This is a genomic window from Olsenella profusa F0195, from assembly GCF_000468755.1.
Lineage (GTDB): Bacteria > Actinomycetota > Coriobacteriia > Coriobacteriales > Atopobiaceae > Olsenella_F > Olsenella_F profusa.
Genome location: NZ_AWEZ01000067.1, coordinates 1 through 111,595, shown reverse-complemented (window position 1 = coordinate 111,595; position 111,595 = coordinate 1). Strand labels below are relative to the sequence as shown.

The 111,595-nt window shown below is 65.0% G+C and carries 109 protein-coding genes and 5 tRNA genes; 97 read left to right on the top strand and 17 right to left on the bottom strand.

Annotated features, from left to right (window positions below):
* Window positions 1–427 precede the first annotated feature (427 nt).
* Window positions 428–1,471, bottom strand: coding sequence for an aldose epimerase family protein (locus tag HMPREF1316_RS11305; RefSeq protein WP_040652430.1), 1,044 nt, complete (start codon window positions 1,469–1,471; stop codon window positions 428–430).
* 489 nt (window positions 1,472–1,960) lie between these two features.
* Here HMPREF1316_RS11305 and HMPREF1316_RS11300 point away from each other — a divergent pair, with 489 nt between their 5' ends.
* Window positions 1,961–2,914 carry a DegV family protein gene (locus tag HMPREF1316_RS11300; protein ID WP_021727056.1) on the top strand — a complete coding sequence of 318 codons (954 nt, stop codon included), beginning with the start codon at window positions 1,961–1,963 and terminating at the stop codon, window positions 2,912–2,914.
* Window positions 2,915–3,129: 215 nt separating this feature from the next.
* Here the strand turns inward: HMPREF1316_RS11300 and HMPREF1316_RS11295 are convergent, their stop codons facing one another.
* The 3 genes from HMPREF1316_RS11295 to HMPREF1316_RS11285 are packed head-to-tail and all read right to left on the bottom strand — an operon-like array spanning window position 3,130 to window position 5,434.
* A complete protein-coding gene (locus HMPREF1316_RS11295; protein WP_021727121.1) occupies window positions 3,130–3,987 on the bottom strand; it encodes a MetQ/NlpA family ABC transporter substrate-binding protein in 858 nt (285 codons plus the stop codon).
* A gap of 33 nt (window positions 3,988–4,020) precedes the next feature.
* Window positions 4,021–4,695: a methionine ABC transporter permease gene (locus HMPREF1316_RS11290; RefSeq protein ID WP_021727075.1), complete on the bottom strand. Its 675-nt coding sequence runs from the start codon at window positions 4,693–4,695 to the stop codon at window positions 4,021–4,023.
* Entirely contained in the window at window positions 4,688–5,434 is a 747-nt protein-coding gene (locus HMPREF1316_RS11285; protein ID WP_021727103.1) for a methionine ABC transporter ATP-binding protein, read from the bottom strand. The genes HMPREF1316_RS11290 and HMPREF1316_RS11285 overlap by 8 nt, the downstream gene beginning before the upstream one ends.
* Window positions 5,435–5,681: 247 nt before the next feature.
* Between HMPREF1316_RS11285 and HMPREF1316_RS11280 the strand changes: the two genes are divergently transcribed.
* From HMPREF1316_RS11280 to HMPREF1316_RS11260, 5 genes are all read left to right on the top strand, one after another.
* Complete coding sequence (locus HMPREF1316_RS11280) at window positions 5,682–6,344, top strand: HAD family hydrolase (RefSeq protein ID WP_021727122.1); 663 nt, start codon at window positions 5,682–5,684, stop codon at window positions 6,342–6,344.
* 248 nt (window positions 6,345–6,592) lie between these two features.
* Window positions 6,593–7,837: an ammonium transporter gene (locus HMPREF1316_RS11275; protein ID WP_021727160.1), complete on the top strand. Its 1,245-nt coding sequence runs from the start codon at window positions 6,593–6,595 to the stop codon at window positions 7,835–7,837.
* Between the two features lie 11 nt (window positions 7,838–7,848).
* Window positions 7,849–8,220, top strand: coding sequence for a P-II family nitrogen regulator (locus HMPREF1316_RS11270; RefSeq protein ID WP_021727051.1), 372 nt, complete (start codon window positions 7,849–7,851; stop codon window positions 8,218–8,220).
* A 258-nt stretch (window positions 8,221–8,478) separates the two neighbouring features.
* Window positions 8,479–9,144, top strand: coding sequence for a class I SAM-dependent methyltransferase (locus HMPREF1316_RS11265; RefSeq protein WP_084620966.1), 666 nt, complete (start codon window positions 8,479–8,481; stop codon window positions 9,142–9,144).
* A 77-nt stretch (window positions 9,145–9,221) separates the two neighbouring features.
* Window positions 9,222–10,403: a glycerate kinase family protein gene (locus HMPREF1316_RS11260; protein ID WP_040652380.1), complete on the top strand. Its 1,182-nt coding sequence runs from the start codon at window positions 9,222–9,224 to the stop codon at window positions 10,401–10,403.
* Here the strand turns inward: HMPREF1316_RS11260 and HMPREF1316_RS11255 are convergent.
* Complete coding sequence (locus tag HMPREF1316_RS11255; RefSeq protein ID WP_021727100.1) at window positions 10,349–11,236, bottom strand: spermidine synthase; 888 nt, start codon at window positions 11,234–11,236, stop codon at window positions 10,349–10,351. The two genes, HMPREF1316_RS11260 and HMPREF1316_RS11255, sit on opposite strands and share 55 nt — an antisense overlap.
* Window positions 11,237–11,398: 162 nt before the next feature.
* On the opposite strand from HMPREF1316_RS11255, the gene tatA reads away from it, so the two are divergent.
* The 3 genes from tatA to lysS all read left to right on the top strand — a co-directional run bounded on the left by tatA (window position 11,399) and on the right by lysS (window position 14,603).
* Window positions 11,399–11,731: a twin-arginine translocase TatA/TatE family subunit gene (tatA, locus tag HMPREF1316_RS11250; RefSeq protein ID WP_021727144.1), complete on the top strand. Its 333-nt coding sequence runs from the start codon at window positions 11,399–11,401 to the stop codon at window positions 11,729–11,731.
* A gap of 58 nt (window positions 11,732–11,789) precedes the next feature.
* Window positions 11,790–12,263 carry a transcription elongation factor GreA gene (greA, locus tag HMPREF1316_RS11245; protein WP_021727084.1) on the top strand — a complete coding sequence of 158 codons (474 nt, stop codon included), beginning with the start codon at window positions 11,790–11,792 and terminating at the stop codon, window positions 12,261–12,263.
* A gap of 96 nt (window positions 12,264–12,359) precedes the next feature.
* Entirely contained in the window at window positions 12,360–14,603 is a 2,244-nt protein-coding gene (gene lysS, locus HMPREF1316_RS11240) for a lysine--tRNA ligase (protein ID WP_021727067.1), read from the top strand.
* Window positions 14,604–14,621: 18 nt separating this feature from the next.
* Here lysS and HMPREF1316_RS11235 read toward each other — a convergent pair whose 3' ends face one another.
* From HMPREF1316_RS11235 to HMPREF1316_RS11220, 4 genes are all read right to left on the bottom strand, one after another.
* Entirely contained in the window at window positions 14,622–15,521 is a 900-nt protein-coding gene (locus HMPREF1316_RS11235; protein WP_021727118.1) for a sensor histidine kinase, read from the bottom strand.
* 31 nt (window positions 15,522–15,552) lie between these two features.
* Window positions 15,553–16,476, bottom strand: coding sequence for an ABC transporter permease (locus HMPREF1316_RS11230; protein ID WP_021727079.1), 924 nt, complete (start codon window positions 16,474–16,476; stop codon window positions 15,553–15,555).
* On the bottom strand, window positions 16,469–17,389 hold the full coding sequence (locus HMPREF1316_RS11225; protein WP_021727104.1) for an ATP-binding cassette domain-containing protein: 921 nt from the start codon (window positions 17,387–17,389) through the stop codon (window positions 16,469–16,471). The genes HMPREF1316_RS11230 and HMPREF1316_RS11225 overlap by 8 nt, the downstream gene beginning before the upstream one ends.
* An 88-nt stretch (window positions 17,390–17,477) precedes the next feature.
* Window positions 17,478–18,206 carry a response regulator transcription factor gene (locus tag HMPREF1316_RS11220; protein WP_021727120.1) on the bottom strand — a complete coding sequence of 243 codons (729 nt, stop codon included), beginning with the start codon at window positions 18,204–18,206 and terminating at the stop codon, window positions 17,478–17,480.
* Between the two features lie 267 nt (window positions 18,207–18,473).
* Between HMPREF1316_RS11220 and HMPREF1316_RS11215 the strand changes: the two genes are divergently transcribed.
* Genes HMPREF1316_RS11215 through hydE form a run of 11 tightly spaced genes read left to right on the top strand, consistent with a single transcriptional unit; the run spans window position 18,474 to window position 31,897 of the window.
* The gene (locus tag HMPREF1316_RS11215; RefSeq protein ID WP_021727094.1) at window positions 18,474–19,235 is read left to right on the top strand and encodes a nucleotide-binding protein; all 762 of its coding nucleotides are present in this window, start codon (window positions 18,474–18,476) and stop codon (window positions 19,233–19,235) included.
* A complete protein-coding gene (locus tag HMPREF1316_RS14540; RefSeq protein ID WP_021727136.1) occupies window positions 19,232–21,700 on the top strand; it encodes an oxidoreductase, nitrogenase component 1 in 2,469 nt (822 codons plus the stop codon). The genes HMPREF1316_RS11215 and HMPREF1316_RS14540 overlap by 4 nt, the downstream gene beginning before the upstream one ends.
* A gap of 17 nt (window positions 21,701–21,717) precedes the next feature.
* Window positions 21,718–24,264 (top strand): carbamoyltransferase HypF, encoded by a 2,547-nt coding sequence (hypF, locus tag HMPREF1316_RS11205; RefSeq protein ID WP_084620965.1) that lies wholly within the window; start codon window positions 21,718–21,720, stop codon window positions 24,262–24,264.
* Window positions 24,255–24,467, top strand: a complete 213-nt coding sequence (locus HMPREF1316_RS11200) for a HypC/HybG/HupF family hydrogenase formation chaperone (RefSeq protein WP_021727111.1) — start codon at window positions 24,255–24,257, stop codon at window positions 24,465–24,467. The genes hypF and HMPREF1316_RS11200 overlap by 10 nt, the downstream gene beginning before the upstream one ends.
* Window positions 24,467–25,606 carry a hydrogenase formation protein HypD gene (gene hypD, locus HMPREF1316_RS11195; protein ID WP_084620964.1) on the top strand — a complete coding sequence of 380 codons (1,140 nt, stop codon included), beginning with the start codon at window positions 24,467–24,469 and terminating at the stop codon, window positions 25,604–25,606. The genes HMPREF1316_RS11200 and hypD overlap by 1 nt, the downstream gene beginning before the upstream one ends.
* The gene (hypE, locus tag HMPREF1316_RS11190; RefSeq protein WP_021727126.1) at window positions 25,603–26,607 is read left to right on the top strand and encodes a hydrogenase expression/formation protein HypE; all 1,005 of its coding nucleotides are present in this window, start codon (window positions 25,603–25,605) and stop codon (window positions 26,605–26,607) included. The genes hypD and hypE overlap by 4 nt, the downstream gene beginning before the upstream one ends.
* Before the next feature lie 15 nt (window positions 26,608–26,622).
* Window positions 26,623–26,748 (top strand): hypothetical protein, encoded by a 126-nt coding sequence (locus tag HMPREF1316_RS14925; RefSeq protein WP_021727127.1) that lies wholly within the window; start codon window positions 26,623–26,625, stop codon window positions 26,746–26,748.
* The gene (locus HMPREF1316_RS11185; protein WP_021727142.1) at window positions 26,742–28,142 is read left to right on the top strand and encodes a hypothetical protein; all 1,401 of its coding nucleotides are present in this window, start codon (window positions 26,742–26,744) and stop codon (window positions 28,140–28,142) included. Before HMPREF1316_RS14925 ends, HMPREF1316_RS11185 begins: the two co-directional genes overlap by 7 nt.
* Window positions 28,139–29,398, top strand: a complete 1,260-nt coding sequence (locus HMPREF1316_RS11180) for a nitrogenase component 1 (protein WP_021727087.1) — start codon at window positions 28,139–28,141, stop codon at window positions 29,396–29,398. The genes HMPREF1316_RS11185 and HMPREF1316_RS11180 overlap by 4 nt, the downstream gene beginning before the upstream one ends.
* A complete protein-coding gene (gene hydF / locus HMPREF1316_RS11175) occupies window positions 29,370–30,707 on the top strand; it encodes a [FeFe] hydrogenase H-cluster maturation GTPase HydF (RefSeq protein WP_021727161.1) in 1,338 nt (445 codons plus the stop codon). The genes HMPREF1316_RS11180 and hydF overlap by 29 nt, the downstream gene beginning before the upstream one ends.
* Window positions 30,704–31,897 carry a [FeFe] hydrogenase H-cluster radical SAM maturase HydE gene (gene hydE / locus HMPREF1316_RS11170; RefSeq protein WP_021727063.1) on the top strand — a complete coding sequence of 398 codons (1,194 nt, stop codon included), beginning with the start codon at window positions 30,704–30,706 and terminating at the stop codon, window positions 31,895–31,897. Before hydF ends, hydE begins: the two co-directional genes overlap by 4 nt.
* Window positions 31,898–31,905: 8 nt before the next feature.
* On the opposite strand, the gene HMPREF1316_RS11165 is transcribed toward hydE, so the two are convergent.
* The gene (locus tag HMPREF1316_RS11165) at window positions 31,906–32,166 is read right to left on the bottom strand and encodes a TM1266 family iron-only hydrogenase system putative regulator (RefSeq protein WP_021727062.1); all 261 of its coding nucleotides are present in this window, start codon (window positions 32,164–32,166) and stop codon (window positions 31,906–31,908) included.
* Window positions 32,167–32,521: 355 nt separating this feature from the next.
* On the opposite strand from HMPREF1316_RS11165, the gene HMPREF1316_RS11160 reads away from it, so the two are divergent.
* From HMPREF1316_RS11160 to HMPREF1316_RS11130, 7 genes are all read left to right on the top strand, one after another.
* A complete protein-coding gene (locus HMPREF1316_RS11160) occupies window positions 32,522–35,161 on the top strand; it encodes an ATP-dependent Clp protease ATP-binding subunit (protein WP_021727123.1) in 2,640 nt (879 codons plus the stop codon).
* Window positions 35,162–35,311: 150 nt separating this feature from the next.
* Complete coding sequence (gene disA, locus HMPREF1316_RS11155) at window positions 35,312–36,382, top strand: DNA integrity scanning diadenylate cyclase DisA (protein ID WP_021727106.1); 1,071 nt, start codon at window positions 35,312–35,314, stop codon at window positions 36,380–36,382.
* On the top strand, window positions 36,379–37,185 hold the full coding sequence (gene ispD, locus HMPREF1316_RS11150) for a 2-C-methyl-D-erythritol 4-phosphate cytidylyltransferase (protein ID WP_021727102.1): 807 nt from the start codon (window positions 36,379–36,381) through the stop codon (window positions 37,183–37,185). Before disA ends, ispD begins: the two co-directional genes overlap by 4 nt.
* Complete coding sequence (gene ispF / locus HMPREF1316_RS11145; RefSeq protein WP_021727073.1) at window positions 37,185–37,673, top strand: 2-C-methyl-D-erythritol 2,4-cyclodiphosphate synthase; 489 nt, start codon at window positions 37,185–37,187, stop codon at window positions 37,671–37,673. The genes ispD and ispF overlap by 1 nt, the downstream gene beginning before the upstream one ends.
* A 417-nt stretch (window positions 37,674–38,090) precedes the next feature.
* Complete coding sequence (locus HMPREF1316_RS11140; protein ID WP_021727138.1) at window positions 38,091–39,359, top strand: glycosyltransferase; 1,269 nt, start codon at window positions 38,091–38,093, stop codon at window positions 39,357–39,359.
* Window positions 39,360–39,369: 10 nt separating this feature from the next.
* Window positions 39,370–40,572, top strand: a complete 1,203-nt coding sequence (locus HMPREF1316_RS11135; protein ID WP_021727140.1) for a radical SAM protein — start codon at window positions 39,370–39,372, stop codon at window positions 40,570–40,572.
* Window positions 40,569–41,792, top strand: a complete 1,224-nt coding sequence (locus HMPREF1316_RS11130; RefSeq protein WP_021727145.1) for a glycosyltransferase family 4 protein — start codon at window positions 40,569–40,571, stop codon at window positions 41,790–41,792. Before HMPREF1316_RS11135 ends, HMPREF1316_RS11130 begins: the two co-directional genes overlap by 4 nt.
* Before the next feature lie 18 nt (window positions 41,793–41,810).
* On the opposite strand, the gene HMPREF1316_RS11125 is transcribed toward HMPREF1316_RS11130, so the two are convergent.
* Entirely contained in the window at window positions 41,811–42,836 is a 1,026-nt protein-coding gene (locus HMPREF1316_RS11125) for a glycosyltransferase (RefSeq protein WP_021727147.1), read from the bottom strand.
* Window positions 42,837–42,934: 98 nt separating this feature from the next.
* Window positions 42,935–43,483, bottom strand: a complete 549-nt coding sequence (locus HMPREF1316_RS11120) for an LbetaH domain-containing protein (RefSeq protein WP_021727088.1) — start codon at window positions 43,481–43,483, stop codon at window positions 42,935–42,937.
* A gap of 503 nt (window positions 43,484–43,986) precedes the next feature.
* Here HMPREF1316_RS11120 and HMPREF1316_RS11115 point away from each other — a divergent pair.
* The 49 genes from HMPREF1316_RS11115 (at window position 43,987) to rplX (ending at window position 91,967) form a co-directional block, all read left to right on the top strand.
* Window positions 43,987–45,297: a chain length determinant protein gene (locus HMPREF1316_RS11115; RefSeq protein ID WP_021727055.1), complete on the top strand. Its 1,311-nt coding sequence runs from the start codon at window positions 43,987–43,989 to the stop codon at window positions 45,295–45,297.
* An 84-nt stretch (window positions 45,298–45,381) separates the two neighbouring features.
* Window positions 45,382–46,686 (top strand): hypothetical protein, encoded by a 1,305-nt coding sequence (locus HMPREF1316_RS11110; RefSeq protein WP_021727157.1) that lies wholly within the window; start codon window positions 45,382–45,384, stop codon window positions 46,684–46,686.
* A 55-nt stretch (window positions 46,687–46,741) separates the two neighbouring features.
* A complete protein-coding gene (gene cysS / locus HMPREF1316_RS11105; RefSeq protein WP_021727066.1) occupies window positions 46,742–48,229 on the top strand; it encodes a cysteine--tRNA ligase in 1,488 nt (495 codons plus the stop codon).
* Between the two features lie 112 nt (window positions 48,230–48,341).
* Window positions 48,342–49,112, top strand: a complete 771-nt coding sequence (gene rlmB, locus HMPREF1316_RS11100) for a 23S rRNA (guanosine(2251)-2'-O)-methyltransferase RlmB (protein WP_021727109.1) — start codon at window positions 48,342–48,344, stop codon at window positions 49,110–49,112.
* Window positions 49,105–49,641, top strand: coding sequence for an NYN domain-containing protein (locus HMPREF1316_RS11095; protein WP_040652374.1), 537 nt, complete (start codon window positions 49,105–49,107; stop codon window positions 49,639–49,641). The genes rlmB and HMPREF1316_RS11095 overlap by 8 nt, the downstream gene beginning before the upstream one ends.
* A gap of 522 nt (window positions 49,642–50,163) precedes the next feature.
* A tRNA-Thr gene (locus tag HMPREF1316_RS11090) sits at window positions 50,164–50,239 on the top strand.
* Window positions 50,240–50,360: 121 nt separating this feature from the next.
* Window positions 50,361–51,029: a sugar transferase gene (locus HMPREF1316_RS11085; RefSeq protein ID WP_021727128.1), complete on the top strand. Its 669-nt coding sequence runs from the start codon at window positions 50,361–50,363 to the stop codon at window positions 51,027–51,029.
* A gap of 21 nt (window positions 51,030–51,050) precedes the next feature.
* On the top strand, window positions 51,051–52,178 hold the full coding sequence (locus tag HMPREF1316_RS11080; protein ID WP_198009668.1) for a glycosyltransferase family 4 protein: 1,128 nt from the start codon (window positions 51,051–51,053) through the stop codon (window positions 52,176–52,178).
* Window positions 52,179–52,376: 198 nt separating this feature from the next.
* Window positions 52,377–53,423, top strand: coding sequence for a glycosyltransferase (locus HMPREF1316_RS13415; RefSeq protein ID WP_021727092.1), 1,047 nt, complete (start codon window positions 52,377–52,379; stop codon window positions 53,421–53,423).
* Between the two features lie 8 nt (window positions 53,424–53,431).
* Complete coding sequence (locus tag HMPREF1316_RS11070; RefSeq protein WP_232204524.1) at window positions 53,432–54,433, top strand: capsular polysaccharide synthesis protein; 1,002 nt, start codon at window positions 53,432–53,434, stop codon at window positions 54,431–54,433.
* On the top strand, window positions 54,430–55,140 hold the full coding sequence (locus tag HMPREF1316_RS11065; RefSeq protein WP_021727115.1) for a WbqC family protein: 711 nt from the start codon (window positions 54,430–54,432) through the stop codon (window positions 55,138–55,140). The genes HMPREF1316_RS11070 and HMPREF1316_RS11065 overlap by 4 nt, the downstream gene beginning before the upstream one ends.
* Window positions 55,137–55,922 (top strand): Wzz/FepE/Etk N-terminal domain-containing protein, encoded by a 786-nt coding sequence (locus tag HMPREF1316_RS11060; RefSeq protein ID WP_021727081.1) that lies wholly within the window; start codon window positions 55,137–55,139, stop codon window positions 55,920–55,922. Before HMPREF1316_RS11065 ends, HMPREF1316_RS11060 begins: the two co-directional genes overlap by 4 nt.
* Before the next feature lie 173 nt (window positions 55,923–56,095).
* Window positions 56,096–56,719, top strand: a complete 624-nt coding sequence (locus HMPREF1316_RS13410; RefSeq protein WP_198009667.1) for a VanZ family protein — start codon at window positions 56,096–56,098, stop codon at window positions 56,717–56,719.
* Window positions 56,712–58,178, top strand: a complete 1,467-nt coding sequence (locus HMPREF1316_RS11050; protein ID WP_021727114.1) for a flippase — start codon at window positions 56,712–56,714, stop codon at window positions 58,176–58,178. Before HMPREF1316_RS13410 ends, HMPREF1316_RS11050 begins: the two co-directional genes overlap by 8 nt.
* Before the next feature lie 69 nt (window positions 58,179–58,247).
* Complete coding sequence (locus HMPREF1316_RS13405; RefSeq protein ID WP_051333008.1) at window positions 58,248–59,264, top strand: glycosyltransferase family 2 protein; 1,017 nt, start codon at window positions 58,248–58,250, stop codon at window positions 59,262–59,264.
* A gap of 63 nt (window positions 59,265–59,327) precedes the next feature.
* The gene (locus HMPREF1316_RS11040) at window positions 59,328–60,458 is read left to right on the top strand and encodes a DegT/DnrJ/EryC1/StrS family aminotransferase (protein ID WP_021727047.1); all 1,131 of its coding nucleotides are present in this window, start codon (window positions 59,328–59,330) and stop codon (window positions 60,456–60,458) included.
* 202 nt (window positions 60,459–60,660) lie between these two features.
* The gene (locus HMPREF1316_RS11030) at window positions 60,661–62,043 is read left to right on the top strand and encodes an ATP-grasp domain-containing protein (RefSeq protein ID WP_021727082.1); all 1,383 of its coding nucleotides are present in this window, start codon (window positions 60,661–60,663) and stop codon (window positions 62,041–62,043) included.
* Between the two features lie 199 nt (window positions 62,044–62,242).
* Window positions 62,243–62,326: transfer RNA gene (locus tag HMPREF1316_RS11025), tRNA-Tyr, on the top strand.
* A gap of 1 nt (window position 62,327) precedes the next feature.
* A tRNA-Thr gene (locus HMPREF1316_RS11020) sits at window positions 62,328–62,403 on the top strand.
* 21 nt (window positions 62,404–62,424) lie between these two features.
* Window positions 62,425–62,501: transfer RNA gene (locus HMPREF1316_RS11015), tRNA-Met, on the top strand.
* Between the two features lie 82 nt (window positions 62,502–62,583).
* Window positions 62,584–63,789, top strand: coding sequence for an elongation factor Tu (gene tuf, locus HMPREF1316_RS11010; RefSeq protein WP_021727125.1), 1,206 nt, complete (start codon window positions 62,584–62,586; stop codon window positions 63,787–63,789).
* A 226-nt stretch (window positions 63,790–64,015) separates the two neighbouring features.
* Window positions 64,016–64,165, top strand: a complete 150-nt coding sequence (rpmG, locus tag HMPREF1316_RS11005) for a 50S ribosomal protein L33 (protein ID WP_021727064.1) — start codon at window positions 64,016–64,018, stop codon at window positions 64,163–64,165.
* Window positions 64,166–64,179: 14 nt separating this feature from the next.
* Window positions 64,180–64,255, top strand: a tRNA-Trp gene (locus HMPREF1316_RS11000).
* Window positions 64,256–64,327: 72 nt separating this feature from the next.
* A complete protein-coding gene (secE, locus tag HMPREF1316_RS10995) occupies window positions 64,328–64,705 on the top strand; it encodes a preprotein translocase subunit SecE (RefSeq protein ID WP_021727113.1) in 378 nt (125 codons plus the stop codon).
* Window positions 64,706–64,712: 7 nt separating this feature from the next.
* Window positions 64,713–65,258 carry a transcription termination/antitermination protein NusG gene (gene nusG / locus HMPREF1316_RS10990; protein WP_021727149.1) on the top strand — a complete coding sequence of 182 codons (546 nt, stop codon included), beginning with the start codon at window positions 64,713–64,715 and terminating at the stop codon, window positions 65,256–65,258.
* An 88-nt stretch (window positions 65,259–65,346) separates the two neighbouring features.
* On the top strand, window positions 65,347–65,775 hold the full coding sequence (rplK, locus tag HMPREF1316_RS10985; RefSeq protein WP_021727110.1) for a 50S ribosomal protein L11: 429 nt from the start codon (window positions 65,347–65,349) through the stop codon (window positions 65,773–65,775).
* Window positions 65,776–65,998: 223 nt separating this feature from the next.
* Window positions 65,999–66,703, top strand: a complete 705-nt coding sequence (gene rplA, locus HMPREF1316_RS10980) for a 50S ribosomal protein L1 (protein WP_021727101.1) — start codon at window positions 65,999–66,001, stop codon at window positions 66,701–66,703.
* Window positions 66,704–67,398: 695 nt separating this feature from the next.
* The gene (gene rplJ / locus HMPREF1316_RS10975; protein ID WP_021727077.1) at window positions 67,399–67,917 is read left to right on the top strand and encodes a 50S ribosomal protein L10; all 519 of its coding nucleotides are present in this window, start codon (window positions 67,399–67,401) and stop codon (window positions 67,915–67,917) included.
* A 72-nt stretch (window positions 67,918–67,989) separates the two neighbouring features.
* Entirely contained in the window at window positions 67,990–68,370 is a 381-nt protein-coding gene (rplL, locus tag HMPREF1316_RS10970) for a 50S ribosomal protein L7/L12 (protein WP_021727108.1), read from the top strand.
* A 404-nt stretch (window positions 68,371–68,774) separates the two neighbouring features.
* Window positions 68,775–72,269: a DNA-directed RNA polymerase subunit beta gene (gene rpoB, locus HMPREF1316_RS10965; RefSeq protein WP_021727061.1), complete on the top strand. Its 3,495-nt coding sequence runs from the start codon at window positions 68,775–68,777 to the stop codon at window positions 72,267–72,269.
* A 5-nt stretch (window positions 72,270–72,274) separates the two neighbouring features.
* Window positions 72,275–76,717 carry a DNA-directed RNA polymerase subunit beta' gene (locus HMPREF1316_RS10960; protein ID WP_021727057.1) on the top strand — a complete coding sequence of 1,481 codons (4,443 nt, stop codon included), beginning with the start codon at window positions 72,275–72,277 and terminating at the stop codon, window positions 76,715–76,717.
* A 762-nt stretch (window positions 76,718–77,479) separates the two neighbouring features.
* Window positions 77,480–80,011, top strand: coding sequence for a VWA domain-containing protein (locus tag HMPREF1316_RS10955; protein ID WP_040652368.1), 2,532 nt, complete (start codon window positions 77,480–77,482; stop codon window positions 80,009–80,011).
* On the top strand, window positions 80,011–80,580 hold the full coding sequence (gene lepB, locus HMPREF1316_RS10950; protein WP_021727098.1) for a signal peptidase I: 570 nt from the start codon (window positions 80,011–80,013) through the stop codon (window positions 80,578–80,580). The genes HMPREF1316_RS10955 and lepB overlap by 1 nt, the downstream gene beginning before the upstream one ends.
* A 61-nt stretch (window positions 80,581–80,641) precedes the next feature.
* The gene (locus tag HMPREF1316_RS10945) at window positions 80,642–81,814 is read left to right on the top strand and encodes a DUF7601 domain-containing protein (protein WP_021727091.1); all 1,173 of its coding nucleotides are present in this window, start codon (window positions 80,642–80,644) and stop codon (window positions 81,812–81,814) included.
* On the top strand, window positions 81,815–82,741 hold the full coding sequence (srtB, locus tag HMPREF1316_RS10940) for a class B sortase (protein ID WP_021727164.1): 927 nt from the start codon (window positions 81,815–81,817) through the stop codon (window positions 82,739–82,741). It abuts the gene before it with no gap.
* Window positions 82,742–82,747: 6 nt separating this feature from the next.
* Window positions 82,748–83,494, top strand: coding sequence for a Spy0128 family protein (locus HMPREF1316_RS10935; protein WP_021727163.1), 747 nt, complete (start codon window positions 82,748–82,750; stop codon window positions 83,492–83,494).
* A gap of 488 nt (window positions 83,495–83,982) precedes the next feature.
* Entirely contained in the window at window positions 83,983–85,710 is a 1,728-nt protein-coding gene (locus HMPREF1316_RS10930) for an Ig-like domain-containing protein (RefSeq protein WP_021727159.1), read from the top strand.
* Between the two features lie 601 nt (window positions 85,711–86,311).
* Window positions 86,312–86,932 carry a 50S ribosomal protein L3 gene (rplC, locus tag HMPREF1316_RS10925; RefSeq protein WP_021727130.1) on the top strand — a complete coding sequence of 207 codons (621 nt, stop codon included), beginning with the start codon at window positions 86,312–86,314 and terminating at the stop codon, window positions 86,930–86,932.
* Window positions 86,933–86,974: 42 nt separating this feature from the next.
* A complete protein-coding gene (rplD, locus tag HMPREF1316_RS10920) occupies window positions 86,975–87,601 on the top strand; it encodes a 50S ribosomal protein L4 (protein ID WP_021727071.1) in 627 nt (208 codons plus the stop codon).
* Complete coding sequence (rplW, locus tag HMPREF1316_RS10915) at window positions 87,602–87,904, top strand: 50S ribosomal protein L23 (protein WP_021727054.1); 303 nt, start codon at window positions 87,602–87,604, stop codon at window positions 87,902–87,904.
* A gap of 135 nt (window positions 87,905–88,039) precedes the next feature.
* Entirely contained in the window at window positions 88,040–88,876 is an 837-nt protein-coding gene (gene rplB, locus HMPREF1316_RS10910; protein WP_021727124.1) for a 50S ribosomal protein L2, read from the top strand.
* Window positions 88,877–88,902: 26 nt separating this feature from the next.
* Window positions 88,903–89,163 (top strand): 30S ribosomal protein S19, encoded by a 261-nt coding sequence (rpsS, locus tag HMPREF1316_RS10905; RefSeq protein WP_021727052.1) that lies wholly within the window; start codon window positions 88,903–88,905, stop codon window positions 89,161–89,163.
* 13 nt (window positions 89,164–89,176) lie between these two features.
* Complete coding sequence (rplV, locus tag HMPREF1316_RS10900) at window positions 89,177–89,539, top strand: 50S ribosomal protein L22 (RefSeq protein WP_021727050.1); 363 nt, start codon at window positions 89,177–89,179, stop codon at window positions 89,537–89,539.
* Window positions 89,540–89,546: 7 nt separating this feature from the next.
* Window positions 89,547–90,260, top strand: a complete 714-nt coding sequence (gene rpsC, locus HMPREF1316_RS10895; RefSeq protein WP_021727105.1) for a 30S ribosomal protein S3 — start codon at window positions 89,547–89,549, stop codon at window positions 90,258–90,260.
* Window positions 90,260–90,688 carry a 50S ribosomal protein L16 gene (gene rplP / locus HMPREF1316_RS10890; RefSeq protein ID WP_021727150.1) on the top strand — a complete coding sequence of 143 codons (429 nt, stop codon included), beginning with the start codon at window positions 90,260–90,262 and terminating at the stop codon, window positions 90,686–90,688. The genes rpsC and rplP overlap by 1 nt, the downstream gene beginning before the upstream one ends.
* On the top strand, window positions 90,689–90,904 hold the full coding sequence (gene rpmC, locus HMPREF1316_RS10885; RefSeq protein WP_021727132.1) for a 50S ribosomal protein L29: 216 nt from the start codon (window positions 90,689–90,691) through the stop codon (window positions 90,902–90,904).
* Between the two features lie 15 nt (window positions 90,905–90,919).
* Window positions 90,920–91,186 carry a 30S ribosomal protein S17 gene (rpsQ, locus tag HMPREF1316_RS10880; protein WP_021727119.1) on the top strand — a complete coding sequence of 89 codons (267 nt, stop codon included), beginning with the start codon at window positions 90,920–90,922 and terminating at the stop codon, window positions 91,184–91,186.
* 81 nt (window positions 91,187–91,267) lie between these two features.
* On the top strand, window positions 91,268–91,636 hold the full coding sequence (rplN, locus tag HMPREF1316_RS10875; RefSeq protein ID WP_021727158.1) for a 50S ribosomal protein L14: 369 nt from the start codon (window positions 91,268–91,270) through the stop codon (window positions 91,634–91,636).
* A gap of 13 nt (window positions 91,637–91,649) precedes the next feature.
* On the top strand, window positions 91,650–91,967 hold the full coding sequence (gene rplX, locus HMPREF1316_RS10870) for a 50S ribosomal protein L24 (RefSeq protein WP_021727076.1): 318 nt from the start codon (window positions 91,650–91,652) through the stop codon (window positions 91,965–91,967).
* Between the two features lie 283 nt (window positions 91,968–92,250).
* On the opposite strand, the gene HMPREF1316_RS10865 is transcribed toward rplX, so the two are convergent.
* A complete protein-coding gene (locus tag HMPREF1316_RS10865; RefSeq protein ID WP_156901064.1) occupies window positions 92,251–93,069 on the bottom strand; it encodes a hypothetical protein in 819 nt (272 codons plus the stop codon).
* Window positions 93,070–94,125: 1,056 nt separating this feature from the next.
* Between HMPREF1316_RS10865 and rplE the strand changes: the two genes are divergently transcribed.
* The 21 genes from rplE to HMPREF1316_RS10755 all read left to right on the top strand — a co-directional run bounded on the left by rplE (window position 94,126) and on the right by HMPREF1316_RS10755 (window position 107,100).
* The gene (gene rplE, locus HMPREF1316_RS10855; protein WP_021727139.1) at window positions 94,126–94,686 is read left to right on the top strand and encodes a 50S ribosomal protein L5; all 561 of its coding nucleotides are present in this window, start codon (window positions 94,126–94,128) and stop codon (window positions 94,684–94,686) included.
* Between the two features lie 53 nt (window positions 94,687–94,739).
* Window positions 94,740–94,925: a type Z 30S ribosomal protein S14 gene (locus HMPREF1316_RS10850; protein ID WP_021727074.1), complete on the top strand. Its 186-nt coding sequence runs from the start codon at window positions 94,740–94,742 to the stop codon at window positions 94,923–94,925.
* 87 nt (window positions 94,926–95,012) lie between these two features.
* Window positions 95,013–95,411 carry a 30S ribosomal protein S8 gene (rpsH, locus tag HMPREF1316_RS10845; RefSeq protein WP_021727072.1) on the top strand — a complete coding sequence of 133 codons (399 nt, stop codon included), beginning with the start codon at window positions 95,013–95,015 and terminating at the stop codon, window positions 95,409–95,411.
* A gap of 27 nt (window positions 95,412–95,438) precedes the next feature.
* Window positions 95,439–95,975, top strand: a complete 537-nt coding sequence (rplF, locus tag HMPREF1316_RS10840) for a 50S ribosomal protein L6 (protein ID WP_021727090.1) — start codon at window positions 95,439–95,441, stop codon at window positions 95,973–95,975.
* Between the two features lie 63 nt (window positions 95,976–96,038).
* Window positions 96,039–96,407, top strand: a complete 369-nt coding sequence (gene rplR, locus HMPREF1316_RS10835) for a 50S ribosomal protein L18 (RefSeq protein WP_021727053.1) — start codon at window positions 96,039–96,041, stop codon at window positions 96,405–96,407.
* A 10-nt stretch (window positions 96,408–96,417) separates the two neighbouring features.
* Window positions 96,418–96,939 carry a 30S ribosomal protein S5 gene (rpsE, locus tag HMPREF1316_RS10830; protein WP_021727153.1) on the top strand — a complete coding sequence of 174 codons (522 nt, stop codon included), beginning with the start codon at window positions 96,418–96,420 and terminating at the stop codon, window positions 96,937–96,939.
* A gap of 3 nt (window positions 96,940–96,942) precedes the next feature.
* Window positions 96,943–97,134 carry a 50S ribosomal protein L30 gene (gene rpmD, locus HMPREF1316_RS10825; RefSeq protein ID WP_021727131.1) on the top strand — a complete coding sequence of 64 codons (192 nt, stop codon included), beginning with the start codon at window positions 96,943–96,945 and terminating at the stop codon, window positions 97,132–97,134.
* Between the two features lie 11 nt (window positions 97,135–97,145).
* Window positions 97,146–97,595 carry a 50S ribosomal protein L15 gene (rplO, locus tag HMPREF1316_RS10820; RefSeq protein ID WP_021727162.1) on the top strand — a complete coding sequence of 150 codons (450 nt, stop codon included), beginning with the start codon at window positions 97,146–97,148 and terminating at the stop codon, window positions 97,593–97,595.
* A complete protein-coding gene (gene secY / locus HMPREF1316_RS10815; protein ID WP_021727146.1) occupies window positions 97,589–98,872 on the top strand; it encodes a preprotein translocase subunit SecY in 1,284 nt (427 codons plus the stop codon). The genes rplO and secY overlap by 7 nt, the downstream gene beginning before the upstream one ends.
* A 494-nt stretch (window positions 98,873–99,366) precedes the next feature.
* Window positions 99,367–99,993, top strand: coding sequence for an adenylate kinase (locus HMPREF1316_RS10810; RefSeq protein WP_021727129.1), 627 nt, complete (start codon window positions 99,367–99,369; stop codon window positions 99,991–99,993).
* Complete coding sequence (gene map, locus HMPREF1316_RS10805) at window positions 99,990–100,877, top strand: type I methionyl aminopeptidase (protein ID WP_021727117.1); 888 nt, start codon at window positions 99,990–99,992, stop codon at window positions 100,875–100,877. Before HMPREF1316_RS10810 ends, map begins: the two co-directional genes overlap by 4 nt.
* Window positions 100,878–100,992: 115 nt before the next feature.
* A complete protein-coding gene (infA, locus tag HMPREF1316_RS10800) occupies window positions 100,993–101,211 on the top strand; it encodes a translation initiation factor IF-1 (protein ID WP_040652360.1) in 219 nt (72 codons plus the stop codon).
* A gap of 116 nt (window positions 101,212–101,327) precedes the next feature.
* On the top strand, window positions 101,328–101,441 hold the full coding sequence (rpmJ, locus tag HMPREF1316_RS10795) for a 50S ribosomal protein L36 (RefSeq protein ID WP_013252436.1): 114 nt from the start codon (window positions 101,328–101,330) through the stop codon (window positions 101,439–101,441).
* Between the two features lie 15 nt (window positions 101,442–101,456).
* Window positions 101,457–101,828: a 30S ribosomal protein S13 gene (gene rpsM, locus HMPREF1316_RS10790; RefSeq protein ID WP_021727133.1), complete on the top strand. Its 372-nt coding sequence runs from the start codon at window positions 101,457–101,459 to the stop codon at window positions 101,826–101,828.
* Window positions 101,829–101,838: 10 nt separating this feature from the next.
* Entirely contained in the window at window positions 101,839–102,237 is a 399-nt protein-coding gene (gene rpsK, locus HMPREF1316_RS10785; protein WP_021727048.1) for a 30S ribosomal protein S11, read from the top strand.
* A gap of 18 nt (window positions 102,238–102,255) precedes the next feature.
* On the top strand, window positions 102,256–102,849 hold the full coding sequence (gene rpsD, locus HMPREF1316_RS10780) for a 30S ribosomal protein S4 (RefSeq protein ID WP_021727049.1): 594 nt from the start codon (window positions 102,256–102,258) through the stop codon (window positions 102,847–102,849).
* A gap of 22 nt (window positions 102,850–102,871) precedes the next feature.
* Window positions 102,872–103,813 carry a DNA-directed RNA polymerase subunit alpha gene (locus HMPREF1316_RS10775; protein ID WP_021727058.1) on the top strand — a complete coding sequence of 314 codons (942 nt, stop codon included), beginning with the start codon at window positions 102,872–102,874 and terminating at the stop codon, window positions 103,811–103,813.
* A gap of 36 nt (window positions 103,814–103,849) precedes the next feature.
* Window positions 103,850–104,311, top strand: coding sequence for a 50S ribosomal protein L17 (gene rplQ / locus HMPREF1316_RS10770; RefSeq protein WP_021727078.1), 462 nt, complete (start codon window positions 103,850–103,852; stop codon window positions 104,309–104,311).
* A 93-nt stretch (window positions 104,312–104,404) separates the two neighbouring features.
* Window positions 104,405–105,022, top strand: a complete 618-nt coding sequence (locus HMPREF1316_RS10765; RefSeq protein ID WP_021727069.1) for a GNAT family N-acetyltransferase — start codon at window positions 104,405–104,407, stop codon at window positions 105,020–105,022.
* Window positions 105,022–105,849, top strand: coding sequence for a tRNA pseudouridine(38-40) synthase TruA (gene truA, locus HMPREF1316_RS10760; protein WP_021727068.1), 828 nt, complete (start codon window positions 105,022–105,024; stop codon window positions 105,847–105,849). Before HMPREF1316_RS10765 ends, truA begins: the two co-directional genes overlap by 1 nt.
* 180 nt (window positions 105,850–106,029) lie before the next feature.
* Window positions 106,030–107,100 carry a glycosyltransferase family 2 protein gene (locus HMPREF1316_RS10755; protein ID WP_021727080.1) on the top strand — a complete coding sequence of 357 codons (1,071 nt, stop codon included), beginning with the start codon at window positions 106,030–106,032 and terminating at the stop codon, window positions 107,098–107,100.
* A gap of 62 nt (window positions 107,101–107,162) precedes the next feature.
* On the opposite strand, the gene pyrE is transcribed toward HMPREF1316_RS10755, so the two are convergent.
* The 4 genes from pyrE to pth all read right to left on the bottom strand — a co-directional run bounded on the left by pyrE (window position 107,163) and on the right by pth (window position 111,099).
* The gene (gene pyrE / locus HMPREF1316_RS10750) at window positions 107,163–107,846 is read right to left on the bottom strand and encodes an orotate phosphoribosyltransferase (RefSeq protein WP_021727089.1); all 684 of its coding nucleotides are present in this window, start codon (window positions 107,844–107,846) and stop codon (window positions 107,163–107,165) included.
* Between the two features lie 276 nt (window positions 107,847–108,122).
* Complete coding sequence (gltA, locus tag HMPREF1316_RS10745; protein ID WP_040652391.1) at window positions 108,123–109,532, bottom strand: NADPH-dependent glutamate synthase; 1,410 nt, start codon at window positions 109,530–109,532, stop codon at window positions 108,123–108,125.
* Window positions 109,520–110,362: a sulfide/dihydroorotate dehydrogenase-like FAD/NAD-binding protein gene (locus HMPREF1316_RS10740; RefSeq protein ID WP_021727156.1), complete on the bottom strand. Its 843-nt coding sequence runs from the start codon at window positions 110,360–110,362 to the stop codon at window positions 109,520–109,522. The genes gltA and HMPREF1316_RS10740 overlap by 13 nt, the downstream gene beginning before the upstream one ends.
* Window positions 110,363–110,505: 143 nt before the next feature.
* Window positions 110,506–111,099: an aminoacyl-tRNA hydrolase gene (gene pth, locus HMPREF1316_RS10735; RefSeq protein WP_021727134.1), complete on the bottom strand. Its 594-nt coding sequence runs from the start codon at window positions 111,097–111,099 to the stop codon at window positions 110,506–110,508.
* Between the last annotated feature and the right edge of the window lie 496 nt (window positions 111,100–111,595).

Here is a 111,595-nt window from a genome sequence, read left to right as displayed (position 1 = left end):
TCGCCTCATCAAAGGATGACGTTGGGGAGGCGATGACAGGCAAATGACGTGGGCTTGTAGGAGGGGCGAGAGGCGGAGGATGCCGCTGCTCGCGCCTATCGTTCGCGTTGTATAGAGATAGAGGAGCGCGAAGACGCACTGCGTATCCAGGAATGTCGCTTTGGGGAGGCGGTGGATGAGCTCCTGTACCGCCTGGGCCAGGGTGGGCAGCTCGTGGATGAGGTGCGTGAGGCTATGCCTTGCATGGTTCGTCAGGCTGCCTATGTCTTGGACGAGTTGAATGCCGCACAGCATGAGGCAGCACTGCGTTGCGACGAACGGCGCGATGAACTAGTACATGAGCGGAGGGCCCTCGAGCGCCAGCACGACCATGCGCGGGAGGCGTACCACCGCTCCCTGGAAACGCCCGGATATCGTTGGTGAGGGGCTACCGACCGGGCGCATCGAAGGCGAACGTCACGCGCCTGAGGAAGGGGTGGCCCGGTGCATAGATGGGCTGGGGGAAGGCGGCGTGGTGGATGGCGTCGGGGTAGAACTGCGCCTCGAGGGCGATGCCTGCCCCGTTGCCGTAGTGCGCGCCGGCCTTGCCGCGCGCGTCGAGGCCGCCCGCCGTGTACACTTGTAGGCCGGGCGCGTCGCAGGAGAGCGTCATGCGGACGCCCGTCTCGTTGCCCACCAGCGTGGCGGCACGCTCTACGCATTCCGCGTTGCTGAGCACGAAGTTGGTGTCCAGCCCCTGGGGCAGCCTCTGGAGGATGTCCCCCAGCGCATGGCCGCTCCTGAAGTCGTAGGGCGTGCCCGCCACGGGCGCGACCTCCCCCGTGGGGATGAGGGCGGCGTCCACGGGCGTGTAGGCCGCGCTCTCCAGCTGGAGGGTGTGGGCCATGGCGGTACCGGAGGCGTGGCCGTTGAGGTTCCAGTAGGCGTGGCTCGTGCTGTTGATGATGGTGGCCTCCGTGGCGCTGGCCTCGATGGTGAGCTCAAGGCGCTGGTCGTCGTGGAGCGTGTAGGTTGCGCGGACGTCCGCCGCGCCGGGGAAGCCCTGGTCGCCCGCCCGGCTCACGAGCTCGAGCGTCACGCTCGCGCCATCCGGCGTGTCGTGGGGGACCTCCCCCACCTGCCAGAGGCGCTCGTGCCAGGGGTGCGGTCCCGAGTGCAGGTTGTTGGGGCCATCGTTTGCGGCAAGGCGATGGGTGGTCCCCCCAAGCTCGAAGCGTGCCCCCGCGATGCGGTTGGCGTTGCGGCCCAGGATGGCCCCGATGCAGGCGCCGTTGTGCAGGTAGCCCGGCGCACCGTCGTAGCCCAGGGCCACGTCCACGAAGTTGCCCCTGCCATCGGGAACGACGACCGATTGGATGGCCGCGCCGACCTCGCAGATGCTCACGCTCATGCCTGAGGCGATGGAAAGCATATGCAGGCACACGGCCCTTCCGCTTTCTGTGGCACCGAACGGTCTGGTAAGGACAGCCATGACCTCTCCCATCGCACGAACCCTCTGCTGGCAGTATGCACCTCTGACATGTGCCGATGGGTCCGGACCTCCCAGCTTTCGGTGAGGCGCCCGTAGAGGTGGGTGAGAGCCCCCTCCTGTGCTAGGGTCGCTCTCGCACGAGCGGGAAGGTGGCCAGAGGGGCGAGGGCGTCAGTGGTCAGCGAGACGACGAGCAAGCCGGGGGTTCCCCGCGTCTTTACGGCCGCCTGGGGTGTGCTTGCGCTCAACGTGGCGCACTGCCTGCTCTGGGGGAGTGCCTTTCCCTGCGTCAAGCTACCGGCTGCCCTCCGTCGACGTGGCGGAGGCGGCGCGCGCGTCGACGAGGCACCGCCCATCCTTCGGGAGCCGGCTGGGGAACGTGGTGTGCCCGTACACCCCTATACGAAACGTGGCTCGGGTGTCGTGACATCGCGGGTGCACGGCCGCTCCTCCCGTACAATGGGAGGTACAGCCTGAAAGGAGCAGACCCATGCAGACACCCCAGTTTCACCTCATGACCGACTCACCCTGCGACTTCAGCCAACAGATGGTGGACGATGCCGACCTGGGCATGCTGCACTTCACGTATGCCGCCCGCGAGGGAGCTGCGGACGAGGGGATGAGCGGCGTGGATGACCTCTTCGTCTCGCGCACCCCCCACGAGTTCTACGAGGCCATCCGACATGGCGCATCGCTCATGACGTCGCAACCCTCGCAACTTGAGTTCGAGAGCGCGTTTCGGGAGTGCGCCAAGCTGGACATGCCCACCGTGTACCTCACGCTCTCCAGTGGGATATCCGGGTGCTATGAGGGTGCCTGCACGGCGCTCGCCCGCGTGAGGGAGGAGCTGGGCAGGCCCGACCTTCCCATCCATATCGTCGACACCAAGATCGGCTCGACGTCCCAGTACCTGCTGGTGGTAGAGGCCCTGCGCCAGCGCGACAAGGGGCTGACGGCCGAGGAGATGGTGGCCTGGGCCAAGGAGGCGCGCTACTTCGTGCAGACCATCTTCATGGTGGATGACCTCGATGCGCTGCACCGTGGCGGGCGTGTCCCCAAGAGCGTGGCCGTGGTGGGCGGTGCGCTCGACGTCAAACCGTTGCTCACGTTCGACCTGGATGGTGCCCTCAGCGTGATCGGCATTGCACGTGGACGCAAGAAGGGCCTCAAGAAGATGGCCTCGTTCTATGAGAAGAACCACAACACCGATCTGTTCTCGTCGGTGGTCGCCATCGGCAATGCGGACTGCCCCAAGGATGCCGAGCGTATGGCCGACATCATCCACAGGTCGGATGACACGGCCATCACCATGATCTCGACTATTGGGCCCACCATCGGCTGCCATGTGGGGGCAGGCATGGTGTCCTGCTGCTTCTGGGGCGAGGACCGACGAACCGGCGCATCCGTCTCGGACCAGATCGCCCAGAGCGTCCGCCACCACTAGCAGCGCGCCCGTCCCGCTCGAGTGCTCCGTTCGAGTCGTATGCAATTTCGCGGCGCCTCCATGTGAGTCGTATGCAAATTATCAGGCCCCCCAGCAGAAGTTGAGAAGGCATTAACTCATCTACCTGCGTAGGAAGAACAAGCGAGTCGCTCGCATGTGCGAACGACTCGCAAGGGGAAGCGGCAGGATTGCGAACGACTCGCCCATCGGATCTGTTAGTCGGCGGGGAGGACGTCCTTGCCATAGGTGTCGGAGAGGTACTGCCTGAAGTCGTCGGACCTCAGCACGTCCACGAGGGCCTTCACGCGCTCGTCGTTCTGGTTGGCGGGTGTCGTCACGATGTAGTTGGCGTACTGCTGCACGGCCACGCCCTCCGCGGACTCCACGGCGAGGGCGTCGGCCACGTGCATGCCCGCCTCGATGGCATAGTTGCCGTTGATGACGGCAAAGTCAACATCCTGCAGCTGGCGTGGGACGGCGGCCGCCTCCACCTCCACGAGCTTGATGCCGTGGGGGTTCCCGGCGATGTCGTTGGCCGTGGCCTCGTAGCTGTCGGGGTCGCTCAGCGTGATGATGCCCTCTTGCTGGAGCAGCAGCAGTGCGCGACCCTCGTTGGTGGCATCGTTGGGAACGGCGATCTGGGCACCGTCGGCGATGGCGGTAAGGTCCCTGGCCGTGCCGGCATAGATGCCGAACGGTTCGTAGTGGATGGCGGCGACGCCCACGAGGTCGGTGCCGTTCTCGGCATTGTAGTTGTTGAGATAGTTGATGTGCTGGAAATAGTTGGCGTCCACCTCGCCGGAGCTGGTCACCTGGTTGGGGATGATGTAGTCGGTGTACTCCTTGACCGTGAGGTCGATGCCCTGATCCTTCAGCTTGGGGGCCGCGAAGCCGTTGAGGATCTCGGCGTGCGGCGTGGGCGACGCGGCAACGGTGAGGGTCTTGGTGTCGCCGGAGGACGAGGGACTGGTGCCGCCAGAGCTGCCGCAGCCCGTGAGCACGCTGCCAAAGAGCAGGGCCCCCGCGCTGCCGGCGACGGTGGTGACGAAGTCTCTCCTGGTGATCTGGGACATGGTCGGTTCCTTTCCTTCTCTTCGGGTGGCTTGTCAGCGATGGTCGATTCGCTTGGCGATGAGGTTGCAGGTGCTCTGGATGAGCTGCACGAGCACGATGAGGAGCACGATGGTGACGACCATCATCTGGTCCTGGTAGCGGTAGTAGCCATAGCGGATGGCGATGTCGCCCAGGCCGCCGGCACCCACGGCCCCGGCGATGGCGGTGTAGCCCAGCACCGAGATGAGCGTGACGGCCACGCCACGCACGATGGAGGGCATGGCCTCGGGCAGCAGCGCCGAGAGCACGATGCGCGGCAGCGATGCCCCACAGGCCGCGGCAGCCTCGATGGAGTCGTGTGGGACCTCGGCCAGGGACTGCTCCACCATGCGCGCCACGAACGGGGCAGAGGAGAGCACGAGGGGGAAGATGACGCCCCGCACGCCCACGGTGGTGCCGGCAATCGCCTTGGTCACTGGGATGACGGAGACGATGAGGATGATGAACGGGATGGAGCGTGCCATGTTGACGACCCACCCCAGCACGGCGTTGAGCATGCGTCGGGGGCGCAGGCCACCGGGCGCCGTCACGTAGAGGACGACGCCGAGCGCAAGGCCGATCACGTACGCGAGCGCCGTGGAGAGGAGGAGCATGGCGAGCGTGTCGAGCGTGCCCTGCCCCAGGAGCGTCCCGTACTGCGACAGGAACGAAGCGGTCGTGTCAGTCATCCCAGCTCACCCTCCCGAGCAGTGCCTTTGCCGTCTCACTCTGCGGATGGGCGAACACCTCGTCCACCGTGCCCTGCTCCTCGAGGCGCCCGTGGGAGAGCACGGCCACGTGCCTGCACGCCTGGCGCACCACGTCCATGGAGTGCGTGATGATCACGATGGTGACGCCGGTCTCGGCATTGATCCTCGTGAGCAGTGAGAGCACCGACGCCGTGCTCGCGGGGTCGAGCGCGCTCGTGGCCTCGTCGCAGAGGATGTACTCGGGCTCGCAGGCGAGTGCGCGGGCGATGGCCACGCGCTGCTGCTGGCCACCGGAGAGCTGGGCGGGATAGGAGCCGGCCTTGTCTGCCAGCCCCACCTCGTCGAGCAGCGCTCGCGCACGCTCGCGGTTCTCCTTGGTCACATGGCCCGTACTCGCCCTGAAGGGAAAGCACACGTTCTCCAGGGCCGTCTTCTGTGCGAGCAGGCCAAAGCCCTGGAAGATCATGGCGACGCGTCGACGATAGCTGCGCAGCGCCGCCCCCGAGAGGTTCGTGACGTCCGTGCCGTCCACGATGACGCTGCCACTGGTGGGCCGCTCGAGCAGGTTGATGCAGCGCACGAGCGTGGACTTGCCGGCTCCGCTGATGCCGATGATGCCAAAGACGTCGCCATCGGGTATGTCGAGGGAGACATCGCCCAGGGCGTGTTCGTCCGTACCCCCCTCATAGATTTTGATGATATGCCGTAACGATATCAAGGAGTGCTCCTGACTGTTGTGCGATGTGCGTCATGTGGAAGTGCAGAGTATAGCAGTGCCAGCATGATGTCCGTAGTCCCTGTAGCGTATGGGCGAGGCAGCGGTGGCGTCAAGTCCAGCGCCCCTAGGGAAATCAGCTATCTGGCTATGGGATAGATCGATAGCCGACCGTGCCCCGACGGCCTTCCACGGATGTGGTGCGCCACCGGATAGAATGAGGGTACGCCGTAGGACGGAGGGGTGGATCATGCCGCAGGCGGCACTCTTTGACATGGACGGCCTTATGCTGGACACGGAGCCCTTGTGGACATGCAGCTGGGAGCCTGCCCTTTGTGCCCTTGGCAGGGCCAACATGCCCCCAGGGCTGCCCGATGAGATGCGTGGTGCTGGCCCTGCCGCCCGCCAGGAGGTGCTCGACCGTCACTTTGGCGCGAGGACGATTGACCAGGCCGCGCTCTGGGAGCGCGTCTGCGCCCACATGCTCGAGGTGTGCAGGGACGGCGCCCCCAAGAAGGCGGGCCTCATCGAGCTCCTTGACCATCTGCGCGAGCGGGGCGTGCCTCGCGCCGTCGCCTCGTCGAGCGCGAGGCCCATGATCGAGCGGCAGCTTGCCGCGGCTGGCATGGATGCCTGTTTTGACGTGGTGCTCTCGGGCGAGGAGGTCGTGCGCGGCAAGCCTGCGCCCGACGTGTTCCTCGAGGCGGCCCGTAGGTTGGGTGTGGCTCCCGCTTCGTCCCTCGTGCTTGAGGACAGCAAGAACGGCGTGCTCGCAGGGGCTGCCGGTGGCTTTGTGACCGTGCTCGTGCCCGACCTGGTCGCCCCTGACGACGAGATGCTCTCGGCCGCCTCCTTCGTGTGTCGCGACCTCCTCGAGGTGCGCAGGCTGCTGACGTCGGGGATCATTCGCTAGGCCTGTGCGCCAGCGGTCGAAACGACCGCGTTACGCTCTCGTAGCGTTCCCAATACCACCCGGAAGCCCTTGGGTAACGCCTGTGCCACGTTGGCGCAACCGAACGGTCACTCCCAGGCAATGCCCGCGTCCCATGCTGATACTCGTCCATTGACGGCTGGCATGGCCTCCGCGTGGCAACGAGCATCGACGCTCTCTGGCGCAACCCGCATGTCACGTGAGGGCATGCCCAGGCGAAAGGAGCGATCATGGTTGCAAGCGACACGGGATTCGTGCTGGTCTGTGCAGCGCTCGTGCTCCTCATGACCCCAGGGCTCGCCCTCTTCTACGGTGGCCTCGGTCGACGCAAGAACGTATCGAACAATATCATGGCCTCGTTCTGCATCATCGGTGTGGAGGTGGTGATGTGGGCGTTGTTTGGCTTCTCGCTTGCCTTTGGGGCAGACCATAGCGGCGTCATCGGAGGCCTTGACTTTCTGGGCCTCTCGGGGGTGGGGGTGGACGCCTCGAGCTACGCGCCGACGATTCCCTTCTTGGCGTACGCCCTCTTCCAGATGATGTTCGCCATCATCACGCCCGCCCTCATCACGGGCGCCATTGCGGGGCGCATGCGGCTCAAGGCGCTGCTCGCCTTCATCGTCCTGTGGACCATCGTGGTCTACTACCCCATAGCCCACATGGTGTGGGGCGCCGGTGGCATCCTTGCCGCGCTGGGCTCGATCGACTTTGCCGGTGGCAACGTGGTGCACATCAGTTCGGGCGTGAGCGCCCTCGTCCTCTGCGTCATCTTGGGCAGGCGCCAGGGGTACGAGCAGGTCAACTACCGCGTGCATAATATCCCACTCGTTGCCGTCGGTGCGGCGCTCCTGCTCTTTGGCTGGTTTGGCTTCAATGCGGGCAGCGCGCTCTCCGCGAGCGGCCTGGCGGTGCATGCCTTTGCGACCATGGCCATCAGCGCGGCGTCCGCAGAGCTCACCTGGATGCTCATGGATGTGGCAACGGACGGCAGGCCCACGCTCGTGGGTGCCTGCACGGGCCTCGTGATCGGTCTGGTGGCCATCACGCCGGGGTGCGGCTTCGTTCCGGTGTGGGCGGCGTTTCTCATCGGTGGCCTAGCGAGCCCCATCTGCTACCTTGCCGTCTCGGCCATCAAGCCCACGCTTGGCTATGATGATGCTCTCGACGCCTTTGGGTGCCATGGCGTCGGTGGTATGTGGGGTGGCATCGCCACCGGCCTCTTCGCCAGCCGGGACGTCAATCCTGCGCTGCATGTTGATGGCTCGGTCTTTGGTGACGCGCACCTGCTTGGCGCACAGCTCGTGGCCATGCTGGTCACCATCGCCCTTGCCATCATGGGCACGCTCGTCTGCGTTGGACTCACGAGGCTCGTCTGCGGTGGCTTGCGCGTGAGCGCCCGCGAGGAGCGCGTTGGCCTGGACCTTTCGCAGCAGGGAGAGCGTGCGTATCCTTCCTTCAACGGGCTTGACGACTAGGGGTGATCTTGATGGTCAAGGTAGAGGCGATCGTTCGCGAGGAATGCCTGGAAGATGCCAAGGATGCCCTCATGGGAATCGGGGTGCGTGGCCTCACGGTGAGCCAGGTGATGGGCTGTGGCACCCAGATGGGCTACAAGCGCAGGGTGCGTGGCACGAGCGTGAGCATGAACATGCTGCCCAAGGTCAAGCTCGAGATCGTGGTGAGCGACGAGGAGTGGGCAGACAGGGCCGTCCGGGCCATTTGCGAGGCGGCGCGTACCGGAGAGGTCGGCGATGGCAAGATCTTCGCCTATCGAGTGGATCGTGCCGTGCGCATCCGTACGGGCGAGGAGGGCATTGCTGCCATCCAGCCTGGTCCGGCCGTGGAGGAGCGCGACTAGCCGTCCTGCCCCCCTCTCCGTCCTTGCTCCCGTCCCTTCCTTGTCCCTCGGCTGTGCTAGGTTTTTTCCAGCTGTGCTGGGTTTCTTCCTGGCTGTGCTGAGTTTTCTCGCCCAAAATGTCTCCCGTGATGACTAGAGTCAGCACAGGAGACAAAAACGGCCGAAAAACCTAGCACAGCCGGAAGGAAACCCAGCACAACCAGGGGAGAAGCGGAGAAAACCCAGCATAAACGAGATGCGCGAGACGCGAGGTGAGGCATGTGCGGCACACTGCCAGAGGGGTTGAAGCTTGTGGAGCGGCCGGAGGGGCTGACGCTGTCGGGCAAAGCCATGGAGCTGCGGGCGGACTTCTCGCGGATGCTCCCACGCCTGCAGCCCCACCGGCTCTCGCGCGAGCTGTTGGTGCGTGCCGCCCGCGTGCGCGGGGGCGCAGCCACACCGCGCGCCGTGGATGCCACCGCTGGGTTGGGGGAGGACGCGCTGCTCCTTGCCGCCGCGGGCTTTGAGGTCACGCTCTTCGAGCACGATGCCGTGATCGCCGCGCTGCTGGCGGACGGGCTCGCCCGCGCCCGGAGACGGCCGGGGCTTGCCGAGGTGGTGGGGCGCATGCGGTTGGTCGTTGGCGACGGCGCCCGCGGCCTGCGCGAGATGGCCGCTGGGCCGTCGCTCGACGTGGTCTTTTTCGACCCCATGTTCCCTGCCCGCCGCAAGGATGCCTCAACCAGGAAGAAGCTGCAGATGCTCCGGCTGCTGGAGCGCCCTGCCGTGGACGAGGGAGCGTTGCTCGACGCCGCGCTTGCCGCCCACCCACGCAAGGTGGTCGTCAAGCGACCGCTCAAGGGCCCTCCGCTTGCGGGAAGGACGCCGAGCCACTCGCTCTCGGGCAAGGTCGTGCGCTACGACTGCATCGTGCTGCCCCGCTAGGCGCAGCGCCGTGGCCGGTCCTGCCCGTGCGACCGTCCTATCATGGGAGGGAAGCAGCCGCGTGAAAGGGAAGCGCCATGGATGACCTGTCCCCGCAGTTCCACTTTGTCCTTGCCTCCGACTCCCTCAAGGGGACGCTGTCCTCCGCTGAGGCGGAAGGACTCCTCGAGGCGGCGGCGCATGCCCACTTCCCCAACGCCACGTGCGCGTGCGTGCCCATGGCCGATGGCGGCGAGGGGACGGTGGACGCCGTCGTGGCGGCCATGGGCGGCGAGATGCGCTCGGTGCGCGTGCATGACCCTCTGGGGCGTCCCGTGGAGGCGCGCTACGGCCTTCTGGGATCCGGTCGTGCCATCATCGAGATGGCCGCGGCATCGGGCCTGACGCTGCTTGGCCCGGACGAGCGCAATCCCCTGCGCGCGTCGACCTACGGGACGGGCGAGCTCATCTCGGACGCCCTGATGCAGGGATGCACGGACGTCTCCCTTGCGGTGGGCGGCTCGGCCACCAACGACGGCGGCATGGGCTGCATGCGCGCGCTGGGCGCACGCTTTTTGGACGAGCACGGCAGCGAGCTCATGGGCAGCGGCGCCGACCTTGCCCATGTGCGGGCCATCGATGTCGGCCTGTTGCGCCGCTACGTCGCGGGCGCCCACTTCACCGTGATGTGCGATGTCGATAACCCCCTGGTAGGCGAGCTTGGTGCCACACGCGTCTTCGCCCCGCAGAAGGGGGCGACGCCGCAGCAGGTCGAGGAGCTCGAACGGGGGATGGCGCGCTATGCCGAGGTGCTCCGCTCCACGTTCCGCATGGGCGTGGATGCCGGTGCCCCGGGGTCCGGGGCCGCCGGCGGCCTGGGTCTCGCCTGTATGACGTTTCTGGGCGCCCGCGCACAGGGCGGCATAGACCGCGTGCTCGATCTGGTGGCGTTTGGTCGCCGCCTGCGGGGGGCAAGCCTCTGCATAACGGGCGAGGGCAGGCTGGATGCGCAGACGAGCCATGGCAAGGTGGTCTCGGGCGTGGCTGCGGCGTGCCAGCGCCGAGGGGTCCCCTGCGTGGCGCTCGTGGGCGTGGCCGAGCCGAACGTGTCGATTGCGGGGGTCTCGGCGGTGATTGCCGTCACGGAGGCGCCGGAGCTGCTTGATGCGGCCAGCATGCAGGCGCGCCTCGCCCATGCGCGCAGGCTCTACGCCCATCGTGCCAATCAGCTGTTTGCCGCGCTGAGCCTGGGGAGGTCGCTCGAGGCGCGCAGCCGGTAGCGGTGGGATATGGGCAGCTCCAGATCGGTTGCCACCAGGGCGTTGACGCCGGGGCGCCGCGGCCCCTCGGGCTTCTCGGGAAGGAGGTAGACGTGCGAGAAGGCCCGCGCGTAGGCGTCCACCGTCTCGCGAAGCGCCCGCGCCTTCCCGCCCTCGAGTGCACCCATCACGTTTGCCAGGTAGATGCCCTGGTCTGAGAGGTGGTCGCGCACGACGCGCGCGCCCTGTGCCCCGGTGAGCGCCCCCAGCGGCCGCTTGGCCCCGAACGCGTCGTTCACGATGAGGTCCCAGCGGCTCGCGCCGCGGCGCAGCACCTCCCAGCCGTCGTCGCAGATGACGCGTAGGCGCCCGTCGCGCTCGGCATGCGTGCGCGCCTCCAGCTCGTCGAGATAGAAGTACTGGCGTGCCAGCCTGATGACCCTGGGATCTATCTCCACGACATCGACGGTGGCCTGGGGCTGGTGTGCCACGAGCCACGTGGGAAACGAGAACCCGCCGCCGCCCAGCACGAGCGCGTCCGCCGGGTAGCAGGCGCCCAGCGTCTCCCGTGCGATGGCGATGACCTTGGCAAAGTACTGGTGGTAGAGGCACACGAGGTCGAAGTGGCGGCCCTCCTGGGTGTAGCAGATGCTCTGGTAGGTGCCGTTCACGTTGAGCATGCGCAGCTCGTCGCCGTCGGCATCCTCGCCGTCAAAGACGAGCGCCAGGCCAAACCTGCTGCGCCGCAGCTTGACCCCGCGCCTGTGGAGGATGAGCGCGCCGGCGAGGTAGGCGGCCGCGTCAAGGGCCATCAGGATGCAGATGACGATGATGATGCGCGAAGTCTGGGCCATGCGTTCCTCGTGTGGGGCCGTTGGGTGTGGCACCCATTGTCTAGATACTGTCGAAATTCCTATTATAGATTGTGGGGGCTAACGGCCCTCGGCTATACTGGCTGCTGCGAAACTGCACAAACGGGTGGGGTATGCCCCACATGCCATGCATGGAGGATGTCAATGATTCTGGGAATGGGGCCCGCCGAGCTCATCATCATCGTGGTCATAATCTTGATCATCTTTGGTCCCAAGAACCTGCCCAAGCTGGGCAAGTCGCTGGGTAAGACCGTCAAGAACATCCGCGAGGGCATGGACGGCGTGAACGAGGGCGGCGAGCCCACGTCCAAGGACGTGACGGACACCGTCGAGGAGGAGGCGGCCACCGAGACGGATGCCACCCCCACTGAGGCCCCCGCGGATGCGGTCGTCTTCTGCGCCAAGTGCGGTGCCAAGAACGCAGCCGACGCCGAGTTCTGCAGCAAGTGCGGCGCCCGGCTCGCCCACGAGAGCTAGAGGCCAGCGCCTCCGCGCGCACGGTTCGTAGGTAACGTCACCATAGAGAAAGCACAGCATGGATACACAGGAAGTCACGCTTACCCCGGAAGACCGCAAGCAGCTCGAGGACGAGCTCGCCCTGCTTGAGGGCGACAAGCGCAGCGAGATCATTGCCCAGCTCCAGGAGGCACGTGGCTTCGGCGACCTCTCCGAGAACGCGGAGTACGATGCGGCCAAGGAGGCCCAGTCCCAGAACGAGGCCCGCATCAACGAGATTCGTCACCTTCTCGCCACGGCAAAGGTGGTCGAGAACCGTCGTGGTGCCAAGTCCATTGCCATCGGCTCCACCGTGGAGCTCGTGGACGAGAAGGGCACAGCGCAGACCTATACGCTGGCGGGCACCACCCACACCGACTCGCTGCAGAACAAGATCTCCAACGAGTCGCCCCTTGGCGCAGCGCTCATCGGTCATGTGGCAGGCGATACGGTCTCCTTCGAGACCCCCTCGGGCAAGACCCGCAGCCTTACCGTCAAGAGGATCAACCGCTAGGTTCGCTGCCCGATCGCAGGATCGTACGTATGCGCCCCGTGTCCTCGTGGATGTGGGGCGCTCTTTTGCCGGGAGATCCGGCTGGAGGAGAGTCCAATGACCCAGAGCAAGATCGTAGGTGCCCCCGAGGTGAACATCAACGACGAGCGCGCCGTACGCCGTGCCAAGCGTCAGGCGCTCATCGACGCGGGCGTGAATCCCTACCCCATCAGGAGCACGGTCACCGCTCATGCCACCGAGCTCGAGGAGCGGTATGCCGGACTCGAGGATGGGGTGAGCACTGAGGACTCCTACAGCGTGGCCGGCCGGGTGAGGGCCCTGCGCAAGCAGGGCAAGGTGACCTTCGTCGTGCTGGAGGACGTCTCGGGGCAGATCCAGCTCTTCTGTCGCGTGAATGACCTGCCACAGGCGGATTGGGAGCTCCTGTCCCAGGTGGACCTGGGCGATATCATCGAAGCGACGGGCACCATCCTGCGCACCAGGCGTGGCCAGCTGTCCGTCTCGCCGGGGCGGGTGCGCCTGCTCTCAAAGAGCGTGCGGCCCCTGCCCGAGAAGTTCCATGGCCTGGCCGACCGCGAGCTGCGCTACCGGCAGCGCTACATCGACCTCATCATGAACCCCGAGGTGCGGGACACCTTCCGCAGGCGCAGCCAGATCGTCTCGACCATCCGTCGCCACATGGAGGCTGACGGCTACATGGAGGTCGAGACCCCCATGATGCATGCCATCCTGGGCGGCGCCAACGCCAAGCCCTTCGTGACGCACTTCAATGCGCTCGACCGTGACTTCTACCTGCGCATCGCCACCGAGCTACCGCTCAAGCGCCTCATCGTGGGCGGCATGGAGCGCGTGTTCGAGATCGGCCGCCAGTTTCGCAACGAGGGCATGGACCTCATGCACAACCCCGAGTTCACGAGCATGGAGGCCTACTGCGCCTACTCCGACCTCGAGGGCATGAAGAAGCTCAGCGAGGGGCTGTTCAAGGCCATCGCGCGCGAGGTCTGCGGGTGCGCGGAGGATCACGAGGTCATCGAGTACCAGGGCCAGCGGGTGGACATGAGCGGCACCTGGGCGTCGCGCTCGCTCTCGGAGGTCGCCTCTGCGGCCGTGGACGAGCGCGTGGACATGGACACGCCCGTCGAACACCTGCGCGAGCTCTGCGCGGCGCACGACATCGAGTGGCAGGAGGGTTGGGGCGCCGGCAAGCTCCTCTTCGAGCTCTATGACGGGCTGGGGGAGCCCACGCTCGTGAACCCCACCTTTGTGTGCGACTACCCCGAGGAGGTGAGCCCGCTTGCCAAGCGCAAGGAGGAGGACCCACGCCTCACCGACCGCTTCGAACTCGTGATCTGCGGCCATGAGTACGCGAACGCCTTCTCCGAGCTGAACGACCCCGTCGACCAGGCCGCACGCTTTGCCGCGCAGGTTGCCGCCAAGGGCCTGGGCGACGACGAGGCCATGGGCTACGACTACGACTACGTGCGGGCGCTGGAGTACGGCATGCCTCCCGTCGGCGGCATCGGCTATGGCATCGATCGCATGGTCATGCTCTTCTGCGACCAGCCCTCCATCCGCGACGTCCTGCTCTTCCCGCAGATGAAGCCCGAGGCCGTCACCAGGGCCGACATCGAGGCGCAGGTGGGGGGCGCCTTGGGTGCCGGCTTTGCCAGCGTGGACGAACTGGCGGCCAGCTGCGCCACGGGGGCCTCCGCGGACGCTGCGGCGCCCGCGACCACCAGGCTCGAGAGCGGCCTCACGCGTGACGCGGCACTCGAGCTGCTCGAGCGGTACAACGGGGACGAGTTCCACATCCAGCACGGGCTCACGCTCGAGGGCCTCATGCGCCACTACGCCGAGCAGTATGACCCCCAGAACGTGGAGTTCTGGAGCCAGGTGGGCCTGCTCCACGACCTCGACTGGGAGCGGTGGCCAGACGGGGCGCAGCACACCGTGAAAGCGGCCGAGCTGCTCGAGGAGGCTGGTGCCAGCCCCGCGCTGGCCCATGCCATCCAGACGCACAACTCTGACAACAACCCCGACCTGCCTGCGCCCGAGGCCAAGATGGAGAGGGTCCTCTTTGCCGTGGACGAGCTCTCGGGCCTCATCCAGGCGGCGGCGCGCATGAGGCCGTCTGGCTCCGTGCGTGACATGCCGCTCAGGTCGCTCAAAAAGAAGTTCAAGGACAGGCGCTTTGCCGCAGGGTGCGACCGCGACGTCATCCGCCGTGGCGCCGAGCTCAACGACCTGGACCTCAACGACCTGCTTGAGAGCGTGCTCGAGGCCATGAAGGCCATCGCACCCGTGGGCGACTACAACGCGAGGGAGGACGTGGCAGAGTAGGGGGACGGCGGGGCGACCCTAGGCCGTCGTGAGGCGCACCCGTATGGCGAGTGCCTTCCTGCCGTCCGCTGCGTCATCGAGGTGCGCATCGATCTTGCCGCCCATGGCCTGGACGAGTGCCGCGGCAATCGAGAGGCCGAGTCCCGACCCCCTGCCACCCCGTGCGCCATCAGCGCGATAGAAGCGTCCGAAGAGCCTGGCGGGATCGATGTCTGCGTCATCGGGGATGGGGTTCGAGAAGGTGATGGTCGGTCCGTCCTGCGTGATGGTGGGGGCACCACTTCCGTGTCGCAGCGCGTTGGCCGTCAGGTTGTCAAAGACGCGCCTCAGCGAGGTGGCATCCGCGAGCACGCGCGTGACGCCCGCGCCATCCTCCTCGAGCAGCACGATCGGCTCCCAGCCGCGCCGTTCGAACTCGGGGTAATGCGCCATGAGCACCTCGGCCGCCATCGGGGCCAACCCGATGGGTTCCAGCTCCAGCCTTAGGTCGGGGTCGCTCGCCTTGGTGTACGAGAACAGCTGGTCGAGCAGGGCGCGCGTGCCATCGATGCTCCTCATGGCCGCATCGACGTCACGTCCCCGTGACACCTCGTTCGCCTCGTCGCCCGCAAGCTGCAGGTATCCCTTTGCGCCGGCAAGCGGCGTGCGAATGTCATGAGAGAGGCTGGCCAGGTCACGTCTGAAGGCATGCTCGCGCCGCTGCGCCTCGACGCGCTCATGCTGCAGGACGTCGAGCTTGTCGTTCATGTCCTCGGCGAGCCGTCGTGCCGTAGGGCTGGGGCCGTGCACCGTCAGCCGGTTGTTGCTCCGTTCGTCGCGCGAACGCAGGAGTCGGGCCATGTGGCCCAACTCCCGCTCGTATGCCAGGGCGGCGAGCGTCGCCCCCAGCGCGACGCCTATGACGACTGCAAGGATCACGATCCCCCTATCCCTGCCGGGACCATCACGGCTAGTGTATGTCGCGATGGGGCACCACGAGAAGCGTCACTGCCAGCAGCATCGCGATGCCTACCGCGACCGTCACGCTCACGTGGGCCAATGGAGCGAGCGTGACGCCCTCGAGGGAGCTCTGGAACAGCCGGGTGACACCGCCCGAGCCGAGCAGCATGGCGGACTGGTGCGGAAGCCACTGTACGATGGCATCGAAGGCCTCCGAGCGAAGCAGGCCACCCAGGGTGGAGACCAGGCTGCTGGCAATGCCGCCCGCCACAACGCAGGCAGTGATGACCCCTGCGAGCCTTGACTGGAAGAACCAGGTCGCCACGCAGCAGAGCAGCACGTAGAGGAACGTCAGCAGCCAGGAGAGGACGATCCAGGCCATGAGCCTGCCCGGATCCTCGGCCTGGAACCCAAAGCCCGCTAGACGCATGGATGCCCAGAAGAGCGCCAGGAAGAGGAGCGTCCATACGAGCGTGAGCACCAGCATCGTCATCACCTTGCCGACATAGTAGCGCCGACGGCTTATGCCGGCGGGCAGGAGCCCCCGTATGAATCCCGTCGAGAAGTCCTCCGAAACGAAGACCGAGAGGAAGAGCGAGAGGACAAGCAATACGCTGAAGGGGTTTGCGATGGCCGACAGTTCCAACGACTGACCGGGTCCGCCATCTGCCTCCATGAACGTGGTGGCAAACGCGGATTGGGCTTCCTGACTCGCCGCCTCGGCGCTCTCGCCCTCACCATTCTGGCTCGCGCTGATCTTGATGCCCGTGTCTGTGTCGGTCGTGCCTGCGGTGTCGGTGCCGTGTCCCGCGGCGTTACCAACCAGATAGAGCACGCTTGCGGCAATGATGGCAACGAGGGCCACGTAGGTTACGAGCATCCAGCACCACATCCGGCGACCCCGACGCACGTCCGATGCGATGAGGCTAAACATGAGTCTCTCCCTTCTCCATGAGCTCGACGAAGTAGTCCTCTATGTCGCGGCTGTGCATGCCTATCTCAAGGGGGATGAGACCGTTGGCGTGCAGGATGCGCGCCACCTCCTCGGTGGTAGGCAGCCCACCGGATGACGTGGCCGTGAGCGAGATCGCATCGGTGCCCCCAAGCGAGAGGTGCACGTTGGGGAGCTCCCGTTCGAGTACGGCCACGGTCCTCGGGGGGTTGGTCGTGCGGAGGTGAATGGAATCTCCGCAGGCTGCGCGCATCTCCGCATCGGTGAACTCGCTCACGATGCGGCCCCGGCTGATGACGCCGAAGCGGTCGACAACGCGATTGAGCTGGTCGATGACGTGCGAGCTGATGACGATCGTCATGCTGTGGTTGGCCGCGAGCCCTCGCAGCATCTCGCGCGTCGAGCGTGCCGCCTCGGGGTCGAGGCCATTGAGGGGCTCATCGAGAAGCAGGAGGTCGGGCGCGCCGATGAGGGCCAGGGCGATGCCGAGTCGCTGCTTCATGCCCAGCGAGAACCCCTTCACGTGTCGCTTGGCCACCTCGGTAAGCCCCACGAGGGCGAGCAGGCCCTGGCACTGCGCCTTGGCGCGCACGATGCCGAGTGCCGTGGCCTTCGTCATGAGGTTGTCCAGGGCCGAGAGGCCACCGATGATCCCCGGCATCTCGATGAGCGTGCCGATGGGTATGTCGGGCGTCCGGCGCCTGCCAAAGAGCAGCACCTCTCCCGACGTGGGCGTCACGAGTCCCGATGCCAGCTTCATGGTCGTCGACTTGCCGGAGCCGTTCTTGCCCACAAAGCCGTAGATGCTGCCTCGCGGTACGTGCATGTCGAGCGCATCCACGGCCCTCGTGGAGCCATACAGCTTGGTGAGCGCGCGCGTCTCGAGTGCGTCCATGCCTTCCTCCCCTGTCGTCGTGTCCAGCCTACGCCGCCTACGATATGCCCCAAGGCTTGGCAAACCACAAAGCAGGTCTAAGGAAAGCCTAAAGAGTGGGTGCGTCGAGCTTGAAGCCGATGCCCCATACGGTCTTGATGTAGCCGTCGGTCCCGGTGGGACGCAGCTTCTTGCGGAGGTTGGAGACGTGCACCGTCACCGCGTTGTCGTCGGGGGCGAAGTCCTCGTGCCACACGCGCTCGAAGATCTCGCGCTTGGAGTAGGCGCGTCGCGGATGGCGTGCGAGCAGCTCGCAGATGCCGAACTCGGTCCTGGTGAGCTCGATGTGCTGGTCTGCCGCCGTCAGCACGCGCGAGGCGACGTCAAGCGCCCATGCGCCAACGCGGAGGACATCGCCGTCGCCCTCCTGAGGCCGGCCCCCCGCGGATCCCTGCCTCCGGCTGCGTCTGAGCAGCGCCCGCACCCTCAGCTCGAGCTCCTCGAGGTCGAAGGGCTTCACCAGGTAGTCATCGGCGCCCAGGCGCAGGAGCCCCACGCGGTCCTCCACGGTCGCGCGTGCGGAGACCACGATGACGGGAATGTCGGGGATGTGCTCGCGCGCGTTGGCGATGACCTGCTCGCCCGTCATGCCGGGCAGCATGAGGTCACAGATGAGGAGGTCGAACGCGCTGCGGTCGAGGTCCATGACGGCCTCGGTACCCGAGAACGCCTGCATGCAGGAGAGGCCATGGTTGTCCAGGTAGCGGGTCATGATGGTGCTGATGTCGGCATCGTCCTCTGCGATGAGGATGAGGGGCGTGTCAGCTTGTGGGGGCATGTGGCACCTTTCCGGCGCGGTTCCGTGGGTCGTTGCGCTCTGTCCATCGTAGCCTGAACGACACAGCGCTGCAGGCGTCCGCGTCCCGCAGGGCATTGGTGCCGTTGGCGGGAGCCCGCCTTGAGTCAGCCACATTGGCGGCGCATAATGATGGGCATTCGAGACGAGACCTGAGTGGAAGGGCACCGGATGGGGATCTGGTGGCTGACCGGAGGGGACGGCTATGGAAGAGAGGCTGCGTCCATCGCGCCTGGCGCGTGACGGGTCATGCTAAAGGTCGCCATCTACGGCAAGGGCGGCATCGGCAAGTCCACGATAACGAGCAACCTGGCGGCCGCGCTTTCGACCCTGGGCAGGCGTGTCGTGCAGATCGGCTGCGACCCCAAGGCCGACTCCACCATCAACCTCCTGGGCGGCCAACCCCTGCGCCCGGTGATGGACCATCTGCGCGACGAGGACGAGGAGCCCACGTCCATCGAGGACGTCTCGAGCCGGGGCTTTGGGGACGTCCTCTGCATCGAGACGGGTGGCCCCACGCCGGGGCTGGGGTGTGCCGGCCGTGGCATCATCGCCACGTTCAACCTGCTCGAGGAGCTGCGCCTCCTTGAGACCTGTGAGCCTGACGTCGTACTCTACGACGTGCTGGGCGACGTGGTGTGCGGCGGCTTTGCCGCGCCCATCCGCGAGGGCTATGCCGAGAAGGTCCTCATCGTCACCAGTGGCGAGAGGATGGCGCTGTACGCGGCGGGCAACATCAACGCGGCCGTGCGCAACTTCGAGGACCGCGGCTATGCGCGGGTGGCGGGCCTCATCCTCAACCGCCGCAACGTGCCGGACGAGTACGGGAAGGTCAAGGCCTTCGCGGATGCCCATGGCCTGGCGATCGTGGGCGACATCCCACGATCGGACGACATCAACCGCTGTGAGGACGAGGGCAGGACGGTCATCGAAGGCAACCCCGCGCTGCCCATCTCCCGCACCTTCCTCGACCTTGCCCAACGCCTCCTCGCAGGGGAGGGCACGCCATGAGCGTCACCCCCGTCTCCTACACCGTCTCCGAGCTCTGGGCGCGCGGGCGCGACGACATCCCCGACGACTTCGTCTCCGGCAGGCACCTCATCTACAGCTCGCCGGCCGCCCTGGCCTTCAACTCTCCGGGGGCGGAGGGCTTTGGCGTCAAGCGCGCGGGCCTCGCCATTCCCGGCTCGGTCATGCTCGTCGTGTCGCCGGGGTGCTGCGGCCGCAACACCAGTTCCGTCTCCGAGCTACCGGGCTATGAGAACCGCTTCTTCTATCTCGAGATGAGTGAGACCGACCTCATCACGTCCCGTCACCTCAGGCGCATCCCCCAGGCGGTACGGGCGCTGTGCGAGAGCCTGCCCACGGTGCCCTCGGTCGTGATGGTCTGCGTCACCTGCGTGGACGCCCTGCTCGGCACCGACATGGAGCGCGTGTGCCATGCGGCGCAGGACGAGGCGGGCGTTCCCGTGCGTCCCTGCTATATGTACGCCCTCACGCGCGAGGGCACAAGGCCGCCCATGGTCAGCGTGCGCCAGTCGCTCTACTCCCTGCTGGAGCCCGCCGAGAGGGACGCGCGCGCCTGCAACCTGCTGGGACACTTCGCGCCCATCGAGGAGGGGTCCGACCTCAAGGCGCTGCTCGCCCAGGCTGGCCTGCGCCACGTGCGCGAGGTCTCGACGGCAGCGGACTTCGCCGGCTTCCAGGGCATGGCCGAGGCCAACTTCAACCTCGTGCTCGATCCAGAGGCCGCCCCTGCCGCGCAGGACCTCGAGCGCCGCCTGGGGATCCCCTGGATCGAGCTCACACGCCTCTACGAGGAGGATCGCATCCATGCCCAGTACGACGCGCTGGCCACGGCGCTGGGCGTGAGCTTTGACCAGGGGCCTTGGCAGGCGCGGGCGCGCGGTGCCCTGCGCTCCTTCCGCGAGCGTCATCCGCGCGAGGTCTTCGCGGTGGGCGAGGGCTCCAACGCCAACCCGTTCGAGCTGGCGCTGGCCCTGGTGCGCCAGGGCTGCTCCGTGCGCGAGGTCTTTGGCACCGTCACGCCAGGGCAGTACGTCTACCTGCGCCATCTTGCGGACCTCTCGCCCCAGACGCGCGTGTACTCCAACCTCGAGCCCACGATGATCGGCTATGACCCTGCAGGCACCGGCGTCACGCTCACCATCGGCCGCGATGCTGGCTACTACCACCCCGCCTGCCCAAACCTCGCATGGGACGGCGACGAGCAGCCTTTTGGCTACACGGCGGTGAGCGGCCTCTTTGGCGCGCTGGATCACCTGCTCTCCCATGGGGACGAGGGCCGTGGCGTGCATGGGGCCATCTCGCTTGCCGGGGAGCGGCGCGGACGGGCCGCCTGTCGTCGCGTTCCCGCCCCCGATGCCGCCCCTGCGCTGCGGCCCCTCGACGCGCGGCACTGCGTGCGCGGCCTGCGCCGGATGCTCACCCCCTTCGCACCGGACCAGTCTGGGGCGGCCTCCGTGCTCTATGGCATGGGCGGCATCACGGTGGTGGTGGATGCGGGCGGCTGTGTGGGCAACATCTGCGGCTTTGACGAGCCGCGTTGGTTTGCCCAGAGGGACGCCATCTTCAGCGCGGGCCTGCGGGACATGGATGCCATCCTTGGTCGCGATGACCTGTTGGTGCAGAAGCTCGAGCTGGCGCACCGGCAGCTGGGTGGCCGCTTCGTTGCGCTCGTGGGCACGCCGGTACCGGCGGTGATAGGCACGGACCTCACCGCGCTCTGTCACCTGGCCGAACGGCGCTGCGGCCTTCCGACCATCGCCCTCAAGACCAATGGCATGGACCTCTATGACCGAGGTGCAGAGGCTGCCTACCTGGTGCTCCTCACCAGGTTTGTCGAAGGAGCCCCCGAGCGACCCGTGACGGAGGAGGGTCGCATCGGCGTCTGGGGCGCCACGCCGCTCGACGTCTCTGATCCCGATGGCGCCGCGGCCCTCGAGCGGCGGCTGCGTCTTGATGGCTGGCGGCGCGTCACCGTCTTTGGCATGGGCGCCACCCTCGACGAGCTGCGCACGGCCGGTGCGGCCGAGCGCAACATCGTCGTGTCACCCGCGGGGCTCAAGGCGGCCCAATGGCTCCAGCGCCGCTTCGGCACGCCCTATGATGTCGACTATCCGCTGGCGGATGCCCTCATCCCCCGCATCGCGTGGGCGGGCCATCGCGTGCTGGTGGTCCACCAGCAGGTGGCGGCCCATGCCATCCGAACGCGGCTGCTCGCTCGCGGCGCCTCGGACGTCATCGTGGCGAGCTTCTTCATGCAGCCGGATGAGGCCCGCCGCGATGGCGACCTGCATCTGCGCGAGGAGGGTGACGTCGCGGCGGCGGTCCGTGCGGCCCGCCCCACCGCCATCCTCGCCGACGTCACGCTGCGCAAGCTGGTGGGCGACTTCGCGGGTGACTTCTTTGACGAGACGCACTATGCGCTCTCGGGGCATCTCGTGCGGACGTAGAGGACGACATGGCTGCGATGACGACACATGCCGCGACGCCCCATGAGACGGGCACCTCAGCGCACGAGGCGCTCGTGACGCGCCTCGTGCGCTGCTTCGGCATCGTGCAGGGCGTGGGGTTTCGTCCCACGGTCGCACGGCACGCGGTCGGGGCGGGGGTGTGTGGCACGGTCTGCAACAAGGGCCCCTACGTCGAGATCATCGCGCAGGGCAGCCCCGAGCGGGTCGCGCGCTTCACGGACCTCGTCCGGCGCCATCCACCTCGGCGGGCCGATGTCATCAAGGTTGACGAGTGGGACGTCCCTGCCGGTACGGCCCGACGCTACGACACCTTCTCGATCGTCGGGAGCGAGCGGGCGCGCGGCGCCATCTTCGTCTCGCCCGACATCGCCATCTGCGACGACTGTGCGCGCGAGCTCTTTGACCCCACCAACCGCCGCTACCTGCATCCCTTCATCAACTGCACGTGCTGTGGGCCGCGTCTCACGATTCTGGACGCGCTGCCCTATGATCGTGAGCGGACGAGCATGGCGGCGTTCCCTCTGTGCCCCGACTGCGCGCGCGAGTACCTGGACCCCTCGTCGCGTCGCTACGACGCGCAGCCGGTCTGCTGCAACGACTGTGGTCCCGAGGAGTACCTGCTGGGGCGCGACGAGCGCGGGCACGCGGCCATCAGCGCGGCGCGGCGCGCGCTCGCCGCCGGCGGCATCGTGGCCGTCAAGGGCGTCGGGGGCTTCCACCTGTGCTGTGACGCCACCAATGAGAGGGCTGTGAGCCTGCTGCGCCGGCGCAAGCGCCGTCCGCGGAAGCCCCTTGCTGTCATGATGGGCAGCGAGGGGGTCGTCCACCGCGAATGCACTCTCTCGGCGGCGCAGGAGGAGGTGCTGCGCGGCCACCAGCGGCCCATCGTCCTGCTGCGACGTCGGGCGGGCGGGCTGCTCGCGCCGAGCGTCGCCCCGGGCAACCCCAGCGTGGGCGTCATGCTGCCCTATGCGCCGATACAGCTCCTGCTCTTTCGCTACGATGACGACGTCCAGGTGCCCGACTGCCTGGTCATGACCAGCGGTAACGTCTCGGGGGCACCCATCTGCCGGGACGAGGGGGATGCGCGGGACGAGCTCGCGGGCCTTGCCGACCTCATCCTGTCGCACGACCGCCCGATCCGCACGCGTGCGGACGACTCGGTCATGGACCTCTTCGAGGGCGAGCCCTACATGATCCGTCGCTCGCGCGGCTATGCGCCGCTGCCCGTGGTGCTCTCGCAGCGCCTCGCGCGGGGTGTGGAGGACGTTTGCGTGCTGGCCGTGGGAGGCGAGCTCAAGAACACCTTCTGCATCGGCAGGGGAGACCTCTTCTACCCCTCCGCCCATGTGGGTGACCTGAGCGACCTGCGCACCGTGCGGGCGCTCGAGGAGTCCGTGCGCCGCATGGAGACGCTCCTGGAGGCACATCCCCAGGCCATCGCCTGTGACCTGCATCCCAGCTACAACGCCACGGCGATCGCCGAACGTCTCGCCGCCGCCGCGGGCGTCCCCGTGGTGCGCGTGCAGCATCACTTCGCGCACATCGCCTCCTGCCTGGCCGAGAACGACTGGACGGGCCCCGCAGTGGGCGTCGCGTTCGATGGCACGGGCCTGGGCACCGACGGCACCATCTGGGGCGGCGAGATCATGCTCGCCGACTACCATGGCTTTGAGCGCAGGGCGAGCATCCGTCCCTTCGTGCAGGTGGGTGGCGACCGCTCCCCGCTGGAGGGATGGCGCGTGGCCGTCTCGATGCTGCAGGGGCTCACGCACGACGTGGGGCGCACGCTCGAGTTCGCGGCACGCCTCGGCCTGTGTGACGAGAGGAGCGCCCGCGCACAGGTCATGATGGTCGAGCGGCGCATCAATGCCGTCACGTCCACGAGCGCGGGGCGGCTCTTCGATGCCGCCAGCGCCATCCTGGGCATCCGTCGCTCCTCCACCTACGAGGGCGAGGCGTCCTGCATGCTTGAGTACGCGGCACGCCGGTGGGCGGAGGGCCGGGGCGCGACCTTCCTGGCGGCAGGGGAGGCTGCGGGGGACGGGGTCCCGCTGCCGCTGCCCGACGTCCCCGGCCTTGCGGAGACCGGTCTGGTCGAGGCCATGCCACCACACGCGGGAGCGGCCCCCTCCCTCGTGCTCGGGACCGAGGGGCTCGTGCGGTGGCTTGTCGGGGGACGCCTTGCCGGGAGGCCCGTGGAGGGCCTTGCCTACGGCTTCCATGCCGCGCTCGCGCACATGGTGGCCACCGCCTGCCGGGCGATCGCACGGGAGGCGGGCGTCACCGCAGTGGCGCTGACGGGCGGCTGCTACCAGAACCGTCTCCTGCTGGGCCTCACGAAGCGCGCACTCATGGGGGCGGGCCTCTCCGTGCTCACGCACGGCCTCATTCCGCCCAATGACGGAGGCCTCGCCCTGGGCCAGGCGGTCGTTGCCGCCCAGGCCGTGGCGGACGGTGACGTGGACGGCGTCGCCCTGACGGGCATCGACCCCGGGGGCGCAGCGCCCCCGAGCAGGAAGGGAGAGACGACATGTGCGTAGGGGTAGCCGCGCGGGTGATCGCGGTGAGCGACGAGGGGGCGGCGCTCGTGGAGGCCACGGGGGCGCGGCGCGAGGTCTCGGCCCAGCTGCTGGACGATCTCGAGCCGGGTGAGTACGTGATGGTGCATGCGGGCGCCGCGATCGCCCGCATCTCGGATGATGACGCGTCCGAGGCGGACGGCCTCGTCGAGGAGTACCTGTGATGGGCGGACATGCCACGGCATGCGGCGCGCGCCGGTCGGCGCGCGAGGCGCTCGAGGGCTACGATGGGCCCCACGTACGCATCATGGAGGTCTGCGGCACCCACACGCACGAGCTGTTCCGCCAGGGCATCCGCCACATCCTGCCACCGCAGGTCGAGCTCGTCAGTGGGCCGGGCTGTCCGGTCTGCGTGACGCCGGTCGGCTTTGTCGACGAGGCCCTCATGCTTGCGCTCGACCGCGGCTGTACCATCTGTACCTTCGGCGACCTGGTGCGCGTGCCGGGGACCGAGCTGTCCCTGGCGGGGGCGCGTGCGCAGGGCGCCACGGTGCGGGTGGTCTACTCGCCCCAGGACGCCGAGGCCTATGCGGCCGCCCATCCGGACGAGCAGGTCGTGTTCCTCTCGGTGGGCTTCGAGACCACTGCGCCATCGAGCTGCCTTGCGGTGCGCGCGGCGACGGACGACGGGCTCACCAACTTCTCGCTGCTCACGGCCAACAGGACCATGCCCGGGGCCTACGAGGCCATGAGGGGCTCGACCGACCTGTTCCTCTATCCCGGTCACGTGCATGCCATCACGGGCACCAAGGTCTGCGAGGACCTCGTGGCGGAGGGCGTGAGCGGCGTGCTCGCCGGCTTCACGGCCACGGAGCTCGTGACGGCCCTGGCGGTGGGCGTGACCAAGTTCGCCCAGGGCGCGCCCTTCTTCGTCAACTGCTACCCCCGCGTCGTGCGGCCCGAGGGGGCCCCGGCGGCACGGCGCCTCGTGGCGCGCATGATGGAGCCGTGCGACGCCACGTGGCGCGGCATCGGCACGATCGCGGGCTCGGGCCTGCGCCTGCGCGAGCCCTATGCGGGCTATGACGCACGCGCGAGGTACGACCTGCCCCGCATCGATGGTCGGGAGAACCCCGCCTGTCGTTGCGGCGCGGTGCTGCAGGGCGCATGCACGCCACGAGCATGCCCGGCCTTCGGCACGGCCTGCACGCCCGAACATCCCGTGGGCGCCTGCATGGTCTCGAGCGAGGGCGCCTGCTCGGCCTTCTACCTGTACGGGGCCGACCTTGACGTGGGCCTGGCACCCGCGGCTTCAAGACGGCCCGTGACCTTAGGGCCAACAGAGGGGGGACGTCACTCGTGAACGACATCGTGACCTTGGCGCAGGGCGCCGGTGGCAGGCAGACCTCCGAGCTCATCGATGGCATCTTCAGGCGGCACCTGGCCAACCCGGACCTTACGGAGGATGACGCGGCGGTGCTTGCGGTGCCGGCGGGTCGCCTGGCCCTGTCGACGGACGGCTTCATCGTCTCCCCGGCGTTCTTCCCGGGTGGCGACGTGGGGGAGCTCAGCGTGTGCGGCACGGCCAACGACGTGGCGTGCATGGGCGCCAAGCCCCTGTACCTCACCTGCGCCTTCCAGATCGAGGAGGGCTTCCCCATGGCCGACCTCGAGCGCATCGTGGCCTCCATGGGGAGGGTGGCCCGCGAGGCGGGCGTCGCCGTGGTGGCGGGGGACACCAAGGTCGCCGGCAAGGGCCAGGTGGACGGCGTGTTCATCACCACGACGGGCGTGGGCCTCGTGCGCGCGGGAGCGCGTCCCTCAGGCTCCCATGCCGAGCCAGGCGATGCCGTGGTCGTGACGGGCGACGTGGGCCGTCATGGCTGTGCGATCCTGTTGGCCCGCGACACGTACGGGATCGAGGCGGATGTCACGAGCGACTGCGCGCCGCTTGCGGCCGCGGTGGAGGCCGCGCTCGACGCCGTGCCCGACATCCACACGATCCGCGATGCCACCCGCGGCGGCGTGGGCACGGTGCTCTACGAGATCGCCCACCAGAGCAGGGTGGGCGTGCGCCTGGACGATGCGGCGGTTCCCGTCGCCCCCGGGGTGGCGGGCGTCTGCGGCATGCTGGGACTCGATCCGCTCTATCTGGCCTGTGAGGGTCGGCTCGTGATGATCTGCCCCGCCGCCAAGGCCGAGCGCCTGGTTCGGGCCCTCCGGGGGTGCCCGCACGCGGAGGGTGCGACCATCATCGGCCACATCACCAACGAGCTTCCCGGTCGCGTGGTCATGGACACCGAGCTTGGCACCCAGACCATCCTGCCCGAGCCGGGCAACGAGCTTCTGCCGCGCATCTGCTAGGCGAGGGGGGTCGACATGGTACGGCTGGGATTCTTTGGCAGAGGCGACGTCGTCCACCGCAGGCTTGCCGCCGAGAGTGGCATGGACGTCGCCGATGGCATGTGCACCGGTGCGGCGGGGGAGGCGGTGCGCCCATGCTGACGCGCGTCATGCCCCAGGGGGACGAGGGGGCCGCGCAGGTGGCCCGTGCTGATGGGTACGCGGCCTTCGTGCGCGCGGCGGATGCGGCGTACCCGCGCCCCATTCCCAACGTCCTGGAGTTCAACGCGCCCGTGCACGAGAACTGGAACATCGTGCACACGGGCATGCTCGTGCCCGAGTGCCATCAGATATACGTCTGCGCCGACAACTGCCTGCGCGGGGTCGTGCTCACGGCCGCGGAGATGGGGATGTCTGACCGCTTCTCTGGCGTCGTCCTGGAGGAGAGGGACCTCTTGTGCGACAACCTGGAGTCCGTGACCATCGAGGGTGTCTCGGACGTCATCAGGCGTCTGCCCTACCGCCCGCGCGCGGTCATGATCTTCCTGGTGTGCCTGCACCACTCCATGGGCTGCGACGTCCGTTACGTGTACCGCGAGCTGGAGAGACGCTTCCCCGACATCTTCTTCATGCGCTGCTGGATGGATCCGATCATGCAGAAGACGGGCATCACGCCCGAGCAGAAGGAGCGCAAGGCCATGCTTGACGCGCTCCAGGAGCTTCCCATGGACAAGCGGCTCCTTGGCATCGTCTCGGACGACCTGCGCCTTCCGGATGACTCGGACATCGTGCGCCTGGTCCGGCGGGCCGGGTGGCGCGTGCTCCAGCTCCACGATGTTGGCAGCTTCGACGAGTACCTGTCGCTGGGTGCAAGTGCGCTCTTGCTCACACGCTCGTTCTTTGGGGCATGGGGGCTCGAGAAGACGGCCGATCGCTTGGGAAGGCGGTGGCTCTATCTTCCGCCCGCGCTTCTCTATGACAGCATCGACGAGGGGCTTGTCATCCTGGCGGACGCGCTTGGCTGCCCGGCACCCGGCACGGCGGACCTGCGCACCTCCTGCGACGTGGCCCTGGGCGCGCTCGCGGAGGAGCTCTCGGGGACGCCGGTCGCCATAGACTATGTTGCCATCAACCGTCCCTTGGAACTCGCCCGCCTCCTGCTCGGTCGTGGCATAAACGTGCGCCGCGTGTACGTTGATGCCGTGAGCGGGGAGGAGCGTGACACCCTGGAATGGCTGCGGGCGTGCGCCCCGGACCTCGAGCTGTGGAGCACCATCCACCCCACCCTGCGCCAGGAGTCGCGCGATGGCGGTGACAGCTGGCTGGCCGTTGGACCCAAGGCGGCGTGGTTCTGTGGGACCACGCACTTCGTGAACGTCATAGAGACGGATGGCATGTGGGGCTACTCGGCCATCCTCGGTCTCGTGCGCCTTATGCGCGAGGCATGGGCGGAGCGGAAGGACACGAGGGGGCTCGTCCCGCGCAAGGGACTTGGCATGCCCTGCTGCTGCCAGGTGCCAAGCGTGTCTCGTGCGGCGGGAGGTGCGTGCGCATGAGGCAGGCGTACCAGGCACTTCCCGTATACACCGGTGACATTTCGGGCGTGTGCTCGGCCCTCTTCGAGCTGGGCGGCATGGTCGTGATTCACGACCCCTCGGGCTGCAACTCAACCTACAACACGCATGACGAGATTCGCTGGTACGACCAGGACAGTCTCATCTTCATCAGCGGCCTCACCGAGTGCGACGCGGCCCTGGGAAACGACGAGAGGCTGGTTCGCGATGTGGTGGAGGCCGCGGATCAGACTCACCCGCGCTTCATCGTGCTGGTGAGTTCCCCCATACCCTTCCAGATCGGGACGGACCTCGCTGCCGTCGCACGCCTCGTCGAGGCCAGAAGCGGCGTTCCCACCCGTTGCGTGCCAACCAACGGTATGCACGACTACGTGCGCGGAGCCGGGCTTGCCCTCCAGCTTGTCGCGGGGCAGGTGATGGCGCCCCTCGGTGCCGATGCCGATGTCCGTCCCAGCGTGAACGTGCTGGGCATGACGCCGCTCGACTTTGCCGCCGAGGGAACGAGGGAGTCGCTGGTGGGTTGGCTCGAGGGGGCCGGCTTTCGGCTGCAGTCGTGCTGGGCCATGGGAGACACGCTTGACACCATCCTGGCGGCGGCACGTGCGGACGCGAACCTCGTGGTCTCCGCAACCGGCATGCGTGCCGCTCGTGTGCTCGAGAGGCGCCTTGGCATTCCCTACGTGGTGGGCTTTCCCGTGGGGACCTTTGCCGGCCGCCTTGAGCGCGCACTTCGCGACGCGCTGCGGGATGGGAGAAGCAGGCTCGCCTACCAGGACGTGCGGCGCGCAACCGTCGGGGAGCGCAGGGTGGAGGATTGCGTCCCCCTCATCGGCGAGCCGGTGTCCATGGGATCCATCGCCGCGGGCCTCGAGCTCGTGCGGGTTCCCACGCGCCTGGTCACCCCGCTCGAGGACACGCATGACCTCCTGGAGCCAAGTCTGTGGGACGTCTGTGCCCCTGGAGAGGAGCGCCTGCGGCAGGCCCTGGCGCAGGCGACGCTGATGGTGGGGGACCCGTTCCTCTCGGCGGTGTGCCCCCAAGGCGCCAGGTTCTGCGACCTTCCGCACCTCGCGCTCTCGGGTCGGCAGTGGTTGCACGAGATTCCGGACGTCGCAAGGCTCGACCCGTTGGAGCTGCTGGGAGGATCGCGTCTGGTAGGAAGTGCGACGCTTGTCGATCTCGAGATGGCTTCGAGGAGGGGGAGATCTCATGGGCATGAGCGACACGCCCTCGGCTGAGCGGGTGCACATCGGGTTCTTCGGCCGCAGGAACGCAGGCAAGTCCTGCGTCGTCAATGCCATCACGGGACAGGGCCTCTCGGTCGTGTCGGACACGCTGGGCACCACGACCGACCCGGTGCGCAAGTCCATGGAGCTCCTGCCGCTGGGTCCCGTCGTGGTCATCGACACGCCCGGCTTCGACGACGTGGGGACGCTCGGACAGAGGCGGGTGCACGCAACGCGTCGTGTGCTCGACCAGACCGACCTCGCCGTGCTCGTGGTGGATGCCACGCAGGGCCTTGGCGCATGCGACGAGCAGCTCATCGGTCTCTTCCGCTCGCACGACGTGCCCTATGTCGTGGCCTACAACAAGCGTGACCTGCTCGGTGCCCTCCCCGAGGCGGGAGCGCACGACGTGTACGTGAGCGGCCTCACGGGGGAGGGCATCGGCGCCCTCAAGGAGCGCATCGCCGCCATCGGGACGGCGGGCCACGACGTGCTGCCGATGCTTCTCGACCTCGTCGGCCCGGATGATCTCGTGGTGCTGGTCGTTCCCATCGACAAGGCGGCCCCCAGGGGCCGGCTCATCCTTCCCGAGCAGATGGCGGTGCGCGACGTGCTGGACGCCGGTGCCGAGTGCCTCGTGGTGCAGGAGGTGCGCCTGGGCAGGACGCTCGAGCGGATGGCCCCACGCAAGCCCACGCTCGTCGTCACGGACAGCCAGGTCTTTGGTTCCGTCTCGCGCGTCGTGCCCCAGGACGTGCGGCTGACGTCGTTCTCCATACTCATGGCCCGTCACAAGGGCCTGCTGGCCGGTGCGGTGGAGGGTGTGCGTGCGCTCGACGGCCTGGCGGATGGCGATCGCGTGCTCGTCTCGGAGGGGTGCACGCACCACAGGCAGTGCGACGACATCGGCACGGTCAAGCTCCCGCACTGGCTGGCCGAGCACACGGGATGCGACCTTGCGCTCGAGACCACGTCGGGGAGGGGCTTTCCCGATGACGTGACGCCCTATCGGCTGGTCATCCACTGCGGGGGCTGCATGCTCAACGCCCGCGAGATGGCGCATCGCGCGACCCAATGCGCCGGGCAGGGCGTTCCCATGACCAACTACGGCATCGCCATCGCCCACATGAAGGGCATCCTGCGACGCAGCCTGAGCCTCTTTCCCGACTTGGTCGCGACCCTGGACGCAGAGCCGCGCGACCACGACCGCGGCGTCTCCGATGACTTCGGCGACGGCCGTGCTCCAGCCAACGTGACCGCGCTCGTGACGGGTGCCGCGGCACGAGAGGTGTCGGCTCAGGGGGATGCGAGCGTCCGATGACGGGGAACGAGCGTCGCATACACGAGCTGCGCGAGACGCGCACGCTGGCGGCGGCCGAGCTGGCGGCGCTTCTTGCGACCATCACGCCGGCAGAGGAGCGGCAGCTCTATGCCGCCGCGCGCGCGGTGCGCGAGGAGCACTATGGCAAGGAGGTGTACCTGCGCGGCCTCATCGAGTTCACGAGCCACTGCAGGAACGACTGCCTCTACTGCGGGCTGCGCCGCAGCAATGCCCATGCAGAGCGCTACCGCCTTACCGAGGAACAGATCCTGGCATGCTGCGACGAGGGACACCGCCTGGGCTTTCGGACGTTCGTGCTGCAGGGTGGCGAGGATCCCGCCTACGCCGACGACACCCTGTGCGACCTGATCTCCAGGATGCGCGCCGCCCATCCCGACTGTGCGGTCACGCTCTCGATAGGCGAGAGACCGCGCGCGAGCTACGAGCGCTACTTCGCGGCGGGAGCCGAACGCTATCTGCTCCGCCAGGAGACGTCCAACCCCTGGCACTACGGCAAGCTCCATCCCGTGGAGCTCTCCCTGGCCAATCGCAAGCGCTGCCTGTATGACCTCAAGGACATCGGCTATCAGGTGGGCTGCGGCATCATGGTCGGCTCGCCCTATCAGACCTGGGGTCATGTCGTCGAGGACCTGCTCTGGATGCAGGAGTTCCGGGCGGACATGGTGGGTATCGGCCCCTTCATCCCGCATAGGGACACGCCCTTTGGGAACCACGCCGCTGGACCGATCGAGGACACGCTGCACCTGTTGGGCGTCATCCGCCTGATGCTGCCCGAGGTGCTGCTGCCTGCGACGACGGCACTGGGCACCATCGACCCCCTGGGTCGCGAGCGGGGGCTGCTCGCCGGGGCCAACGTGGTGATGCCCAACCTCTCACCGCGGGACGTGCGCAGCAAGTACCTGCTGTACGACGGGAAGATCTGTACGGGTGACGAGGCGGCCGAGTGTCGCCGCTGCATGGAGCGGCGCGTCGCGCGCGTGGGCTACCGTGTGGTGGAGAAGCGGGGCGACCATCCCTCGTGGCGCGATGCCGCCACCGAGCGCGACCTCGTGCGCCGCCTCGATGGCGGCGATGGTGGCCCGGGGGACGGCCAGGCGCGGTGCAGGGGGTGCGCAACGGCACCGGATGCGCTCGGGCAGCACGTTGAGGAGCTGCTGCGCACGACCTGACCGATGGCCTACTCCGCATCGAAGAACAGGTTGGAGAAGGCGGTCCTGCAGCTGACGCCGTCAAGCGCGCCGATGCGACCCGTGAGTGCGGAGGTCCTGTCCTGCGGGGCATCGACGGCGATGCTGATGACGCTGATGTCGCGCCTGTGGTAGGGGATGCCCATGCGACCGATGATGATGTCGGCAAACTCGTGGAGCAGCTCGTTGAGCGCCTCCACGGAAGCGGGATCCTCGACGATGATGCCAATGACGGCGACGCGTGACTGCATGGACACTCCCCCTGACCCGCGATGAGCCGGTGTTGCGTATGACTGCAGTATACGATGCGGGGAGCAGGTGGTCATCGGGTGGGGTCGCTGAGGGCCTGATTTTCAGACGTCTACCCAAGAGATCGCCCCAAATGTGCGTTCCTGTCGTCTCGCACGGCGTTTGACCCGTTGGGCCTTTTCGGAATGCGTTGAAACGTACACTTTGGGGCGGCACCCCGAGCAGCGGACCCATGAATGGTGCGCGCATCCCCCATGCTCCGTGGTTTTGTGCCGTACGAAGAGGGGTATAACGACCACCGATACATAGCGGTTGGCGTTTGCCCGACCTACGACCCAAAAAGGGGGCGCACACCACATGTTCGAGAAGTTCACAGACAAGGCGCGCAAGGTCATGAGCCTCGCGCAGGACGAGGCGCGCAGTCTCGGCAAGATGTACGTGGGCACGGAGCACCTGCTCCTCGCCCTCATCAAGGAGGGGGAGGGCATCGCCGCGCAGGCGCTCAGCAGCCTGGACGTCACCTACACGGAGACCCTCGCCACCGTCAGGGAGATCAGCTCCGAGGACAACCAGCCCGTTCCCGGGGGGCACATCCCCTTCACGCCGCGCGCCAAGCGCGTGCTGGAGGATGCCTATCGCGAGACCATGACGCGCAACCAGACCTACATAGCCACGGAGCACCTGCTTTTGGGCATCATCTCCGAGTCTGATGATCGCGCCATGACGGCGCTCTCGCGCATGGGCGTCTCGGCGGACGCCGTGCGCAACGCCGTCAACGAGCTCATCGACAAGAACGCCGACAAGCCCAAGGAAAGCCACCAGCAGCCTACCGGCGTGGGCTTTGGCCAGCAGTTCTTTAGCGGCATGGGCCAGGGGCCGCAGGGACAGCAGTCGGATGACTCCTCCACGCTCGAGCAGTATGGCCGTAACCTCACGCAGCTGGCGTCTGACGGCAAGCTCGACCCTGTCATCGGGCGCGACCGCGAGGTGGAGCGCGTCATGCAGGTGCTGGCGCGCCGCCAGAAGAACAACCCGCTCATCCTGGGTGACCCCGGCGTGGGCAAGACGGCCATCGTCGAGGGGCTCGCCCAGCTCATTGCCACGGGCAACGTTCCCGACATCCTGCGCGGGCGCCAGATCTGGACGCTCGACCTGGCGAGCCTCGTGGCGGGTGCCAAGTACCGCGGCGAGTTCGAGGAGCGCCTCAAGAAGGTCATCGCGGAGGTCATGGACAATAAGTCCATCATCCTCTTCATCGACGAGATCCACACCATCATCGGCGCGGGCTCCGCGGAGGGTTCCGTGGACGCGGCGTCCATCCTCAAGCCGCCCCTGTCGCGCGGCGAGATCCAGGTGATCGGCGCCACGACGGCGGAGGAGTATCGCAAGCACATCGAAAAGGACTCCGCCCTCGAGCGCCGCTTCCAGCCCGTCTTCGTGGGCGAGCCCTCGCCCGAGGACACGTTGGAGATCCTGCACGGCCTGCAGGGTGCCTATGAGAGGCACCACCATGTCAAGTATACCGAGGATGCCCTCGCGGCGGCCGTCACGCTGTCCAATCGCTACGTGCAGGATCGCTTCCTGCCCGACAAGGCCATTGATACCCTCGACGAGGCCGGCGCCCGCACCCGTGTGCACAAGATGACCCTGCCGCCCGAGCTGGCCCAGGTGGACGAGCAGCTCGCCCACATCAAGGAAGAGAAGGCCAAGGCCGCCCAGGCCCAGGAGTTCGAGGAGGCGGCTCGCCTGCGCGATCGCGAGAAGGAGCTCGCTGCCCAGCGCGACGAGCTCGAGACCGCGTGGCGCGAGAGCACCGATGCCGCCGTCACCGTCGTGGATGCCGACGCCATCGCCGACGTCATCTCCGACATCACGGGCGTGCCCGTCTCCAATCTCACCGAGGCGGAGGCGGTCAAGCTCCTGCGTTGCGAAGACGCCCTGCACCAGCGCGTCATCGGGCAGGACGAGGCCGTCACCAAGGTGGCCCGCGCCATCCGTCGTAGCCGCTCGCCCCTCAAGGACCCGCGTCGTCCCGGCGGCTCCTTCATCTTCCTCGGCCCCTCGGGCGTGGGCAAGACAGAACTCGCCAAGTCCCTCGCTGCGTTCCTCTTCGGCAGCGAGGATGCCCTCATCAGCTTCGACATGTCGGAGTTCATGGAGCGCCACACCGTCTCCAAGCTCGTCGGTGCCCCTCCGGGGTACGTGGGCTACGACGAGGGCGGCGAGCTCACCAAGGCCGTCCGCCGGCGTCCCTACTCCGTGGTGCTCTTCGACGAGATCGAGAAGGCCCACCCTGACGTCTTCAACGTGCTGCTGCAGATCCTTGACGAGGGCCGCCTCACGGACGGCCAGGGCCGCACCGTGGACTTCTCCAACACCGTCATCATCATGACGTCCAACATCGGTGCGCGTGACATCGCCCAGACCACCACCATGGGCTTCTCGGCCCAGGGCGCGTCCGGCCTCTCCGACAAGGAGATCAACTCCCGCGTGATGAGCGAGCTCAAGCGGCTCTTCCGTCCCGAGTTCCTCAACCGCGTGGACGAGATAGTGGTCTTCAAGTCGCTCACGGGTGAGCAGCTGCGCGGCATCGTGGACCTCATGGTGGCCGACCTGTGCAACCGCATGATCGCCCAGGGCATGTCCATCGAGCTCACGGATGGGGCCCGTGACCTCATCGCCAAGGAGGGCACCGACCCCATCTACGGTGCCCGCCCGCTTCGCCGCGCCATCCAGACGCTCATCGAGGACCCGCTTTCCGAGGAGCTGCTCCAGGGCACATGGAAGGCCGGAGACATCATCAAGGTGGATGCCGAGGGTGAGGGAGACGAGCGCAGGCTCACCTTCACCAAGGGCGAGGGCGAGATTCCCAAGATGACCGAGCACACCCATATGGATCTGCCCAAGGCGCGTGAGCATTGGGGGTCGTCTCCCGCCTCCCCCCATCGGGGCGACGCTGCCAGTGACACCGAAGGCGGTGTGCTCTCTGCGGAGTGACCTGAGCGGGAGGCGCTTTTCTGTGGATGAGGGCGACAGGTGCGAGCCGGCGCGCCGAGTGGCTCTATCGCCGCTCGGCGCGTGTCATATACTGGTCATGTGACAGACATGCCGACGCCCCATCGCGCCGGCTCCGGCAAGGGGGTTTGCATGGGAGACACCGTGGACATCGAGTGCGGCCCCAAGGACCGCGTGCACGATGCCATCAAGAAGACGGCGCCCGGAACCGCCCTGCGCCACGCGCTTGACATGATCATAGGCGGGAACCTGGGCGCCCTCATCTGCATAGGTGACACCGACCGCGTCATCAGCGCCGGTGGCGATGGTTTCAAGCTGGACATCTCGTTCACGGCGAACCGCCTCTTCGAGCTGGCCAAGATGGATGGCGCCATCGTGATCGACCGCGACCTCACGCAGATCCTGCGTGCCAACTACCACCTCAACCCCGACCCATCACTGCCCACCTCGGAGACGGGCATGCGCCACCGCACCGCCGCGCGCATGAGCCTGCTCACCGACGCGCTGGTCGTCTCGGTCTCGGAGCGCCGTCAGGTGGTCACGCTCTACATTGGGGGCAAGGGTTACCAGCTCAAGGGTGTCCCCGAACTCATGAGCACCGTCAACCAGCTGCTCGTCTCCATGCAGAGCACGCGTGCGCAGCTCGACCGCTCGCTGCTGCGCCTGACGACGCTCGAGCTGGACAACTACGTCACGATGTCCGACATCACGGAGACCATCTATCTCTTCGAGATGCTGACCACGATCTCCGATGAGCTGGACGAGTACATCCTGCGCCTGGGTACCGCGGGCAAGTCCATCAAGATGCAGCGCGACGAGTTCGTGGGTACCACCTCCGACGACTACACGCTCCTGCTGCGCGACTATGCGAAGGATGACCATTCCACCGAGCATGCGGCGGGTCTGCGGCGCGAACTGCACAAGACGGCCAACGAGAGCCTGCGCTCTCCCAAGCGCGTGGCGGAGTTTTTGGGTTACGAGGACCTCGAGGATGCCATTCTCAAGCCGTTGGGCCTGCGCACGCTCTCCAACGTCTCTGTGGTCCGCAAGGGTATGGCCGACAAGATCGTGGACGAGTTCGGCTCGCTCCAGCAGCTCATGGATGACATCGAGCGCAACCCCTCGCGTCTGGATGATGCCGGGGTCGAGAACCCCGGCATCCTGGCCAACAGCCTCTATCGCATGTGGGGCAAGCGCGCATGAGTGTCCCTGGCCTCACGCCCACGCCCTGCGTCCTGCCCCAGCGCCTCGCCGCGCCCGAGCGGTCGGCGGACACGTGCGCGCTCATCGTGGCCGGGGGTGTGGGGGAACGCTTTGGCGATGCGTGCGGCAAGCAGTACGTCGAGCTCTGCGGCCTGCCCATCGTGTGCTGGTCGCTCATCGCGTTCGACCGGGCTCCGTCCGTGGCGCAGATCGTGCTGGTGGTTGCCGAGGGGCGCCTGCAGGACGTGCGCAGCGAGGTGCTCCCGCGTGTGAGCCTGGACGCGCCCGTGGTGCTCGCCCGGGGTGGGGCCACGCGCCAGGACTCCGTGTCCGCGGGCCTTGCGGCCATGGACGAGACGCTCGCGCTCGTCGCCGTGCACGATGCCGCACGCCCGCTCATCGAGACCCCTGCCATCGAGACGTGCGTCGCTCGGCTTCGTGCGGACGAGGGGCTTGATGGCGCCATCTGCGCCGCGCGCTCCACGGACACCCTCAAGCTCGTGGAGGGCGAGACGGTGGTGGCCACGCCCGATCGCAGCTTCTACTGGGCGGCGCAGACCCCGCAGGCGTTTCGCACGCGCACGCTGAAGGCGGCGCATCGCGCGGCACGCTTTGACGACTACCGGGGGACCGATGATGCGTCGCTCGTGGAGCGACGCGGTGGCCGGATCGCCTGCGTCGAGACGTCCACCACCAACCTCAAGGTGACTCATCCCAACGACTTCCTCATTGCCCAGGCCTTCATGGAGGCGCGCCTCATGAGCGAGGGCTGTGGCATCAGCCCCATGGAAGGGGGCCTGTGATGCGGCTGCGCATCGGCCATGGCTTTGACGTGCACGCCTTCGCGGCGCCGGAGGATGGTCGCCCGCTCATGCTGGGGGGCGTCTCCGTGCCCGACGACCGCGGCCTCGCCGGTCACTCCGATGCGGACGTGGTCATCCACGCCCTGATGGACGCCCTGCTCGGTGCCCTGCGCCAGGGTGACATCGGCCAGCTCTTCCCCGATACGGATCCTGTCTATGCGGGTGCGGACTCTCGCAGGCTGCTGCGGCGCGTTGCCTACCTGGTGCGCGAGGAGGGCTGGCAGGTCGTGGATGCGGACTGCACCATTGCGGCGCAGGTTCCCAGGCTCGCCCCCTACCGCGCTGCCATGCGCATGGCCATGGCAGAGGCCCTGGGCATTCCCGTGGAGCACATGGGCGTGAAGGCGACCACCACCGAGCGCCTGGGCTTCGTGGGACGCGAGGAGGGCATCGCCGCCTGGGCCGTGTGCCTGCTGGGACGGGAATAGGGCCCATGACCATGGCAGTCGAGGCACGGGACCGCCCTGCTGCCGGCCGCATGGGGTGCGATGGCCTCCTCGTGGGACGCATGAGCCTGCGGCACCGTCTGCACGCGGAGGGGCGTGTGAGGAGGGCACCCGGCACGAGCGCTTTTTGTCTGGGCGCGAGGATGTGCCCGTGAGCCTGCCGGCAGGCATATGATATGGTATCGCGTGCCTGATGGGCAGGGGCAAAGGGGCCTCCGGCGGCGTGGATGCCGCACCCTTCCGGGAACGTGCCGGTGTGGTGTGGGAGGCCCGCGCCCAGCCGTCCAACGATCCCATGGCCTTTCGGCTCGGTGCCCGTGTCCGCGCCCATGCGCCATCCGCCCACAGGGGCGGAGGGCGCATGGGCCCTCATGCCTCGTCAGAAAGGAGGATCGGCTGATGAGGATACTGCTGGTGAACAAGTTCCACTACCGCAGGGGTGGCTCCGAGGCCTACTACTTCGCACTTGCGGAGGGCCTGAGGAGCAAGGGCCATGAGGTGGCGTGCTTCTCCATGCAGGACGACCGCAACCTTCCCTGTGAGCAGGCCAGGTACTTCGTCTCCCCAAGGGAGTACGACAAGCCCGCCTCCCTGACCCAGAGGCTGGGGTCCGCGACGTCTCTCATCTACTCGCGTGAGGCCAAGAGGAAGTTCGACGCCCTGTGCAGGGAGTTCAGACCCGATGTCATTCACCTCAACCTCGTGCACCGGCAGATCTCCTTCTCGATACTCGATGCACCGGCGGCCCAGGGCATCCCCGTGGTCTATACGGCTCATGACTACGTGCTCGTGTGCCCCGCCTACACCATGCTCGATGGTGGGGGAGCCGTCTGTGACGACTGCCTTGACGGGCACTTCATGCACTGTGCGCGAAAGCGCTGCGTGAAGTCCTCCCTTGCCAAGAGCGCGCTTGCCGTCGCGGAGGCGGAGTTCCTGCGTAGGCATGGGAGCTATGGGAAGGTGGGCCTCTTCATCGCCCCCTCCGTGTTCATGCGGGACAAGCTGGTCGAGGGCGGCATCCCTGCCCACAAGGTCGTCGCCATGCAGAACTTTGCGCCCGACGACCTCATGGAACGTGCCGGGGGTGCCGGGGATGCAACGGATCGCACACATCCGTACCTGCTCTTCTTTGGCAGGCTCTCGCATGAGAAGGGTGTCGAGCTGCTCGTCAGGGCCTTCCTGGCCGTGCTGCCGTCACTGCAGGGGGACTGGTCGTTGGTCATCGCCGGCGATGGTCCCCGTCGTGATGCGCTCCTCGAGCTGCTCGGCGAGGCCCAGGGCGCCGATCACGTGCGGCTTGTGGGCTCCAAGAGCGGGGATGAGCTGAGGCGGCTCGTACGGCAGGCATCCTTCGCGGTGGTCCCCTCCGTGTGGCGTGAGAACATGCCCTATTCGATCATCGAGGCGTTCGCCCAGGGCACGCCCGTCATCGGGACGCGCATAGGAGGCATTCCCGAGCTGGTGATGGGGGGGAGGACAGGCTGCTCCTGCGAGGCGGGGGATGTGGGATCGCTTGCGCAGGCGATCGGGAGGGCGACGAGCATGGACGTGACGGACTACCGTCACATGCAGGCAGCGTGCAGGAAGTACGTCCTCACCAGGTGCGACCAGGCCACGTACATAAGCGATCTCGTGGGCCGCTACGGGCGGCTGCGGGCCGGGGGATAGAGGAAGGCTGATGGCAGGAAGAAGAGTGGCCAGGGGCAACGAGAAGCTCAACGGCACGGTCATCGTGACCTACCGCTGCAACGCCCGCTGCACGATGTGCAGCCGCTACAAGGCGCCCTCGAGGCCAGAGGAGGAGATCTCCCTGGGGACGATAGCCAAGCTTCCCAGGATGTACTTCACCAACATCACCGGGGGTGAGCCCTTCATCAGGGAGGATCTCAAGGACGTCGTCCGGGAGCTCTACAAGAGGTCGGACCGCATCGTCATCTCGACGAACGGCTTCTTCACCGATCGCATCGTGGACCTCTGCAAGGAGTTTCCCGACATCGGCATCCGCATATCCATCGAGGGCCTCGAGCAGACGAACAACGAGATTCGCGGCCTGCAGGACGGGTATCAGCGGGGCTACTCGACGCTCAAGAAGCTCCGCGACATGGGGATGACCGACGTCGGCTTCGGCATGACGGTCCAGGATGCGAACGCCCCCGACCTCGTGCCGCTGTATCGCATCTCCAACGAGATGGGCATGGAGTTCGCCACGGCGTCGCTGCACAACAGCTTCTACTTCGTCGAGGCCAGGAACATCATCCACAACCGCCCGATGGTCGCGAAGAACTTCGAGGACCTGATCAACGAGCTCCTTGCCTCCAACGAGCCCAAGAAGTGGTTTCGGGCCTACTTCAACCATGGCCTGATCAACTACATCTACGGACAGCCCAGGCTGCTTCCCTGTGACATGAGCTACGACACCTTCTTCATCGACCCCTATGGCGACGTGATGCCCTGCAATGGCACCAAGAGCAAGGAGGTCATGGGCAACCTCAACGAGCAGACGTGGGATGAGGTCTGGAACAGCGTGCAGGCCGACGTGGTGAGGGGGAAGGTCAGGCACTGCGACCGCAACTGCTGGATGATCGGCTCCGTGTCGCCTGCCATGCGCAAGCACATCCTGACGCCCCTCAGGTGGGTCCTCGTGCACAAGTTCCTGAGGGCGGGCAGGAAGAAGAAGTACAGCATGTACGAGAACAAGGTGTGCCGGGACTATCGCGACGGGAAGCTCACCAAGGAGCAGCTGGATCGGTGCAGCACCTGTGACCATGGGGCCGTGGCCGACAACGGCCTGAGCGCGGCCTCCCTGGAGCAGCTGAGACACCGGACGGGCGAGGAGATCGTGGGCGACGACCTCAAGGGGCAGCTGGGGAACACGCGGTGAACATCCTCTACGTGGCATACTCCTGCGACCCCTACGCAGGCAGCGAGGACAAGATCGGATGGAGCGTCCCGTTCGAGAGCGCACGCTCGAACCGTGTCCATGTGCTGACCAAGGAGGAGCAGCGCGAGCCGATAGAGAGGTACCTGGCGGCGCACCCGGCGTGCGACATCCGCTTCCATTACGTGGACATCCCGCCCGTGTGCAAGAGGCTCCTTGGGGAGTCCCTCTATTCCGGGCGCCTGGGTATCTGGAACAGGCGTGCCTACGCCACGGCCGCGCGCATCTGCGCCTCTGAGGCGATAGACCTCATCCACCAGGTCACCCCCGTCGAGTTCAGAGCCATCGGCGACTATGGCAGGATTGGGAACGTGCCCTTCGTGTGCGGGCCCGTGGGAGGTGCCGAGTACATACCGCCGGGGCTCAGGGGCTATGCCCAGGGGCACGAGGCGCAGGAGCTCGTGCGTCGGGCCGCCAATGCGCTCAGCCGGTGGCACCTGGCCACGTCGGGCGTGTTGGGCAGGGTTGACCATGTGCTGTTTGCCAACAGGGAGACGCAGGACTATCTAGGGGACCTCTGTGGGGGCCAGGATGCCAGGCCGTATCCAGAGATTGGCGTGGGGGAGCAGGAGCTTGCGCGGCGACGCCGTCGGCGGCACGATGGCTGCACGATTCTCGTTGCTGGGAGGCTCGTCTATCGCAAGGGTCACGACCTCTTGTTGGACGCCCTTGCCGGGCTACCGGCTGACGTGCGCTGCGAATGTCGCATCGTGGGCGACGGACCCTGTCGGGAGGCCCTCGGGCGCCGCTGCCAAGGGGACGCACGGCTGCGGGATCGTGTCGTGCTGACCGGCACAGCATCCTTCGAGGGGATGACGGAGGAGTACCAGAACGCTGACGTGCTGGTCATGCCAAGCCTGCGCGAGACCTCGGGGAGCGTCGTGCTGGAGGCCATGGCCCGTGGCCTGCCGGTCATCACGATAGGTCGCTTCGGCGGTGCCGAGATGGTGGATGCCGGCGTGGGCTGGCTCTATGCGGGGACGGACCAGGGCTCCTACGTGCGCTCGCTGCAGGAGGCCCTGATCGAGTGCATCGCCTCGCCCGAGGAGCGCGAGCGTCGGGGCGGCAGGGCGCGCGGAAGGGCCGAGCACTACACCTGGGGGACGAAGGTCACTCATTACCAGGACATCTACGACAGGCTGGTGCCGGGCGAGCGTACCTAGGCCCAGCGTGCGCCGCACTCACTTGAGTGCGGCGCATATGACGTACAGCAGGTCGACAGCCCTATGCTCCATAAGGAAGGCAAGCAGGCGCAGCTTGGGGGGGTATCGCCGCATGGGGTAGCGACGCACTCGCTCCGTCAGGAACCCATCTGAGCAGATCCGCCTCATGTTGGCCCGAGCGACGCGCCATGGTTGGCACCTGACCTCGGCATAGAGGCACTGGCGGGCCCGTCCCAGAAAGCTCCTGTCCAGCCTGTCCTGCGCGTCCAGCCCCAAGGCGGTGCAGCGTCTCTCGAGCTCCTGGTACAGCCTTCGATCCATCTCAAAGCGATCGCCTCGGTACGCCGTGGTGAGGGACGACCCGTTCTCGCAATAGTAGTAGTAGTCACAGTCACTGATGGCCACCCGCTGCGCGTGCGGGTAGTAGTCGAGGTCAAAGATGAGGTCCTCGGAGATGAGCTGCCTCTCGGAGCAGAATCGGATGTCGTTGTCACAGATGATCTTTCGGGAATAGATCCCCAACCACACCGACATCATCTGGTACATGTCATCAGGATAGCCGACCGGACTCCCCAGCATTCCCCTCAGTACGGTAGTGAGTATCTCGGTGCTGCCCGTGAACACGCTGCCCCCCAGGGGGTTCTGCCCCTGGCGGGACGAGCCGTCACCTCTGACCCTGGCATAGGCGCCCAGCACGGTATCGGCACCATGTCTGCAGGCGATGTCATAGAGACTCTCCAGGCCCGTCCGTGCGATGTAGTCATCCGAGTCGACGAATGCGACATAGTCGCCTCGCGCGCGGAGGAGGCCAGTGTTCCTGGCCATCCCCAACCCCTCGTTCCTCTTGTGGATCACCGTGACGTTCGCATGCTCCCGTGCGTACCTATCGCAGATCTGCGGGCACGCATCCGGCGACCCATCGTCGACGAGTATGATCTCGAGCTGTCTGAGGGTCTGCCCCAACAAGCTCTCGATGCACCGTCCCAGGTACCGCTCCACTCCGTACACGGGGACGATCACGCTGACCTTAACCGTGCCGGCCATCTGTCCCACGCCGTCTCATGGGAATCTCCTATCGTTGTCGCTGGCTGCACGATACCATGACGGCGCACGTCACGACCGTGGCACCCGACGATGACACGCTACTTGATTCTTCTCGCGGGCACGCCACCAATGGTGACGCCCCGCTCCACAAAGGAGTCGACGACGACCGCGCCTGCCGCGATGGTCACGTCATCGGCAATCGTGACGTCACCGATGACCTTTGCGCCCACCCCCAAGCGAACGTTGTCGCCGATCGTGGGACTTCCCTCGGAATACCCGTCGTTGCCTATGCAGTTGCTGCCATGAAGCCTGCAGTTCTTCCCTATTCTGGAGTTTCCATTGACCACGATGTTTCCCGCATGATAGATGCGAAGGCCCGCGTCGAAGGTATTGTCCCAGATCTCTATGCCCAACCGCTCGCCCAGCATGTTCTTCCTTCGCCGATACCACGCGTAGCACAGCTTGCTGAGGAAGCCGGATCGGTTGTGGTGAAACTCGGTCTTCCTGAGCAGGGAGACGAACCTATAGACCCTCAGGCTGATGTCATGCGTGATGATGCGCTCAAGGTGATCCCGTGCGGTGGCACCCTCATACAGTGCCCTCTCATGGTCGAGCACGCCCCTGAGCTGTTCCCTCGTCGAAATCATGTGTCCAACCAACTTCTTTGCCCGACCCGATGTGCCCCGTCGCGTCTAAGGATACGCGATGGGTGCGCCCCGCGACAGCCCATCCTCAGGGGGTCCGGAGCCGAGGGACACCACGGGGATGGATGCCCTGTGGTGCGCACCCCTGCACTGATAGCATGGTTCTTGCTGGTTCCACCTGTTGCTTCGTCCTCACGTACCCACGTGTGCCGACGTCGCCGGGTTTGGCTGGGGGCGCCACTGCGATAGACTGCAAGTCACAGAGGAGGAGGGAGGGGCCCTGATTGCCGCCAACGGCTTTCCCGATGGACGGGCACTATGATGGAGCCGGTGGCAGAAGGGCCCGCGCGCTCGATGCCTGTGGGGAGAGCGACCGGGGGTTTGGCGTGGTGGTGGCGTGCGGCGCATGCGCGCTCTGCGGCCGAGCGCCACCACGAACGCGCCGCGGGAGAGGGCCTGGCGTTTGCTTATGAAATGCAGAGTCATCACAGAGTGGGGCTAGCCTTATGGACAAGGGGTACATAGACGTCTCATACGACGAGGAGCGGGGGCTCAGGCTCGCTGACGCGTTCAGGGCCGTCGGGAGGCACATGCTGGCGTGTCTTGTGGGAGGGGCGCTCGTGGGCGCACTCTTCTTCGAGTACACGGTGACGAGCATACCTCCACGGTATCAGTCGTCGTTTACCATATATGTCAGCAACAGGCCGAACAACCAGACCGAAGGCGCGGAGGGCACAGCTACGGACTATGCGGTCATCGATGACGCCAACACCTCGAATTCCCTGGCCAGTACCTATGCCTTCGTCTTCGGGAGTGGTGAGATGGTTGCAAGGGCCGCCCATGACGCCCATCTCGAGGAGTACGCCGATCCAGCCCTGGCCAGCAAGGTCGTCTCGACACAGGTCGAGCAGAAGGCCCCGTTGGTGACGGTGACCGTCACGGCCTCCTCGCCACAGGATGCCTATCAGCTTGCACAGTCGCTCGTCAGGATTGCCCCGGACTACATGTCCACGATCATGAACGGGGGCTCCCTGTCGGTCGTGGAGCCCCCACAGGAGGCCACGAGCCAGAGTTCGCCATCGAACAGGCTCAATGCCGCCATTGGGTTTGTCATCGGCTTCATGACCATGGCGATAGTCGTGGTGGTCAGGGACGGGCGAAACCGGGGCGTTGGGAGTCGGGAGGAGCTTGAGGAGCGTTTCGGCATGCCTGCCATCATCGATGCCGGGGACGTTCTGCCCCTCCTGCCGCGTCATGCCGCGCGGACCATCGCTGTGATGGACGTTGATGGCAAAAGGTCCGCTGCGAGAAACGCGGTGTCCATCGCGACGTCATGTGCCCAGGGGGGAGAGCGCACGCTCCTGCTCGACTGTGACACGCAGCACGCGTCCTGTGGCAAGCTGCTGGGCCTTCGCCCGTCCATGGGCCTCGCGGGGCTCTTGGCCGGCGAGGCGTCCCTTGCCGATGTCACGCAGCGCGTGGAGGATGGGGGCCTCTGCTTCATTGCCCCGGGGAAGCCTCGTGGCGACCTCGGACAGGAGCTGCGGGACGATCGGATGGCGTCGGTGCTCGAGGAGCTCAGGGCGGACTATGACTGCGTCGTGGCGGCCCTGCCCTCCCCGCTCTCGAGCGATGGTGCCCTGATGCTGGCGGACATGCTGGGCATGGTCTTCCTTTCGATCTCCTCGGAGCGGACAAAGCAGTCGGCCGTCGCCGAGATACAGAGAAGGCTGAGGCTGGCCAACATCCAGATGACGGGATTCCTCTACGGGAGCCCGCGGGGGCGTATCGGACGCAGACGCCCATGGCGGCGTTAGCCCATGCGGCAGGATATGCCCATGAGGGGCGCATCGGTCGTGGGGGCGCACGCCTCCCCTCGCCAAGGTGTCACGAGGCGAGGCATGGCCCAAGGTCGCTGGGGAGGCGTCCTCATCGAGAGGACGGCAGGGTCCCTGATCTGGATCGAGCTGTGCCTCCTGGCCACCTTCGGCTTCCTGCGGGACATGTTCGGTGTCCCCGGTACCATCACCTACCTGCTCGACGCCATAAACCTGGTTCTCTTTGGCGCCATCCTCATTCGGGGAAGGTACGACAACCGGGGCGTCTACTACCGATACGTCTACGGGCTGCTGCTGGCGTTTTTCGTCCTGACGGTGATAGGGGGCCTCCGTGCAGGGGGATCCCCTCTCCTGTACCTCTGGGGCCTCAGGAACATCTTCAGGTTCTATGCCTTCTTCGTCTGCTGCGTGGCGCTCCTGGGCGTGCGTGACGTCCTGAGGATGGCCACCTTCTTCAAGGCGCTCTTCCTTGTCAACGTGGGGCTCTGCTCGCTCGAGCTGGCCATGGGATATTCCGGGGATTACATCGGTGGCTCCTTTGGGGTCCTGCAGGGGGGCAACGGCTACCTCAACATCCTGATCGCCGTCACCACGGTCATCTCCGTCTTGGAGTACCTTGCACGAAGGACGTCGCTTCCCAAGCTTGTCGTGACGCTGCTCCTGTGCTTCTACCTGGTGTCGATTGCCGAGCTCAAGGTGTACTTCTTCGAGCTTCCCATCATCGTGCTACTGGCCCTGCTGAGCGAGCGCATGACCTCCCGCTCGGTGGTACTTGTCCTTGTGATGGTGGCCGGCATCGCCGCGGGTCTGTTCGCCATGCAGTTCTTCTTCGCCGGTTCGGGGATCAGCTTCTTTACCGATGGCACGATCATCGAGTACATGGGCGACGCGGGCTATACGGGTACGGGCGACCTGAGCCGTCTGGATGCCCTGAGCCGCATCACGTCCATGTTCTTCTCGGACGACCCCCTCACGCGCCTGTTCGGCTTTGGTCTCGGCAACTGCAGCACCTCAAGCTTCGAGGTGCTGATGAGCTCGTTCTATGACCACTTCAGCTGGCTGCACTACACGTGGTTCTCCGATGCACACGTCTACATCGAGACGGGCCTGAGTGGGCTCGTGTGCTTCGAGGCCTTCTTCCTGGGCGTGTTCGTGGTGAGCAAGCTGAAGCGCTATAGGGACGCTGACCTCAGGGTCATGACCAACTGCTGCGGCATCGTCGCCCTGCTGTCGGTGTGGCTCTCCGTCTACAACAGCTCGCTGACGGTGGAGTCGGGCTACCTGGTGTATCTGCTGCTTGCGGCACCCTTCATCCTGGACAAGTACAGGGAGCGAGGGGGCATGCGCCGCGGGCGACGGCTTGGGTGACATTGAGTACACTCTGGGGTGGCACTCCCAACTCTCGAGGCGAGGAATCAGCGACATGCTCATCTACAACAGCCAGACACACCGCAAAGAGGAGTTCAGACCCATGGAGGAGGGCAAGGTCCGCATGTACGTGTGCGGGCCCACGGTGTACGACCAGATCCACATCGGCAACGCCCGCACGTTCCTGGCGTTCGACGTCATCCGTCGCTATCTCGTCTACAGGGGCTATCAGGTGACCTTTGCGCAGAACCTCACGGACGTGGACGACAAGATCATCAACCGTGCCAACGAGGAGGGGCGTGCCGCTGCGGACGTCTCCGAACAGTACGCGAAGGCCTTCATTGAGCAGATGCGCCGCTTTGGCATCCTCGATCCCGACGTGCGCCCGCGCGCCACGCATGAGGTCGAGGCCATGCAGGACATGATCTCCACGCTCATCGCCAACGGCAACGCCTACGTCGCCGCAAACGGCGACGTGTACTTCTCCGTGCGTTCCGATGCCAGCTATGGCATGCTGTCCGGACGCGACCTTAACCAGCTGCGCGCGGGCGAGCGCGTGGAAGTCAACGACGAGAAGCGCGACCCGTTCGACTTCGCGCTCTGGAAGGCGGCCAAGCCCGGGGAGCCCAGCTGGCCCAGCCCCTGGGGTGAGGGCCGCCCTGGCTGGCATACGGAGTGCTGCGCCATGATCCATCGCTACCTGGGAGCCCCCATCGACATCCACGGCGGTGGGCAGGACCTCGTGTTCCCGCACCATGAGAACGAGTGTGCCCAGGCCCGGTGTGCCTGGCACGCGCCCCTCGCCAACCTATGGATGCATACGGGCATGCTGCGCGTCAACGGCGAGAAGATGTCCAAGAGCCTGGGCAACTTCCTCACGCTCAAGGACGTTCTGGACAGATGTCCCGCCCATGCCGTGCGCCTGCTCATGCTGCAGACCCACTACCGTTCGGCGCTCGACTTCCAGACCGACCAGCTCGATGGTGCGGTGGGCACCGTGGAGCGTCTGACCAGCTGCATCAAGAACCTGCGCTGGGCCGCAAGGAACGCCCCGCAGGACGGTGCGTTTGACGACACCGACCGCGCCCTCACGGCCGTCTGCAAGGAGGCACAGGCAGAGTTCACGCGACAGATGGATGACGACTTCAACACCTCCGGTGCCCTCGCGGCCATCTTTTCGCTGATGGGCGCCGCCAACACGTACCTTGCGGATGCGGGCGGCGCCCTGACGACCGCTCCCGTCCTGCGTGCCGCCGACCTGCTGGTGGAGCTGTTGGGCGTGCTGGGCATCGACCTCGGCGAGGTGGGTGGCCAGGACGAGCTGCCTTTCGAGCTGGTGGGCCTTGCCCGCGAGCATGCGGACTATGCCGGAGACGATGCGCAGGGGGCGGCCGATGCCCTCCTGGCCGCCCGTCAGGAGGCGCGTGCGGCAAGGGACTGGGCGCGTGCGGATGCCATCCGTGATGGCATCGCGAGCCTGGGGCTCGTTGTCGAGGACACGGCGGCTGGCGCACGCCTGCGCCCCTCCAAGAGGAGGGCATAGGGTCACGATGGCACGAGGCAGGGGTAGGCCCACCAGCAGGAAGCGTGCCGCTCGGCCAGCGCGGGACGTGCGGGGCGCCGGTGCGCATCCTCGGCGAGGGCACCAAGGCCAGGTGGGAAAGCAGGTGGCCGGCGACCTCATCGAGGGGCGTCGTGCCGTCGCCGAGGCGCTCGAGGCGCGCGTGCCCCTCGAGCGCGCCCTCGTGCAGGGCGGCGCCGAGGGCTCGGATGCCACGCTGGCACATCTGGTGTCGCGCCTTTCGGCTGCGGACGTGCCGATGGCGTACGTGCCCAAGGCACGTCTCGATGTCCTGAGCTCCCATGGCGCCCATCAGGGCATCATGGTGCAGGTCCGTCCATACTCCTATGCCTCGCTGGCGGATGTCATCGTCGCCGCAGGCACGGGGGATGCCCTCGTGATCCTGCTCGATCACGTGACGGACGAGGGCAACTTCGGTGCCATCGTGCGCTCCGCCGAAGTCGTCGGTGCGGCAGGCGTCATCATCGCCGGGGCGCGTGCGGCGGGCGTGGGCGTCGGCTCCTACAAGACCTCTGCCGGTGCGGTGCTCCATGTGCCCATCGCCCAGGTCCCCAACCTCTCCCGTGCCATCGATGAGCTCAAGGCGGCGGGCTTTTGGGTCTGCGGCTCCACCGAGCACGCGGAGGATGACGTGTGGCAGGCCCCCGTCGAGGGCCGCCTCTGTCTGGTGATGGGGTCCGAGGGCACGGGCATCTCGCGTCTGATACGGGAGAGCTGCGACTTCACGTGCAGGCTTCCGCAGCGCGGGCGTGTGGAGTCGCTCAATGTGGCCCAGGCGGCCACGGTCATGTGCTATGAGTGGCTGCGTCGCACCACGGCCGCAGGGGGGCGCGCAGATGCCTAGGCAACCGCACGAGCTCTTGGTCGTCGATGGCTATAACGTCATCCACGAGAGTCCCCGCTACACCGTCCTCATGGACGAGACCGACCCAGGCGACCCCTTCGAGCGCTCGCGCGAGCGGCTTGTGGCGGACGTCGCCACCTACGCCCAGGGGCGCTATGAGGCGACCATCGTGTTTGATGCCGCGGGTAACGTCTCCCCCGATCGCCCCAACCTGTCCAGGGCTGGCGTGCGCATCATCTTCTCCCAGGCGGGTGAGAGTGCCGATACGGTCATCGAACGTCTGGTGACGTCGGCGCGCCTCGTCCCGCGAGCCGTGACGGTGGTGACGTCGGACAACACTATCCGGGCGACGGTGGGTGGCGTCCCCGTCACGCGCGTGTCGAGCGACGTCTTGGTGACGGACGTCAAGCAGCTGTCCCATGAGATGGAGCGGGAGCGCGTGGAGCGCACGCACCAGCACCTCACACTCGAGGACCGCCTCGACCCGGCGACGCGCGCCCGGCTCGACAGGATGCTCGGACGCTCCTAGCTCCCTCCGTCGCCTTACCATAAAGAAAACTTAAATTGCGTGAGATTACCCTCATTTTCTTATCCATGAGTGTGACGTTCTGCATAAAACGCTGTAAATAGCCTGAATCTTTTATATCTGAATGTAATCTGTATAGATATATACATTTCTGGATCTGGATTAAAAAAACAGCATATATTGGAACGCTTCTGTTGCCATATCGGCACATGTGGAACGTGATGGGTCGCTATCTGGAATCACGCTTACCGATAATGCTGTATTGGAGGTTTCATGTCTTTCTGAGCTCGCTCGTCACAAGGACACGGTGCCCTGCGGTGGGTATCGCCCTTGAGCGACAGGAGCTCTCCGGCACATGAGGAGGCGGTCGATGTGGCACGGGTTGGTTTGTGCTTGCTGGCGCGTCTGAGTGCACGGGGCGGCCTCCGCCCATCCCGAGGCCTCATGTCATGGCATGAGGAGGAGGGTGGTTCTCTCTAGCACTTCTGGTGTGTCGGCCCCGCAGACGCTATGATGCTGTGGCATGCTGGTGTAGCTCAGTTGGTAGAGCCCTAGTCTTGTAAACTAGTCGTCGCCGGTTCGAGTCCGGCCGCCAGCTCCATAGCGTATGCAGATGGGTCGGCACCCACGGGGGTGTTGGCCCATCGTCGTCCTGCGACCCATCGTGCGACGTCAGCCTCCCACCCGTGTCGCAATGGTCCGCACTTGGATGAGGGGTACGCATGGAGCAGGTACTGGGTATCATACCGCCCTCTGGCGAGAGGTCCGGTCGCGCGAGGCGCGGGGCACTCTATCGGTTCGCAAAGCGCGTCTTTGACATAGTCTTCTCGGCGGTGGCCATCGTCCTCGGCAGCTGGCTGTACGCGCTCATCGTGCTCGCCATCAAGATCGATGACCCCTCTGGTCCCGTGCTCTTCAAGCAGCTGCGCGTGGGCAAGGATGGCAGGACCTTCCGCATGTGGAAGTTCCGCTCCATGCGCGTGGGCGCCGAGGCGGAGGCTGCCACACTCATGCAGTACAACGAGAAGGATGGCCCCGTCTTCAAGATGCACGATGACCCGCGGGTCACCCGCGTGGGTAGGTTCCTGCGGGCGCACTCCCTCGACGAGCTGCCCCAGTTCTTCAATGTGCTCATGGGTCAGATGTCTGTGGTGGGGCCGCGTCCCGGCCTGCCCAGTGAGTGCAGCAGCTACAACTACTATCAGGCCTATCGCCTGAGCTGCAAGCCGGGCATCACCAGCTACTGGCAGGTGCAGCCCGATCGCGACACCATCAGCTTCGACGAGTGGATGCGTCTCGACGTGCTCTACCTGCGCACCCGCTCCTTCCTCACGGACCTGAGAATCATCTTCCAGACCGTCTTTGCCGTGCTTCGGGCACAGGGCTGCTAGGGGAGCCTCTTGAGAATAGCCATGGTTGGACAGAAGCGTGTGCCGTCGCGTGAGGGTGGCGTCGAGGTGGTGGTGAGCGAGCTTTCCCGACGTCTTGTCGAGCGTGGCAACGAGGTGGTCGCCTACTGTCGCCGTGGCCACAACGTGGCTGGCACACGGTTCGACCAGCACTCCGTCATGGAGTACGAGGGCGTGCGCGTGCGCCACGTCCGCACGATCGAGGCCAAGGGCCTCGCCGCCGCCAGCTCCTCGTACTTTGCGACACGGGCGGCCCTTGCGGATGGCGTCGATGTCATCCACTTCCATGCCGAGGGCCCCGCCGCCATGGTGGGCCTCGCCAAGCGCGCGGGCGTGCGCAGTGTGGTCACCATCCATGGGCTCGATTGGCAGCGTGCCAAGTGGGGTCGTGCGGCCTCCGCATACCTCAGGCACGGGGAGCGTAGGGCGGCGCATGAGGCCGATGAGGTCATCGTGCTCAGCCGTGGTGCCCAGGAGTACTTCAGGCGCGCCTATGGGCGTAAGACCATCCTCATCCCCAATGCCGTCTCCGTGAAGTCGCCCGTGACGGCGAGGCTCATCGGTTCCGCCTGGGGGCTGGAACCCGGTTCCTACGTGCTCTTTCTGGGACGCATCGTGCCCGAGAAGGGGCTCGACCACCTGATCGGTGCCTGGGGTCGCGTGCATACGGACAAGCGTCTCGTGATAGCGGGGGGTGCCTCCGACTCGCAGGGCTATCTCGACCACGTGCGACAGCGCGCCGCAGGCGATGACTCCATCCTGTTCACGGACTTCGTGCAGGGGCGCGTCCTGGAGGAGCTCTACAGCAACGCCTACCTCTACGTGCTGCCCTCGGATCTCGAAGGCATGCCCATGAGCCTGCTCGAGGCCATGTCCTATGGACGTTGCTGCCTCACGAGCGACATCCCCGAGTGCGCGGACGTCTTGGCGGGCACGGGGACGACCTTTGCCCGCGGGAGCGCCTCGTCCCTTGCGGAGCAGCTTTCGAGTCTGCTGGGGGCGCAGCAGGAGGTTGCGCGCCAGGGGAGGGCCGCCTTGGCGCACGTTCGATCCACCTACTCGTGGGACGCCCTTGTCGATCGTACGCTGGCGGTGTACGAGGGCACTGCGTTGCCGGGACCCACGCGATGAGGGCGCTCCTGGTCGACGGGTTCCACTGCCGCACGGACGGGGCAGAGACATATGACCCGGGTCGGGGAGGGAGGCCCGCACGTGGCGATGGGGCTTCCCATCGCCACCGACAGGAGGGCCTGAGCGCCCCTGCACACGCACGTTGCCCGTCCGATGCTCGCCTCGGCTGGCCTGGGGGGCTGTATGGGGGGCTGACCCATGCCGATCCTTAGCGTGGTCGTGTCCGTCCACGATGCCGTGGGGTACCTTGCCACATGCATGGACAGCCTGTTTGCCCAGACCATCGATGACCTGGAGATCATCCTCGTGGACGACGGCTCGTCCGATGGCAGTGGCCGCCTGGTCGATCGGCTCGGCCAGGATCATGCCAACGTGCGTGTGGTGCATCGGCAGCGGCACTGTCCCGGCGAGGCGCGCAATGCCGGCATGCGCGTCTGCACGGGAGACTACCTTTCCTTCGTCAATGCGTATGACTGGGTGGGACCCTCCCTGTACGGGCAGCTCCTCAGGTCTGCCGTCAAGGAGGGGGCGGACATCGTCTCGAGCGGGCACTGTGACGTGCGCGACAATGTGACCTGTAGCGTGCGGCCCCACCCGCTCGCCGGTATCGTGCTGAGGGAGCGGCGAGGCATCCTCGGCGTGCGCAGGCAGCTCTTTGGCATGCTTCCGGAGGACTCGTTGGCGCACCCGCTTGCCCTCTTCGTGGGTGCGTCCATCTATCGCCGCGCCTTCGTCGAGGAGCATGCCCTCGCCTTTGAGGATGTTGTCACCGAGGACACGCTCTTCAGCATCGCGGCGTATGCCCACGCGCGATGCGTATCGTTCATCTGCTCCACCGACTACTTCTATCGCACGGATGACCCCGTGTGGCGTGCGCGCCTCGGTGCCTGGGGCACCATCAGCCACTATGTGAAGTTCGTCAGCGAGCTTGCCGCCCTGGCGAGGGACGAGTCCGATGCTGCTGAGTTTCTGAAACGCACGAGGCATACGGCTGTGACGTATGCCATCCTGTATGTGAGAGCGATAGAATCGAGCAGCCTGAGCAACAGCCGGCGGACGTCTGACATCCGCCGGCTCGTCGAGTCTCGTGTGTTTCAGGAATACTGCATAGGCTTGTCACGGCGAGGCATGCCGTTGGGCGAAAGGCTGTTCGAGCACGAACTCGAGCGCGACAATGTCTGCGCGGTGCTGAGCCTGGCACGCCTGTACCGCATGTTCCGCAAGGGGAGGGGTCGTCAGCCATGACGGGCCACATGAGCGTCAGGCACATGTTCCATCGCATCGGCGAAGAGCTACACGCCACGCGGGTCATCGCGGGGGCGACATCATGGTCTGACGCGCTCGCCACCCTTCGCGCGAAGGTCGACATCCAGGTGATGAGTCACAATGGCTACCGAGAGCCACCGGCGGTACGTGCCCGACTCCTGCGCAAGCATGCGGTGGTTCTTCGGTACCTCGAGGGGCTGCTGGGAGACTATGCCGCATCCTATGACTATGCCGCCCCGCCCCCGCCAGCCGCTCCCACCCTCACGGATCACGTGTGGCTCTGCTGGTGGCAGGGGCTCGATCGGGCGCCGGAGATCGTGCGTGCCTGCGTGGCATCCATCAGCCGTAACGTGGGCAATCACCCCGTTACGCTTGTCACGGATGCGAACTATCGTGATTACGTGGACCTTCCTGGTTGGGTGATGGACAAGGTGCATGCGGGCATCATCACGCGCACCAACCTCTCTGACCTTCTCAGGCTCAGCTTGCTGGCCGAACACGGTGGGCTCTGGCTGGACGCGACGCTCTTCTGCGTCGCCCCCATTGACGAGCTGGTCTTCGGTCATCCGATGTTCACCATCAAGCGTCCTGACTACCTGCATGCCTCCATTGCCGGAGGCAACTTTGCGGGGTATTCGCTTGCCTGTGACGAGGACCATCGCCGCGTGTTCGTCACGGTGCGCGACCTCTTCCTCGAGCACTGGCGTCGGAGCGACTTCATGGTCGACTATCTGCTTGTGGACTATCTTATCGCGATGGCTCAGCGACACGACCCATACATCGCCGCGGCCTTCGAGGCGGTCACGCCCAACAACCCCCTCTGCGACGAGCTCTCCAAGTGCCTGGGTGAACCCTTTGACTCGGCGCGCTGGGACGAACTCTCCCGCGACACCAGCCTTTTCAAACTCACCTGGAAGCAGGGGTTCCCAGCCGAGCATAATGGGAAGCAGACGTTCTATGGGGCACTTTTGAAGGGAGACCTCTCGTGATCTTTGGGGCAAACCAGGCGTACTTCATGCCATACCTGGGCTACTGGCAGCTCATCAATGCGGTGGACGTCTATGGTGTCGCCGACAACTACAACTACATCAAGCGGGGGTGGGTCAATCGCAACCGTGTGCTGGGCAACATGGGGCCGCGCTATCTCACGCTGCCCATCGTCCATGCGTCGCGCAACCGCTTCATCATGGAGCACGAGCTCGCACCCTTTGATGCGGACACGATGCTTCACCAGCTGAGCCATGAGTATCGTTCCGCACCCAACTTCGATGCGGGGCTCGACCTCATGGAGAGGGTGCTGCGCTGCAAAAAGACCAACCTTGCGGACTTCCTCTTCGACTCCATCGAACTCACCTGCCACTACCTTGGCATCGACACGCGGCTCATCCGTACGTCCGACCTTCCGCAGGACCCGTCCCTCCGTCGCGAGCAGCGTCTCTATGACTACTGCGACCAGCTGCAGGCGGACACCTACTACAACCCGATAGGGGGCACCGCGCTCTATTCCTTCGAGGACTTCCGGGCCCACGGCATCAAGCTGGCGTTCGTGCGGTGTCACCCCGTTCCCTACCCACAGGTGCGCGTCGAGGAGTTCGTCCCCAACCTCTCGATCGTCGACGTCATCATGAACACCTCACGGCAGGAGGCCCATGACATGCTTGCGAGCTTCGACCTCATCACGGAGGAACGTTCATGAGCAGTCAGTACATCGACCTCTCGTACGACGAGCATACGACGATCAGGCTGTCCGCGCTGCTAGGGTCGATAGGGCATCACATGGTCTCCTGCATCCTGATGGCGCTGCTCGGTGCGGCCCTGGGCTTTGCCTACGTCACCTACTTCGTAAAGACGCAGTACCAGTCCACGTTTACCGTGTACGTGAGCAATCGTCCCACGACCCAGGCCGCCGCCTCTGCGGATCAGTCGGCGCTGGATCCGAACGACCAGCAGGCGCTCGGCTACCTCAACACCAGCGACATGAGTACGTCACAGTCGCTTGCCAATGTCTATCTGTTCGCCTTCTCGAGCGGGTCGTTGCAGGAGCAGGCTGCCGATGCCGCCGGCCTTTCGGCCTATGACATCGCCGCACGCCAGGGCAAGCTGGCGACCGCCACGGTGGAGGCCACCACCCCGCTCGTGACGGTGACTGTGACGGCGGATACGGCAGAGGACGCCTACCTTCTCGCCCAGCTGCTCGTGCAGGAGGCACCGGGCTACATGGAGGACGTCATCAACTCGACCTACATGACGGTCGCCTCGCCCCCGCAGCTCGCGGATCACCCCAGCTCCCTCTCCCGCGATCTTGTCGCGGTCCTGGGCTTTGTGATCGGCTTTGTGCTCGGCTCCATCGTCGCCATGGCACGGGATCACCATGCCGCCTCCCGGCAGGATGAGGAGGATGGCGTCCCTCCGACCTATGGGGCGCACGCCAAGGGGAGGAAGATGTCTCCCGTCCAGGCTGTGGCTGGGGGAGAATAGGTGGGGCGCATGACGGCCGTGTCCCTGCTCCGGTCATCCCCCGTGCGGTCGAGCCATCAGGGTCTCGGGGTGCGCCTGGGGTCGTGCCCATCCCTCTGGACAAGGATGTCGTTGGTGCGTTCCGGCCCTACCGCTGGTGCTGGGCACCTATACGCCTCGTGGGAGCGAGGGCCATGGGACTCATGATGAGGCTGATCGTTGCTCTGGCCACTGTTGTGGGGGACATCCTCGAGGCGTTCTTCGTGCCGCTCCCCCTTGCCCTTGCCGTCGCCGTGGTGGTGACCTTGGCACCCTTCGTCTGGTGCCAACATGCCGCACATGTGAGGGGTGCCCTCTTTGCGGGGGCACGCGCATGGGCCACCGCCCTCAGGGGGGATGCCGCCCTCAGAGGCGAGGGCGCCCTCGTCACCTTTGTCGTGCTGGTGGCCAGCCGCACGCTGATGGGGCGCGGGTACTGGTCTGACCCGCTGTGCGTGCTCTGGGAGGGGTGGGGCCTGCACGACAGCAACGGCGACTTCACGGGGGAGGGGTTCGAGAACCTGCTGCTCCTCATGCCGGTTGCCGTGGCGTTGCTCGACGTGCTCCTGCGCCGTCACGCCTCCCGTCATCCGCTGGCGCGCGCCATCGTCTCCGTGGGCGTTCTCTCGCTGCTCATCGAGGCCTGTCAGCTCGTCCTGCACGTGGGTACGTTCCAAGTCGCGGATCTTACCTACAACACGCTCGGTGGTGCGCTTGCCGCAGCCGGATACTGGCACTGGTGGAAGCGTCATCACGACAAGGGGGAATCTCGTGGCTAGCCAACGTGTCACCTCACAGCCGCCGCAGGGGCATTCGTTTGCCGCAAACGCGGCGTTCAACGTGCTCTATAAGGTGCTGAACGTCATCTTCCCGCTCATCTCGTCCGTCTATCTCGCGCGCGTCCTTCTGCCGGCGGGCGTCGGAGCGGTCTCGTACGCGCAGAACGTCGCCTCGTATCTGGTGCTCGTCGCCTGTCTGGGCATACCCATGTATGGCGTGCGCGAGATCGCCAAGCGCCGCGACAGCCAACGGGACACCGACACCTGCTTCAGCGAGATCATCGCCATCAACTTCTGCTCCACGACGGTGGCACTGCTGGCCTATGCGATCGTGGTCGCCCTGTTCTTTACGAGCGACCTGCCGCTGTATCTCGTGTGTGGCCTGCCCATCCTCTTCAACTACATCAGCATCGACTGGTTCTACCAGGGGAGGGAGGACTACGTCTACATCGCCGTAAGGAGCATCATCGTCAAGGGGCTCTCGGTGCTTGCGATCCTCCTGTTCGTGCACGGCCCTCAGGACTATGTCCTGAGTGCCTTCCTCACGGTCATGGGGACCTGTGGCAACTACCTCTTCAACATCGTGCGCGCCAGGCGCCACGTGCATCTCACGCTCCACGGCCTCCACCTCAGGCAGCACCTGAGGCCCATCTTCGTCCTGGTCGCCTGTTCTGCCGGCGCCCAGCTCTACAACTACGTTGACGTGCTCATGCTGGGTGCCATGGACACCCCCGAGGTGGTGGGCTGGTACAGCAACGCCATGAAGGCGGTCATGGTGGTCTTCACCCTCTGCACGGCCATCTCGGAGGTATTCCTGCCACGCATCAGCTACCTCTTCGAGACGGATCGCGAGAAGGTGAGCGATCTGGTCACCCTGGGCATGCAGATCGTGTTCTACTTCGCCGCCCCCATCGTGATGGGAACGGTGGCCGTGGCGCACAATCTGGTTATCGTCATGTTTGGTGAGCCCTTCGCCCCCGCGGCGTTCACGATGCAGCTCCTGGCGCCGATCATGATCTTCAAGGGGCTGGGCGACATCGTCTCCTATCAGGTCATCATTGGCGCGCGACAGGAGGGCAAGCTGGTGGGGCCCTACTTTTGCGCCACGGCCCTCAATGTGGCGCTCAACCTGTTCCTCATCCCCCTCTGGTCGCTCAACGGGGCGGCCGTCGCCTCCGTCCTGACAGAGTGCTTTGTCAATATGCTGCTGCTGCGACACTCGCTCAGGCTCGTGCGCCCCAGGGTCGATGTGCGCTTCGTGGCCGGCACCGTGCTCTCCGCCCTCGTCATGTGGGCGGCCGTCATGGCGGTCGGCACCCTCGTCCACAACGTGTTCCTCGGACTCGTGCTCGACGTGGTGGTGGCCGTGTCCATCTATGCCATCTGTGGTGTCCTAGGCAGGAATCCGATTCTCCAGATGATTTTTGGCATACTGAAGCGGAGGCTTTCGCTATCTTAACGAAACCTCATGTGGTGTGAGCCATGCGTGGCCCACTGGTCACAATCGATGAGAGAGTTGGAACAGAATATGCCAGCGAATGAGATCGTGGTGTCGGTACTGGGAATCTGCTACAACCATGCCAAGACGCTTCGACGGGCCCTCGACAGCGTGGTGTGCCAGCAGACGAGCTTCGCCTTCGAGCTGCTCGTTCATGATGATGCCTCCACGGATGGCTCTGCGGACGTCATTCGGGAGTACGCGGAGCGCTACCCTGCGATCGTGCGCCCCTTCCTCGAGAGCGAGAACCAGTACGGCAAGGGAAGGTCGGTCATCACCGAGATGGCCGCACAGGCACGCGGCCGCTACGTGGCGCTGCTGGAGACGGACGACTGCTGGTGCGACAGCTCCAAGCTCGAGCGCCAGGTGCATGCGCTCGACGAGCACCCCGAGTGCGCCTTCTCGGTTCACGACGTGCTGGCTCGTAGGCCCGGTGACAGCAATCCGCACGCCATGTTCCCGCCCGTGCCTGTCGACGAGGGCATCCTCGGCGCGGACGGATGGCTCCGTCGGGAGCTCTATGAGGGCAGATGGATGTTCCAGATCAGCTGCATGCTGACGCGCCGCGACTATGTGGACGAATACCTCAAGCTTGCGCCAACGGGCTTCCCCAGCAGGTTCTACCTCGTGGGGGATCAGCCCATGCAGCTGTTCTTCCTCAGCAAGGGACCCGCCTGGTACATTGCGCGCCCCATGTCCTGCTACACCGAGGACAGCGGTGGCTTCATGTCCCGACTCTCCCGTGACCCCGTCTTCAGCGTACGCGTGCACCAGGGGTATCGCGCGGGACTCCAGGCGTTCGACGAGTATAGCGAGGGTCGCTACACCACCTATGTGCAGCGTGCCATCCTACGTCGCGAGTTCTTCGAGGACCTCGTCCTTCACCACTACGCGGCACTGTTCTCCCCACGCTACAAGCCCGTGCTTGAGGAGTACGGGGTCGCCCAGCGTCTCAAGTGGAACGTGCTCTCCGGCGCCAAGACGATGCTTCGACACAGGGGCACCGGTTCCGACGACGTCGCGTCGCAGCATACCTCTCTGGTATAGCCCGAGCCCCTGAGAGGCGTCCCGCCCCATCCCAGCCCCAACAGACCCCGTGAGAGAGAACCCATGAGCGCACACAAGAACATCCTGGTCACCCGTCCGTCAATGCCCCCGTTCGAGGAGTACGTGCGAGAGATCGGGGATGTCTGGGACAACAGGTGGCTGACGAACATGGGCCCCAAGCACGAGCAGCTGCAGGAGGGGCTCAGACGCTATCTCGGCGTCCAGCGCGTGGAACTCCTGACCAACGGCCACATGGCATTGGAGCTCTCGCTCCAGGCGCTGAAGCTCCAGGGCGAGGTGATCACCACGCCCTTCACGTTCGCGTCAACGACGCACGCCATCGTCCGCAACGGCCTCACGCCGGTGTTCTGTGACGTCAGCGCCCGTGACTTCACGATGGACGTCTCCAAGGTCGAGAGCCTCGTCACCACGCGCACGAGCGCCATCATGCCCGTGCACGTGTACGGCAACATATGTGACGTGGACGCCATCGCCGAGATTGCCGAGCGCCATCACCTGAGGGTCATCTACGATGCCGCCCATGCCTTCGGCATGCGCTATCGCAATCAGGGAATCGCAAGCTTTGGTGATGTATCATGTCTTAGCTTCCATGCGACCAAGGTATTCAATACCATCGAGGGCGGAGCGGCTTGCTACCGTGACATGGACTTTGGCCTGGAGCTCTACCGACTCAAGAACTTTGGCATCCGAGGTCCCGAGTGGGTGGATGGCGTTGGCACCAACGCCAAGATGAACGAGTTCTGCGCTGCCATGGGCCTGTGCAACCTGCGCCATGTGGACGATGAGATCGCGAGGCGTGGGCGCGTGGTCAGCCGGTATCGGGAGCGGCTGGAGGGTGTGGGGGGCATTCGGCTCAGTCCGGTTGACCCCCAGGTGCGACCCAACTATGCCTACTTCCCCATCATCGTGGACGAGCAGGAGTTTGGGGCCAGCAGGGACGGCGTCTGCCAGGTCCTGGAACAGGCGGGCGTCAAGGCACGAAAGTACTTCTATCCGCTCACGAGTGCGTTCGAGTGCTATCGGGATCGCTTCGACGCGACGCAGACGCCCGTGGCGCTGAGGCTCAGCGAATGCGTGCTCACCCTACCACTCTACGCCGACCTGCCACTCGAGGACGTGGACTTCATCTGCGACCTCGTGCTGGACGCCAGGACGGCAGGGGCGTCTCGATGACCCCCGAGGGGCTTGCCAGATACCTTGTCTGGCGAGAGGGGACAGGTTCGCGGGCATGCGGCCGGTCATGGGACGTGGAGCTGGCCGTCAGGGTGCCACCCCTGGCAGCTGCGCTGCCGCCAGACTCCCCGCAGGCCCATCCGGACGCCCGAGGAGCAGGCTCGTCGCCGGGACGAGAGAGGGACGGTAGAGAGGGGATCGCGTGCAGAAGCTGCTGATGCTGGGCACCTCACTGGGGAGTGTCGACATCGTGCGCAAGGCCCAGGGCATGGGCTGCCATGTGATTGTGACCGACGGGCTTGCCCCGGAGGCGTCCCGGGCAAAGCTCGTCGCCGACGAGAGCTGGCCGATCGACACGGGAAACGTGGGGGCGCTCGAGGAGCGCTGCCGTGCCGAGGGCGTGGGCGGCGTCTTTGCCGGCGTCAGCGAGTTCAACCTCGACCGCACCATCGAGCTGTGCGGGCGTCTGGGACTCCCCTGCTACATTGCGCCCGAAGGCTGGGAGACCGCGCGCAACAAGGGCAGGTTCCTCGACATCTGCCATCGGGAGGGGGTGCCCACGGCAGACCAGTACGCCCCCGATCCCGCCCTCATGGATCAGGCTGTGACTGAGCTCGCCACCGGTGGCGTCCGGGATGCCACGCGGGCGAGGCTCGACGAGGAGCTCGCCGCCGTGCGCTTCCCCGTGGTGGTGAAGCCCGTCGATTGCAGCGGCAACCAGGGGGTCAGCTTCTGTGACACGCCCGAGGAGCTTGTGCGTGCCTGGCAGCTGGTGCGCCAGGTGTCCGAGAACCCCCGCGTCGTGGTCGAGCAGCGCCTGGTGGGCGACGAGTTCAGCATCGTCTACGCGCTGGTGGGGGGGCAGGCGCGCATGCTGCGCCTGGGCGCCACCTACAACGAGCCCGGACATCCCCCCAACATCTATGACTTTGGAACCACCATCTCGACGGGCTATTGCACATACCTCAGGGACGTGGATCCCGGCGTGCGTCGTGTGCTCGCCGCATCCGGCTGCCGGGACGGCATCGCCTCCGTCCAGGCCATCCGCACGGCCGATGGCGTCTTCCACCTCTTCGAGCTGGGGTACCGCCTCACGGCGGACATGGGGTATGACAAGATGATCGCCATGACCGGCTTCGACGCCATCCAGTGGCTGCTCGACTTCCAGCTGGGCAGGGGGCATGAGGCGGACGAGCTGCCCCGACCGCCGGAGCGTCCGATGCGCGAGAGCTCGAACGTCTACTTCTTCTTTGCCGCACATGCGGGAACCATCGCCAGCATCAGGGGGCTCGAGGAGCTGGAGGGCACGCTCGTGGACGACCCCCAGGCGCGTCGGGACGTCGCTGACGACCACATAGCCGTCGACATGCTGGCCCAGGAGGGCATGGAGGTGACTGCTGGTAGGCTCATGGGCAAGCTCACCTTTCATGCATATGATGCCGCGGCCGTCGTTGCCACGCTCCGTCACATCAATGCGCGCGTGTCCATCAGGGATGAGCGAGGGAGGGACCTGGTCGTGCGGTTCTCCCGCTATGCCGACCTCCTGGCGGCGGAGGCGCAGGAGCAGGCGCCAGATCAGGGCTAGTGCCCCCTGCGACGGGCCGCTCGCGCAGGTCGCCCCACAGTTGTGCAGGAATCGTGGGAGAGAGACGCCCGGCCGCGTGGATTCCGTTGACAACGATGTGTACCCGTCGTATCATTCTCCCGCTTGCAAGGAGGAACCCATTCGGAGGGGCGTGCCTTTCGGGATGATTCCGCACTTGTGGGTGGCTTGAAAACGGCATGGGGATGTGGCACAGCGGCAACTGCGGCGGACTGTAAATCCGCTCCCTCTGGGTTCCATGGTTCGAGTCCATGCATCCCCACCATGCCCGTGTAGCTCAGTCGGTAGAGCACTTCGTTGGTAACGAAGAGGTCACCGGTTCAAATCCGGTCGCGGGCTCCATCTCAAGTCGTTCGGCACCATGCCGGTGTAGCTCAGCTGGTTAGAGCACGCGGCTCATACCCGCGATGTCACTGGTTCGAATCCAGTCACCGGTACCAGCAATCTTACGGCGCTTCGGTGCCGTTTGAGATATGCGCACGTGTAGGATGGCCTAAGGGTTGTTTCATAAGGAGGACGGCAATGGCCAAGGAGAAGTTCGATCGTAGTAAGCCGCACGTAAACATTGGTACGATTGGTCATGTCGACCATGGTAAGACGACCCTGACGGCCGCCATCACCAAGGTCCTCTCCGAGCAGGAGGGCTGCAAGGCCGACTACACCGCCTTCGAGAACATCGACAAGGCTCCCGAGGAGCGCCAGCGCGGCATCACCATCTCCGTCGCCCACGTCGAGTACGAGACCTGGGAGCGCCACTACGCCCACGTCGACTGCCCCGGCCACGCCGACTACGTCAAGAACATGATCTCCGGTGCGGCTCAGATGGATGGCGCCATCCTCGTCATCGCCGCCACCGACGGCCCCATGGCCCAGACCCGCGAGCACATCCTGCTCGCCCGCCAGGTCGGCGTGCCCTACATCATCGTCTTCCTGAACAAGTGCGACATGGTTGATGACGAGGAGCTCATCGATCTCGTCGAGATGGAGACGCGCGACCTCCTCTCCGAGTACGACTTCCCCGGAGACGACACCCCCATCATCCGTGGTTCCGCCCTCGGCGCCCTCAACGGCGAGCAGAAGTGGGTCGACTCCATCATCGAGCTCATGCACACCGTCGACTCCTACATCCCCACGCCCCAGCGCGACAACGAGAAGCCCTTCCTGATGGCCATCGAAGACGTCATGACCATCTCCGGCCGCGGCACCGTCGTCACCGGCCGTGTCGAGCGCGGCGAGCTCAAGCTCAACGAGCCCATCGAGATCGTGGGCCTCAAGGACACCCAGACCTCTACGGCCACGGGCATCGAGATGTTCCGCAAGACCATGGACTTCTGCGAGGCTGGCGACAACGTGGGCATCCTGCTGCGCGGCATCAAGCGCGAGGACGTCGAGCGTGGCCAGGTGCTCTGCAAGCCCGGCTCCGTCACCCCACACAAGAAGTTCACGGGCGAGATCTACGTCCTCACCAAGGAGGAGGGTGGCCGTCACACCCCGTTCTTCTCCGGCTATCGTCCCCAGTTCTTCTTCCGCACCACCGACGTCACGGGCGACATCCAGGCGCTCACCGACTCCAATGGTGGCAAGGTCGAGATGGCCATGCCGGGTGATCACGTGACCGTCAGCTGCGAGCTCATTCATCCCATCGCCATGGAGCAGGGTCTCCGCTTCGCCATCCGCGAGGGCGGCCACACCGTCGGTGACGGCCGTGTCTCCACGATCGAGGAGTAGCTCCCTCCTTTCGGAGCGCGACACTCCCCCAAGGCAGCAGGGCTCGGCATCCCGATGGATGCCGAGCCCCTTTCGTGAAGTGCGTGAGGGCGCCCAGGGTTTGGTGGTTTTGTTGAGGGGCAGTGGCATGACCTGCGGCAGTTGACATACCTGGCCGAGCAATGATACCCTTACTACTTGCGTCGCCCATGGGGTTATACGGCGGCGATAGTCTACAGGAGGATTCATGCGCACACTGGTTACTCTCGCATGCACCGAGTGCAAGCGTCGCAACTACACCACCAAGAAGAACAAAAGCAACACTCCCGACCGCATGGAACTGAAGAAGTATTGCCCGTGGTGCCATAAGCACACCATCCACAAGGAGACCCGCTAGAATGGGGTCTGTATACGCCAGTAGTTCAATTGGTAGAGCATCGGTCTCCAAAACCGAGTGTTGAGGGTTCGAGTCCTTCCTGGCGTGCCAGCTAACACCACCGGCAATCCCCCTTGGGGCTTGCCGGTTTCACTGAAGAGGGACATCCAAGAGGGGTGAGGGATGGCAAAGAAAGAGCGACAGAGGAGGAGTGCCCGTCAAGCGCGCCAACGGGAGCGTGTCGCACGCGAGGCACAGGAGGCTGCCGCTACTTCCGATGAGTCCAAGGGCTCCAAGAGGGTCGCCACGTCCGAGGGCAAGAGCCTCGCGGCTGGCTCCGCCAAAGGCGGCAAGGAGGCGCCCAGGAGGAAGGGTCGCATACGCACGTATCTTGGTGCGGTGGGGAGCGAGCTTCGTCGTGTGTCCTGGCCCTCAAGATCCGAGCTTACCAACTATTCCGTGGCCGTCATCGTGGCGCTTGTCGTCGTGGGTGCCGTCGTATGGCTTGTCGATACGGGCTTCCTCAATCTCATGTTCCAATTCACAAAGCTGAGGGGGTAAGGGCACGATGGCTAAGCGCTGGTATGTGGTTCACACCTACTCAGGCTATGAGAACAAGGTCAAGAACGACCTCGAGCATCGCATCGAGACCTACGGCATGGAGGACCAGATCGTAGACATCCAGGTTCCCACCGAGGAGGTCACCGAGATCAAGAATGGTGGCAAGCGCGAGACGAAGGACGTTAAGGTCTTCCCCGGCTACGTGCTCGTACGCATGGAGCTGGATGACAACAGCTGGGTGGTCGTGCGTAACACCCCCGGCGTGACGGGCTTCGTGGGCGTGGACGGCAAGCCCGTCCCCCTGCGCCGCTCCGAGTTCAACAAGATCATGCGCCGCACCAACCCGTCGGGCGTGCGGGAGCCTAAGCGCGCCACCACGACCGACCTTGAGGCTGGTATGTCCGTCAAGGTCGTGAGTGGCCCCTTGGCCGACTTTGATGGCCAGGTGTCCGAGGTCATGCCCGAGGCGGGCAAGGTCAGGGTCATGCTCATGATCTTCGGTCGCGAGACCCCAGTGGAGCTCACGCTCGACCAGGTGACACAGATCGCCTAGCCCACAACCCCCTGTTCCGTAATCGGTGAGGATTGCTTCTCGGAACAGACACGATAGATCGCAAACGTTCGCTTCAAGGAGACACACGATGCCAGCAAAGCAGGTCGTCCACTTCATCAAGCTCCAGATTCCCGCCGGCCAGGCCAACCCCGCGCCTCCCGTGGGCCCCGCCCTCAGTGCCGCTCAGGTCAACATCATGCAGTTCTGCCAGGCCTTCAATGCGGCCACGCAGGACAAGGCCGGCGACATCATCCCCGTGGAGATCACGGTCTACGAGGATCGCTCCTTCGACTTCGTCACCAAGACCCCTCCGGCGGCCCAGCTCATCAAGAAGGAGCTCAAGCTCAAGAGCGGTTCCGGCGTGCCCCAGCGCGACAAGGTGGGGCAGCTCTCCCAGGAGCAGCTCACCAAGATCGCCGAGATCAAGATGCCCGACCTCAATGCCAACGACATCGAGGCGGCCAAGAGGATCGTTGCCGGCACCGCCCGCTCCATGGGCGTCACCATCGCCGAGTAGCGCACGCACCCCTTCGGGGGTGCATCCCCTTGTCCTCGGCTCAAGCATTTCATGGATTTCGCCGAGGACAAGGGGATGCACCCATCGGTTTCTGCCGCCGCTACTTGGCGATGGTTCCCACGGCTCGGCAGTGGCAAACGTTGGAAACTGGTGGAGTGCCATTGAGATCGAGGGAGGGTGGCCAGCCCGTTCACCTCGCAACTACCTAGAGGAGGTACGTAGTATGGCAAGGCATGGAAAGAAGTACAACGCGGCTGCGGCCAAGGTCGAGAGGGACGCCCTTGCCCCCAAGGCGGCACTTGCGCTCGTCAAGGAGCTTGCGTCCGCCGCATTTGACGAGACCATCGAGGCCTCCATCCGCTTGGGCGTCGACACCCGCAAGGCCGACCAGAACGTCCGTGGCTCCATCAGCCTGCCCAACGGAACCGGCAAGAACGTGCGCGTGGCCGTCTTCGCCGAGGGCACCAAGGCCGACGAGGCCAAGGCCGCCGGCGCGGACATCGTGGGCTCTGACGACCTCGTTGCCGAGGTTCAGGCTGGCAACATTGACTTTGATGCCGTCATTGCCACGCCCAATCTCATGGGCAAGGTCGGTCGTCTTGGTCGCATCCTTGGCCCCCGTGGCCTCATGCCCAACCCCAAGCTCGGTACCGTCACCATGGATGTCGAGAAGATGGTCGGCGAGCTCAAGGCCGGCCGCGTGGAGTATCGCGCCGATCGTTATGGCATCTGCCACGTGCCCCTGGGCAAGGCCTCCTTCCCCGTCGAGCAGCTCGTGGAGAACTACGCGGCCCTCTACACCGAGATTCTCCGCGTGAAGCCCTCCAGCGCCAAGGGCCGCTACGTCAGGTCCATCTCCGTGTCCTCCACGATGGGTCCGGGCGTCAGGATTGACCCCTTCGTCACCCGCGACTTCCTCGCCGAGTAGCAGGGTGTCCCGGCCTGAAGGCCGGGACACCTTTTTGTACGTGTGCGTTGGATTGAGCGTGAGATTTCCCAACTGGGCAAACGTGGGGCAGCCTCAATCCAACGCGCGTCTTGGAGCCGCCACGGCCTACGGGCCTGTCGACGAGCGCGCTCAGAACCGATCCCCGTGCCCACCGCGAGGTCGGGTCATCAAGGGCATCGGTCAGTCGGCGCCTCCGCCGAGACCTTCCCCTTCGCATGACACGCGTCTCCATGGGCGAGGCGGATCCATTCATGATGCGGCGCGACTCATGCCATGCGGGCGTGAGCCCCCGGAGTCCGCGAGCTTCGGCGCTCCACCGCCGAAGCTCGTCAGCGGTGGCCAGGGGAGGGAGAGGGAGTGGCAGGCGTCCCGTGACGCGCCTGCGGACTGTGAGGAGCTGCCACAGAGCCTTCCAGGTATGGGGATGGCGAGCCTTGACGTATGCCCGCAACTCTGCAACAATGTCCCCCGTCCGAAAGGGCGATGTACAAACAGCACGTCCGCTGCCAAAGACAGCCGGTGCCGCAAGGCTCAAAGGGGGAACCCGCCTGCCGAGGTGGTCTCAGACTTGTCTCTTGGACCCCGCTTTGGCTGCGCGCCAGGCGGGGTCCTTCGTGCGAAGGTCCGCCCGCGTCGGCGGCTCGTGCCCGAGCGCAGACAGGGAGGTGTATTTCATGCCAAACAAGAGCAACGTCTCCATGCTGGAGAAGATCGGCGAGTCCCTCGAGAGTTCCAAGGGCATGTTCGTGATCGACTACCGTGGTCTCACCGTGAAGGAGACCCAGGAGCTCCGCCGCAGCCTCATGAAGGCCGGTGCGCACATGAAGGTGTACAAGAACAACATCGTCAAGATCGCGCTGAGGAGCGCAGAGCTTCCCGAGATCGAGAACATGGTGGGCACCTGCGCCTATGTCTTCTATGACAACGATCCCGTCGAGGCGGCCAAGGTCATCAAGAGGCAGTCCGAAGCCCTCCACAAGATCGAGTGGGTTGGCGCCATCGCCGATGGCAAGGCTCTCTCTGCCGAGGATGCCAAGGCCTACGCGGAGCTCAAGAGCCGCGACGAGCTTCTTGCCGAGCTGGTCTTCGTCATGGCAAGCCCGCTTTCCGGCATCGCACAGGTTGCCGCCGGCCCTGCGCGTGGCCTGGTCACTGCGCTGTCCGCCGTGGCCGACCAGAGGGAGGCCGCCTAGGTCAGGCCCCCGCACTACCGCACCGAATCGGAATGGGCGTCACAAGGGCGCCCCTGACAAAGGAGAATTGACATGGCCGTCACCAAGGATGAGATCATCGAGACCCTCAAGGAGATGCCCGCCCTCGAGCTTTCCGAGCTCGTTCACGAGCTGGAGGACGTCTTCGGCGTCTCCGCCGCCGCTCCCGTTGCCGTTGCCGCCGCCCCCGCAGCCGACGGCACCGCCCCCGCCGAGGAGGAGAAGACCAACTTCGACGTCGAGCTGACCTCCTTCGGCTCCAACAAGATCGCCGTCATCAAGGTCGTTCGCTCCCTCACCAGCCTTGGCCTCAAGGAGGCCAAGGAGGCCGTCGAGAGCGCTCCCAAGGTCCTCATCGAGGGTGCCAAGAAAGACGATGCCGAGGATGCCAAGAGGCAGCTCGAGGAGGCCGGCGCCGAGGTCACCCTCAAGTAGCTCGTTTTCTCAGAGCTCGGCGTGCCATCGTTGCGCGCTCGGGGGCCGAGCCCAGCTCGGCCCCTTCCCATGCCGCGGCGCAGGAACGAGGCGGGCCCGCATGGACGGTCCTACAGGAATGCCGGAACGGCACGTCCGAGCGCCGCACACCCTCCCTGCGCCCTGCTCCCCCGCAGTCACATACCAGCACGAACCATGGCTCGCGAGCACACATCCCGCACACAAACGAGAAGGCGTTTCCGCAGGATTATCTGGCCGCTGGCCTCATAATGTATTTTCTGGACGATGTCAAGCCCCAATCGTTGACCAACCCCCTCCATTCCGATACTTTATTAGTTTGCGATGACTGACGCCATATGGGTGCGACGATCGTCGCGGTCACTCGTCTAAGGAGGAAGTGTCTGGTGCCTAACGCAAAGTCTTCCAAGGTTGTCCAGAATCAGCGCGAGCGCGTGAGCTTTAGCAAGATTCCTCGGGCAATGGAGCTGCCAAACCTCATCTCCGTCCAGAGGGAGTCGTTCGAGCACTTCATGGGTGAGGGGCTCGCCGAGTCGTTCGCCGAGTTCTCGCCCATTGAGAACGCCGCCAAGACCATGGAGGTCACCTTCGGCGACCACCAGTTTGGCGACGCCCCCGCAGACATCGCGGAGTGCCGCGCCAAGGACATCAACTACCAGGCCCCGCTCTTCGTCGACGTGCGCTTCGTCAACAGGGAGACCGGCGAGATGAAGGAGCAGCTCGTCTTCATGGGCGACTTCCCCCTCATGACCGACCGTGGCACCTTCATCATCAATGGCACCGAGCGCGTCGTCGTCTCCCAGCTCGTGCGCTCGCCGGGCGTCTACTTCTCCCACGAGGTGGATAACGGCGCGGACGTCCATCACGTGCAGTTCATTCCCGCGCGTGGCGCCTGGCTGGAGTTCGAGGTCGACAAGCATGGCCACCTGGTGGTCTCCATCGATCGCAAGCGCCGTCAGAACGCAACGCTCTTCCTGCGTGCCCTCGGCATCGCCGAGAGCGACGACGACATCATGAACCTCCTCGGCGACTCCGACGTCGTACGTTCCACGCTCGAGCGTGACGTCGCCACCACCCGTGAGGACGCCCTCGTCGAGATCTACCGTCGCCAGCGTCCGGGCGAGCCACCCACCGTGGACAACGCTCGCTCCCTGCTCGAGGGCCTCTACTTCAACAACCAGCGCTATGACCTTGCCCGCGTTGGCCGCTACAAGATCGACAAGAAGCTCGGCCTCGCCATCGATGCCAGGCAGCGCGTCCTCACCGAGGAGGACATCGTGGGCGCCCTGCGCTACCTGTTGGCGCTGCACGCCGGTGACACCACCAAGCGCCTCGATGACATCGACCACTTCGGCAACCGCCGCGTGCGCACGGTGGGCGAGCTCGTGCAGAACCAGTTCCGCATCGGCATGACCCGTATGGAGCGTGTCATCCGCGAGCGCATGGCCTCTCAGGATCCGGATGACATCACGCCCCAGTCGCTCATCAACATCCGTCCCATCGTGGCCGCCATCAAGGAGTTCTACGGCTCCTCGCAGCTCTCGCAGTTTATGGACCAGTCCAACCCGCTGGCTGGCCTCACGCACAAGCGTCGTCTCTCCGCCCTGGGGCCCGGTGGCCTCGCGGGTCACAAGAGCGGTTCCAACCGTCGCACCAATGTCCCCACGGCCGTTCGCGACGTCCACAACTCGCACTACTCCCGCATGTGCCCCATCGAGACGCCCGAAGGCCCCAACATCGGCCTCATCGGCTCGCTGGCACTGTACGCGCACGTCAATGAGTACGGCTTCATCGAGGCTCCCTATCGCAGGGTCGAGGGCGGCAAGGTCACCGACCAGGTCGATTGGATGACCGCCGACGAGGAGGAGAACCACGTCATCGCCCCGGCGGACGTCCCCATCGATCCCAAGACCGGCGAGTTCGTACGCATCAACTCCAAGGGCAAGGTCGTCAAGGCCGATATCGTCGTGGCCCGCACCAAGAACTTCGACGGCAGCTTTGGCGCTCCCTCGCAGGTAGACGTCATGAGCGTCGACTACATGGACGTCTCCCCGCGCCAGCTGCTCTCCGTGGCGGCCAACCTCATCCCGTTCCTCGAGCACGATGACGCCAAGCGCACCCTCATGGGTGCCAACATGCAGCGCCAGGCCGTACCCCTGATCCGTCCGCATGCCCCCATAGTGGGCACCGGCCTCGAGCGCGCCGCCGCGCACGATTCCGGAGAGCTCATCTGTGCCGTGCATGCCGGCACCGTCTCCGAGGCCGACGCCGCTCATGTGGTCGTGGACACCGAGGATGGCCCCGAGCGCTATGACCTCCCCAAGTACGAGCGCTCCAATCAGAGCACCTGCATCAACCACAGGCCCGTCGTCACCGTGGGACAGCGGGTGGAGCAGGGCCAGGCCCTCACCGACAGCACGTCCGTCGACCATGGCGAACTGGCGTTGGGCACCAACCTCACGGTGGCCTACATGCCGTGGGAGGGCTACAACTACGAGGACGGCATCATCGTCTCCGAGCGCGTCGTACGGGATGACCTGCTGACCTCCATCAACATCTCCCGTCACGAGATCGATGCCCGCGACACCAAGCTCGGCCCCGAGGAGATCACCCGCGAGGTTCCCAACCAGTCCGAGGAGATGCTCGCCAACCTCGACGACGACGGCATCATTCGCATTGGCGCCGAGGTGGGCCCTGGCGACATCCTGGTCGGCAAGGTCACTCCCAAGGGGGAGACGGCGCTCACCGCCGAGGAGCGCCTGCTGCGCGCCATCTTCGGCGCCAAGGCCCACGACGTCCGCGACACCTCGCTCAAGATGCCGCATGGCGCCTACGGTCGCGTCGTGGATGTGGTGCGTTTCAGCCGCGAGGCCGGGGACGACCTGCCTCCCGGTGTCAACGAGCTGGTCCGTGTCTTCGTGGCCCAGCGCCGCAAGATCCAGCAGGGCGACAAGATCTCCGGTCGCCATGGCAACAAGGGTGTCGTCTGCAACGTCCTTCCTGTCGAGGACATGCCCTACATGTCCGACGGCACATCCGTCGACGTGCTGCTCGATCCCTTGGGCGTCCCCTCTCGCATGAACGTGGGCCAGCTCATGGAGACCCACTTCGGCTGGGCCGCGGCCCATGGCTGGGATACCACGAGCGCTGACTCCCACGAGGTCGTCGAGGGCGACATGCTCGTCGCCACCCCTGTCTTTGACGGCGCGTCCGACGAGGTGGTCAGGGAGGCCCTGCGCCGCTCCAACATCAACGTCATGAACCGCGCCAAGGGCCTCTATGGTGACGCCCTCGACCCGCACTTCGTGACTCAGGTGAGTGACATGGGCAAGACCACGCTGTACGACGGCCGCACGGGAGAGGCGTTCCATAACCCCATCACGGTGGGCGTGAGCTACATCCTCAAGCTCGGCCACATGGTGGATGACAAGATCCACGCCCGCTCCACCGGCCCCTACAGCCTCGTCACGCAGCAGCCGCTGGGCGGCAAGGCCCAGTTCGGCGGCCAGCGCTTCGGTGAGATGGAGGTCTGGGCGCTCTATGCCTATGGTGCCTCCCATGTGCTGCAGGAGATCCTCACCGTCAAGTCCGACGACACCAACGGCCGCGTCAAGACCTACGAGTCCATCGTCAAGGGCGAGAACGTGCCTGCCGCCGGCATCCCCGAGTCCTTCAAGGTGCTCGTCAAGGAGATCCGCTCGCTGGCGCTCAACATCAAGCCCATCTCCTACAGGAAGGAGAGGGGCCAGGCAGAGGAGCGGCAGGCCCCCGATGCCGTCGAGGTCCTTTCCTCCGACGCCGCCCTCGACGACCTCATCGGCATGTCTGCCGCCGCACCGGCGGACGAGTTGGCCGCAGACGCACACGACGATAAGGAGTAGCGAACGTGGCAGATTTCGATACCACAGACTTCGACGCAATCAAGGTCTCGCTGGCGTCCGCTGACGAGATCCGTAGCTGGTCGCATGGCGAGGTCAAGAAGCCTGAGACCATCAACTACCGCACCCTCAAGCCCGAGAAGGACGGTCTCTTCTGCGAGAAGATCTTTGGCCCCACGAAGGACTGGGAGTGCGCCTGCGGCAAGTACAAGGGCATCCGTTTCAAGGGCATCGTCTGCGAGCGCTGCGGCGTCGAGGTGACGAGTGCCAAGGTGCGTCGCGAGCGCATGGGCCACATCGAGCTGGCTGCCCCGGTGAGCCACATCTGGTACTTCAAGAGCCCCAACAGCTTCCCGCTGGCCCGTCTGCTCGACGTCAAGAGCAAGGACCTCGAGAAGATCCTATACTTCGCGAGCTACGTCATCACGCACGTGGACGGCGAGGCGCGCGAGGCCGACGCGGAGGATCTCAAGGAGGAGCTTGCCGCCGACCTCGAGGAGCTCGACGCCGAGCGCGACGACGAGATCGAGCGCCTCAGGGCGCAGGGCGGGGGAGCGGACGACGAGTTCGACGACATCGAGCCGCTCTCTGCTGACGAGGTGCGCGCCGGCGTGGTCGACCTCGAGGAGGAGTACGCCGAGGAGAAGCAGCTGCGCACGGATGCCTACAACAGGTTCATGCAGCTTGAGGAGCGTGAGCTCATCTCCGACGAGAGCCTCTTCACCGAGATGAGGCGCTACTACTCCATCTACTTCAAGGGCGGCATGGGCGCCGAGGCCGTGCGCGACCTGCTTCGGGCCATCGACCTTCCCAAGGAGGCCGAGGAGCTGCGCGCCATCGTCGTCAACGACGACTCCCAGAAGCAGAGGCGCGAGCGTGCCGTCAAGCGCCTGGAGATCGTGGACGCCTTCCTCAAGGGCGGCAACGACCCCGCCAACATGATCCTCGACGTCATCCCGGTCATCCCACCCGACCTGCGCCCCATGGTGCAGCTCGATGGCGGTCGCTTTGCCGCGTCCGACCTCAACGACCTCTACCGGCGCGTCATCAACCGCAACAACCGCCTCAAGCGCCTGCTCGACCTCGACGCCCCGGCGATCATCATCAACAACGAGAAGCGCATGCTTCAGGAGTCCGTGGACGCGCTCTTCGACAACGGCCGCCGCGGCCGCCCCGTCACCGGCCGCGGCGGCAGGCCCCTGAAGTCGCTCGCCGAGTCGCTCAAGGGCAAGCAGGGCCGCTTCCGCCAGAACCTGCTGGGCAAGCGCGTCGACTACTCCGGTCGCTCCGTCATCGTGGTCGACCCCAAGCTCAAGCTGCACCAGTGCGGCCTGCCGTCCGCCATGGCGCTGGAGCTCTTCAAGCCCTTCGTCATGCGCAGGCTCGTCGAGCTGGGCAAGGTGGACAACTTCAAGGTCGACAACATCAAGGCCGCCAAGCGCGCCATCGATCGTCAGCTGCCCGCCGTGTGGGACGTGCTCGACGAGGTCATCAAGGGGCGCCTGGTGCTGCTCAACCGCGCACCGACCCTGCACCGCCTGTCCATCCAGGCCTTCGAGCCCGTGCTGGTGAACGGTGAGGCCATCCACCTGCACCCGCTCGTCTGTGCGCCCTTCAACGCGGACTTCGATGGCGACCAGATGTCCGTGCACGTGCCTCTGTCCACCCAGGCGCAGACCGAGGCCCGCGTGCTCATGCTCTCGAGCAACAACTTGCGCTCTCCCGCATCGGGCAAGGTGCTCACCGTGCCGTCGCAGGATATGGTCTTTGGCGTCTACTTCCTCACCATGGAGAAGGATGACGCCAAGGGGGAGGGCCGCGTGTTCGCCGACTTCGACGATGCGCTGCACGCCTACGACTGCCGCAACGACCTCGACATCCAGGCGAGGATCGAGGTGCGCGTCTCGGAGGCCGATGCCAACGTCCTCAAGGACGGCAGGGGCTACTTCCGCGTGATGGAGGGTCGTGGCGAGGCCACGGACTACGATGTCACCGACCATCCCGTGCGTATCGAGACCACGGTGGGCCGCGTGATCTTCAATCGACAGTGCCTGCCCGCCGACTATCCCTACATGAACTTCAAGATGGTCAAGAGCGACATCTCCGCCCTGGTCAATGACTGCTGCGACCGCTACAGCACCACCAGGATCGAGGAGATCCTGGACGCCATCAAGCACAGTGGCTTTCACTATGCCACCCGGGCGGGTCTCACCATCTCCGTCTGGGACGCCGTCATTCCCGATGACAAGCCCCAACTGCTCGAGTCGGCCCAGGACAAGGTCGACCAGATCAACGAGAACTACGAGAACGGCCTGCTCTCCGAGCGCGAGCGCCACGCCGAGGTCATCAACGTGTGGACCGACTGCACCGATACCCTGGGCACCGAGATGCTCGACGGCTTCACCGAGGACAACCCCATCTACATGATGGCCGACTCCGGCGCCCGTGGCTCCAAGACGCAGCTGCGCCAGCTCGCCGGCATGCGCGGCCTCATGGCCGACATGTCCGGTGACACCATCGACCTTCCCATCAAGGCGAACTTCCGCGAGGGTCTCGTGCCCCTGGAGTACTTCATCTCCACCTATGGCGCCCGCAAGGGCCTCGTGGACACGGCCTCGCACACCTCGGACTCCGGCTACCTCACACGTCGCCTGGTGGACGTCGCGCAGGACGTCATCGTGCGCGAGGAGGACTGCGGCACGGACGAGGGTGTGACCTATGACCTCGTCAAGTCGGGCGAGTCCGGCGTGGACGCGGACCTTGTCGGACGCTGCGTGCTGAACGACATCACCGATCCCCAGACCGGCGAGGTGCTCCTAGCGAGGGATGCCTACATCGAGTCGACCGACGACCTCGAGATGCTCCGCGCGCATGGCCTCAAGAGGGTCGAGCTGAGGGCACTGCTCACCTGCAGGTCCAAGTATGGCGTCTGCCAGAAGTGCTATGGCTGGGACCTCTCCACGAGACGCCCCGTCAACATCGGCACCTCCGTGGGCATCATCGCCGCGCAGTCCATCGGCGAGCCGGGCACGCAGCTCACGATGCGCACCATTCACTCCGGTGGCGTCGCGGGTGCGGATGACATCACGCAGGGCCTCCCCACGGTCGCCCGCATGTTCGATGTCGTGGGCAACGTCAACGAGAAGATCCTAGGCCGCGAGGCGGACCTTGCCCCCTACAGCGGCATCCTCAAGATCACCACGGAGCAGACCGAGTACCTGCTCCAGATCCTGGATGCGGACGACGAGAGCCGCATCATCGCGGAGTGGCGGGTGCCGGTCTCGGTGCGCTTCATGCCGGGCTTCGAGGAGGCCATGGGCGAGGGCGTCGCCGTGCGTGCCGGCGACCAGATCACGCGTGGCTTCGTGAACTTCCGCAAGCTGCGCAAGCTCACGGACATAGAGTCCACGATGCACACGTTCGTGAAGTCGGTCAAGGACGTCTACACGTCCCAGGGTGTCGACCTCAACGACAAGCACATCGAAGTCATCGCCCGTCAGATGCTGCGCCGCGTGCAGATCATCAACCCCGGTGACTCCACCTACCTGCTTGGCCAGTACGTCGACCGTTACGTGTTTGGCGACACCGTGCGCAACATCGCCATGGCCGGCGGCACGCCTCCGCAGGCAGAGCCCGTCATCTTGGGTACGCTCAAGGTGGCCAGCTCCATTGACTCCTGGCTGTCCAGCGCCTCGTTCATCCGCACCGCCGGCGTGCTCACCGACAGCGCCATCAAGGGTGAGGTCGATCACCTCCTCGACCTCAAGTCCAACGTCATCGTGGGCAAGAAGATTCCCGCAGGCACCGGTCTGGAAGCGTACGACAACGTGGAGCTCACCTACCACGGCGAGAAGGTCGAGGGTCCCACGAGCCCCAATGCCAAGACGCTGCCCGAATGGGCACCCGACGAGCTCAAGGACGTCGAGGAGAGGCTTCCCAAGCAGCTCGACTGGATTGGCGACGACTACGGCTACGGTGGGGTGTACTCCAAGAACGGCCGGACGCTCTCCAGCGAGGACGCCAAGCTCTATCTCTTTGATGACCTGGGCGTCTCGCAGCGCTGGACGAACAAGTTCAGCGAGGTGGGCATTGAGACCGTGGGGGATCTCATCGGCAAGACCGAGGACGACTTGCTTCACATCGATGGCATCGGTGCAAAGGCGATCGAGGAGCTTCGTGAGGGCCTCGAGGCCCGCGACCTCCTCTATATCCTGGAGCCCGAGGAGGACGAGGCCGACAGCGAGGATCTCTCACAGCTGCTGAACATGGTGTTCTCGCCTGACGCAGGTGGTAACATCATGTTGGGCACTGCGGTGCCCACCACGCATGCGGATGACGACGACCTCATCGGTGGATCCACTGAGCGGAACGATGGCCAGGTCATCAACGAGGACCTGGGCTCGCTGCATGACCTGCTCTCCCAGGTCGAGCAGGGCGAGGGCGAGGAGTAAGTCCCCTACAGGTGGTATCGCCGCAAGGAGTCAGCAGGTCGGGCCCCCATCGCAGTGCGGTGGGGGCCCGACCTTCATACAGGGCCCCAGCCCTGTGCCGCGCGCCCTTCGCGCGGCATGCAGGTCCACCCATTCGGCCGATGGACTCCCGTCATATGGCAGAAGGCTTCACCCTCTGGCACGGTGATCGTCCGGGTCGTCGGCCCCGAAGGGTCGTGCCCCAGCCAAGGGCAGACCATCCGCTATGCGGATGGTCATGATGCTCTCGAGGGAGCGAAATGGCCTCAAGTGCGTCCCGACGTCAGGGCGCAAGGCAAGCTCACAGGGAAACCGGGGGCCATCTGGCGCCTTCGCGAATCCCAATCCTGGGCCTTTGTCATCCGTGGACGTCGTCGACGTGCCATGGGCACGTGCCTGGGCACGCACTTGGGGCCATTTCGCTCCCATGCCGCCGCGCGGCATACGAAGGGGACTCGTGCATCCTCCGTATTCTATCCACCAACATGCGCCCTATGGGGTAGAGGGGGTAGCTATGTACGAAGCGAGTGCCAACGCGAACGGTTGTGAGCAAAAAAACGCAAGGTTTCGCAAAGAAATAATTGAGGTATCTGTTATGGTAATTAGAGCTGGGTGATTGAGCGGCGGAATGCAATGGCCAACCGCATATGCTCGACATTGGTTCGTGGCACGTTCTTTAAGGTTTCTAAAGTCATCTCACACGGGCGTACGGGCTAGGACGTAGCCAAACGAGAGGTTGCAGTGATGAGAAAGAGGTTTGCCAAGGTCTGGATAACTCTGACCGCGATCGTTCTCGTGGCATGCTTCGCGATGGCACGTGGTGCCACCGTGAGGACGTATGCTGAGGATGCCACGTCGGGAACAGTGACCATCACGTTTACGGCTGGCGAGGGCGGCACGCTGGATCCACAGGACGCCCTGACTCAGACATTTGCCGTTGGAGATGCCAGCGATGTGGCTGCGGTTACCGCCAGGCCCTCCGATGGCTACGCATTCGTTGACTGGACGTGCGATGGCAAGGAGGTGAGCACCGACGCTACCTTCACACCTCCCAAGAAGACGGCCGCGTATGTCGCGAACTTCAAGGCCGTGGCCGCGGATGGGACCAATGCCGACGCCAAGGGGACTGACACCGCTGACGGACGGGGTACGGTCGATGATTCCGATCCCACGAAGGGGGAGAACCTCGACCACCTCACGGGTCCCGAATCGTCCACAGGGCTTCCGGACAACTACAGTGCACCCACCGCGCCTGGCTTTGGCACCGGCAATGGCTTGCGCAACCGCCTGAACGCCCAGCTTATGAGAGGCAACTCGCCAACAGGTCCCACCATAGGGACCGACCATCCCCAGAGCCCGGGCGAGGTCATGCTCTTCAAGACGGCCACGCCAGTTCCGGGTATGGTCAACACATGGGACGTGACCCTGCGCGTGGAGGGCAAGGACTCGAGGAAGACGAGTGACATCGTCCTCGTCATCGACACCTCGGGCAGCATGCGGGACAACTATCGTATCGAGGAGGCACGGGAGGCGGCCAACAGCTTCGTCGACACGCTGCTGTCCAACGGTGGTGGCAGCAACACGCACATTGCGGTGGTCTCCTACGACTCCGTTGTCAAGACCAACCAGGAGCTGACGAATGACGCCGCCGCCCTCAAGAGGGCCATCAATGGCCTCCGCGCCAACGGCGGCACCTTTACCCAGGCGGGTATCTACCGGGCGAGGCAGCTGCTTGCCAGCTCGACGGCTGATATCAAGAACATCGTGCTGCTGTCCGACGGCGAGCCGACGTACAGCTATGGGATCCTTAGCCCAAACGACTACCTGACTGCCGTCGGCGGGCACTACGAGACCTCTACGGCGGTGCCAGAAGGACAGTTCGACCACACGTCAAGAGTGGGCAACGGTGGTACCTTGACACAGCAGTATGGCTGGTACAGAGGACGTGAGGCACGCTACAACAATGGCAACAGCGCGATAGCCGAGTCTGGCTTTGCCAAGGACGACGGGTCCACCATGTGGACGATCGCCCTGGAGGCCGGCCCCAGGGGGACGGGGATCCTCCAGGACATTGCCACCCCGAATCACAGCTACACCGCAAGCCCTTCCGACCTGAGTCAGATTTATCAGGATATCGCCGGTAGGATCAATGATGCGGTGCAGGATGCATCGGTGACGGATCCCCTGGGGACGGGCTTCAGCGTCCCGGGCGGCAGCATCGCGGACATCACCGCCACGCAGGGTACGGCAAGCTACGATGCGAACGAGAAGAGGCTGCACTGGGACGACCTCGGCACGCTCACGACACCCATCGACGCGAGTCATCCCGACGTCAAGTATGCCGAGCTGCACTATCGCGTCGAGGTCGATGACAGCATATTGGATGCCAGTCCCACCGATGGCATGTATGCCACCAATGGCGACGCCAGGCTTAGCTATATCGATACGACGGGGCACCGCCAAGATTCCCCGTTCCCCATCCCTCAGGTCAATCCCACGCTGCTCGTCGTGGAGAAGAGGCTCTATGACAAGCAGGGCAACGAGGTGACGAGTGATGATCCCAGCCAGACCTATGCCATTCACGTCACCAGCAGCAACGGATATGACCAGACGTATGACCTGAGGCCCGGAGAGCGCAAGGTCATGACCAACCTGCGTCTCGAGGACACCTATACGGTTGCGGAGACCGGGTATCCGTCGGGCACGAGCGCAGGCGACTACAGCACCACCGTCACCGTGTATGGGCAGGACACCAACACCTTCGCGATTCGGCACGATGATCCTGACACGCCGGTCATCGTCTCGAATCGCGAGATACCCTCCCTGACCGTCAAGAAGGGCGTGACGGGTGATCTGTCAGACAGGACCAAGAAGTTCGACTTTGACGTGACGGTCACACGTGGCGGTGAGACCATCCTCGAGAGGACGGCATCGCTTGCGGATGGCGAGCAGGAGGGCATTGCCCCCGATGACGGGAAGGTACTGCTGCCTGGCGACCACGTCACCATCAAGGAGACCAACGCCGATGGCTATTCCGCCAGCTATACCGTTGACAATGGCACCGCGACCGATGGCACGGGCGTTGAGTCGAGCTTCTCGCTCGCGGGCGACACGACGGTGAGCTTCACGAACAGCAAGCAGGACGTGCCAATCACCGGCCTCGTTGGCTCGGTGGGCGGCTCCCATGCGCCCTTGCTCATTGGGGTTGGTGCCATTCTGGCAGCCCTGAGCGTTGCTGGTACAAGGTTCCGGTTCAAGTTCAGGCGAGGGGAGTGATGCCTCGGCATGTGATGGATGCGGCCTCGCCAGCGAGGGACGCCACCGGTGAGGCTGACGCCCCTGCGCACGAACCCTCCCTTGTCGCGGAGCTCGTGCTCCTTGTCCTCAAGGTCGCGTTTGTGCTTGGGTTCGTCGCAATGGTCTTCGTGTTCCTCTTTGGCATGGTCCAGCAGCCTGATGGGAGCATGGATCCCGCGCTTCGAGAGGGGGACCTCATCGTCTACTACCGGCTGCAGAAGGAGTATGCGGCAGGTGATGTGATCGTGGTGGACGATGGGGGCACGAAGGAGCTGAGGAGGGTCATTGCGGTTGCGGGGGACACGGTCGACTTCACGAGTGACGGGCTGGTGGTGAACGGATACCACCAGAGCGAGGACCGCATCTATGCGGAGACGCTGCCCTTCACGGCAGGGATCTCGTATCCCATAACCGTAGGCGAGGGCCAGGTGTTCGTCATGGGCGATAACCGCACCGGGTCGAAGGACAGCAGGCTGTACGGTCCGGTGGACATTGAATCGGGAACCGAAGGCAAGGTAATGACGGTTGTGAGAAGAAGGAACTTCTGACATCCGCTTACATATGGTAGGTAGGGCGCGGGAACGCGCACAAGCGAAAGGACGTGTACGTATGAGAAAGAGCAGAAGGTGGACCGCGCTGGCGCTTGTCATGGCACTTGCGGCTGCGGCATTTGGGTTTGCGAGCCCGGCGTTTGCGGCGGATGCCGCCAAGGTGCCCCAGGTACGGAAGACCCTCCAGATGAACGAGGGGTCCACGGTTACCGCCACGTTCAGCTACACCATCACGCCCAAGGCCCTGAGCACGGGCAACGGCAGCGAGCAGACCTACACCGACGGTCCGGCCGCCACCGTTGAGGACATCACGCTCAGCGATGCGACGAGTACGGCCAACAACACGGGCACGGGTGCCATCAAGTTTGGTGGCGCCACCGACGCGAGCAACTTCACGCACGCCGGCGTGTACGCCTGGACCATCAAGGAGAACCAAAGCGTCACCAATGGCCCCTCCAATGGCGAGTTCCAGTTTGATGGCCAGACCTATACGCTGATCGCGACCGTCGTGCCCAAGGACGGTGGCGGCTTCCAGTTCGGTGCCGTCGTCGTTGCCAAGGGCGATGTGGCCACGACCACCAACGACGACAAGGTTTCCGGTGACACGATCCCGTTCGACCAGAACAAGTACACCGAGAACACGAACGACCAGCCGGACAACCCCAACCCCGACAACCCCGACAACCCCGACAACCCCAACCATCCCAACACGAACCTTGTGGTCACGAAGACGGTCACGGGTGCCCAGGGCGACAAGAGCAAGCAGTTTGCGTTCACCGTCACCTTCACGGCTCCCTCTGTCCTGCCTGCCGGCAAGACGGCCGCTGACGTCCTGAACGCCATCAACCCCGTCGTCAAGGGCGGTGCCACCATCACCGATGCGGGCACGGTCGCCGCTGGCGCCACGAGCCGCACCATCACGTTCACCGCTGCCGATGCCCAGGGCGTCACCTTCGCCAATCTCCTCGTTGGCACCAAGTACGAGATCTCCGAGGCCTCCGTCGACGGCTACACGCAGTCCTATGCCGCCGTCGCCAACGGCAACAACGTCACGACGCAGCAGGGCGTGCTCGTCGGCGAGAAGACCAACACCGGCACGATGACCAACAAGTACCAGGACATCACCCCCACCGGCCTCATCGTCAACAACCTTCCCTTCGTCCTGATGGGAGCGGTTGCCGTCGCGGGCATGGTCCTCTACGGCACCGCCAAGAGGAAGCTCGAGAGGTAAATGCAGCACGCGCTATTCCGTCGGCTGGCCAAGGGGGCCATCCGGCTCACAAACTGGCTGGTCGACGGAATAGTCCTTTCCGTGCTGTTGCTCGTGGTTCTCTTTACGGCCTATTCGGTACTTGACAACAATCGCGTGGAGGATCAGGCGGGGGAGGAGACCTTTGCCTCATATCGACCCTCATCCGATGACGATCCGAGCTTTGCGGAGCTTCAGGCCATGAACCCCGATGTGGTCGGATGGCTCACGCTCTATGGCACGGGGGTCGACTACCCGCTCGTCCAAGGCAAGGATAACGAGGGGTATCTCAACACCAACCCTAAGGGTGAGTTTGCCCTCTCCGGATCCCTGTTCCTAGACTGGCGCAACGCGCGGGACTTCTCGGATGCAAGTACGGTCATCTTCGGCCACCACATGGAGAACTCCCTCATGTTTGGCGATCTTGACAAATATGGGGACGCTGACTTCTTTCAGCAGCACCGGTACGGCAACATCTACTTCAGTGGCATGGGCCATGGCGTTGAGGTGTGCGCGTATCTGCTGGTGGATGCCCACGATGAGGTGGTGTACAGCACGACTGTGGGTTCATCCCCCTCCACGGGAGAATTCCTTGCCTATCTCAAGGAACATGCGACGCAGTGGGTGGACGATGGCCTGCAGGCAAGTGACCACATGCTCGTTCTTTCGACATGTGGCTCAGGGACGAACCAACGGCATGTCGTGGTCGGTCGCATTACCGATCAGACGTATGACAATCCCTATGCTCAGCAGGCAGTCGATCGTTCGCTGTCAGACACAGGGAGGAAGGGTCTGGCTCTGTGGGCACGGATTGGCATTGGGCTGCTGATATTCTTGCTGATCGCCTGGGTTGTCGGAGCACCCTCGCGCAGGCGAGCCAAGGCCACGGACAGTGATTCGAAGGAGTAAGGCGTCATGGGCACGACAACGAGACAGCTACGCGCGCGGGACGAGGTTCTTGCGATACTTGGGACCCTTGCGTTCACGTTCATGCTTGCGCTGCACTGCGCCCCCTCCCGTGCATGGGCGGCCACCGATGCATACTCTGAACCACGCACCATTGAGGTGACACAGAGCCTATCGAAGACTGGTGCCATTCCTGCGGGATTGGACACCTCCTTTGACTATGAGCTCAGGCGCATGGACGCGACGGCTCCCCTGCCCAGCGGCGCGCAGGGGGACACCTATGCGTTCACCATGGATGGTGACGCATCATATGAGATCACGCTCTCCGCAGGCACCGCGACGCCCACCGGCGACCTCGCGTTTTCGCGCATTGGCGTGTATACCTACCAGCTTCGCTGTGTGACCGACGCCTCCGCGACGCCCGGCATGACGGTCGACGGAACCGTGTGGGAGATCACGGTCGCCATAGAGAACGATGACGAGGGTGGTCTCAAGCTGGGCTGGGTGACGGTCAAGGACCTGTCCTCGGGCGATAAGCTCGATGGCGTTGCCTTCGACCACTCGTTCGTGGGCGGGGAGACGCCGCAGAGCAATCCCCCGGCAGGCCCCACGATCCTAGGCCTCAGGCTTCCCCAGACGAATGATGCGATGTGGGGGTTGATTCAGCTGAGCCTGGGCATCTGCGTCGTCGGTGCCATCGCGCTCGTGCTGGGTATATCCCGGAGACGTCGGGAGCGCGCGGCGCGTCACCAGTAACGTCCCAGACGATCGCAACAGGGTCGGTCGATAGAGGGTCGAGCAGAGCTGCTCGACCCTTTTCTTGCTCCGACGGCCACACCTATGGCATCAGGGCGGTTCCCATAAACAACTGAGAAGCAGAAAGCTGATAGCCAATTGAGGTTGATGGTTGCTTAGTGATAATTATGTCTTCCCAGCAACATCCATTGACCTGGAGTTTGATGGAACACTATGTTCTACTTCAGTAAGAGGACAGTGTCATCGAAGCTGACACAAAGCTATGGATAGGGTCTTGACTGCTAGACGTCTGCGCTTGTCCTTATATGGAGATGTGAAGGGAAGTGCAGGTGGTTCGCGTGTGTGAGCTGGGCACGGCGGATTTCGCGTCTGTTCGTGGGGAGGACTGATCCTATGCTCCGTGTCGCCACGACGGGTCATTGCGGGAGCTGGTGGCTCGCTGTCATTGGCTGTGCGTTGGGCCTGTTTCCGGGAAAGGAAGAGGAAGAATGGTAAGATGGGGACTGCGCCTCCTGACGGTGCTCGTGTTTGCGCTGGGCATGGGGGTGCTCATGCCTATCCCCGCCCATGCGGCGGGCAAGGTGGTTGACACCACGATCACGAGTCTCAAGATCCAGAACCTGGAACACCAGGACGTGGATTCGGTCTTTCACACGAGCACGTTCTACCTGGCAATGGACTGGGATGCCAGTAGCCACGGCACGGACGTCCATGCGGGCGACTACTTCGACGTCACCCTGCCCGACAACATGAGGTTCCCGTCCGACACGACGGCGCGCGAATTCGACCTCACGGACACGCAGGGCAACGTCGTGGCCCATGCCACGGTCGATCCAGGTGCGGGTGACACGGGCGGCACGGTGCACGTCGTCTTCTCCGATGCGGTGGAGAACAGGTACAACGTCAAGGGCACCATGCACCTGGCCTCCCGCTTTGATGAGACCAAGGTCAAGATGGACAGCCCCAACACCTTTACGGTGACGGTCAATGGGGAGGTCTCGGGTCACTCCACGACGGCCCAGACGGGCGTCGTCGTCACCGGGTCCCAGCCGATCACGGAGGAGCACCTGGCCAAGTGGGGCGTCGACTCCACGGACAACCCCAACCAGGCAACGTGGCAGGCGCGCATCAACCTGAGCAAGTCCCCTCTGCAGAATGGCACCATCACCGACTCGCTTGACGGCCAGAACCAGACGTACGTTGCCGACAGCTTCTCCCTCAGGAAGGTCAACTACTCACAGTACGGTGACGTCACGGACACCCTGCAGAGCTGGACCTCCGATGAGCTCGTCGCCGATGGCATGCTGCAGATGGCGCCCGACGGAAAGTCGTTCACGTTGAGCCTTGGGGACACCAGCGACGCCTACTTCCTGCAGTACAGCACGACCTATACGCCGGGGATGACGCTGCACAACAGGATGACTCTCACGGGCGGCACCAGGACCTACACGTCCACCGCATCCCACCATCTTGCGGCCTCAGGCGGTACGGGTGACGGGGAGCATACCGGCGTCATCAGGATCACCAAGGTGGATGAGGATGGCACGACGCCGCTGGCTGGCGCTGTGTTCACGGTGACGTCCCCCGATGGGTCGACCTTCGACCTCACGACGGGCGCGGATGGCACGGTGACCTCGGGCGCCCTCAGGCAGGGCACGTACACGGTCAGGGAGAAGATCGCTCCCGCGGGCTACGAGCTGAACGACCAGGAATATACGCTCACGGTGGACGGCACCGGCGCGGCCGTGCAGACCGTCGTTGACAGGCCCATCAGGACGTCCGTTACGGTCACGAAGGCCTGGGATGACGCGAACGACCAGGATGGCATCCGTCCGGATTCCGTCTTGGTCCAGTTGTACGCCAACGGACAGCCCGTGGGCGACCCCGTCACGTTGGGTGCCGACAACCAGTGGACCCATACCTGGACGGACCTGCTCCAGAGGGAGGATGGCAGCGACATCGCCTACACCGTCCAGGAAGTGGGCACGCCCGAGGGCTACACGGCCACCGTCTCGGGCGATGCGACGACGGGCTTCACGATCACCAACGCCCATACGCCCACCACGCCCGTTTCCCCCGCGTCGGGACGGCCGAGCGACAACCTGCCCCAGACGAGTGATGACTCCGGCCGCATCATGACCATCGCGGCCATTGCCGCCCTGGCAGCCACCGGTTGCATCGCCCTTGCGGCTCTCCTGCGCAGGCGCGAACAGTAACGGGCACAGACAGGCACGAGCGCGGGGCTGACGTGCCGCAGGGAGGGCCCACAGGGATGTGGGCCCTCCTGCCATACGGGGCCTTCGATCTTATGCCGCAGTGGAGCGTTTTGGGCTGAAGTGCGTGATGGGTTACGCCGAGACCCCATCCAAATGCATCCATCATGTGCGGTTATGTACCTACATGGATGCCACCACAGCCTCCGACGGGATCCCAAGACGATGGAATCGCCCATTTTGCCCCCTTGGCCCCGCAGCCATCACGCACTTCAGCCCAAAACGCTCCAACGGCACCTCGATACGTGCATCGCGCGCCTGACGAGGCCTGGCCGCCTCGCGCAGTTCCCGTGCGCCTCCCCCGCGTGCGGCCAGGGAGACGCCCGACGCCGTGGATACTCAAGCTGCAGCTAGAACGCCAAAAAAGTTGTGCGCAGAGATTGTGAACGAGCGTGCGAGCATGTACACTAAACGAGCTGCACTCAGGGGGTCGTTCTGTGTCCAGGACATCTACCTGCGGTGTAGCAACACAGGATGTGGTCCGCTGGGGAGGGCAGAGGAGCTGTCTCACAGGTCCCATGACCACCGAGGGTAAGGAAAGCGTATGGTTAGCACCATCCTTGGCCGCAAGATCGGGATGACGCAGGTGTGGGATGAGGACGACAACGTCGTTCCCGTCACCGTCGTCCAGGCCGGCCCCTGCACCGTCTCGCAGGTAAAGACGAAGGAGACTGACGGCTACGACGCCGTCCAGATCGGCTTCGGAGACATCAAGCCCAAGCACGTCAACAAGCCCGCCCAAGGTCACTTTGACGCACACGGCGTTGAGCCCATGCGCTACCTCCGCGAGGTGCGCGTTGCCCCCGGTGAGGAGCACAAGTGCGGCGACAAGGTCACGGTCGAGGATTTTGCCGACATCAAGGCCGTCGATGTCATCGGCACCTCCAAGGGCAAGGGCTTCCAGGGCACCATCAAGCGTTGGAACTTCTCTCGCGGTCCCATGACCCACGGTAGCCGCAACCAGCGCAAGCCTGGCTCCATCGGCCAGTGCGCCTACCCCGCCCGCGTCCGCAAGGGCCTGCACATGGCCGGCCATATGGGCGACAAGCGCGTCACCGTCAAGAACCTCAAGCTCGTTCGCGTCGACGCCGAGCAGAACCTCATGCTCATCAAGGGTGCCGTTCCTGGCGGCAAGAACGCCCTCGTCCAGGTCCGTATGGCCTAAGGGCCCACGTCACGTAGACCCTAGGTTACCAAGGAGAACAGCATGTCCAAGATCGAAGTAAGGAACGCGCAGGGGAAGGCGACCGACACGGTCGAGCTCTCCGACAGCGTCTTCGGCATCGAGCCGAACGTCCCGGTGATGCACCAGGTCGTCGTCGCCTATGAGGCGTCGCTGCGCCAGGGCACCCACTCCACCAAGAACCGCTCTGCCGTCTCTGGTGGCGGCGCGAAGCCCTGGCGCCAGAAGGGCACCGGCCGCGCCCGCCAGGGCACCATCCGCGCCCCGCAGTGGGCGGGTGGCGGCGTCGCCTTCGGCCCCACCCCACACCTGCACACCAAGCGCGCCAACAACAAGATGAAGAAGCTGGCCATGAGATCCGCCCTCTCCGGCAAGGTCGCCGACGCCGAGCTCGTGCTCGTCGACGACCTCTCCTTCGAGAGGCCGTCCACCAAGCAGGCTGCCGCCGTCATCGAGGCGCTCGAGCTCGAGGGCAAGCGCGTCACCCTCGTCGTGGACGATGACGACGTCATCACCTACCTGTCCTTCCGCAACCTCCCCAAGGTCGTCGTCTATGGCGCCTCCGAGGCCAACACCCGTGTCCTCCTCGACAACGGTGCGCTCGTCATGACCACCGCCGTCGCCAAGCAGCTCGAGGAGGTGCTCGCTTAAATGAACTCCCCGTACGAGGTCATCATCCGTCCGATCGTCACCGAGCGTTCCTTCGACCAGATGTCCCTGAACAAGTACAGCTTCGAGGTCGCCCGCACCGCTCCCAAGGAGGAGATCGCGGATGCCGTCGAGAGGCTCTTCGACGTCCACGTGAAGAAGGTCAACACCATGTGGGTGAAGCCCAAGACCAAGCGCGTGCGCTACGTCGCCGGCAAGACCCGAACCTGGAAGAAGGCCATCGTCACCATCGCCGACGGTGAGCAGATCGAGGTCTTCGCCAACAACCAGTCCCAGGAGGACTAGCTGGCAATCCGCCCGCAGGCCCCGTGCCTGCGGGCTTGCATGCCGCGCATGATGGATACGCGCGGTACCGTGGTAATCCGGTGTCGTCACGCAACTCCCTGGACGTGACGGCCAACGGAAGAAAGGGAGCGAGTAATGGCAGTAAGGCACCTCAAGCCCACGAGCGCTGGTCGTCGTTGGCAGACGGTCTCCGACTTTGCGGAGGTCACCACCAGCACGCCCGAGAAGTCGCTTCTCGGGCCGCTGAACAAGAAGGCCGGCCGTAACAACAATGGCCACATCACCACCCGCCACCAGGGTGGTGGCACCAAGCGCAAGTACCGCAGGATCGACTTCAAGCGCAACAAGGACGGTGTGCCCGCCAAGGTGGCCACCATCGAGTACGACCCCAACAGGTCCGCCCTCATCGCGCTTCTGCACTACGTTGACGGCGCCAAGGCCTACATCCTGGCACCCGAGGGTCTCAGGGTGGGCGACACCGTGCTCTCGGGCACCAGCGACGTCGACATCAAGCCCGGCAACGCCATGCCCCTCTCCGAGATTCCCGTGGGCACGCTCATCCACGCCGTGGAGTTCCAGCCGGGCAAGGGTGCCGCCATGGCGCGCGCAGCCGGCACCTCCATCCAGCTCATGGGCAAGGACAACGGCTACGCCGTGCTCCGCATGCCCTCCTCCGAGCTGCGTCGCGTGCTGCTCACCTGCCGCGCGACCATCGGCGAGGTCGGCAATGCCGAGCACTCCAACATCGTGATCGGCAAGGCCGGGCGCAACCGCTGGAAGGGCGTCCGCCCCACCGTCCGTGGTACGGTCATGAACCCGGTCGATCACCCGCATGGCGGCGGCGAGGGCAAGAACCACACGTCCGGCCGTCCGTCCGTCACCCCATGGGGCGTCCCCACCAAGGGCAAGAAGACGCGCGACCCCAAGAAGGCCAGCAACCACCTCATCATCCGTCGTCGTCGTTCCAAGTAGCACACGAGCCTTAGGAGATCGAAAGCATGAGCAGAAGTCTCAAGAAGGGTCCGTTCGTGGAGACTCGCCTCCTTGCGCGCGTCACTGCCATGAACGAGTCCGGCAAGAAGGAGGTCATCAAGACCTGGTCGCGTGCCTCCACCATCTTCCCCGAGATGGTGGGTCACACGATTGCCGTCCACGATGGTCGCAAACACGTACCCGTGTACATCACCGAGTCCATGGTCGGCCACAAGCTGGGTGAGTTCTCCCAGACCCGCACCTTCCGTGGCCACAAGCAGGATTAGGGGGCACTGAGACATGGCAGACAACACCTCCTCCAACGAGGTGAGGGCCGTCGCGAGGTACGTGCGCATGGCTCCCCGCAAGGTTCGCATGGTCGTGGACATGGTTCGTGGCAAGGGCGTCGAACAGGCGCTCGAGGCGCTACAGTTCTCCACGCGTGCCGCCGCCGAGCCCGTGGCCAAGGCCATCAACTCCGCTGTCGCGAACGCCGAGAACAACAACGGCCTGCGCGGCAGGAACCTGGTCATCAAGCGCGCCTCTGTCGACGAGGGTCCCACGCTCAAGCGCATCCGTCCGCGCGCCAAGGGTTCCGCCTCGCGCATCAACAAGCGCACGAGCCACATCACCATCGTCGTCGCACCTGGAAAGGAGGCGTAGGGAAAGCATGGGTCAGAAGGTACAGCCTACCGGTTTCCGCCTCGGTGTCACCGAGCAGTGGCGTTCCCGTTGGTACGCCGATAAGAAGAACTATGCCAAGACGCTCGGTTCCGACCTCGAGATTCGCACGTTCCTTGAGAGGCGCCTCGCTTCCGCCGCGCTCTCCCGCGTCGAGATCGACCGCGCCGGCGACAAGCTCAGGATCACCATCTACACCGCCCGTCCGGGCATCGTGATCGGCAAGAAGGGCGCCGAGATCGACGTCCTGCGCTCCCAACTCGAGAAGCTCACCGGCGTGGAGAAGGGCCATGTGAACGTGGACGTCATCGAGGTCAAGCGCCCCGAGATCGACGCCCAGCTCGTCGCCAGGTCGATCGCCGAGCAGCTCGAGGGCCGTGTGGCCTTCCGTCGCGCCATGCGCAAGGCCGTCCAGTCCGCGCGCAAGGCGGGCGCCCTCGGCATCCGCATCCAGTGCTCCGGCCGCCTCAACGGCGCCGAGATGGGCCGTCGCGAGTGGTACCGCGAGGGCCGCGTGCCCCTGCACACCCTGCGCGCCAAGATCGGCTTTGGCGAGGCAACTGCCCGCACGACCATGGGTGCCTGTGGCGTCAAGGTGTGGATCTATGTGGGCGAGCAGCTCAAGGGACAGCCTGCGCTGCATCCCGAGCTCGAGGGCTCCAGCCGTCCCCGTCGCTCCCGCAACGAGAGGAGGGGCCGCTAATGCTAGCTCCCAAGCGTGTCCTGCACCGTAAGGTGCAGCGTGGCTCCATGAAGGGCCAGGCCAAGGGCAACACCGAGCTGCACTTTGGCCAGTGGGGCATCCAGGCCCTCGAGGCCCATTGGATCAGCAACCGTCAGATCGAGGCCGCCCGTGTCGCCATGACCCGCCAGATGAAGCGTGGCGGCAAGGTATGGATCACCATCTTCCCGGACAAGCCCGTCTCCAAGAAGCCCGCCGAGACCCGCATGGGCAAGGGCAAGGGTAACCCCGAGGAGTGGGTGGCCGTCGTCAAGCCCGGTCGCGTCATGTTCGAGATTGGCGAGATCGACGAGGCGACTGCCAGGGAGGCCCTGCGCCTGGCGCAGCACAAGCTTCCCATCAAGACCAAGATCATTACCCGCGCCGATCAGGACGTGGAGGCAAAGTAGATGAAGTACAGGGACGTCCAGGAGCTCTCCGACGAGGAGCTCGCCCAGAAGCTCGAGGATGGTCGCGCGGAGCTCTTCAACCTCCGTTTCCAGATGGCAACCAGCCAACTGGACAACACCGCACGCGTGACCATCGTCAAGCGTGACATCGCCCGCGTCCAGACCGAGATGCGTGCTCGTCAGATTGCAGCGGAGCAGTCCGCTGCTGAGAAGTAGCAGGAGAGATGAGAAATGGCAGAAACCGAAGGCAGGAACGCACGTCATGTTCGCACCGGTGAGGTCATCTCACTTTCCGGCGACAAGACCGTCACGGTGCAGGTCACGTACCGCAAGCATCACCCCAAGTACGGTAAGATGATGACCGTACGCAAGAAGCTCCACTGCCATGACGAGAGGAACGAGTGTGGCCTCGGCGACACCGTGCGCGTCATGGAGACCCGTCCCCTCTCCAAGACCAAGCGTTGGCGTGTCGAGGAGATCGTGGAGCGCGCCAAGTAACGACCCATCCATGCCCTCCCATAACGTGCGGCGCTCGCGTGGCCGCACCTCTTTGGGGGAGAGAGTTCGAAGGAAACCGCAATGATTCAGATGGAGACCATGCTCAACGTCGCTGATAACAGCGGCGCCAAGCGTGTGAAGTGCATCAAGGTCCTTGGTGGCTCCAAGCGCCGCTACGCTGGCCTGGGCGACGTCGTCATGGCGGCCGTACAGGAGGCGACTCCCGGCGGTGGCGTCAAGAGGGGCGAGATCGTCCGTTGCGTGATCGTGCGCACCGTCAAGGAGCAGCGCCGCAAGGATGGCAGCTACATCCGCTTCGACCAGAACGCCTGCGTGCTGGTCAACAAGGACGGCGAGCCCAAGGGCACGCGCATCTTCGGGCCCGTGGCCCGCGAGCTGCGCGATCGCAAGTACATGAAGATCGTCTCGCTCGCACCCGAGACGCTGTAGGGGAGTGAGCAGCATGCCTAAGATGAAGATCAAGAAGGGCGACCAGGTGGAGGTCCTCTCCGGCAAGGACAAGGGCAAGCGCGGCGAGGTCGTGCGCGCCATCCCGACCGCGGGCAAGGTCGTCGTCCGTGGCGTCGCCATGGTCAAGAAGGCCCAGAAGCCCACGCAGATGGGCGAGCAGGGTGGCATCGTCGAGAGGGAGGCCGCCATCGACGTGTCCAACGTCGCGCTGATCGACCCCAAGACCGACATGCCCACCCGCGTTGGCTATCGCTTCGACGAGAACGGCACCAAGGTTCGCTACGCCAAGAGGTCCGGCGAGGAAGTCTAGCTCCTGATCCCATAGGCGAACGTTCTGGGTGCCCCGGCTGAGACCGGGGCACCCTTTTGTGTTCTTGAGGGAACGAACTGGCCCCAAGTGCGTGCCGACATCGAGACGTAAGGCGGCCCCATCGGGAAATCGGGAGCCATCTGCCGCCTTCACGAATCTCAGCAAATCCCAATCCTGGGCTTTTGCCATCCGTGGACACCGCTGACGCGTCATGAACACACAACCGAGCACGCACTTGGGGCCATTTCGCTCCTCTGCCGCCATCGTATGGCTAAACATCACATCATGAGCGCTCGAACCCGAGCTCCTTTCGGAGACGCATCTGATGCGCCAGAGACTCCGCCGTGTCCCGCTTGAGCCTTCTCCTTAGCTTTCGGGCGACGGCACGCGCGACGGCGTCAAGTGCCTCGCGATCATGCACCGTGGTGTCGACCAGGGGATACACCTGCCAACCCGATGCACTGAGGGCCGAGAGCCTCGTCTCGTCGCGCTTGCGACGTCGCTCGACCTCACGCATAGTTCGCTTGACGTCGTTGTGCGTCATCCATGTGCCGCGCATGCTGATGCCATGCGCGGCCGTGCTGTCGTACTCAATGGACACATGAGACTGGGGCCAGCTGAGGTCACCCGCAATGGCGGGGAGCCCCATCAGCACCTCGCCTTGAGGCGAGAGCCTTATGGACGCGTTCAGGCTGGCGAGCGGCAGACCGTACCCTCCCCACCTTCGGGGGAGGCAGAGGAGCAGGGTAATCTTGGCCTCCATGGGGGAGGCGGCATAGGGTGCGACAAATGGGAGCACGCAACGCAGCAGTGGACTTCCCGGGGCACCCGGATGACGATCGAGCATGTGCGCGATGAGACGCGGCTGTGTGAGGGGTGCCTTTCTGCCCTTGAACCCCGCGCCAGTATCCCGTGTCGTCTCATCCAGGCTGTAAAGGCCGCAGAGTTCTGTTGCCAGAAGCGCAACCTTGGCTTGGGTGGCTCCGCGCGCTAGATGAAGGAGGGTGAGTTCGGGGCTGCAGACGAGCACGCCATCCGTGAGGACGTAGAGGTCCCTGCCGGAAAGCTTCCTCGTGCACAGGTGCGCCTTGATGTCAGGCACGTCGGTGCGTCCAGACCGAGAGGGGCAGAGCACATGTGTGATGCCATCGACCTCGATCGCGTGGCGCAGGTGGTGTAGCTCTCCCAGGGCACAACGGCACGCGCCTGCGGTGAGGGACGCTTGCTTCCCGGGCCATGCACGGGGGCTTAACTGGTACTGAGGATCAGGCTCTCGCTGATGTCGCTGCCAAAAGCCACAGGTGGCCCGTGCCCCGCCTGCGCGTCGGTCGATCCTCTGCCCAGCACCCAACACGGGGCTGAAGATCCCATCACATGCGTGTACGTCAATGCCCCGCGGCTCTTCGGCGGTCGAGCGCCACAGGGCAAGCGCACTCTCATGTGAGACGACAATCATGGGCACCCCCCGGCTCATCTGGCAGAGTACAAAGACCATAGGGGATGCATGGAGGGGAAAGCCCTACTCGCTCAGTGGTTCCTTGAGCGGCACCTTAAAGAAAGGTGGATTGCTGCACGTGTCTGACAGGAGGTGTATGGTTCTTTCCCGGATTGATCGACGCGCAGTTATAGCCTAGAGTGAGCGATTGGGAGCGAAATGGCCCCAAGTGCGTGCTGCATAGCGGGTGTTGGGTCCCTAGAAGGTGCAGATCGGTGCGCTCAGCTGGGCCAAAGCGTTGTTTTTGCAACGAAAGAAGATTTCCTTTCCCTATGTGGGCTCGCTGGATGCTCTCCTGGCGGGGATGGGACGCGAGGCCAGCACGCACTTGGGGCCATTTCGCTCCCCGCACCGCCAGAGTACGGATCCCTGCCTGTCGCCAGGGGCTGCAGGCATGGGAAGGGCGGGGCGCGATGGGGGCTCATCAGGGCCGACAGGGCTGGCAATTGTGGATTTGCCACGGGGAGGGTGGATGCAGGCCATGCCCGCTGGCAATCGCTTTCCCAAACGCGTACCATTACAATCCGTATGACTGGGTGGGGACGATTCTGTCTCGACCAGGTCAGGCACATATGGCTCCTGGCATGCCAGGCCAGGAGGTGCGAGGGTAACCGAACAGTGGCCAACCCCGTGCTTAAGACCCCAAGAGTCAAGGAGTGTCACATGGCAGAAGAGAAGTACGTCCCGCGCCTCAAGGAGCGCTATGTCGCCACCGTGCGTGACGAGCTCCAGAAGAAGTTCGCGTACACGAACGTCAACCAGGTTCCCAAGTTCGAGAAGATCGTCGTGAACATGGGCGTCGGCGAGGCGGCCACCGATTCCAAGGCCATCGACGGCGCCATTGCCGACCTGCGCGCCATCACCGGCCAGCAGCCCCTGGTCACCCGCGCCCGCAAGTCCATCGCTACCTTCCATCTGCGTGCGGGCATGCCCATCGGCGCCAAGGTCACGCTCCGTGGCGACCGCATGTGGGAGTTCCTCGACCGTCTCATCGCCATCGCCATCCCGCGCATCCGCGACTTTCGTGGCATCAGCCCCAAGTCGTTCGATGGCCGCGGCAACCTCTCCATGGGCGTCACCGAGCAGCTGATCTTCCCGGAGGTCGACTACGACAAGGTCGACCACACCCGTGGCATGGACATCACCATCGTCACCACCGCCAACACCAACGAGGAGGGCAAGGCGCTGCTTGAGGCCTTCCACTTCCCGTTCAAGCAGGACTAACCAAACGTGCAAGTTGCCCCGGGGAGCCGGGGCCTCTTCCTGAAGGAGGATTTGTGGCTAAGACATCGATGATCGTCAAGGCGTCGCGTGAGCCGAAGTACTCTACGCGCAAGCAGAGCCGTTGCCAGCGCTGTGGGCGTCCCCACTCCGTGTATCGCAAGTTCGGCCTGTGCCGCGTGTGCTTCCGCGAACTCGCGAGCAAGGGCGAGCTTCCCGGCGTCCGCAAGGCAAGCTGGTAGGTCGGGGCTCTCGCGTGCAGGCACACCCGCCAGGGGCCCGTGTGAACCGCACGCGCTGGTTCATCACTAACGAAGGAGACAGAATCAATGAAGGTCACTGATCCCATCGCAGACATGCTGACGCGCATCCGCAACGCAAACTCCGCCGGCAAGCCCGAGGTCTCCATGCCCTCGAGCAAGGTGCTGGTCGAGGTCGCCCGCGTCATCTGCGAGGAGGGCTATGTCGAGTCCTATGAGGTGGAGGACACCAAGCCCCAGAAGACGCTGCATGTCACCCTCAAGTACGGTAGGAAGCACGCCCGCATCATCCGCGGCATCAAGCGCATCTCCAAGTGCGGCCTGCGCATCTACTCCTCCGCCGAGGGCCTTCCTCGCGTGCTGGGTGGTCTGGGCACTGCCGTCATCTCCACCTCCAAGGGCATGATGTGCGACCGCGATGCTCGCAAGCTGGGCATCGGCGGCGAGGTCGTCTGCTACATCTGGTAAGGATTGACAGGAAGTAAGGAGGAGACAATGTCTCGTATTGGTAAGAAGCCTGTCACGGTCCCTGCCGGTGTGACCGTGACCATCGACGGCGGCCACGTGAGCGTCAAGGGCTCCAAGGGCGAGCTCGAGCGCACGTTCTCCGACCTCGTGACCATCAGGCAGGAGGGCGAGGAGATCTGCGTGGTCCGCAACGACGAGACCACCGAGTCCAACGCCCAGCAGGGCCTCACGCGCACGCTCATCAACAACATGGTGCTCGGCGTCTCCGAGGGCTTCGAGAAGAAGCTCGAGCTCGCGGGCGTCGGCTACCGTGTCGCGCTCAAGGGCAGGGACCTCGACCTCTTGCTGGGCTACTCGCACCCCGTCGCGTACGCCTGCCCCGACAACATCACCTTCGAGGTGCCCGACAACACCCACATCACGGTGAAGGGCATCTCCAAGGAGCAGGTGGGTCAGGTGGCCGCCGAGGTGCGCGCCAAGAGGCCGCCCGAGCCGTACAAGGGCAAGGGCATCCACTACGAGGGCGAGCACATCCGCAGGAAGCTCGGCAAGGCCGCCAAGTAAGCCTCACCAGCCCAGAGGAAAGACCATCACCCCGTCAGGTGATGGCGTAGCTAAGGAGAACGAATGAACAAGTACCAGGCAAAGAAGGCGGGTCTCGAGCGTCGCAAGCGTCGCGTCCGCGCCAAGGTCTTTGGCACCGCCAAGCGCCCCCGCCTCACCGTGCATCGCACCAACGCGCATATCTATGCTCAGGTCGTCAATGACGTGACCAGCGAGACCATCTGCTCCGCCTCCACGCTGAGCCCCGAGTTCCGTGCCACGGGCAAGATCGGCTCCAACAAGGAGGCCGCCGAGTTCGTCGGCAAGCTCATCGGCGAGCGCGCCCTGAAGTCTGGCGTGAGCAAGGTCACCTTCGACCGCGGTGGCCGCATCTACCACGGCCGTGTGAAGGCTCTCGCAGACGGTGCCCGTGCAGCGGGCCTGAAGTTCTAGGAGGATTTGAATGCCACGTGATCGCAAGCGCCAGAATGACTCCGATCTTCAGGAGCGCGTAGTCTACATCCACCGTGTGTCCAAGACCGTCAAGGGTGGCCGCCGCATGAGCCTGCTCGCCCTCGTGGTCGTGGGCGACGGCAAGGGTAACGTTGGCATCGGCATGGGCAAGTCCGCCGAGGTGCCCCTGGCCATCCAGAAGGCCGCCGACGACGCCAAGAAGAGCATGTTCAAGGTGCCCCTCACCGAGGGTGGGTCCATCCCCCACGCCGTCGAGGGCCACTACGGTGCGGGCCGCGTCCTGATCAAGCCCGCCATCGAGGGTACCGGCGTCATTGCCGGCGGTCCGGTCCGTCCCCTGTTCGAGCTTGCGGGCATCACCAACGTGCTGTCCAAGTCCCTCGGCACGGACAACGCCCTCAACAGCATCAAGGCTGCCGCCGAGGGCCTCGAGTCCCTCACCAGTCCCGAGGAGGCCGCCGACCGTCGTGGCCTCACCGTCTCCGAGATGTTCAACGGGAAGGAGGCGTAAGGCATGGCAGACAAGAAGAAGCTTACCGTCAGGCTCGTGCGCAGCGCCGTTGCCTCCGTCAAGGAGGACCAGACTCGCACCTGCCGCGCCATGGGACTTCGCAGGATCGGCGACGTCTCCGTGCTGCCCGACAACCCGAGCGTTCGTGGAATGATCTTCAAGGTCAAGCACCTTGTTGAGGTAGAAGAGAACTAGGAGTCACCCACATGCAGCTCAATGATCTTCGTCCCGCAGAGGGCGCGCGGAAGGCCCGCAAGCGCATTGGCCGTGGCACCTCCTCCGGCTACGGCACCACGGCCGGGCGGGGCACCAAGGGTCAGCTCTCCCGCACCGGTGGCGGCAAGGGCGCCGGCTTCGAGGGTGGCCAGCAGCCGCTCGCCATGCGTCTGCCCAAGCTCCCCGGCTTCAAGAACCGCAACCGCGTGGCGTTCGCGCCCGTCAACGTCGCCCGTCTCGAGGGCCTCTACGAGGATGGCGAGATCGTCGATGCCGAGTCTCTCAGGGCCAAGGGCGTCATCAAGCATGACTACATCCCCGTAAAGGTCCTGGGCGACGGCGATCTCTCCAAGAGGCTCACCGTCAAGGTCGACAAGGTCTCCGCTTCGGCCAAGGCCAAGATCGAAGCCGTCGGCGGAAAGGTCGAAGAGGCGTGCTAAGGGGAATCGCTAACGCCTTCAGGGTTCCTGAGCTCAGGAAGAAGCTCCTCATCACGGTGGGGATCCTCCTCCTGTACCGACTGGGCGCCTACATTCCCGCACCGGGCATCCCCTTTAGGCAGTGGATCGAGGCGGGCCAGGCCATCACGTCACAGGGCGGCGCGCTCGCGGTGCTCAACCTGTACTCGGGTGGCAGCCTCGCCCGCGTCTCCGTGTTCAGCCTGGGCATCATGCCCTACATCACGGCGCAGATCATCCTCCAGATGATGCAGGCGGTCGTGCCGTCCCTCGGCGAGCTTGCCAAGGAGGGCGAGGCCGGCCAGAACCGGATCACGCAGTACACGCGCTATCTCACGATCGCGCTGGCATTCATCAGCGCCATCGGCTACCTGTTCCTGTTCAAGAGCCAGGGCATCAACTTCTCCGCCATGCCGGGCGTCCCCGAGATGCTCGAGAACGTCATCGTGGTGGTGGTGCTGCTCACGGGTGGCATCATCATCATGTGGCTGGGCGAGGTGCTCACCCAGTACGGCATCGGAAACGGCATGTCGCTCATTATCTTCGTGAACATCATGGCCGGCCTTGGCCCCACGCTCGCGCAGACGTGGAACACCTCCGACATGGGCTCGCTCATCACCATCGTGACGCTGTTCGTCATCATGCTGATCATCCCGTTCATCGTGCGCATCGAGCGTGGCCAGCGCCGCATCCCGGTACAGTACGCCAAGCGCGTCGTCGGTCGCCGCATGATGGGCGGGCAGTCCACCTACCTGCCCGTCAAGGTCAACACGGCCGGCGTCGTGCCCATCATCTTCGCCTCCGCTCTGCTGTACCTGCCCGCCCAGCTCGCCGTCTTCTTCCCCAACGTGGGATGGGTGCAGACGGTCGCCAACGCGCTGGCCTCCGGCTGGCTCAACTGGGTGCTCTCGGTGCTGTTCATCGTCTTCTTCGCGTACTTCTACACCTCCATGGTGTTCAATCCCGACGAGACGTCCGACCAGCTCCGCAAGGACGGCGGCTTCATCCCCGGCGTTCGTCCCGGCAGCGCCACCGCGTCCTACATCAAGGGTGTGCTCGACCACATCACGCTCCCCGGGGCCCTCTTCATGGCAGCCCTTGCCGTGATTCCGTCGATCCTGTTCTCCCTCACGGGCAACCAGCTCCTGCAGGCCTTCGGTGGCACCTCGGTGCTCATCATGGTCGGCGTGGCGATGGATACCATCTCCCAGCTGGAGTCTCAGCTCAAGATGCACAATTACGAGGGATTCTTCAAGTAGGTTCCGCATCGTGCGGCGGAAGTCTCAGGGGTCGGGCCTTCGGGCCGGGCCCCTTCCCATACAGGGACCCCACCCGCTGTGCGGGTAATGTGCCCCTAGGGGAGCGAAAGGGCCCCAAGTGCGTGCTCGGTTGCGTGCCCACGGCGCGTTGGCGACACCCGCGAGCGACGAAAGCCCAGGATCGAGGTCCGCGAGGGCGCTGGGTTGCCCCCGACTCCCCGACGAATCCACCCTGCGCCTCGATGTCGGCACGCACTTGGGGCCCTTTCGCTCCCATGCCGCCATCGCGTGGCTCTAACGTGGCTCTGATATACCGTCACGGATGCCCGAGCCGGGTCCCTGGAGGCCCACCCGGCGCACAGGGGTGGGAACTGTGTGCGCCGAGGACCCCTCTCTGCCGGAAACCCGTGCCAGAACGAGGACGAGGCGTGTAGACTTGACTCATGCACACGTTGGTCAGAGGGACGAAGACACCACTCGAGAGAGAGGAAAGCATGAACATCGTTCTCCTAGGCGCCCCGGGCGCTGGTAAGGGTACGCAGGCACAGCGGCTCGTCGCCGAGTACGGTCTTGCGCACATCTCAACGGGCGACCTGCTCCGTGCCGCCGTCAAGGCGCAGAGCAAGCTGGGCAAGGAGGCCAAGGGCTACATGGACGCGGGTAGGCTCGTGCCCGATAAGCTCGTGATCAACCTCGTGAAGGAGCGCCTGCAGGAGGACGATGCCAAGAGGGGCTTCATCCTTGATGGCTTCCCGCGCAACAGCCAGCAGGCCGTCGTGCTCGACTCCGAGCTCAAGGACATGGGCATCGACCTCGACGTCGCGCTGCTCGTGGATGTCAGGCCCGAGGTCATCATCAATCGTCTGAGCTCACGTCGTACCTGCCGCGAGTGTGGCTACACCGCCCAAGCGGGCGTGGATGCGTGTCCCCGCTGCGGCGGCGAAATGTACCAGCGTGACGATGACAAACCCGAGACGATCGCCCAGCGCCTGGAGACCTACGGGAATAAGACGGCACCCCTCGTGGAGTACTACGCCGGTCACGGCATCCTGAAGCAGGTCGACGGCGATCGCGACGTGAACGAGGTCTACGCGGACGTCAAGTCCCTGCTGGGCCTATGATTCACATCAGGACAGAGGCCGAGATCGAGCAGATGGGGGCTGCGGGGTCGCTCGCCAAGCAGGCTCTGCGCCGGGCGGGCAGCCTCGTGCGTCCGGGTGTCTCCACCAAGGAGATAGATCGGGCGGTCGAGCTCTTCATCCGCGAGTGTGGGGCAAGGCCCACGTTCAAGGGCTACGATGGCTTTCCGGGAAGCATCTGCACCTCCACCAACGAGCAGATCGTGCATGGCATCCCCTCGCCCACCGTCACGCTTTCGGAGGGCGACATCATCTCCATCGACGCGGGTGCCACGTATGGTGGCTGGGTGGGTGACAATGCCTGGACGTTCTATGTGGGCGCCGTCTCCACCACCGTGCAAGGGCTGTGCGATGTCGCGCGTGATTGCCTCAAGGCGGGCATCGAGCAGGCGCTTCCCGGCAACCATCTCGGCGACATCGGCCATGCGGTGCAGTCGCTTGCCGAGGAGAACGGCTATGGCGTGGTGCGCGAGTACGTGGGCCACGGTGTCGGCCATGCCATGCACGAGGATCCCAACGTCCCCAACTATGGCAAGCGGGGCCGCGGAGTCAAGCTGCAGGTGGGGATGGTCATTGCCATCGAGCCCATGATCACGCTTGGCGCCTATGACAATCACACGCTGCCCAATGGGTGGACGGTGGTCACGGATGACGACATGCCGGCGGCTCACTTCGAGAACACCGTTGCCATCACCGAGGACGGCCCCCTCATCCTTACGGCGGACGAGCTTGGCCCGTGGTGTGCGATGCAGGGTGGCTCCGATGCGGAGGGGGCGGACGATGCCCAGGCGGAGGGCGCGTCGGAAGGGGAGGCGCCCGAGGGCCAGGACGCTCCCCCAGAGTCCGCGGACGCCCCTGAGAGCTGATGACACACCCTCCCTCTTCGCAGGAAATGTGTAGTTCCGTGCGGGGGAGGGATGAATATGTGTGGTTTTCTGTATGATATGGAATTGCTGTGGCTCGCGACAGAAAGTAGGTAAGGTGGCAAAGCAAGACGGCATCGAGCTCGAGGGTAAGGTTATCGAACCCCTTCCCAATGCAATGTTCAACGTCGAGCTCGAAAACGGCAAGACCATCCTGTGCACCATCTCTGGCAAGATTCGCATGAACTACATTCGAATCCTTCCCGGCGACAGGGTCGTCGTCGAGATTTCCCCCTACGACCTCACGAGGGGTCGCATCACCTATCGCTACAAGTAGCGATGGCAGCATCGACGTTCACGCCTGCGGCTGGGCGACAAGATAAGGTAGGCCAGCTCCACCTGGCTCTACCGGTAGCACGACGGTTCGTATGAGAACTACCGGAAGGAAGCATGATGAAGGTACGTCCTTCGGTTAAGAAGATGTGCGACAAGTGCAAGATCATTCGTCGCCATGGCAAGGTGTACGTGATCTGCGAAAACCCCCGCCACAAGCAGCGTCAGGGCTAAGAGAGGAGCTCGAAGTTGGCACGTATCAACGGTGTCGACCTCCCGCGCGACAAGCGCACCGAGGTCGGTCTTACCTATCTGTATGGCATCGGCGCAACCAGCGCCAAGCGAATCTGCGCCGAGTGCGGCGTGAACCCCGACACCCGCGTCAAGGACCTGACCGAGGATGAGGTCACCAAGATCCGCGACTGCATCGGCGCTCACTTCACCACGGAGGGCGACCTCCGCCGCGAGGTGCGTCAGAACACCGCCCGCCTGATGGAGATCGGCTGCTACCGCGGCCTCCGTCACCGCAAGGGCCTCCCCGTCCATGGCCAGCGCACCCACACCAACGCTCGCACCCGCAAGGGCAAGAAGCGTCAGATCGGTGCCAGGAAGAGGGGCTAGGGAGCAGAGCATGCCTAAGAAGAACCAGCAGCACACGCGCGTCCGCCGCGCCGAGCGCAAGAACATCGCCGTGGGCCAGGCCCACATCAAGAGCACGTTCAACAACACCATCATCTCCATCACCGACCCCGCGGGCAACGTCATCGCCTGGCAGTCGGGCGGCACCGTGGGCTTCAAGGGCTCCCGCAAGTCCACCCCATTCGCGGCCCAGGTCGCAGCCGAGGCGTGCGCCAAGGCGGCCATGGAGCACGGCCTGCACAAGGTCGCCGTGTTCGTGAAGGGCCCCGGTTCCGGCCGCGAGACCGCCATCCGCTCGCTCCAGGCCGCCGGCCTCGAGGTCTCGGGCATTCAGGACAAGACCCCCATTCCGCACAACGGTTGCCGTCCGTGCAAGCGTCGTCGCGTGTAGCAAGGAAGGACAGAACACATGGCAGTTGATAGGACCCCTGTCCTCAAGAGGTGCCGCCAGCTCGGGATCGATCCGATCGCGATGGGCATCAACAAGAAGTCCAACCGTCAGCCTCGCCGTCGCCGCCGTCAGGAGAGTGAGTACGGCGCCCAGCTGCGCGAGAAGCAGAAGGCCAAGTTCATCTATGGCGTCCTCGAGAAGCAGTTCCGTGGCTACTACGACAAGGCCATGAAGACCGAGGGCATCACCGGTGACAACCTGATGAGCCTGCTCGAGAGCCGTCTCGACAACGTGGTCTTCCGCCTCGGCTTTGCCCGCACCCGCAAGGAGGCCCGTCAGACCGTGCGCCATGGTCACATCAACGTGAACGGCAAGCGCGTCGACATCCCCTCCTACCAGGTGAAGGCCGCAGACGTCGTATCTGTGGCCCCCAAGGCCAAGGATCTGCTCCCCATCAAGGAGGCCATCGTCTCCTCCGAGCACATGGCCGTTCCCGCATGGCTCGAGGTTGACATCGAAAGGCTCCAGGGCACCGTGCTTCAGACTCCTGTCCGCGACCAGATCGATCTCGAGATCGATGCCCAGCTCATCGTCGAGCTTTACTCCAAGTAACGCGAACAGGTAGGAGGATTTCATGTCAGAATTCATCCGCCCACAGGTTTCCGTTGAGGAGGTCAGCGAGAACGTGGCGCGCATCTCCGCCGAGCCGCTCGAGCGCGGCTATGGCGATACGTTGGGTAATTCCCTGCGTCGCGTGCTGTTGTCCTCCCTCGAGGGCGCTGCGGTCGAGGCCATCCAGATCGATGGCGTTCAGCACGAGTTCACGACCGTCGAGGGCGTCTACGAGGATGTCACCGACATCGTGCTCAACGTGAAGGGCCTCGTGTTCCGCAGCGTGGGCACGGGTAGCGAGGCGACCGCCTCCATCTCGATCGATGGTCCCTGCACCGTCACGGGTGGGGACTTCAAGGTTCCTGCCGAGTTCGAGCTCGTCAATGCCGACCATGTGATCTGCACGCTGGGCGAGGGTGCCCACCTCTCCATGCAGATGCGCATCGGGTGCGGCCGCGGCTACGTCTCCGGTGCCGACAACGAGCGCGACAGCGACCCCATCGGCATCATCCATGTGGACTCGCTCTACTCTCCCGTGCATCGGTGCGCCAAGAGCGTCGAGCCCTGCCGCGTCGGCCAGCACACCGATTACGACCGTCTCGTGCTTGAGGTGGAGACGAACGGCTCCCTGAGCCCGCGCGATGCCGTCGTCGAGGCCGCGAACATCATCAATCAGCACATGAGTGCCTTCATGAGCGTCTCCGTGGAGGAGGAGCCCCAGGAGGACGTCTCGATCTTCGCCGAGGGCGGGGAGGAGGACAACACCGAGCTTGACAAGCAGATCGAGGATCTGGATCTCTCCGTCCGCTCCTACAACTGCCTCAAGCGCGCCGGCATCCACTCCGTGCGCCAGCTGGTCGATTTCTCCGAGAACGACCTGCTCAACATCCGCAACTTTGGCGTCAAGTCCATCGAGGAAGTCAAGGACAAGCTCGAGGAGATGGGCCTTGGTCTCAAGGCCTAGGGTTCGTCGCTCGTTTGAATGAGGAGTAACCAGACCATGAGACACAACAAGAAGAGGGGTATGAAGCTCGGCACCGATGCCAGCCATACCAGGGCGATGAAGAGGGGCCTCGTTGCGGCCCTCTTTGCCAACGATCGCATCAAGACCCTCGAGCCGCGCGCCAAGGCCATTCGTTCCGACGTGGACCGCGTGGTCACGTGGGCCAAGAGGGGCGACCTGCACGCTCGTCGCCTCGCCATCAGGCTGGTGGGCGACAAGGAGCTCGTGCGCGAGGTCTTCGACCGTGCCGCACAGGGCCAGTGGGCCGACCGCAATGGCGGCTATACGCGTATCATGAGGCTCGGCCCCCGCAAAGGTGACGCCGCCGAGGTCGTCATCATCGAGCTCGTGACCGAGTCCGTCAGGAAGGCCGGCAAGGCTGGCTCGTCCAGCGTCAAGAAGGTCGAGAAGGTCAAAGAAGTAGAGAAGGTCGAGGAGTCCGCAGAGGACGCCGAGTAGCCATCTTAACCACTGTTGGTATGCGAGGGGTTCGCTCTGCGGGCCCCTCTCTGCATATCGTCACGCTTTCATCGCAACGGAAGGTGGTGTCGCATGGGTGACGTGAGAGTGCGTATGGCGCAGCCGGAGGATGCAGGGCAACTGGTGGACATCTATGCGTTCTACGTGCGCAAGACTGCCGTCTGCTACGACACGGTCGTTCCGTCCGTGGACGAGTGTGCCGAGTGCATGGCACGCATCCTGAGGCACTATCCCTACCTGGTCGCACAGGACGGCGCGACGGGCACCCTGCTGGGATATGCGCACACGGGGCGCCTCAACTGGCGCGCGGGCTACGACTGGTCTGCGGAGACGACCATCTACCTGCGTCCGGACACGCGCGGCAGGGGCGTGGGACGCAGGCTGTACGACGCGCTCGAGGGCGTGTCGCAGGCACAGGGCATCCTCAGCCTCAACGCCTGCGTCGCCTGCACGCAGCGGGAGGACGAGTACCTCACCAACGCCAGCCCACGCTTCCATGAGCGCATGGGCTTCCGTCGCGTGGGCGTCTTCCACCAGTGCGCCTGCAAGTTTGGCCGCTGGTACGACATGGTGTGGATGGAGAAGATGATCGGCGAGCACCGGGCAGACCCTGCCGCGGTGCGTCCTGCGGCGGCGCTCGCCCCCTCGGAGCTCGCCGCAGCGGGGCTCTGGATGGGGGAGGGCGCCTGATGGGCAGGGGAGAGGTCCGGGGTGCCACGATGGTGATGCATCTGGGCTATCGTGGCGCGGGCTTCTCGGGCTGGGCCGAGCAGCCGGGACGGCGCACGGTGGCCGGCGAGCTGCGCGAGGCGCTGACGACCGTGCTCAGGCGCCCCATCGAGATGGAGGTGGCCGGACGTACCGATGCGGGGGTGCATGCCCTCGGTCAGCATGCGAGCGTTCCCATCACGGTTGAGGAGGCCACGTTGCCCGGTCGGCGCCTGCGCTCGTCAATCGTGGCGTTGATGCCGGATGACCTCGCCCTACGGGGGCTGTACCAGGCTCCTCGGGGGTTCTCGGCGCGCCTTGACGCCCAGGGGCGCCACTATTGCTATCGTCTGGTGTGTGGGATGGCGCGGCCCGTGATGGCATGGGGCCATGCCTGGTGGATCCGCGGCATCGAGCGTCTGGACGTTGGTGCCATGGCGTGCGCCGCGCAGGCCCTCGTGGGCGAGCACGACTTCACGTCGTTCTGCAAGGCGACGTCCGCGGAGCTCTTGATCCGCGGTGGCCGCTCGCGCTGCCGCAACCTGACGTCCATCGAGGTGGCACAGGTATGCGAGGCGGGCGAGGAGCTGGTCGTCGTGGACGTGCGTGGCAACGCCTTTCTGCACAACATGGTGCGCATCATCGTGGGCAGCCTCGTGGAGGTGGGTCGCGGGCAGCGGGACGCCCGGTGGCTGGCGGATGCCCTGGCCGCGCGCGACCGCAGGGCCGCCGGCCCCACGGCACCGGCAGAGGGCCTCACGCTTGTGGGCGTGGACTATCCGTCCGGCCTGCTCACGCCCTGGAGGTGAGCCACCTGGCCCGCCGCGGGCCCTACACGACCAGGCACCATGGTGATGCCTGCCACCATTCTGTGATTTTATCGGGGGTTCCCGCATGACCATAGGGCGTACACACCGCACGCATGGTTTCATGTGATAATTCAAGCATATGGGCGTTTGATATGGAACATATGGGTTTGGAGACGTGAGATGGGCCCCAAACATCCCGAGATCACAATCATCATGCCTGCCTACAACGTGGATGGGTACGTGCGTCGCGCCATCGAGAGCATCCAGCATCAGACGTTCGAGGACTTCGAGCTGTTGGTCGTGGACGATGGCTCCACCGACCGCACGGGCAAGGTGCTCGACGCCATCGCCGAGCGCGACATCCGTGTGACCGTGTTCCATCAGGAGAATGCCGGTGCCCCCGCGGCTCGCAACCGTGCGCTCGACCGTGCCCGTGGCACGTATGTGATGTTCTTTGACGCGGATGACTGGGCTGAGCCCACCATGCTCGACGACCTGCATGCCCTGGCCATCGCCAATCGCCTTGAGCTCGTGGTGGCAGGCTTCTTCATCGATACGTACTATGGCGATGCCGACCAACATACCAGCGAGCTCAAGAGCTGTGACGATGCCGTCTACGGCACGCAGGCGGAGTTCCGTGCGGCCGCCTGGCGGCTCTTTGACGCCAACCAGCTCTATCCGCCTTGGAGCAAGCTCTTCCTGCGCGAGCGCATCGAGCGGCTAGGCATCCGCTTCAGGCCGACGTTCTGGGATGACTTCCCCTTCGTGCTCGACTACATACGCGACGTGGAGCGGGTCGGCGTCATCTCGCGTGGCCACTACCACTTCGTCCGCCAGCGCAGCGAGAGCGAGACGGCGCGCTGGCGACCGAACATGTACCAGAAGCGCGAGGAGGAACACAGCTGGATGCTTGACCTCTATCGGCACTGGGGCCTGGACGGTGACGTGGCGAGCATGGAGATGGTGCAGCGTCGCTACATCGAGCGTCTGGTGGGATGCATCGAGAACGTATGCAACCCCAAGTGCGAGCTCACGCGCGAGCAGAAGCTGCACGAGATCAAACGCATGATCTCCAGCGAGCGCGCCTGCCTCGCCGTTCAGGTGGCACGTCCGCACTCGTGGATGATGAACCTCATGCTGGCGCCCATCAGGGCGCAGAACCCCCTGCTCTGCTACCACGAGGGGACGCTCATCTCGTTCGTGAGGCGTCACAGCACCAGGGTCTTTGCCACGCTCAAGGCCAACCGATAGGCGTCGCTGGGCCTTGCGGTGACGCTCCTGCGGCGTGCGGGTGGCCTTGGGCGGCAGGCGTGCTAGGCCCTGACGCCATAGCGCGCGTAGTAGGCATCGATGGCGTCCTTGAGCGCGTCATCGATCACCACCCGCCCCTTGACCTCATGGTTGTGGAGCGCCTCCACGACCTCGTCCATGCTCACGATGGAGGCGACGGGGAAGCCGTAGCGCTCCTGGATCTCCTGCTGCGCGGTGACCTTTCCGCCCTTGCCCACCTCCCTGCGGTCGAGCGAGACCATGAGGCCCACGACCTCGACGTCTGCCGCGCCCTTGAGCTTGGGGTAGGTCTCATCGATGGACTTGCCGGAGGTGGTCACGTCCTCCACGATGACCACGCGGTCGCCGTCGTGGGGCTCGGTGCCCAGGAGCTGGCCCCTGTCGGCCCCGTGGTCCTTGGCCTCCTTGCGATCCGCGCAGTAGCGGACGTCCCTGCCGTAGAGCTCATGGTAGGCGATGGCCGTGACAACGGCCAGGGGGATGCCCTTGTAGGCGGGACCAAAGACCACGTCAAAGTCATCGCCGAAGCTCTCATGGATGGCCTGGGCATAGAAGCGGCCCAGACGGCCGAGCTGGCTGCCCGTCACGTAGGCGCCGGCGTTCATGAAGAAGGGGGACTGGCGGCCGCTCTTGAGCGTGAAGCTGCCAAACCTGAGCACATCGCTTGTGACCATGAACTCGATGAACGCGCGCCTGTAGTCCTGCATGGGGTTCCTCCGTGTGTATGGGCGGGTGGGTGCCTCGTCCATTGTACCGTGGCGTCTCGGACGGGCGGGACAGATGGTCCCGTACCACCCCTCCCGTGCCGTCCCGTAGCCAGATGTGCGTCGTTGCGACAAAAAAGGGGCAAAGGCGCCTAGAGGTGTCGCCATCGTACGCATCTGGCTACGGGACGGCATGCAGGCATGCCCCACGCAAGCAACGCGGCCCGGAACCTGCCTGATTCCGGGCCGCACCTGTGCGGATGGTGTGTCGCGTGCCGACTACTGCCCAAGCAGCACCTTGGTCATGTCCGCTGCCGCCTTCTTGCCGGCGCCCATGGCCAGGATGACGGTCGCGGCACCGGTGACGATGTCGCCGCCCGCCCAGATCCTGGGGTTGCTCGTGCGGCCCGTCTCCTCGTTGGCGACGATGTAGCCCCACTTGTTGAGCTCCATGCCACCGATCTTTCGGGCAAAGGGGTTGGCGTTGGTGCCGATGGCCGAGATGGCCACGTCGCAGGAGATCTCCTCGATGGCACCCTCGATGGGGACGGGGCGGCGGCGACCGGAGTCGTCCGGCTCGCCCAGCTCCATCCGCTGCACGCGCACGCCGCAGACGTTGCCATCCTCGCCCTTGAGGAACTCGAGGGGAGAGACCAGCGGCATGACCTCCACGCCCTCGGCCTTGGCGTGGTGGAGCTCCGCCTTACGGGCGGGCATCTCCGCCTCGGTGCGGCGATAGGCGATGATGGCGCGGTCGGCTCCCAGGCGCTTGGCCGTGCGTACGGCATCCATGGCAACGTTGCCGCCACCAAAGACGATGACCTGCCTGCCATGTTTGGTGGGTGTGTCGAACTTTGGGAACTCGTTGGCCCTCATGAGGTTGACGCGCGTGAGGTACTCGTTGGCAAAGTACACGTTGGGCAGGTTCTCGCCGGGGATGTTGAGGAACTTGGGGAGGCCGGCCCCGGTGGCCACATAGAGCGCATCGAAGCCCTTCTCGCCCAGGAGCTCCTCGGCGTCCGCCAGGTTGCCCATGACGCTGTTGTACTCGAATGTGACGCCCAGCTCCCTGAGGCCGTCGATCTCGTGCTTGACGACCGCCTTGGGCAGACGGAACTCGGGAATGCCGTAGACCAGCACGCCGCCGCCGGTGAAGAACGACTCGTACACGGTGACGTCAAAGCCGTTGCGGGCCAGCTCGCCGGCGCAGGTGATGCCGGACGGGCCGGAGCCGATGACGGCGACCCTCTTGCCGTTCCTAGGCGCCATCTCGGGTGTGGAGGCGAGCTCGGGTTGGTCGCCCAGGAAGCGCTCAAGCTGGCCGATGGCCACGGGCTCGCCCCGGCGGCCACGGATGCAGACGCCCTCGCACTGGTTCTCCTGCGGGCAGACGCGGCCGCAGATGGCGGGCAGCATGGACTGCTCGTGGATGACGTCGAGGCCCTCGCCGAACTTGCGCTCGTAGATCTTCTCGATGAAGGAGGGGATGTCGATGTTCACGGGGCAGCCCTCGACGCACAGGGGCTTCTTGCATCTCATGCAGCGCGCGGCCTCCGCGATGGCCATCTCCTCGGTGAAGCCCTTGTCCACCGGACGGAAGTCGTGGGCACGTTCCTCGGCGGGCTCCTCGTTGTCTGCGGTGCGCGGCGCCTTCATGTCCGCGACCCAGCGACCGTTTACCTCCGGCATGCGCACATCGCCTCCTCGTAGGCCTCGAGGGCCTGGCCCTCCTCGGTAAGGTATGCAGCCTGACGTGCGCGCAGGTCGTCCCAGTCGACCTTCGTGGCGTCAAAGTCGGGACCATCGACGCAGGCGAACTTGGTCTTGCCGCCCACCTCCACGCGACAGCAGCCGCACATGCCCGTGCCATCGACCATGATGGGGTTGAGCGAGGCGGTGATGGGGGTCTCGTACTTCTCGGCGGTGAGGGTCGAGAACTTCATCATGGGAACGGGCCCCACGCAGAAGATGTGGTCGACCTTGCCCTCCTGGAGCAGGCGCTCCAGCGGTGCGGTGACCACGCCTTTCTCGCCGTAGGAGCCGTCGTCCGTGGTGATGTGCACGTGGTCGTCATCGAACACGGAGCGGAACTGGTCCTCCAACAGCAGTAGGTCCTTGGTGCGGGCGCCCATGATGGCGTGCACCTCGTTGCCCGAGGCCGCAAACTGGCGGGCGACGGGGTAGGCGATGGCCAGCCCGACGCCGCCGCCGATGACGGCCCACGTGCCGGGCGCCATCTCGGTGGGCTGGCCCAGAGGCCCCGTGACGTCCTGCAGGGAGTCTCCCACCTCGTAGCTCGCAAGCATCGTGGTGGTCTTGCCGATCACCATGAAGATGAACTCGACCCAGCCCTCCTCGGCGTTCCAGTCCGCGAACGTGAAGGGCACGCGCTCGCCCGTCTCGTTGGCGCGCACCATGAGGAACTGGCCGGCATGGGCATGCCTGGCCAACTCCGGTGCTTCGATGCGAAACTTGAACACCTTCTCGGAGAACTGCGTCTTCTCGAGGATTTTGTACATCTATGTGCTCCTCTCCGAACACACTGCGTGTCCTGCGACAGCAGGACACCCTCTCCAAACACTGCTCACTAGTGTAGTTCATGAGCACTGGCATGCCAGCGTGCAAACGGGCCAAAAGTGCATCCGGCGTCCGGGGTGTCCCGCTAGGCCTGTCGGGGGAGGCCCCGCTCGAGGATGGAGATGCAGACGTCCGCCGCGGACTCGCAGGTGAGTTCGAAGTCCGTGAGGAAGTTGCCCTCGAGCTGCCGCAGGGCGAAGTCCGCCACGCTCATCCTGCCGGGCGGACGCCCCGTGCCCACGCGCACGCGGGCGAAGTCGCGTGTGCCCAGCTTGTTGGCGATGGACCTGAGCCCGTTGTGGGCGTTGAGGCCACCGCCCAGCTTGACGGAGACCGTGCCCGCCGAGAGGTCGACCTCGTCGTGGACGACGAGGATCTGAGTGGGGGCGAGGCCCAGCTCGCGCATGAGCTTGGAGAGGGGACCACCGCTCGTGTTCATGTAGCCCTGCGGCTTGGCGAGCACCACCTCGCGCAGCGTCCCGTCCGATCCCTTGTGGCGCAGGCGGCAGGTGAGACAGCCCACCTCGCGCCTCCAGTAGGAGACGTGCTCGCGCCGGGCGATGGCATCGATGGTGAGGAACCCGGCGTTGTGCCGCGTGTGCTCGTAGTCGGCCCCAGGGTTGCCCAGGCCACAGATGAGGCGGATGTCCGTTGGTGTGGTGTCCGTGCGCTGAGGCATCGCTTGCTCCCTCAATGTGGCTTGCTGCCGCTTGGCCGTGGTCCGCAGCGTCCGCCTTGTGACCTCGCGCGCCATTGTACCAAGGTGACGGGCGCCCTCCGGTCGTGCTCGGTTTCCCACCCATCGTGCTAGGTTTTTTGGTCGATATTGTCTCGCATGCGGACTCAAGTCAGCACGCGAGGCAGTTTTGGCGAGAAAACCTCGCACGACGGGAGGGAACCTCGCACGAAGGGAGGGGAGCCTCGCACGACCGGATCGGGTGGCGTCCGCCCCGAGTTTGGCAGCTAGCTAGCTAACCTTCTTCTACAAATGCCCAGTTCAACGGCCCTTCAGGGCCTTCCTTTTGTCGATTGAATATGACATCATACGTTGTGTAACGTTGATATTATGTTATAATAAGAAACAGCGTCCCCGCAGGTCAGGAACAGAATCTTGTTCGTACGCAAGCAGAAGCGCAAGGACGGGCGCGTGTACCTGTCGGTCGTCCAGGGATACC

What these genes read in the sequence shown, in the direction of transcription:
- HMPREF1316_RS11070 (WP_232204524.1), top strand. Translation starts at nt 53,432, where the DNA reads ATGAGCGTCAGGCACATGTTCCATCGCATCGGCGAAGAGCTACACGCC.
- HMPREF1316_RS11270 (WP_021727051.1), top strand. Translation starts at nt 7,849, where the DNA reads ATGGTCAAGGTAGAGGCGATCGTTCGCGAGGAATGCCTGGAAGATGCC.
- HMPREF1316_RS10930 (WP_021727159.1), top strand. Translation starts at nt 83,983, where the DNA reads ATGGTAAGATGGGGACTGCGCCTCCTGACGGTGCTCGTGTTTGCGCTG.
- rpsS (WP_021727052.1), top strand. Translation starts at nt 88,903, where the DNA reads ATGAGCAGAAGTCTCAAGAAGGGTCCGTTCGTGGAGACTCGCCTCCTT.
- HMPREF1316_RS11295 (WP_021727121.1), bottom strand. Translation starts at nt 3,987, where the DNA reads ATGTCCCAGATCACCAGGAGAGACTTCGTCACCACCGTCGCCGGCAGC.
- rplD (WP_021727071.1), top strand. Translation starts at nt 86,975, where the DNA reads ATGTCCAAGATCGAAGTAAGGAACGCGCAGGGGAAGGCGACCGACACG.
- lepB (WP_021727098.1), top strand. Translation starts at nt 80,011, where the DNA reads ATGCCTCGGCATGTGATGGATGCGGCCTCGCCAGCGAGGGACGCCACC.
- HMPREF1316_RS10740 (WP_021727156.1), bottom strand. Translation starts at nt 110,362, where the DNA reads ATGTACAAAATCCTCGAGAAGACGCAGTTCTCCGAGAAGGTGTTCAAG.
- HMPREF1316_RS10955 (WP_040652368.1), top strand. Translation starts at nt 77,480, where the DNA reads ATGAGAAAGAGGTTTGCCAAGGTCTGGATAACTCTGACCGCGATCGTT.
- HMPREF1316_RS11305 (WP_040652430.1), bottom strand. Translation starts at nt 1,471, where the DNA reads ATGGCTGTCCTTACCAGACCGTTCGGTGCCACAGAAAGCGGAAGGGCC.
- rpsH (WP_021727072.1), top strand. Translation starts at nt 95,013, where the DNA reads ATGAAGGTCACTGATCCCATCGCAGACATGCTGACGCGCATCCGCAAC.
- HMPREF1316_RS10765 (WP_021727069.1), top strand. Translation starts at nt 104,405, where the DNA reads ATGGGTGACGTGAGAGTGCGTATGGCGCAGCCGGAGGATGCAGGGCAA.
- HMPREF1316_RS14925 (WP_021727127.1), top strand. Translation starts at nt 26,623, where the DNA reads ATGGTACGGCTGGGATTCTTTGGCAGAGGCGACGTCGTCCACCGCAGG.
- rplL (WP_021727108.1), top strand. Translation starts at nt 67,990, where the DNA reads ATGGCCGTCACCAAGGATGAGATCATCGAGACCCTCAAGGAGATGCCC.
- hydE (WP_021727063.1), top strand. Translation starts at nt 30,704, where the DNA reads ATGACGGGGAACGAGCGTCGCATACACGAGCTGCGCGAGACGCGCACG.
- truA (WP_021727068.1), top strand. Translation starts at nt 105,022, where the DNA reads ATGGGCAGGGGAGAGGTCCGGGGTGCCACGATGGTGATGCATCTGGGC.
- rplV (WP_021727050.1), top strand. Translation starts at nt 89,177, where the DNA reads ATGGCAGACAACACCTCCTCCAACGAGGTGAGGGCCGTCGCGAGGTAC.
- HMPREF1316_RS10935 (WP_021727163.1), top strand. Translation starts at nt 82,748, where the DNA reads ATGGGCACGACAACGAGACAGCTACGCGCGCGGGACGAGGTTCTTGCG.
- hypD (WP_084620964.1), top strand. Translation starts at nt 24,467, where the DNA reads ATGGGCGGACATGCCACGGCATGCGGCGCGCGCCGGTCGGCGCGCGAG.
- HMPREF1316_RS11260 (WP_040652380.1), top strand. Translation starts at nt 9,222, where the DNA reads ATGGATGACCTGTCCCCGCAGTTCCACTTTGTCCTTGCCTCCGACTCC.
- rpsC (WP_021727105.1), top strand. Translation starts at nt 89,547, where the DNA reads ATGGGTCAGAAGGTACAGCCTACCGGTTTCCGCCTCGGTGTCACCGAG.
- rpsD (WP_021727049.1), top strand. Translation starts at nt 102,256, where the DNA reads ATGGCAGTTGATAGGACCCCTGTCCTCAAGAGGTGCCGCCAGCTCGGG.
- HMPREF1316_RS11160 (WP_021727123.1), top strand. Translation starts at nt 32,522, where the DNA reads ATGTTCGAGAAGTTCACAGACAAGGCGCGCAAGGTCATGAGCCTCGCG.
- rplN (WP_021727158.1), top strand. Translation starts at nt 91,268, where the DNA reads ATGATTCAGATGGAGACCATGCTCAACGTCGCTGATAACAGCGGCGCC.
- rpmJ (WP_013252436.1), top strand. Translation starts at nt 101,328, where the DNA reads ATGAAGGTACGTCCTTCGGTTAAGAAGATGTGCGACAAGTGCAAGATC.
- rplW (WP_021727054.1), top strand. Translation starts at nt 87,602, where the DNA reads ATGAACTCCCCGTACGAGGTCATCATCCGTCCGATCGTCACCGAGCGT.
- rplK (WP_021727110.1), top strand. Translation starts at nt 65,347, where the DNA reads ATGCCAGCAAAGCAGGTCGTCCACTTCATCAAGCTCCAGATTCCCGCC.
- rplF (WP_021727090.1), top strand. Translation starts at nt 95,439, where the DNA reads ATGTCTCGTATTGGTAAGAAGCCTGTCACGGTCCCTGCCGGTGTGACC.
- HMPREF1316_RS11275 (WP_021727160.1), top strand. Translation starts at nt 6,593, where the DNA reads ATGGTTGCAAGCGACACGGGATTCGTGCTGGTCTGTGCAGCGCTCGTG.
- rpmD (WP_021727131.1), top strand. Translation starts at nt 96,943, where the DNA reads ATGGCAGACAAGAAGAAGCTTACCGTCAGGCTCGTGCGCAGCGCCGTT.
- tatA (WP_021727144.1), top strand. Translation starts at nt 11,399, where the DNA reads ATGATTCTGGGAATGGGGCCCGCCGAGCTCATCATCATCGTGGTCATA.
- HMPREF1316_RS11040 (WP_021727047.1), top strand. Translation starts at nt 59,328, where the DNA reads ATGAGCGCACACAAGAACATCCTGGTCACCCGTCCGTCAATGCCCCCG.
- HMPREF1316_RS11180 (WP_021727087.1), top strand. Translation starts at nt 28,139, where the DNA reads ATGAGGCAGGCGTACCAGGCACTTCCCGTATACACCGGTGACATTTCG.
- pyrE (WP_021727089.1), bottom strand. Translation starts at nt 107,846, where the DNA reads ATGCAGGACTACAGGCGCGCGTTCATCGAGTTCATGGTCACAAGCGAT.
- rplX (WP_021727076.1), top strand. Translation starts at nt 91,650, where the DNA reads ATGCCTAAGATGAAGATCAAGAAGGGCGACCAGGTGGAGGTCCTCTCC.
- HMPREF1316_RS11280 (WP_021727122.1), top strand. Translation starts at nt 5,682, where the DNA reads ATGCCGCAGGCGGCACTCTTTGACATGGACGGCCTTATGCTGGACACG.
- rpsK (WP_021727048.1), top strand. Translation starts at nt 101,839, where the DNA reads ATGCCTAAGAAGAACCAGCAGCACACGCGCGTCCGCCGCGCCGAGCGC.
- HMPREF1316_RS11225 (WP_021727104.1), bottom strand. Translation starts at nt 17,389, where the DNA reads ATGGACGCACTCGAGACGCGCGCGCTCACCAAGCTGTATGGCTCCACG.
- rplB (WP_021727124.1), top strand. Translation starts at nt 88,040, where the DNA reads ATGGCAGTAAGGCACCTCAAGCCCACGAGCGCTGGTCGTCGTTGGCAG.
- HMPREF1316_RS11165 (WP_021727062.1), bottom strand. Translation starts at nt 32,166, where the DNA reads ATGCAGTCACGCGTCGCCGTCATTGGCATCATCGTCGAGGATCCCGCT.
- HMPREF1316_RS11290 (WP_021727075.1), bottom strand. Translation starts at nt 4,695, where the DNA reads ATGACTGACACGACCGCTTCGTTCCTGTCGCAGTACGGGACGCTCCTG.
- rpsQ (WP_021727119.1), top strand. Translation starts at nt 90,920, where the DNA reads ATGGCAGAAACCGAAGGCAGGAACGCACGTCATGTTCGCACCGGTGAG.
- HMPREF1316_RS11230 (WP_021727079.1), bottom strand. Translation starts at nt 16,476, where the DNA reads ATGTTTAGCCTCATCGCATCGGACGTGCGTCGGGGTCGCCGGATGTGG.
- HMPREF1316_RS10775 (WP_021727058.1), top strand. Translation starts at nt 102,872, where the DNA reads ATGTCAGAATTCATCCGCCCACAGGTTTCCGTTGAGGAGGTCAGCGAG.
- nusG (WP_021727149.1), top strand. Translation starts at nt 64,713, where the DNA reads ATGGCTAAGCGCTGGTATGTGGTTCACACCTACTCAGGCTATGAGAAC.
- HMPREF1316_RS11120 (WP_021727088.1), bottom strand. Translation starts at nt 43,483, where the DNA reads ATGATTTCGACGAGGGAACAGCTCAGGGGCGTGCTCGACCATGAGAGG.
- ispF (WP_021727073.1), top strand. Translation starts at nt 37,185, where the DNA reads ATGCGGCTGCGCATCGGCCATGGCTTTGACGTGCACGCCTTCGCGGCG.
- rplJ (WP_021727077.1), top strand. Translation starts at nt 67,399, where the DNA reads ATGCCAAACAAGAGCAACGTCTCCATGCTGGAGAAGATCGGCGAGTCC.
- HMPREF1316_RS11220 (WP_021727120.1), bottom strand. Translation starts at nt 18,206, where the DNA reads ATGCCCCCACAAGCTGACACGCCCCTCATCCTCATCGCAGAGGACGAT.
- rplA (WP_021727101.1), top strand. Translation starts at nt 65,999, where the DNA reads ATGGCAAGGCATGGAAAGAAGTACAACGCGGCTGCGGCCAAGGTCGAG.
- map (WP_021727117.1), top strand. Translation starts at nt 99,990, where the DNA reads ATGATTCACATCAGGACAGAGGCCGAGATCGAGCAGATGGGGGCTGCG.
- cysS (WP_021727066.1), top strand. Translation starts at nt 46,742, where the DNA reads ATGCTCATCTACAACAGCCAGACACACCGCAAAGAGGAGTTCAGACCC.
- HMPREF1316_RS10810 (WP_021727129.1), top strand. Translation starts at nt 99,367, where the DNA reads ATGAACATCGTTCTCCTAGGCGCCCCGGGCGCTGGTAAGGGTACGCAG.
- rplP (WP_021727150.1), top strand. Translation starts at nt 90,260, where the DNA reads ATGCTAGCTCCCAAGCGTGTCCTGCACCGTAAGGTGCAGCGTGGCTCC.
- hydF (WP_021727161.1), top strand. Translation starts at nt 29,370, where the DNA reads ATGGGCATGAGCGACACGCCCTCGGCTGAGCGGGTGCACATCGGGTTC.
- HMPREF1316_RS11255 (WP_021727100.1), bottom strand. Translation starts at nt 11,236, where the DNA reads ATGGCCCAGACTTCGCGCATCATCATCGTCATCTGCATCCTGATGGCC.
- HMPREF1316_RS10755 (WP_021727080.1), top strand. Translation starts at nt 106,030, where the DNA reads ATGGGCCCCAAACATCCCGAGATCACAATCATCATGCCTGCCTACAAC.
- HMPREF1316_RS11300 (WP_021727056.1), top strand. Translation starts at nt 1,961, where the DNA reads ATGCAGACACCCCAGTTTCACCTCATGACCGACTCACCCTGCGACTTC.
- HMPREF1316_RS11265 (WP_084620966.1), top strand. Translation starts at nt 8,479, where the DNA reads ATGTGCGGCACACTGCCAGAGGGGTTGAAGCTTGTGGAGCGGCCGGAG.
- HMPREF1316_RS13405 (WP_051333008.1), top strand. Translation starts at nt 58,248, where the DNA reads ATGCCAGCGAATGAGATCGTGGTGTCGGTACTGGGAATCTGCTACAAC.
- HMPREF1316_RS11080 (WP_198009668.1), top strand. Translation starts at nt 51,051, where the DNA reads ATGGTTGGACAGAAGCGTGTGCCGTCGCGTGAGGGTGGCGTCGAGGTG.
- rplR (WP_021727053.1), top strand. Translation starts at nt 96,039, where the DNA reads ATGAACAAGTACCAGGCAAAGAAGGCGGGTCTCGAGCGTCGCAAGCGT.
- HMPREF1316_RS11140 (WP_021727138.1), top strand. Translation starts at nt 38,091, where the DNA reads ATGAGGATACTGCTGGTGAACAAGTTCCACTACCGCAGGGGTGGCTCC.
- HMPREF1316_RS11060 (WP_021727081.1), top strand. Translation starts at nt 55,137, where the DNA reads ATGAGCAGTCAGTACATCGACCTCTCGTACGACGAGCATACGACGATC.
- HMPREF1316_RS11125 (WP_021727147.1), bottom strand. Translation starts at nt 42,836, where the DNA reads ATGGCCGGCACGGTTAAGGTCAGCGTGATCGTCCCCGTGTACGGAGTG.
- HMPREF1316_RS11085 (WP_021727128.1), top strand. Translation starts at nt 50,361, where the DNA reads ATGGAGCAGGTACTGGGTATCATACCGCCCTCTGGCGAGAGGTCCGGT.
- rplO (WP_021727162.1), top strand. Translation starts at nt 97,146, where the DNA reads ATGCAGCTCAATGATCTTCGTCCCGCAGAGGGCGCGCGGAAGGCCCGC.
- HMPREF1316_RS11135 (WP_021727140.1), top strand. Translation starts at nt 39,370, where the DNA reads ATGGCAGGAAGAAGAGTGGCCAGGGGCAACGAGAAGCTCAACGGCACG.
- disA (WP_021727106.1), top strand. Translation starts at nt 35,312, where the DNA reads ATGGGAGACACCGTGGACATCGAGTGCGGCCCCAAGGACCGCGTGCAC.
- HMPREF1316_RS11095 (WP_040652374.1), top strand. Translation starts at nt 49,105, where the DNA reads ATGCCTAGGCAACCGCACGAGCTCTTGGTCGTCGATGGCTATAACGTC.
- rplC (WP_021727130.1), top strand. Translation starts at nt 86,312, where the DNA reads ATGGTTAGCACCATCCTTGGCCGCAAGATCGGGATGACGCAGGTGTGG.
- rpsE (WP_021727153.1), top strand. Translation starts at nt 96,418, where the DNA reads ATGCCACGTGATCGCAAGCGCCAGAATGACTCCGATCTTCAGGAGCGC.
- HMPREF1316_RS13415 (WP_021727092.1), top strand. Translation starts at nt 52,377, where the DNA reads ATGCCGATCCTTAGCGTGGTCGTGTCCGTCCACGATGCCGTGGGGTAC.
- lysS (WP_021727067.1), top strand. Translation starts at nt 12,360, where the DNA reads ATGACCCAGAGCAAGATCGTAGGTGCCCCCGAGGTGAACATCAACGAC.
- pth (WP_021727134.1), bottom strand. Translation starts at nt 111,099, where the DNA reads ATGCCTCAGCGCACGGACACCACACCAACGGACATCCGCCTCATCTGT.
- gltA (WP_040652391.1), bottom strand. Translation starts at nt 109,532, where the DNA reads ATGCCGGAGGTAAACGGTCGCTGGGTCGCGGACATGAAGGCGCCGCGC.
- ispD (WP_021727102.1), top strand. Translation starts at nt 36,379, where the DNA reads ATGAGTGTCCCTGGCCTCACGCCCACGCCCTGCGTCCTGCCCCAGCGC.
- HMPREF1316_RS14540 (WP_021727136.1), top strand. Translation starts at nt 19,232, where the DNA reads ATGAGCGTCACCCCCGTCTCCTACACCGTCTCCGAGCTCTGGGCGCGC.
- HMPREF1316_RS11115 (WP_021727055.1), top strand. Translation starts at nt 43,987, where the DNA reads ATGGACAAGGGGTACATAGACGTCTCATACGACGAGGAGCGGGGGCTC.
- rpmG (WP_021727064.1), top strand. Translation starts at nt 64,016, where the DNA reads ATGCGCACACTGGTTACTCTCGCATGCACCGAGTGCAAGCGTCGCAAC.
- rplQ (WP_021727078.1), top strand. Translation starts at nt 103,850, where the DNA reads ATGAGACACAACAAGAAGAGGGGTATGAAGCTCGGCACCGATGCCAGC.
- hypF (WP_084620965.1), top strand. Translation starts at nt 21,718, where the DNA reads ATGACGACACATGCCGCGACGCCCCATGAGACGGGCACCTCAGCGCAC.
- tuf (WP_021727125.1), top strand. Translation starts at nt 62,584, where the DNA reads ATGGCCAAGGAGAAGTTCGATCGTAGTAAGCCGCACGTAAACATTGGT.
- greA (WP_021727084.1), top strand. Translation starts at nt 11,790, where the DNA reads ATGGATACACAGGAAGTCACGCTTACCCCGGAAGACCGCAAGCAGCTC.
- secE (WP_021727113.1), top strand. Translation starts at nt 64,328, where the DNA reads ATGGCAAAGAAAGAGCGACAGAGGAGGAGTGCCCGTCAAGCGCGCCAA.
- rpmC (WP_021727132.1), top strand. Translation starts at nt 90,689, where the DNA reads ATGAAGTACAGGGACGTCCAGGAGCTCTCCGACGAGGAGCTCGCCCAG.
- rplE (WP_021727139.1), top strand. Translation starts at nt 94,126, where the DNA reads ATGGCAGAAGAGAAGTACGTCCCGCGCCTCAAGGAGCGCTATGTCGCC.
- HMPREF1316_RS10945 (WP_021727091.1), top strand. Translation starts at nt 80,642, where the DNA reads ATGAGAAAGAGCAGAAGGTGGACCGCGCTGGCGCTTGTCATGGCACTT.
- HMPREF1316_RS11215 (WP_021727094.1), top strand. Translation starts at nt 18,474, where the DNA reads ATGCTAAAGGTCGCCATCTACGGCAAGGGCGGCATCGGCAAGTCCACG.
- HMPREF1316_RS11110 (WP_021727157.1), top strand. Translation starts at nt 45,382, where the DNA reads ATGGCCCAAGGTCGCTGGGGAGGCGTCCTCATCGAGAGGACGGCAGGG.
- HMPREF1316_RS11200 (WP_021727111.1), top strand. Translation starts at nt 24,255, where the DNA reads ATGTGCGTAGGGGTAGCCGCGCGGGTGATCGCGGTGAGCGACGAGGGG.
- HMPREF1316_RS11185 (WP_021727142.1), top strand. Translation starts at nt 26,742, where the DNA reads ATGCTGACGCGCGTCATGCCCCAGGGGGACGAGGGGGCCGCGCAGGTG.
- srtB (WP_021727164.1), top strand. Translation starts at nt 81,815, where the DNA reads ATGCAGCACGCGCTATTCCGTCGGCTGGCCAAGGGGGCCATCCGGCTC.
- HMPREF1316_RS13410 (WP_198009667.1), top strand. Translation starts at nt 56,096, where the DNA reads ATGGGACTCATGATGAGGCTGATCGTTGCTCTGGCCACTGTTGTGGGG.